The following is a 115,343-nucleotide window of genomic DNA, read 5'->3' on the forward strand; positions in this document are numbered from 1 at the left end:
AGCTACTTTCCGCTGCCGCTCGACTTGCATGTGTTAGGCCTGCCGCCAGCGTTCAATCTGAGCCATGATCAAACTCTTCAATTAAAAGTTCGATTTGCTTCAACAAGTGAAGCGGTGCTCAGAGATTACTTCGTAATAATTCAACTAAATGAATTACTGCTTGGTCACTCTAAGACTTGATATTTTTTGCCACCGAGGTGGCTGATATCGTCTTGTGAGTGCCCACACAGATTGTCTGATAAATTGTTAAAGAGCATGCCGCGGTTCGCAAGGAATCTTATGCGGCGCGGGAGGCGTATATTACGTTTTCCCGCTGAAGAGTCAAGAGATTATTCATTCGAACATTCTTCTTTTTCTCTTCCCGTCCGGGCGACTTGTCAGTCGTTGTTCCCAGTCAGTGGAGGCGCATTATAGGGAGTTCTCAGAAGGCCGCAACCCCTAATTTCACTTTTTTTACCAACCGTTCATTAATCCGTCAATTTCGTCCAAAATGGACAAATACCGGTCGTTTTTCGCTAAAAACACACCAGTTTCAAGCCAGAGGCTGGAGTAGACTCTCCTTCATAATTAAGAGAAAGACATTCAGGAATACCTTACATGCTACTTAATGCACATCAACAGGCAGCTCAACGTAACCTTTCTTACCTGCTGGCGGAGAAAATTGCACAACGCGTTTTGTCTGGGGAGTATCCGGAAGGGGCTATTCTTCCTGGCGAGAATGAGTTAGGAGAGATTTTTGGTGTCAGCCGGACGGCCGTGCGTGAAGCAGTAAAAACGCTGGCGGCTAAGGGAATGCTTTTACCCCGTCCGCGTATTGGTACCCGGGTAATGCCACAATCGAGCTGGAACTTTCTCGATCAGGAATTGCTGACCTGGTGGATGACCCGTGAAAACTTCGATCAGGTGATGGCGCATTTTATTGTTTTACGCAAAGCACTCGAACCTCAGGCTTGTGCGTTAGCCGCACTCGCTGCCAGTAAAGAGCAAAAGCATCAGCTCTCTCTATATATGTATGAAATGCGCCAGTTGCATAACAGCTTTGATCGGGAACACTGGATAACGGTAGATACGCAGTTTCACCAGCTAATCTATGAAGCGGGGAAAAATCCTTTTCTGACCTCTTTTGCAAATTTATTCAGTTCAGTGTATCAGAGCTATTTTCGGGCAATTACAGGCAATGAAGTGATTAAACTGGAACATCACCAGCGGCTGACGGATGCCATTCTGGCCGGTGATGCCAATGCCGCACTTCTGGAATGCCAGAGCCTGTTACTTGCTGATGAATGATCCCACAGACTGACGGACTACCAGCTCTGGGGTGAGCACTAAAATCTGAGGCTCTGAAGCCGGGTCTTGCAACCGATGCAGTAATGCATCAACCGCCAGTTCTCCCAGTGAGTCTTTAGGCTGATGGATTGTTGTCAGCGGCGGCATCATATATTGCGCCAGCTGGATATCATCGTACCCCATCACGGCTACATCATCGGGAACACGCAATCCACGCTGATAAAGTGCCTGATATACGCCAACAGCCATCGCATCGTTACTGGCGAAAACCGCATGCGGCGGTTCGGGCAGCGCCAGCAACTGCTGCATTGCGGCTAATCCGCCTTCAAATTCAAAATCACTACACACCTCATAACCAGGTAAAATCTTCAAACCGGCTTTTTCCATGGCCTGACGATATCCACTCAGCCGTTCCTGTGCGGTGGTTTTATCCAACGGGCCGGTAATGCAGGCGATGCGATGATATCCCTGACGGATTAAAAACTCCGTCGCCATTTCGCCGCCCAGCAGTGCGTTATCCTGAATAATATCTATAGCGCCATCAAACGGTGACCAGTCCATCATCACAATCGGCAGTGACGGATAACGGCTGATAACGTCTTTCGAGGGTCGGTGGTTTTCGGTGCACATGATCAGCAGTCCGTCGACCCGCTTTTGCAACAGCGTTTCCAGGCTGCGGTTCATACGTTCGGCGTCATTATCGGTATTACATAAAATGAGGCTGTAGCCGCGTTCATAACAACTACGCTCCACCCCACGCACCACTTCCGAATAGAAAGGGTTACTGCTGGCGGTCAGTAACATGCCGAGGGTGCGTGTCTGATTCAGCTTAAGGCTGCGGGCCAAGGCGGAAGGCGCGTAATTGAGTTGTTCAACGGCAGCATTCACTTTCTCAGCGATGGATTCACTGACAAAACGATTCTTGTTGATCACATGGGAAACTGTAGAGGTTGAAACGCCCGCGAGGCGGGCGACATCTTTCATGGTGGCCAATCAGGCCTCCTGTTGTGCGAGGAAATCGTCTATTTCTTTGCGCCACGGGACGGAAGGTTGTGCGCCAGGACGCGTCACGGCAATCGCTGCTGCGGCGTGTGCGAATCGTACTGCGCTGTCCATCGGTTTGCCTTCCAGCAGGGCTGTGACTAACGCGCCGTTAAAGGTATCACCTGCTGCTATCGTATCGACGGCTTTTACACGGAACCCCGCCACTAACTTTCCGTCTCCGTTCTGGCTAAGCCAGACGCCTTTACTGCCCAGCGTAATGATGACAGTCGTGATGCCTTTGTCATGCAAAGCGTTTGCGGCGCGAGCGGCATCTTCATTACTGTCGACTTTAATTCCCGTCAGCTTTTCAGCTTCAGTTTCGTTCGGGGTGATTATATCCACCCGTGCCAGCAATTCATCGGGCAATTCACAGGCCGGAGCCGGATTAAGGATCACCTGCGTACCGTTGTCTTTAGCGATCTTCGATGCCGCGATCACCGTTTCAAGCGGAGATTCAAGTTGCATTAATAAAGCAGAAGCACCAATGACCTGCTGTTTATAGCGATCAAGATATTCAGGCGTGACGGCTTTATTTGCCCCCGCATCTATGCCAATAACATTCTCACCTTCCGCATTCACGAAAATCAGCGCTACGCCAGTGGTGGTGTCTTTAATAGCTTCGATGGGGTGCGTATCAATATGGTCACTGGCCAGCTGTTTGCGAACTCGTTCGCCAATATCGTCATCTCCCACACAGGCAATAAAAGAAATATCAGCGCCACTGCGACCGGCTGCAACAGCCTGATTCGCCCCTTTACCGCCAAAGGCTACGGTGTATTGCTTACCGATAACCGTTTCGCCCGGTTGCGGGAAGTGGTTGATATTCAGAATGTGGTCAGCGTTGATACTGCCGAGTACCACCAGTTTGCCGGTTTTCATGTGGAGATCCCTGAGTCAAATAGCGCCTCCATCAGGAGGCGCAGTTACAGCATCGATAAAAAGAGTATTACGGCTGAGCAACCAGTTTCAAATCAACAGGGATAACAGCCGGCACTTTCTCGCCTTTGAGTACTTTATCTGCAGTCTGAACGCCGATCACACCGATTTGTTCAGGACGCTGTGCCACAGTCGCGCCCATTTTGCCGCTGTTAACGGCTTTGATACCGTCGTCGGTGCCATCAAAGCCAACGACCAGCACATCCGTTTTACCGGCAGTCTGCAGGGCGCGCAATGCACCGAGCGCCATTTCGTCATTCTGAGCGAACACGGCCTGCACGTCCTGATGCGCAGTCAGCAGATTCTGCATGACGTTCAGGCCCTTGGTGCGGTCGAAGTCAGCAGGCTGGCTGGCGAGGATCTGGAAATGGTGTTTTTCAGCGGCCTGAGCGAAACCTTTACCGCGTTCACGGGCAACAGACGTCCCGGCGATACCTTCGAGTTCAATGACTTTAGCGTTTTCGCCCAGTTTTTTGGCGATGTAATCACCGGCCATTTTCCCCCCGAAGGCGTTATCAGACGCGACGTGGCTGGCGACAACACCCTTAGTAGCCTGACGGTCAAGAGTGATCACCGGGATTTTCGCCTGGTTTGCCATCGCAACGGCATTGCCTACCGCATCAGAATCCGTCGGGTTGATCAGCATCAGTTTGGTGCCACGAACCGTCAGGTCCTGTACGTTTGCCAGCTCTTTCGCCGGGTTGTTTTGAGAATCAAGAACCACCAGGTTATAACCCAGTTTGTCCGCTTCTTTTTGCGCGCCGTCTTTCATGGAGACGAAGAACGGATTGTTCAGCGTGGAAACGACCAGCGCAATGGTGTCTTTCGCCAGAACGTTAGCACTGAAAGAAGCGGTGATCGCTGCGGCGGAAACCCAGACAGCCAGTTTTTTCATATTCATGGTCATAAGTCCTGTAGGAGAGTTTATTTGTTGCTTTTGTTATCCACCAGAACCGCCAGCAGGATGACAACTGCTTTTACGATCATCTGGTAGTAGGAAGAAACACCTAATAAGTTCAAACCGTTATTCAGGAAGCCAAGGATCAATGCACCGATCAGCGTTCCAACAATGCGTCCTTTACCCCCGGACAGGCTGGTTCCCCCTAATACCACTGCGGCAATCGCATCCAGCTCATAACCCGTACCTGCGTTGGGCTGCGCAGAAGATAAGCGCGCCACTTCGATGATACTGGCCAGAGCGGCTAACAAACCACACAGGGAGTAGACGATAATTTTGACTTTATCGACGCTGATACCTGACAGACGCGTAGCGGATTCGTTACCGCCCAGCGCGTAGATATAACGCCCCAGCCGGGTGTGATGCAGCATGTACCATGCCGCAATAAACACCACAGCCATCAGCCAGACGGGTGTCGGGATACCCAGCGGGCGACCGATACCAAACCAGCCAAAAACATCAGCGACATCATTAAAGCCGGTACTGATCGGGCTGCCGTTGGTGTACACCATCGTAATACCGCGCAGCAGCAACATCATGACCAGCGTAGCGATAAACGCCTGGACTTTCCCTTTGGCCACAATCATTCCGGTGACGCCACCCACAGCCGCACCTAACGCCAGCGCGGCGCCAACGGCAACAAACGCATTCACTTCCAGCCCGACAATCGAGGCGGCAACGGCGCCGGTCAGCGCCAGCAAAGAGCCGACGGATAAATCGATCCCGGACGTCAGGATCACCAGTGTCATGCCGACGGCCATAATGGCGTTAACGGACGTTTGCTGAAGGATGTTAAACAGGTTATTGACCGTAAAGAAATTCGGGCTCATGGAAGAGACCACGGCAATCAACACCAGCAGCGCAATCAGAGACTTTTGCTCCAACAACCACTCTTTACTGATCCAGCGCTTTTTGGCTGGCAATGTCTGAGAACTCATATCTGATTACTCCTGCGTCACGCCGTATTGCTTGCCGACAGCGGCAGCCATCAACACTTCCTGCGTAGCCTGTTCTATCGGGAATTCACCGCTTAAATGGCCTTCATGCATCACCAAAACCCGGTCACTCATACCGATCACTTCCGGCATTTCTGAGGAAACCAAAATGATACTCAGCCCTTCGCGCTTGAACTGGTTTATAAGCTGGTAAATCTCTTTCTTGGCACCAACGTCAACGCCGCGCGTCGGTTCATCGAGGATCAGGACTTTCGGCCGCGTCATTAATCCACGGGCAATTGCCACTTTTTGCTGATTACCGCCGGAAAGCAGGCCGATGGTCTGCATCATCGACGGCGTTTTGATATTGAAGAGACGGATGAAATCGCCGACAGCCTGCTGTTCTTCCGCATGTTTAAGACGTCCGCCAGCGTGGCTGAAATAACGCAGCGCCGTCAGCGACATGTTTTCTTTCACTGACATGCCCAGAACTAAGCCATCGCGCTTGCGGTCTTCAGAGATATAAACAATGCCGTTTGCCAGCCCGTCCTGCGGTGAGTGTGTCACCACTTCGCGACCATCAAGCGCCACATAACCACTTTTACGCGGTAAGGCTCCGTAGAGAATTTTCATCAGTTCGGTACGGCCTGCGCCCATCAGACCGGAAATCCCCAGAATTTCGCCGCTGTACAGATCAAAGCTGACGTTATCCACGCCCGGCCCGCTGACATCGCGTACCTGCAAACGCAGCGCACCGCGTTCATGATTAATGCGCGGGTATTGCTCTTCGAGGCGACGGCCCACCATCATTTCAATCAGCGTGTCTTCTTCAAGCGAACTGACCGGCCGCTCGGCGATGAACTGCCCGTCACGGAACACCGTCACGTCGTCGCAGATTTCGAAAATTTCTTTCATGCGGTGGGAGATATACACCACACCGCAACCGGCGGCTTTCAGTTCCCGGATCACGTTAAATAAAGAAGCGGTTTCGGTATCGGTCAGGGCATCCGTCGGTTCATCCATAATGATGACTTTGGATTCAAAGCTCAGCACTTTGGCAATTTCGACCATCTGCTGGTCGCCGATGGATAAATCGCCTACCAGCCGGTCGCTTTTGTAACGCAGATTCAGGCGCGCCAGCAGTTTATCGGCCTCGGCATACATCTTTTTCCAGTTGATGCGGCCAAAACCGTTCACAAACTCACGACCCAGGAAGATATTTTCAGCAATCGTCAGTTGGGGGATCAGGTTCAATTCCTGATGAATGATACCAATCCCGGCTTCCTGAGAGGCTTTAGGGCCACTGAAAACCGCTTCCTTGCCAAGAAAATGCACTGAGCCGGCATCTTTCTGATAGATGCCGGTCAGCACTTTCATCATGGTGGACTTGCCCGCGCCGTTTTCTCCCACCAGCGCCATTACACGTCCCGGATAGACGCTGAGCGCCGCGCCGGAAAGTGCTTTTACGCCGGGAAAGGCTTTATCAATGCCTGTCAGTTGCAGCAAAGGTTGCATAAAGGCCTCAGAAGGTTACGCCGGCACACAGAATAACGTTCGCATAAGGCGAACATTCCCCGCTGCGGATCACAGCCCGACTTTTTTCGCTTTGTGCTTTGAATGACTCATGACTGACGTAATCCAAAGCAATGGTGTTTCCCTGGTGTTGTTCGAGTTGTGTCAATTGGGCGAGCAACGCTTCATGGAGTTGAGGATTTTTAGTGAGGATTTCCTCGGCGAGGATAGCCCGCTCAACCTGCATCTCATGTGTCACTACCTCTAAGACTTGTAAAAAGGTGGGAACTCCCTGGGTCAGGGCCAGATCGATGCGTTGGCAAGCTGCTGGCACCGGAAGTCCGGCATCGCCAATAACCAGCTGATCGGTGTGACCTAACCGGGCAATAACATGTGAGATTTCGGCATTTAACAGCGGTGACTTCTTCATTGTGAACTCCTACAGCGAAACGTTTCGCTCACCAATGAGTTTATAAAGATCCCCGGCCATCGCAACGGAGTTATGATGGAATTGTGATCAGCGTCGAAACGTTTCGCTGAATAATTAAGAAACCGCAGGAAAATTTGAGTTAGTCGTTTCAGAAAGGAGAAAGCGAAAATAAAACAGGGCACCCGAAGGTGCCCTGCGAGCAGTAGAAAGGAGGATCAGATTTCTACCTGCGTACCAAGTTCGATTACGCGGTTCGGCGGAATTTCAAACTGATCCGGCGCGCGTAAGGCGTTGCGGCTGAGCGCCATAAAGAGTTTGCCACGGAAGTAGAGATACCAGGGGCGCTTGGTCAGGATCAGTGATTCGTGCGACATAAAGAATGACGTTTCCATCATCCGGCACGGCAATCCTTCCAGACCGCAACGGTGGAACACTTCCTCCACGTTCGGCGTTTCTTTAAATCCGTAGCTGGCGACCACACGCCAGAACGTCGGCGAAAGCTGTTCGATGGTGACGCGCCGGACGTTATGTACATAAGGCGCATCTTCGGTGCGTAACGTCAGCAGTACCACACGCTCATGCAACACTTTGTTGTGTTTGAGATTGTGCAGCAACGCAAACGGAATGACGTTGATGGCGCGCGACATATACACAGCCGTACCCGGAACACGCACCGGCGGGGATTTCTCCAGAGAGGCGATCATCGCTTCCAGGGAATTCCCATGCTCGTTCATGCGGCGCATAAGGCGGAAGCGCTCGCTTTTCCAGGTCGTCATAACGATAAACATGCCCAAACCCAGCGTCAGCGGCAACCAACCGCCGGAGAACAGTTTAGTAGCGTTCGCCGCGAACAGCGGGATATCCATAAACAGCAGACCGATCAGCAAAAGCCCGACCAGGAAAGGTTTCCAGTGCCAGTTTTTGAGTGCCACCGTACAGGAAAGAATACTGGTCAGCACCATCGTACCGGTCACTGCGATACCGTATGCCGCTGCCAGATTGCTCGAATGCTCGAAGCTGGCGATAACGATAACCACCGCAAAGTAAAGCAACCAGTTAATGGCCGGGATGTAAATCTGGCCCGCTTCCATTTCTGAAGTGTGGATGATGCGCATTGGCGGTAGATAGCCTAAACGCACAGCCTGACGCGTCAGGGAAAACACGCCGGAAATCACCGCCTGAGAGGCAATAATGGTCGCGAGTGTTGCCAGCACCAGTAACGGGATCAAAGCCCAGTCAGGCGCCAGCAGAAAGAACGGGTTCTTAATCGACTCCGGATCTTTGAGCAGCAATGCGCCCTGACCGAAGTAGTTCAGCACCAGAGAAGGCAGCACCACGGTGAACCAGGCCAGACGGATCGGGAATTTCCCGAAGTGGCCCATATCCGCATACAGCGCTTCCACGCCGGTAATCGACAGAACGACCGCGCCAAGTGCCAGGAAGGAAAACGACTTATGCTCGATAAAGAAGTTAACCGCCCACATCGGGTTCATGGCGCGAAGTACTTCAGGGTTCTGCATGATGCTGTTCACGCCGAGAACAGCCAGCGTCAGGAACCACAACAACATCACCGGCGCAAACAGTTTGCCAACAATGCCGGTGCCGTGTTTCTGAATAATGAAAAGCAGCGTCAGGACAGTAATAGATAAGGGGACGATATAAGGATCGAGTGAAGGTGCTGCGATTTCCAAACCTTCCATCGCGGAAAGAACAGAAATAGCCGGAGTGATCACCACTTCACCATAGAAGAAACTTCCGCCGATCAGGCCGAGAATGACCAAAACGGCAGTGGTGCGTGCCGAGGTGTTTCTGCCCGCCAGAGACATCAGCGTCAGAATACCGCCTTCGCCTGCGTTGTCCGCCCGCATCACGTAAGTGAGGTACTTGAGCGAAACAATGAGGATTAACATCCAGAAAATCAGAGAGAGAAAACCAAAAACGACGCTGGGTTCAACGTTGAAACCATAGTGACCAGAAAAACACTCTCTTAAGGTGTAGAGAGGACTGGTACCAATGTCGCCATAGACCACACCAATGGCGGCCAGGGTTACTGCTGGGAGTGACCGTTTATGTTCAGTGCTCATATTTCGTTTCTTTTTTGCTCGAACATCCGTAAGCGATGAGTGCGCTCGATCTTATGATGCCCACTAAAAGGCGCACAGTATGCACGAATAAATTGGATTGCCTACCCTTAAATGTGCAGCTAAACCGGCGTTCATATGAACGGGGTCACATTTCTGATAATAGAAAATTTTTAGTAATCAACAAGCTATAACGACAAAAATAAACGTGGCATATCGCTATTAGCCAGTACACTATTCAACAACTCAATGGAAACCGGAAGAGACAGTATGGCGCAATCTCCCCTTCTGGCAGAACGGATCGCCCGTCTTGCTAACGCATTAGAACATGGCCTGTACGAGCGGCAGGATGCCATAAGACTTTGCCTGCTGGCAGCCCTGTGCGGCGAAAGCGTTTTTCTGCTCGGCCCGCCAGGTATTGCAAAAAGCCTGATTGCCCGGCGCCTGAAATTTGCGTTCCGCCATGCGCGCGCTTTTGAATATCTTATGACGCGCTTTTCCACGCCGGAAGAAGTCTTTGGTCCGCTCTCGATTCAGGCCCTGAAAGATGAAGGCCGCTATCTGCGTCTTACCGAAGGTTACTTGCCGGAAGCTGAAATTGTCTTCCTTGATGAAATCTGGAAAGCAGGCCCGGCCATCCTCAATACATTGCTCACCGCCATCAACGAACGCCGCTTCCGTAATGGCGAACGAGAAGAACCTATTCCGATGCGTCTGCTGGTCAGTGCGTCCAACGAATTACCCGAAGCCGATGGTGGCCTCGAAGCGCTGTACGACCGCATGCTGATCCGTCTGTGGTTGGATAAAGTGCAGGATAAGCAAAATTTTCGCTCACTGCTGACCAGCCGGAACAATGAAAACGCCAATCCGGTGGCAGAGTCCCTGAGTATCAGCGATGAAGAATACCAACAATGGCAGCCGGAGATCGACAAAGTCAATCTTTCAGACAGCTGCTTTGAACTGATCTTCCAGCTGCGCCAGCGCCTTGATGCCCTGGATACGGCACCTTATGTCTCTGACCGTCGCTGGAAAAAAGCCCTGCGCCTGTTGCAGGCCTGCGCATTTTTCAGTGGCAGAAAAGCGATCACGCAGGTGGATCTGATCCTGCTGAAAGACTGTTTATGGCATGACCTTAATACTTATAACCTGCTGCAAACCCAGATTGAGCAACTGATCACCGAACAGGCTTATCAGCAGCAGACACTGCTGATGAAAATTCAGCAGCTGAATCAGCAATGGATGCAACATCAGCAGCAACAGAGTTCGCGTCAGTCAATCAAACTGAGTAAGAAGGCCGGCATTTTCAGCCGCAAGCCACAGTACAGCCTGCCTGAATCACTTAACACCACCAACCTGACCCTGTTATTGCAAACGCCTTTACACCTGCATGAAATAAAAGTCACACACCTGTTATTCGAACGCATCATCCTGGAAGAGTGGCTAAATAAAGGAGGCGTACTGAAAGCCAAACTCAACGGGATTGGTTTTGTACAAACCGTGGTTCTGGAAATCGATGACAAACAACAACTTCTGGTGCTGGATGTCAGCCGTCAGAGCACGCCGCTGACGCTGCCGGGCCATGAGCATATTGCCGTTCCCGACGAAATGAAAAATACGCTGAGTGACCTGACCGCAAAACTGGCGCAGCAGAGACATGAATTCAGCCAGCAGCAAAACTGTCTGTTTGTTCCGGCAGAATGGATGGCAAAAATAGAAGCCAGCCTGCTTCAGGTGGCTGAACAGTTGCGTCATCAGCAACAGACATTCAGTGGTCACTGATCATGTTCAGTCTCGAGTCACTGGATCTTCTGCTGGCCATCAGCGAAGCCGAACTGATTGAAGAACTGCTCGTCGGCTTGCTGGCTGCGCCTGCGCTGACGGTGTTCTTCGAGAAATTTCCCCGTCTCAAGCGTGCCCTGACCAAAGATCTCCCAGAATGGAAATTGCGCCTTCGCCAGAGGATCCACGAAACGCCGGTTCCCCAAGAGCTGGCGAAAGAATTCTATCTTTATCAGCATTGCCAGCAGATCGACGCCACGGCTTTTCAGTCCGGACTGCCTTCCCTCATCGATGAACTGGAGCAACTCAGCTCTCCCTTTGCCACGGAAGCCCGCACCTTAAAGGAGAATAATGAAACCTCACGGACGGCGAAAACCGGCAACAGCTTTCATACCTTGTTCCTCCAGCGCTGGCGCCTGAACCTGACCTTCCAAACGGTGAACGTTCATCATCAGTTACTCGAACAAGAACAGGAGCAGTTGCAGGAAGAATTGCTGCAAAGACTGCAGCTCAGCAGCGAGCTCTCTCCTTTATTAGCGGAGAACGATACGGCAGCAGGCCGGTTGTGGGATATGAGTAAAGGGAAGCGTCTGCGGGGTGATATTCAGTCGCTGGCGCGGTTCGGCGCTTTTCTTCAGCAGCAGCCTGAGCTGATGCATCTGGCAGAACAACTGGGCCGCAGCCAGACGGTCAAAACCAGTCCGCATGAAGATGCAAAAATGGAAACTCACCGGCTGATGGTGCGCGAACCTGCAACGGTGCCGGAAGAAGTGAATGGCATTCATCAGAGCGATGATATTTTGCGCCTGATGCCGACGGAGCTGGTGACGCTGGGGCTGCCTGAGCTGGAATACGAATTTTACCGCCGTTTGCTGGAAAAGCGTCTGATGACATATCGCCTGCAAGGGGACGTCTGGCGCGAGAAAGTGGTCAAACGGCCTGTGGTCTATCAGCAACAGGAACCGCAACCGCGTGGGCCTTTTGTCGTCTGCGTCGATACATCCGGTTCGATGGGGGGATTTAACGAACAGTGCGCCAAAGCGTTCTGTCTGGCGTTACTGAAAATCGCACTGGCTGATAACCGCCGATGTTACATCATGTTGTTTGCCAGTGAAGTGATCCATTATGAACTGACCTCCAACGGCGGCCTGGATCAGGCGCTGCGCTTTCTGGGGCAGCATTTTCGTGGTGGTACCGATCTGGCCGCCTGTCTGAATGCCACACTGGATAAACTCGCTTCTCCGCAGTGGGAGGATGCTGATGCCGTGGTGATCTCGGACTTTATCGCCCAGCGGTTGCCAGATGAAGTACAAAAGAAGGTCAGGGCGTTGCAACGGGAAAAACACCACCGCTTTCATGCCCTGGCAATGTCGCACTATGGCAAGCCCGGCATCCTGCGCATTTTCGATCATATCTGGCGCTTCGATACCGGCATGAAAAGCCGCGTACAGCGACGCTGGCAGAGAAATTAAGCCTAAAGAGAAAGATAATCATGACTGAAATTTATCAGCTCGACGAGCTGGATCGCGGGATCCTGAACGCCCTGATGGATAATGCCCGCACACCATATGCTGAACTGGCAAAAGTGTTCACCGTCAGCCCGGGGACGATCCACGTCCGCGTAGAAAAAATGAAACAAGCGGGCATCATTACCGGCGCGCATATTACCGTCAATCCTAAACAGCTGGGTTACGACGTATGCTGTTTTATTGGCATCATTTTGAAAAGTGCCAAGGATTATCCGTCGGCACTGAAAAAGCTCGAAAGTATAGAAGAAGTGGTCGAAGCCTATTACACCACCGGGCATTACAGCATTTTCATTAAGATCATGTGCCGCTCGATTGATTCCCTTCAGCACGTACTTATCAACAAGATCCAGACAATTGACGAGATCCAGTCGACCGAGACGCTGATCTCCCTGCAGAACCCCATCACACGTACCATCCAGCCCTGAGCACTGATTTCTATACCCCTATTATCCACAGGTAGATCCCAGCTCATTCACAGCGTACAATAGCCTCCTTTTCCCGGGTGAGAGCATCATGTCTGACATTACCCTGATCAGTGGCAGTACGCTTGGCAGTGCCGAATATGTAGCAGAACACGTGGCTGAGAAACTGGAAGAAGCCGGTTTTTCCACTCAGATGTTCCATGGTCCGGAACTGTACGAAGTTCCGCAGGAAGGTATCTGGCTGATCGTGTGCTCGACACACGGTGCTGGTGAGCTGCCTGATAACCTGCAACCTTTTATGGAGCAGCTGGAAGATCAGCAACCCGATCTGTCAAAAGTACGCTTTGGCGCATTAGGTTTAGGCAGCAGTGAATATGACACCTTCTGTGGCGCGATCAGTTCTCTGGATCAAAAACTGACGTCATTAGGGGCAAAACGGATCGGTGATCGTCTTGAGATCGACGTCACTCAACACGAAATTCCTGAGGATCCGGCCGAGGTTTGGGTGATCAACTGGATTAATTTGATCAAATAAGTGTAAATTTCAGGCGATCAGATGTGGATAACTATGCTTAAAAGCAGGGTAAAACCCGTAGTTATCCCTCTAACAACTCCTGTACGTTTTTCATGCTGTGCATAACTCTCACTTCTGATCCCAGCTTATACTGTCCAGGATCACCGATCATTCACAGCATTCGATCCTTCTTAGCATACTGATCTTCATAAACAAAAAAGACTTATGCACAGAGGATCGCGATCCTAATAGAAGTATTAATAAGAGATCTTTAAATAAAAAAGATCTTCTTTTAATTAGTGAAGATCCCCGGGGACTTGTGGAAGCTCAAAACTTGAGTAGAATCCCTCCTCCCAACGCCATACAAAGAAAGTTCGCTTGAACGCCGAGGTGCAGTCGCATGTTTTATCCGGATCAATTTGACGTCATCATCATAGGTGGTGGTCATGCAGGTACTGAAGCCGCAATGGCTTCTGCACGCATGGGACGTCAGACCTTATTATTAACCCACAATATCGACACGCTGGGACAGATGTCGTGTAACCCGGCAATTGGCGGGATCGGGAAAGGACATCTGGTAAAAGAAGTGGACGCATTGGGCGGACTGATGGCTACGGCTATCGATCATGCGGGTATTCAGTTTAGGATACTAAACGCAAGCAAAGGCCCGGCAGTCAGGGCAACACGTGCTCAAGCTGACCGCGTTCTGTACCGTCAGGCCGTCCGTACCGCCCTGGAAAACCAGCCAAACCTGATGATCTTCCAGCAACCTGTTGAAGACCTGATCGTCGAAAACGATCGTGTGGTCGGTGCTGTGACCAAAATGGGGCTGAAATTCCGCGCTAAAGCGGTAGTACTGACTGTCGGCACCTTCCTGGACGGAAAGATCCACATCGGTCTGGAAAACTACAGCGGTGGCCGTGCAGGGGATCCTCCGGCGATCTCTTTGTCTCAGCGTTTGCGTGAATTGCCTTTACGCGTTAACCGTCTTAAAACCGGTACACCTCCGCGTATTGATGCCCGGACCATTGATTTCAGTGTTCTGGCACAACAGCATGGTGATAATCCGGCACCGGTATTCTCGTTCATGGGCAACGTGTCGCAACATCCGCGCCAGATCCCGTGTTACATGACCTATACCAACGAAAAAACCCATGACGTGATCCGCAATAATCTGGATCGCAGCCCGATGTATGCCGGGATCATCGAAGGGATCGGCCCGCGTTACTGCCCGTCGATCGAAGATAAAGTCATGCGTTTTGCCGATCGCAATTCTCATCAGATCTTCCTTGAACCGGAAGGCCTGACCAGCAATGAAGTTTATCCAAACGGAATTTCCACCAGCCTGCCATTCGATGTGCAGATGCAGATCGTCCGGTCTATGCAGGGGATGGAAAATGCCGTTATCGTTCGTCCGGGTTATGCAATTGAATACGATTTCTTCGATCCGCGTGATTTGAAACCGACGCTGGAAAGTAAATTTATCGCCGGTCTGTTCTTTGCCGGACAAATCAACGGTACGACGGGTTACGAAGAAGCCGCTGCACAGGGCTTACTCGCCGGCATGAATGCTGCCCGTAGTGCCAGCGAAGAAGAGGGCTGGGCGCCACGTCGCGATCAAGCTTATCTCGGTGTGCTGGTTGATGACCTGTGTACGCTGGGCACCAAAGAACCGTACCGGATGTTTACATCACGCGCTGAATATCGACTGATGCTGCGCGAAGACAATGCCGATTTACGCCTGACAGAAAAAGGCCGTGAATTAGGTCTGGTTGACGATGCCCGCTGGGCGCGGTTCAACGAAAAACTGGAAATGATCGAACAGGAACGTCAGCGTCTGCGTGGTATCTGGGTGAACCCTCATCACGCGCAGGTTGAAGAGATTAATGCACATCTTTCTGCTCCACTTTCTAAAGAAGCCAGCGCAGAAGAACTGCTTCGTCGTCCTGAAATGACCTATGAGCTGATTACCCGTCTTTCTCCGTTCGCACCTTCTGTCCCGGATGTGCAGGCAGCAGAACAGGTTGAAATTCAGATCAAATATGAAGGCTATATCGCCCGTCAGCAGGAAGAGATCGAAAAACAGCAGCGTAATGAAAACACTGTGTTGCCGGTTGATCTTGATTACCGCCAGGTTAATGGTCTTTCCAATGAAGTGATCGCCAAGCTTAACGATCACAAGCCGACCTCCATTGGTCAGGCATCGCGGATCTCAGGTATTACGCCGGCAGCTATCTCGATCTTGCTGATCTGGCTTAAAAAACAAGGCTTACTGCGCCGTAGCGCATAACTCACCTCTCTTATGACCGCCCTTTGAAAACAAAGCGGCGGTCAGTTCTTACTTTTCCCATCTTTCTGAGTGTTTTATCATTTCTCAACCGGGCTGTTCCCGGAATATCGACTCTTTCTGAGGATTCACTGTGCAAAAGAAACTGGACTCGCTGCTTGCTGCGGCAGGAATAGCGTTACCCGATCAGCAAAAACAGCAACTGATTGGCTATGTGGAACTGCTGCATAAGTGGAACAAAGCCTATAACCTGACGTCTGTCCGTGACCCGATGCAGATGCTGGTACGCCATATCATGGACAGCATCGTAGTAAATGAGCATCTGCAGGGCAGCCGTTTCATCGACGTAGGCACAGGCCCTGGTTTACCGGGAATTCCTCTCGCCATCGTTCGCCCTGATTCACACTTTACGCTGCTGGACAGCCTGGGTAAGCGCGTACGCTTCCTGCGTCAGGTTCAGCATGAACTGGGGCTGAAAAATATCGAACCGGTACAAAGTCGTGTGGAAGAGTTTGAGCCAGACCCGTTGTTTGATGGGGTGATCAGCCGTGCTTTTGCGTCCCTGCAGGATATGCTTTCCTGGTGCCATCACCTGCCACAAAAAGGGCAGGGGCGTTTTTACGCCTTAAAAGGGGTGAGCCCTGATGATGAAATGGCGGTATTGCCGGAAGGTATCACTCTGGAATCGGTCATAAAACTGCAGGTACCAGAACTTGACGGGGAACGGCATCTCGTCATTCTTCGCTCAAACTAAAGTTGCGTTTTATCAAAAAATATTTAAAAAGCGCATGAGTTATTGCAGTTAAAATGAGCAGGCTAATTATATAGCGGTGACAAACACTCAATCACCGCTTTTTTACAGACTGATAGCATTTCAGAGATGTTTTTATTTTAATCCGGACTGTAATAGTCACTTTTGAAATTGAACGGTCATCAACCGGCTGATATTGAACTTGTAATGAAAATGTTGTTATTTGTTGGGTTGTTGTGTCAATAAATCGTGGTTATTTTTAAAGAAGATTGTTTAACGAACAGTGTTTTATTAACAAATTGATTTATAAAGATTTTAAAAGGCCTGATTAGCTAAAGACATTCAAACAGTGCAGGGTATATAAAGTGTCCTGAGTTAATTATGTGATCCAGTGCACGCTTCTTTGTCGGGTGATGAAATAACCGTATCAAACCAAAAAGGGCAAATTCAGCTATAGTTTGGTTGTCAAAATAGTCGTGAAGGGGAAAATTTAAATAATTGTTCACCTTTTCGCTACTTATCCATTGAATTCGTCCCTGTGCCCCGTATAATTTGCTCGGTTTTTGCTGCTTGACTCAAAACAGTAAAGGCAGTGATATACGGCATTCAGTCTACCTCCAGCTAGGTACTTGATACGGAGAGAACAAACGTCATGTCTGTATCCGGTATTTTACACAGTACAAATAGTGTGAAGGTTGCCAGAAAGCTGTTGATACTGCAGTTATTGACCTTTGTTCTGCTCAGTGCAGTATTTGGTTTTAAAAGCCTGGAATGGACCACATCGGCTCTTATGGGTGGGTTGGCCGCCTGGGTGCCAAATGTACTGTTCATGCTGTTTGCATGGCGCCATCAGGCGCAAACAACGGTCTCTGGACGGGTTGCCTGGTCCTTTGCAATCGGAGAAGCGCTGAAGGTGCTGGTTACGGTGATCTTAATGGTTATCGCACTTGGCCTGTTTAAGGCGGCTTTTGCTCCGTTGGGGTTGGCCTATTTATCGGTGTTGATGACTCAGATTTTGGCACCGGCCGTCATTAACAGTTACCGTACTTAACTACTAAAGGGTAAGAGGCATCATGTCTGCATCAGGAGAAATCTCTACTCCACAAGAGTATATCGGTCACCATCTGACTCAGCTTCAGATTGGGACGGGATTCTGGTCGATTAACATCGATTCGATGTTTTTCTCCGTGTTCCTCGGAGTACTCTTTCTGGTTATTTTCCATCGCGTAGCCAAAAACGCCACCAGCGGTGTGCCGGGTAAACTGCAAACCGCAGTTGAACTGGTCGTTGGTTTCGTCGACAGCAGCGTGCGTGACATGTATCACGGCAAAAGCAAAGTGATTGCACCTCTCGCGCTGACCGTCTTCGTCTGGGTATTTATGATGAACCTGATGGATTTGCTGCCAATCGATTTGCTGCCATTCATCGGCGAGCACATCTTTGGTCTGCCAGCGTTGCGTGTGGTTCCTACGGCTGACGTGAACATCACGTTGTCAATGGCACTTGGCGTATTCATTCTGATTCTTTTCTATAGCATTAAGATGAAAGGCTTTGGCGGTTTCATTAAAGAACTGACAATGCAGCCATTCAATCATCCGGTTTTCATTCCGATTAACCTGATTCTTGAAGGTGTCAGCCTGCTGTCTAAACCAGTTTCACTGGGTCTGCGACTGTTTGGCAATATGTATGCGGGTGAGTTGATCTTCATCCTTATTGCTGGCCTGTTGCCGTGGTGGTCACAGTGGATTCTAAATGTGCCTTGGGCCATTTTCCACATCCTGATCATTACGCTGCAAGCCTTTATTTTCATGGTTCTGACGATTGTCTATCTCTCGATGGCATCTGAAAAACACTGATTTTCTTTCAACACTACTGCGTTTTAACTGAAACAAACTGGAGACTGTCATGGAAAACCTGAGTATGGATCTGCTGTACATGGCTGCCGCTGTGATGATGGGCCTGGCGGCAATCGGTGCTGCAATCGGTATCGGCATCTTGGGTGGTAAATTCTTGGAAGGTGCTGCACGTCAGCCTGACCTGATCCCTCTGTTGCGTACACAGTTCTTTATCGTTATGGGTCTGGTCGATGCAATCCCAATGATTGCGGTTGGTCTGGGTCTGTACGTGATGTTTGCTGTCGCCTAACACTGAGCTTGCTCACTGTTAATCGAACTACATCAAATAATTCACTTTGAAAGAGGCATTGTGCTGTGAATCTTAACGCAACAATCCTCGGCCAGGCTATCGCGTTCGTCCTGTTTGTCTGGTTCTGCATGAAGTACGTATGGCCGCCAATTATGGCTGCCATCGAAAAACGCCAGAAAGAAATTTCTGAAGGTTTATCTTCCGCAGAACGTGCCAAAAAAGAGCTGGACTTAGCGCAAGCCGATGCGACCGACCAACTGAAGAAAGCCAAAGCTGAAGCTCAGGTAATCATCGATCAGGCGAACAAGCGTAAAGCTCAAATCGTCGACGAAGCAAAAGCTGAAGCCGAGCAGGAACGTAACAAGATCGTGTCGCAAGCCAAGGCAGAGATCGACGCCGAACGCCAACGCGCCCGTGAAGAGTTGCGTAAGCAAGTCGGAATTTTGGCCATTGCTGGCGCCGAGAAGATTATCGAACGTTCCGTGGATGAAGCTGCTAACAGCGACATCGTTGATAAACTGGTCGCTGAACTGTAAGGAGGGAGGGGCTGATGTCTGAATTTGTAACTGTAGCTCGCCCCTACGCCAAAGCAGCTTTTGACTTTGCCGTTGAGCACCAAAGCTTAGACCGCTGGCAGTCCATGTTAGCGTTCACGGCTGAAGTCACGCGCAATGAACAAATTGAAGAACTGCTTTCCGGTGCTAGCGCGCCTGAAACTTTGTCTAAAACGTTTATTGCCGTATGTGGTGACGAACTCGACGACGCAGGCCAAAACCTGATTAAGGTAATGGCTGAAAATGGACGTTTACGCGTTCTTCCGCAAGTGCTGGAGCAGTTTATTGAACTGCGCGCCTCTCTCGAGGCTGTTGCTGAAGTTGAAGTGACCTCAGCAAATCCGCTTTCGGAAGAACAGCAGGCAAAAATTGCTGCTGCGATGGAAAAACGTCTGTCTCGCAAAGTTAAGCTGAATTGCAAAATTGACAAGTCTGTTCTTGCCGGTGTCGTAATCCGTGCAGGTGATATGGTGATTGATGGCAGCGTTCGCAGTCGTCTAGAACGCCTGGCAGACGTCTTGCAGTCTTAAGGGGACTGGAGCATGCAACTGAATTCCACCGAAATCAGCGAACTGATCAAGCAGCGCATTGCTCAGTTCAATGTGGTGAGCGAAGCTCACAATGAAGGTACTATCGTTTCCGTCAGTGACGGGATCATCCGTGTGCACGGCTTAGCCGATGTCATGCAAGGCGAAATGATTGCGCTGCCGGGTAACCGCTACGCTATCGCCCTGAACCTGGAGCGTGACTCTGTAGGTGCCGTTGTAATGGGCCCTTACGCTGACCTCGCCGAAGGTATGAAAGTAAAATGTACTGGCCGTATCCTGGAAGTTCCAGTTGGCCGTGGCCTGCTGGGCCGCGTGGTTAACACCCTGGGTGCGCCAATTGATGGTAAAGGTCCGGTAGAGCACGACGGCTTCTCAGCTGTTGAAGCAATCGCACCTGGCGTTATCGAACGTCAGTCGGTAGATGAACCTGTGCAGACAGGTTATAAGTCCGTTGATGCCATGATCCCAATTGGTCGTGGTCAACGTGAACTGGTCATCGGCGACCGTCAAACCGGTAAAACAGCTCTGGCGATCGATGCGATCATCAACCAGCGCGATTCCGGCATCAAATGTATCTATGTGGCTATCGGCCAGAAAGCGTCCACCATTTCTAACGTGGTTCGTAAACTGGAAGAGCACGGCGCACTGGCAAACACCATCGTTGTTGTTGCAACTGCATCAGAATCTGCTGCACTGCAATACCTGGCACCGTATTCCGGTTGCGCAATGGGTGAATACTTCCGTGACCGCGGTGAAGACGCACTGATCGTTTATGATGACCTGTCTAAACAGGCTGTTGCTTACCGTCAGATTTCCCTGCTGCTTCGTCGTCCACCAGGTCGTGAAGCTTACCCAGGCGACGTTTTCTATCTCCACTCCCGTCTGCTGGAACGTGCTGCGCGTGTTAACGCCGAGTATGTTGAAGCATTCACCAAGGGTGAAGTGAAAGGCAAAACCGGTTCCCTGACTGCGCTTCCGATCATCGAAACGCAAGCGGGTGACGTTTCCGCGTTCGTTCCGACCAACGTAATCTCGATTACCGATGGTCAGATCTTCCTGGAATCCAACCTGTTCAACGCCGGTATTCGTCCTGCGGTTAACCCGGGTATTTCGGTATCCCGTGTTGGTGGTGCTGCTCAGACTAAGATCATGAAGAAACTGTCCGGTGGTATTCGTACCGCTCTGGCACAGTATCGTGAGCTGGCTGCGTTCTCGCAGTTCGCTTCTGATCTGGATGAGGCAACCCGTAAACAGCTGAACCACGGTCAGAAAGTGACTGAGCTGCTGAAACAGAAACAATACGCTCCGATGTCAATCGTTGCGCAGTCTCTGATCATCTTCGCAGCAGAACGTGGTTATCTGGAAGACGTTGAGTTGTCTAAAGTCGGTAGCTTCGAAGCGGCACTGTTGGCTTACGCCGACCGTGAGCACGGCGAGCTTCTGCAGCAAATCAACCAAACTGGTGCGTATAACGATGAGATCGAGGGTAAATTCAAAAATATCCTCGATACCTTCAAAGCAACCCAGTCCTGGTAACACCTCGCGGCCTTGCTGCCCTGCCTCTGGCAGATAAGCAGCAGGCCGTTTGGTAATGAGGAGAAGCAGAGATGGCCGGCGGAAAAGAGATACGTAGTAAGATCAGCAGCGTGCAAAACACGCAAAAGATCACTAAAGCGATGGAAATGGTCGCCGCCTCCAAAATGCGTAAAACGCAGGATCGCATGGCGGCCAGCCGTCCTTATGCAGAAACCATTCGTGAAGTGATTGGTCACCTTGCGCTTGGTAATCTGGAATACAAGCACCCGTACCTGGATGAGCGTGAAATTAAGCGTGTTGGGTATCTGGTGGTGTCTACCGACCGTGGTCTTTGTGGTGGTCTGAACATTAACCTGTTCAAAAAACTGCTGTCAGAGATGAAAGGCTGGTCCGAAAAAGGTGTTGAAGTTGATCTCGCACTGATCGGTTCCAAAGCAGCCTCTTTCTTCGGCTCCGTTGGGGGCAACGTTGTTGCTCAGGTGACTGGCATGGGGGATAACCCTTCCCTGTCAGAACTGATCGGGCCGGTGAAAGTGATGTTGCAGGCTTTCGACGAAGGTCGCTTAGACAAGTTATGCGTTGTTAGCAATAAATTCGTCAATACCATGTCTCAGGAACCACGTATCGTTCAGTTGTTGCCTCTGCCACCAGCAGAAGACGGCGAACTGGCGAAAAAATCCTGGGATTACCTGTATGAGCCGGACCCTAAAGCACTGTTGGATACTCTCCTGCGTCGCTATGTGGAGTCCCAGGTTTATCAGGGCGTCGTAGAAAACCTGGCCAGCGAACAGGCCGCGCGAATGGTAGCGATGAAAGCCGCAACCGATAACGGCGGCAGCCTGATCAAAGAGCTGCAGTTGGTATACAACAAAGCTCGTCAGGCCAGCATCACTCAGGAACTCACCGAGATCGTCGGGGGAGCCTCCGCGGTTTAAGCTAGGTTTACGAATTACGTAGAGGATTCAAGATGGCTACTGGAAAGATTATCCAGGTAATCGGCGCCGTGGTGGACGTCGAGTTCCCTCAGGATGCAGTACCGAACGTGTACAATGCTCTTGAGGTAGAAAACGGTACCTCCAAACTGGTGCTGGAAGTACAGCAACAGTTAGGCGGCGGCGTTGTTCGTTGTATCGCAATGGGTACCTCAGACGGCCTGCGTCGCGGTCTGAAAGTGAACAACCTGGAACACCCAATTGAAGTACCGGTGGGTAAAGCGACTCTGGGTCGTATCATGAACGTATTGGGTGAACCAATCGACATGAAAGGTGCGATCGGCGAAGAAGAACGTCGTGCGATCCACCGCGCTGCGCCTTCTTATGAAGAGCTGGCAAACTCCCAGGAACTGCTGGAAACCGGTATCAAAGTTATGGACCTGATGTGTCCGTTCGCTAAGGGCGGTAAAGTCGGTCTGTTCGGTGGTGCGGGTGTTGGTAAGACTGTAAACATGATGGAACTGATCCGTAACATCGCGATCGAGCACTCCGGTTATTCTGTGTTTGCAGGTGTGGGTGAACGTACTCGTGAGGGTAACGACTTCTATCACGAAATGACCGACTCCAACGTTATCGACAAAGTTTCCCTGGTGTATGGTCAGATGAATGAGCCACCAGGTAACCGTCTGCGCGTTGCACTGACCGGTCTGACCATGGCGGAGAAATTCCGTGACGAAGGTCGTGACGTACTGCTGTTCGTTGACAACATTTACCGTTACACCCTGGCCGGTACCGAAGTGTCCGCACTTCTGGGCCGTATGCCATCAGCGGTAGGTTATCAGCCAACGCTGGCGGAAGAGATGGGCGCTCTGCAAGAACGTATCACCTCGACCAAAAGTGGTTCAATCACCTCCGTACAGGCCGTTTACGTTCCTGCGGATGACTTGACTGACCCATCTCCAGCTACCACCTTCGCTCACTTAGATGCGACCGTGGTTCTGAGCCGTCAGATCGCGTCACTGGGTATTTACCCGGCGGTTGACCCACTGGATTCCACCAGCCGTCAGCTGGATCCACTGGTTGTTGGTCAGGAGCACTACGATGTGGCTCGTGGCGTGCAGTCTATTCTGCAACGTTACCAGGAACTGAAAGACATCATCGCGATCCTGGGTATGGACGAGTTGTCAGAAGATGACAAACTGGTTGTATCCCGTGCGCGTAAAATTCAGCGCTTCCTGTCCCAGCCATTCTTCGTGGCCGAAGTCTTCACCGGTTCTCCGGGCAAGTTCGTATCGCTGAAAGATACCATTCGTGGTTTCAAAGGCATTATGGACGGCGACTACGATCACCTGCCGGAACAAGCGTTCTACATGGTTGGCACCATTGATGAAGCAGTGGAAAAAGCCAAGAAACTGTAACGCTAGCTTGTTGTGAGAGAGGATGACATGGCTGAAAAAGCTTACCATCTGGATGTTGTTAGTGCGGAAAAACGTATGTTTACCGGCATGGTACAAAAAATCCAGGTGACGGGTAGCGAAGGCGAACTGGGTATTTTCCCGGGGCATGCTCCGCTGCTCACCGCCATCAAGCCTGGCATGGTGCGCATTGTTAAAGAACACGGTGAAGAAGAGTATATCTATCTTTCCGGCGGCATCCTTGAGGTGCAACCGAATGCAACGACCGTGTTGGCTGATACTGCAATCCGTGGGCAAGACCTCGACGAAGCGCGCGCGCTTGAAGCTAAGCGCAAAGCGGAAGAACACATTAGTGGTTCTCACGGCGACGTTGATTACGCTCAGGCGTCAGCGGAACTGGCTAAGGCGATCGCGAAACTTCGCGTTATCGAACTGACCAGAAAAGCGATGTAACAACATCAGTTAGAAAAGCGACCTTCGGGTCGCTTTTTTTTTGCTTTTAATAAAGTGCATTTTCAGTGTTTTTCCCAAGGCTAATTTTCGCTTTTAATGGAATACTTGGGTGATTAACCGACACTTTACCCTCAGTTTTTTTGGTGTAGTCTATACAGCATACAACCCTTGCAGGCTGCGGCCTGCGGGCGGTTTTTGAAGCGAAATATGTAGTAATCCGCGCACTGAACGGGTTACTTTTGTCACTCAAATTGGATTTGTCAGGTTACCTATGTCGAACAGCGCACTGAGTGTGGTGATCCTTGCCGCGGGCAAGGGGACACGCATGTACTCCAACCTTCCGAAAGTTCTTCACCCATTGGCTGGCAAGCCAATGGTTCAGCACGTCATTGATGCGGCCACGCAAGTGGGTGCCCGGAACGTGCATCTGGTCTATGGCCATGGTGGCGATTTACTGAAGAAAAATCTGGCAGGCAGTGATCTGAACTGGGTATTGCAGGCAGAGCAACTGGGGACCGGTCATGCGATGCAGCAGGCGGCGCCGTTCTTTGCCGATGATGAAGATGTGCTGATGCTGTACGGCGATGTTCCGCTGATTTCCGTCGACACCCTGAACGAATTACTCAAAGCCAAGCCCGATGGCGGCATTGGTTTACTGACCGTCGTGCTGGATGACCCGACCGGTTATGGCCGTATCGTTCGTGAGAATGGCATTGTTACCGGCATTATTGAGCAGAAAGATGCCAGCGAAGAACAGCTGAAAATTCAGGAAATTAACACCGGTATCCTGGTCGCTAACGGCGCGTCATTCAAACGCTGGCTCGGTCAGCTGAATAACAACAACGCGCAGGGTGAATACTACATCACCGATATTATTGCGATGGCGCATGCGGAAGGACATCTGATCGCCACCGTTCATCCGGCGCGAAACAGCGAAGTGGATGGTGTGAATAACCGCCTGCAACTTTCCCGTCTTGAGCGCGTATATCAGAGTGAACAGGCAGAGCGTCTGTTGCTCGAAGGCGTGATGCTGATGGATCCAGCGCGGTTTGATCTGCGCGGTGAACTGTCTCACGGCATCGATGTACTGATTGACACCAATGTCATTATCGAAGGTCACGTGAAACTGGGTGACCGCGTCAAAATCGGTGCGGGCTGCGTGCTGAAAAATTGCGTGATTGGCGATGACTGTGAAGTCAGTCCTTACAGCGTGTTCGAAGATGCGGTGCTGCAAAGCGGTTGTACGGTCGGGCCTTTCGCCCGTCTGCGCCCCGGCGCTGAACTGGCTGAAGGCGCGCATGTCGGCAATTTCGTCGAAATCAAAAAAGCGCGTCTCGGCAAAGGCTCTAAAGCTGGCCATCTCTCCTACCTTGGTGATGCTGATATTGGGGATAACGTTAACATCGGCGCGGGTACCATCACCTGCAACTACGACGGCGTAAACAAGCATAAGACCATCATCGGTAACGATGTCTTTGTGGGGTCAGATTCTCAGCTGGTAGCGCCAGTCACTGTGGGTAATAACGTGACGATCGCCGCCGGTACAACGGTCACGCGCGACGTGCCGGACAATGGTTTACTGTTAAGCCGGGTGCCGCAGGTGCATAAACCTGACTGGCAGAAACCGGTGAAGAAAAAATAAGCTGTTCATAATAATCCCCAACTCTCTACAAGGCTCGGGGAACCGCAAGTACACCGGAAAACGGGGCTTGCGGATAAATCAGGTCAGGCATCAAAAAAGGTCCCGAAAAGACCTTCAATAGGAATAAAACTGATGTGTGGAATTGTAGGCGCAGTAGCGCAACGCGATATTGCTGAAATTCTGTTGGAAGGTTTACGCCGTCTCGAATACCGCGGTTATGACTCAGCCGGTCTGGCTGTCATTGATGCTGACGGGAAAATGGGGCGCTTGCGTCGTCTGGGTAAAGTCCAGATGCTGGCTGATGCACTCGATGAACATCCTTTGCATGGTGGCACCGGTATTGCTCACACGCGATGGGCAACCCATGGCGAACCTTCTGAAGCGAATGCTCACCCGCATGTGTCTGATTACATTGCTGTGGTGCATAACGGCATTATCGAAAACCACGAACCTCTGCGTGAATTGTTGATTGAACGCGGCTACCGTTTTGATTCTGAAACAGATACCGAAGTGATCGCGCATCTGGTGCATTGGGAACAACTCCAGGGCGGTACGCTGCTCGAAGTGGTCCAGCGCGTTATCCCGCAACTGCGTGGTGCCTACGGCACGGTGGTGATGGATCGCCGCGATCCGTCTGTTCTGGTCGCGGCCCGTTCCGGCAGCCCGCTGGTGATTGGTCGTGGTGTGGGTGAAAACTTCATTGCCTCCGATCAGCTGGCGCTGTTACCTGTGACCCGCCGCTTCCTGTTCCTGGAAGAAGGTGATGTTGCTGAAGTTAAGCGCCGTTCCGTCAGCGTATATGACAAAAATGGTCATGCCGTTGAGCGTGAAGAAATCGAATCCAAAGTGCAGTACGACGCCGGTGATAAAGGCGTTTACCGCCACTACATGCAAAAAGAAATCTACGAACAGCCGCTGGCCATTAAAAACACCCTGGAAGGCCGTTTCAGCCACGGCGAAGTGAATCTGAGCGAGCTGGGCGAAAAAGCGGACGAAATTCTGTCCCGTGTTCAGCACGTGCAGATTATCGCCTGCGGTACGTCATATAACTCCGGGATGGTGGCGCGTTACTGGTTTGAGTCACTGGCTGGCATGCCTTGTGATGTCGAGATCGCTTCGGAATTCCGCTATCGCAAATCTGCTGTTCGTCCGGGCAGCCTGATCATCACGCTGTCTCAGTCGGGTGAAACGGCTGATACGCTGGCAGCGCTGCGTCTGTCGAAAGAGCTGGGTTATCTTGGTTCGCTGGCAGTATGCAACGTGGCTGGTTCTTCTCTGGTGCGTGAATCCGATCTGGCGCTGATGACCAAAGCGGGCACCGAAATCGGTGTGGCCTCAACCAAAGCTTTCACCACGCAGCTGACCGTTCTGCTGATGCTGGTGGCGCGTATGGGCCGCCTGAAAGGGATGAGTCCGCAAGTTGAGCACGACATTGTTCACGCGCTTCAGGCGTTGCCTGCGCGCATCGAACAAATGCTGTCGCTGGATAAGACTATCGAAACACTGGCTGAAGGTTTCTCTGATAAACATCACGCCCTGTTCCTTGGCCGTGGCGATCAATATCCGATTGCGATGGAAGGTGCGCTGAAGCTGAAAGAGATTTCGTATATCCACGCTGAAGCCTATGCGGCAGGCGAGCTGAAACATGGCCCGCTGGCGCTGATTGATGCGGATATGCCGGTGATCGTGGTTGCGCCCAATAACGAATTGCTGGAAAAACTGAAGTCGAATATCGAAGAAGTGCGTGCACGTGGCGGTTTACTGTATGTCTTCGCCGATCAGGACGCGGGTTTTGTCGACAGTGACGGTATGAAGATTATTCAGCTGCCTCACGTTGAAGAAATCGTCGCTCCGATTTTCTACACCGTACCGCTCCAGTTGCTGTCCTACTACGTTGCGCTGATTAAAGGCACCGATGTTGACCAGCCACGTAATCTGGCGAAGTCTGTGACTGTCGAATAAGACTGTCCGGTTTCAGCCATGTTATCTCTAAGCGCCTCCCGGGGCGCTTTTCTCTTTCCAGAATGTTGTTCTCCGGCTCTCTCTTTGTCAGCAGCCGGTCACGATTCTCTTCTCTCAGGCTTCGTAACCCGCCCCGGATAAGGTATAGTTCGCGTTTTTCTGAAGGTACCCCGCTGAATGCTGACCAACTCCTCCATTCGTCTCAACAAATACATTAGCGAGAGCGGCATCTGCTCGCGCCGCGATGCTGATCGTTACATCGAACAGGGAAATGTTTTTATCAACGGCAGGCGTGCTGCGGTGGGTGCTCAGGTGTTTGCCGGCGATGTGGTGAAAGTGAATGGTCAGATTATTGAGCCGCGTGATGAAGAAGATCTGGTGCTTATTGCGCTGAACAAGCCCGTAGGCATTATCACCACGATGGAAGAGGGGGAGCGGGACAACATCCGCGATTTCGTTAACCACAGCAAACGCGTCTTCCCGATTGGCCGTCTGGACAAAGATTCGCAGGGCCTGATTTTACTGACCAATCACGGCGATCTGGTCAATAAAATCCTGCGTGCCGGTAACGACCACGAAAAAGAATATATCGTGACCGTCAATAAACCGATCACGGACGAGTTTATTGCCGGTATGGGCGCGGGTGTGCCGATGCTCGGTACCGTGACCAAGAAATGCAAAGTGAAGAAAGAAGCACCGATGGTGTTTCGCATTACGCTGGTGCAGGGACTTAACCGACAGATCCGCCGCATGACTAAGCATTTTGGTTTCGACGTCACTAAGCTTGAACGTGTGCGGATTATGAACATCAATCTGAAAGGATTACCGCTGGGCGAATGGCGTGATCTGACCGATGATGAACTGATCGAATTGTTTAAGCTGATTGAAAACTCTTCGTCTGAAGACAAACCGGCGAAAAAAGTGCCATCAAAACCTGCTCAGGCTAAAAAACCGGCTGTCACTAAAACGAAAAACAGTGAAAAACCTGAAGTGAATTCCGCATCCCGCAAGCGTTTTGCCCAGCCTGGCCGTAAGAAGAAGGGGCGTTAATTTACCCGCTTTTCATTATCCGCCGGTGTAATAACCGGCTTTTTCTGCCTAAAACTCCCGCATTTTGCCCGTATGGTTCGAATTGTGACCGGTGTCATAAAACTGTCATATAACGTACATTTTACTGTCACTAAACTGTCCTATTTTCCTCCTGTGCCAAACACTTTAATTAACGTCGACATCAGTCGGGAAGTTTAAAACCACCAGGAGTGGAACATGAAATTGATGCGTAACACCGTCGCCGGTCTTGTAGCAGCGACTTTCTCCCTCACAGCAATGTCTGCTTTCGCTGCCGCTAACCTGACTGGCGCTGGCGGTACCTTCCCAGCACCTGTCTATGCTAAGTGGGCTGATGCATACCAGAAAGCAACCGGTACTCAGGTTAACTATCAGGGCATCGGTTCTTCCGGTGGCGTGAAACAAATCATCGCTAAAACCGTTGATTTCGGGGCATCTGATGCACCGATGAAAGAAGAAGATCTGAATAAAAACGGTCTGTTCCAGTTTCCTACTGTAATCGGCGGCGTGGTACTGGCTGTTAACATCCCGGGCATCAAATCCGGTCAGTTGACTCTGGATGGCGCAACGCTGGGTGATATTTACCTCGGTAAAATCAAAAAGTGGAACGATACGGCGATCACCAAGCTGAACCCGGGCGTGAAACTGCCAGACACTAACATCGCGGTGGTTCGCCGTGCTGACGGTTCCGGTACTTCCTTCGTATTCACCAGCTACCTGGCGAAAGTGAACAGCGAGTGGAAAGACAAAATCGGTTCTGGTTCTACTGTTAACTGGCCAACGGGTCTCGGCGGCAAGGGCAACGACGGCGTCGCAGCCTTCGTTCAGCGTCTGCCTGGTTCAATCGGTTACGTAGAATATGCTTATGCCAAGCAAAACAACCTGGCTTACACCAAACTGGTAGATGCAGATGGCAAAGCCATCAGCCCGACAGAAGAATCCTTCAGTGCAGCCGCTAAAGGCGCAGACTGGAGCAAAACCTTCGCTCAGGACCTGACCAATCAGAAAGGTGATAATGCGTGGCCAATCAGCTCCACCACCTTCATCCTGATTTACAAAGACCAGCAAGATGCAGCGAAGGGCACCGAAGTGCTGAAGTTCTTCGACTGGGCTTACAAAAACGGTAACAAACTGACGACTGATTTGGATTACGCCGCACTGCCAGCTTCTGTTGTAGAACAGATCCGCGCAGCCTGGAAAACCAACATCAAAGACAGCAGCGGTAAAGCACTTTACTAGGATCTGACATCGGGTCTGATATAGAGTACAAGTCTTCTGCTTCATTCCCTCTCCGGCCGGGGAGGGAATTAAATCTGAATTAAAAGAGAGTGGTATGGCTGAATACAAGCCGGCTATCAAGGCACCCAGCAAAAACGGTGACATCATCTTCGGCGCGCTGGTTAAACTGGCAGCGCTGATTGTGCTATTTATGTTGGGCGGCATTATCGTCTCGCTGTTTATTGCTTCCCTGCCGAGCATTGAAAAGTTCGGATTGTCCTTCCTGTGGACGAAAACCTGGGATGCACCGAACCAGCAATTTGGCGCACTGGTGCCGATTTACGGCACGGTCGTGACCTCCATTATTGCCCTGCTGATTGCTGTTCCCGTCAGCTTTGGTATCGCATTATTCCTTACCGAGCTGGCGCCGAACTGGATGAAACGCCCGCTGGGGATTGCTATTGAACTGCTGGCGGCGATCCCCAGTATTGTTTATGGCATGTGGGGTTTGTTCGTTTTCGCCCCGCTGTTTGCGCAGTATTTTCAGACGCCGTTGGGCGATGTACTTTCCGGTATCCCGATTGTTGGTGCCCTGTTCGCCGGTCCGGGTTTTGGTATCGGTATTCTGGCAGCAGGCGTCATCCTCGCCATTATGATCATCCCGTACATAGCTTCCGTCATGCGTGACGTGTTCGAGCAAACGCCGGTGATGATGAAAGAATCTGCTTACGGCATTGGTTGCACTACGTGGGAAGTGATCTGGCGTATCGTGCTGCCGTTCACCAAAAATGGTGTGATCGGCGGCGTGATGTTAGGTCTGGGGCGCGCACTTGGCGAAACCATGGCGGTGACCTTCATTATCGGTAACACCTACCAGCTCGATAGCGCATCGCTGTACGCGCCGGGCAACAGCATTACCTCTGCACTGGCGAACGAATTCGCCGAAGCGGAAGCCGGGCTGCATACGTCTGCACTGATGGAACTGGGTCTGATCCTGTTTGTCATCACCTTTATTGTTTTGGCGCTGTCGAAAATGATGATCCTGCGTCTGGCTAAGAAAGAGGGCCGTTAAGATGACGACACTTGAAATGCAAAGTAATACTGCATTACTGGAATCGCGTCGCAAACGTCAGGCGTGGCGCCGTCAGAAGAACCGTCTGGCGCTGATGGTCTCCATGCTGACCATGGCGTTTGGTCTGTTCTGGCTGGTGTGGATCTTGTTCACCACGATCGTTAAAGGTGTTGACGGGATGTCGCTGGCGCTGTTCACAGAAAATACCCCGCCTCCGAATACGGCAGGCGGCGGTCTGGCTAACGCCATTGCAGGCAGCGGATTATTGATTTTGTGGGCAACGGTCATCGGTACGCCCCTGGGCGTGATGGCGGGGATTTATCTGGCCGAATATGGACGTAAATCCTGGCTGGCTGAATTCATTCGTTTCATTAACGACATTCTGCTTTCCGCACCATCCATCGTTGTGGGCTTGTTTGTGTACACCATTATGGTGGCAAAAATGGGGCACTTCTCCGGCTGGGCGGGCGTGCTTGCACTGGCATTGTTACAGATCCCGATTGTTATCCGTACCACGGAAAACATGCTGAAACTGGTGCCGGACAGCCTGCGTGAAGCGGCTTATGCACTGGGTACGCCGAAGTGGAAAATGATTTCGGCCATCACACTGAAAGCCTCAGTTTCCGGCATTATCACCGGGATCCTGCTGGCGATTGCCCGTATTGCCGGTGAAACCGCGCCGCTGTTGTTTACGTCGCTCTCCAACCAGTTCTGGAGCACCGACATGATGCAGCCGATTGCTAACCTGCCGGTCACCATCTTTAAGTTTGCGATGAGCCCGTTTGGCGAGTGGCAACAACTGGCGTGGGCGGGTGTACTGCTGATTACCGTGTGTGTGCTGCTGCTGAACATTCTGGCGCGTGTGATTTTCGCCCCGAAAAAGCAATAAGCGAATTTATTATCGATGGCAGGTGATAGCGGCTGCCATCACTGTTTACCCGGCGTCGCCATGCGGCGCGCGAATAAGAGAGATGTCTGAGAATGACTGACGCATCCAACAGCAAAATTCAGGTTCGCGATCTGAACTTTTATTACGGCAAATTCCACGCGCTGAAAAATATTTCCCTGGATATTGCTAAGAACGAAGTCACGGCATTCATCGGCCCGTCAGGCTGTGGTAAATCCACGCTGCTGCGTACGTTTAACAAAATGTACCAGCTGTATCCGGAACAGCACGCTGAGGGTGAAATCCTGCTTGATGGCGAAAACATTCTGGTTGATAAGCAGGACATCGCGCTGCTGCGCGCCAAAGTCGGCATGGTCTTCCAGAAACCGACGCCATTCCCGATGTCGATTTACGACAACATCGCGTTTGGTGTCCGTCTGTTTGAAAAGCTGTCCCGCACGGATATGGACGAGCGTGTGCAATGGGCGCTGACCAAAGCTGCATTGTGGAATGAATCTAAAGACAAGTTGCACCAGAGTGGTTACAGCCTGTCCGGCGGCCAGCAACAGCGTTTGTGTATTGCACGTGGTATTGCGATCCGTCCTGACGTTCTGCTGCTCGATGAACCTTGCTCGGCGCTCGATCCGATTTCTACCGGCCGTATCGAAGAGCTGATCACCGAGTTAAAATCTGATTACACCGTGGTGATCGTGACCCACAACATGCAGCAGGCTGCGCGTTGTTCAGATCGCACTGCGTTTATGTATCTGGGCGAACTGATCGAATACAGCGACACTGACTCGCTGTTCACTTCACCAGCGCGCAAACAGACTGAAGATTACATTACTGGCCGCTACGGTTGAGGTACAAAGAATGGACAACCTGAACTTAAACAAACACATTTCTGGCCAGTTCAATGCTGAGCTTGAACATATCCGTACGCAGGTTCTGGCGATGGGCGGCCTGGTTGAGCAACAACTGACTGACGCCATCACGGCGATGCACAATCAGGATGCCGAACTGGCGCAACGCGTCATCAAAGGTGATGACAAAGTTAACCTGATGGAAGTGGCGATCGACGAAGCTTGTGTGCGCATCATTGCCAAGCGCCAGCCAACCGCCAGCGATTTACGTTTGGTGATGGCGATTATCAAAACCATTTCTGAACTCGAGCGCATCGGTGACGTGGCAGATAAAATCTGCCGCACGGCGCTGGAAAAATTCTCACATTTGCATCAGCCGTTGCTGGTCAGCCTGGAATCGCTGGGCCGCCATACCGTAGAGATGCTGCATGATGTGCTGGATGCATTTGCGCGTATGGATCTTGACGAAGCGGTGCGTATTTACCGTGAAGATAAAAAAGTGGATCAGGAATATGAAGGCATTGTGCGCCAGCTGATGACCTACATGATGGAAGATCCACGCACGATTCCAAGCGTGCTGACCGCACTGTTCTGCGCCCGTTCTATCGAACGTATCGGTGACCGTTGCCAGAACATTTGCGAATTCATTTTCTACTTTGTGAAAGGTCAGGATTTCCGTCATGTGGGCGGCGATGCGCTGGATAAATTGCTGACAGACGGTAAAGATGTGCCGAAAGAATAAGGGTTTACTGACATCGCTCCACAGAAAAGGCCTCTGACGAGGCCTTTTTGCTTTCCGATCTATACCCGCGTCCGGTCAGCGCAATTATTTCATCACATAGCGCAGCGCGACCTGTACGGCCAACTGCCGGTAATGGGCGGTCTGTAAATCCACCTCATCCGGATTTTCAAACAAAGCGCCGAACGTATATTGGTTGGCGACCTGGTGCACACACAGGCTGCTGATGAGGCGGTGAACGTCGCGCGCCTGCGCATCTTCCTTAAACAGATGGCTTTGTTTGCCGCGTTCAAGGATATCTTCCAGCAGCGTTAATGCCGTTTTGTTGATCTCACGGATGCTGGTGGACTGGCGGATAAAGCGGCCGCGCAGCATGTTTTCTGTCGATACAATACGGATAAATTCCGGGTGTGAGACATGGAAATCGAAGCTGGCTTCTACCAGTTTGACGATCGCTTCTGCAGGTGGCAACGAAGATAAGTCCAGCTCCAGCTCGTGCTGGCGAATACCGCGATAAACGTGTTCCAGAACCAACATGTACAGGGCTTCTTTGGTCTTATAGTGGTAGACCACCATACGTTTCGTGGTGCTGGCATTGGAGGCGATATTTTCCATGCGCGCGCCCATCAGACCGGATTCAGCGAATTCAGCCAGAGCGCTGTCGAAAATGCGCTGCCTGAGTCCTATCGGATCATTTTTACGTCCCGGCGCCGGGGAACTTTGGCTGCTCAGCGTCTTATCCTCTTCATTAACCACATTCTCGCCACAGAGATTAACCATTGCTTAGCCCAGTTACAATCTGTGCGTTCATACAACTTCGCCGCACTTGACGAATGTGGCGTGAGGGTCCACTACTGTAAGTATCGAAGCCTGACTAAAAGGACACTATTTTGCCTGCAACCACCCGGTTACATTCTATTGCGACAGTTTCAGTACCAGGAACCTTGCCTGAAAAACTTACCGCCATTGCGGCTGCGGGATTTGATGGTGTGGAAATATTCGAAGACGATTTGCTTAAAAGTCCGGTCAAACCGGCGGCTATCCGTAACCTCGCCGATTCTCTCGGCCTGCGCATTTTCCTGCTGCAACCTTTCCGTGATTTCGAAGGGGTTCCGGCAGAGAAGCGGGTTGAAAAACTCGCCAGTGCACGCCGCCAGTTCGACCTGATGAGCGAGCTGGGCTGCGATCATTTACTGGTGTGCAGCAACACCGATCCGGAAAGCTCACCGGAGCGGGAGGTACAGATTGCCGATCTCGCCGCGCTGGCGGAAATGGCGGAGCTGTATGACATTCGTATCGGCTATGAAGCGCTGGCATGGGGTAAACACGTCAACCGTTACCGCCAGGCGTGGGATCGCGTACGCGAGGTGAACAGTCCGGCGCTGGGCATTGTGCTCGACAGCTTTCATATTCTCGCCGTGGGCGACAATCTTGACCGTCTGGATGAAGTGCCGCTGGAAAAAATCAGTTTCCTGCAACTGGCCGATGTACCGTTCAAAGACATGAACGTGCAGCAGTGGAGCCGTAGTTACCGCTGTTATCCGGGGCAGGGGGATTTACCGCTGGTGGATTTTGTCAGCACGCTGAACCGTAAAGGTTTCACCGGCCCCTGGTCACTGGAAATCTTCAATGATAAAACCCTGCCACTGGCGGATGGCCTGCGATCTCTGACGGAGCTGGAAAAGCGGATGCAGGCGTACGAAAAATCACTCAGCGAGTGACCTGATACCCCATCTGACGCCAGATCCCCGGCAGTTCACGCATGTCGTGGAAAGTGGTCACCAGCGGGTGATTGAGCGCAGGGTTATGCGGGTCGGCGCAGTAGTAAAACACCGGGATGCCTGCGGTGATCCCGGCCTGTGCGCCTGCCACGGAATCTTCTACCAGAATGCAGTTTTCCACCGGCACGTTCATGACGTCGGCTGCTTTGTACAAGACGGCAGGATCGGGTTTCCAGCGCTGTAAATCATAGCCGCTGAATAACTTATCCCCCATAAAAGGCAGCAATCCGGTCAGGCCGAGAGAGTGCTGCATTTTGGTGACCGGTCCGTTTGAGACGACACACATCGGCACGGTGATTTGTTCCAGTAACTCGCGTGCGCCGTCAATAGGTTCAAGTTTGCTGTCGAAAAGACGGGCAACATGCTGGCGAAACACGACTTCCATTTCTTCTTTCGGTACGTCGATACCGTGCTCTTTATTGATGATCGCGACGATTTCGTAAAGTTTGACGCCTTTGTATTTCTTATACATTTCGTCGAAAGAAACCGTCACGCCAAAATGCGCGAACATCTCGACATAGGCCTCGCAGCACAACAATTCACTGTCCACCAGCGTACCGTCGCAATCAAAAAAGACACATTCAACCTGTGACATACTTTCTCCCTGTGAGCATTTCATCTATTGGCGTGCATTATGGCACTCTACCCGAACGATAGATTTAATCCCATACATCCAGTGCTGGCGCTTTAGGGCTAAAATCCTTAGGATACCCCCCGATTGTTTTTCCCCCATTTTGGAACTCACCAATGAGCACACCACAGAGCAATGCGACTGCGGGTAAAGGTCTGGCTGAACGTCTGTTTAAACTGACGCAGCACGGCACCACCGTACGCACCGAAACTATCGCCGGTTTAACCACCTTCCTGACCATGGTCTATATCGTTTTCGTGAACCCGCAGATCCTGGGTGTTGCGGGGATGGATAAACAGGCCGTGTTCGTGACCACCTGTCTGATTGCCGCGTTCGGCAGCATCCTGATGGGCGTGATCGCCAACCTGCCGGTCGCACTGGCACCGGCGATGGGCCTGAATGCGTTCTTCGCGTTTGTGGTCGTCGGCGCAATGGGCGTTTCCTGGCAGGTCGGTATGGGCGCGATTTTCTGGGGCGCGGTCGGTTTGCTGCTGCTGACTATTTTCCGCATCCGCTACTGGATGATTGCCAATATTCCGGTCAGTTTACGTGTGGGCATTACCGCCGGTATCGGGCTGTTTATTGGTATGATGGGGCTGAAAAACGCCGGTATTATTGTGCCGAACCCTGACACCATCGTGACCATCGGTAATCTGACCTCGCACAACGTGCTGCTCGGTGTGCTGGGGTTCTTCATTATTGCCGTGCTGGCGTCGCGCAATTTCCACGCCTCGGTGCTGGTGTCGATTATTGTCACCACTGTGATTGGCCTGATGATTGGTGATGTGCATTACACCGGTTTCTGGTCGATGCCGCCGAGCATCACCACGGTTGTCGGTCAGGTGGATCTGAAAGGCGCGCTGAATATCGGGCTGGCGGGCGTCATCTTCTCCTTCATGCTGGTGAATCTGTTTGACTCCTCCGGCACGCTCATTGGTGTGACCGACAAAGCCGGTCTGGCGGATGCGCAGGGTAAATTTCCGCAGATGAAACAGGCGCTGTACGTAGACAGCATCTCGTCTGTCGCAGGCGCTTTTATCGGCACCTCTTCCGTTGGCGCTTACATTGAAAGCACCTCCGGCGTATCTGTCGGCGGCCGTACCGGTCTGACGGCGGTGGTGACCGGTTTACTGTTCCTGCTGGTGATCTTCATTTCTCCGCTGGCGGGCATGGTGCCGGAATACGCGGCAGCCGGTGCGCTGATTTATGTCGGTGTGCTGATGACGTCCAGCCTCGCGCGCGTTTCATGGGATGACCTGACCGAAGCCGTTCCGGCGTTCGTGACGGCGGTGATGATGCCGTTCAGCTTCTCGATCACTGAAGGTATCGCGCTGGGCTTCATCTCTTACGTGGTGATGAAACTGGGCACCGGCCGCTGGAAAGAAATCAGCCCGTGTGTGGTGGTCGTAGCCCTGCTGTTCGTGCTGAAAATCGCGTTCGTAGACGGGCATTAATCCGCTGACGTCTGCTTAACGCCTGTAAAAAAACAGCCCGCATTGCGGGCTGTTTGCATTTCTGAGCAGCAGGATTATTGGCTGACGCGGCGCGTATAGTCGGCAAATGCCGTCAGCTGGCCGCGCAGGAAATCGAGCGTCCCCTGGTCGATGACTTCGCCGATTTGCTCATCCACTTTATTCTGGATCACACCCCCCATAAATTCGGGTTTATTCATCACCATCGCATCCAGGAACACCAGAATCTGACGCAGATGATACTGACAACGTGCGCCACCGACCGGCCCCATTGAACTGGTTTGGATCAGCACGGGCTTACCGGCCAGTGGCTGGTTTGGCAGGCGGGAAATCCAGTCGATCGCATTTTTCAGGCCACCCGGTACGGAATAGTTATATTCCGGCGTGACGATAATGACGCCATCCGCCTGACGGATTTGTTCCGCAATCGCTTCAACATCCGCCGGAAAGCCTTCTTCCTGCTGAATATCTGCATCATAGAGCGGCAGTGTACCGATGGAAGGCAACGCCTCAATGCTGATGCCCTCTGGTGCCACTTTTGGCAATGTGCGGGCGACCATTCCGTTGTAAGACGCTTTACGAAGACTGCCTAACAGTGTGACAAACTTCAGTGGTTGAGCTGACATGGGTAACTCCTGTTATGGATGACTTTGCGAAAGGAACTGCCTGTAACCATAAACGAAAAACGGCACGACGGGCGTAAACAAAAGTGAAGTTTTATTTAGCGGGTGGCAGGCTGATGAATTTCATGAAGTGTGGTGATTCAGATTGCTGGTCTGTGGCCAGGGTTTGTGTGCGGGTGAAGCCGTTTTCAGGTTCGTAACGCCAGCACTGCAAACGGATAATCGAGGGTGACTGCGCACATGACCAGATAATGGAACCTTCAATGTCGCTCATCACCTGCGCCTCGGGCGTTACGGTAGACCGTAAACGACCAGAAGCGGGATTCAGGCTGAGCGTAAGCGGACTCTGATCGTTCAGGCCGGACATTTTCAGCATGCTCTGGCGGATACACCACAGTTGCAGAGAGGATTCCACCGGATCGGATTGCATAGCAATCCAGGTTTTCTCTACCGCAGAAAGCTGTAATTGCTGTTGCTGATTCACCAGCGCACTGCGGGCATGAATGATTTCGAGATCGAGGCCGACTTTCCCTTCGCTGCTGATTAAAACACCGACGGTACTTCCTGCATACGCCAGACTGAAATCAGGCAAATCAGGGGATTCAAAACTCGGACGACCGCTGGGTAACGTGATGACGCTGGGAAGTTCAGCGATTCCATAGAGATAGAAAATCATTTCTGCCAGCAGAACGCGGCCGTTTAAGAAACGCTTGCGCTGTTTTTCGGAAAGGTGTTTTGCAAATAATACGATCTCTTGCGGCAACCGGTGTGTATCCGGTTCTGCATCCGTCATTGCCCATCTTGCAAAATGGCACGCCATTGTTCACTCCATGATTAATGGTTCGACCGCAGTTTCTCAATTGTTCTAAATAATAACATTAAGAGAAATCATTAAAAACCGCTTAAACCCCGCAGTGCCACACACATTCTTCCCTTTTCATACAGTTTTTCATAAACATAAAGTGAAAGTAATCACAGCCTTAATCTCTTATTGGGAAAGAATCTCACTGGAATGATGTTCTGGATTTTTACTCATAAGATTCTTACACCAGATATATCTACTACAGCAACATAAAGAAACGCCAGAAAATGCCGTTACTAATTAAGCAGCGATCTCGCTGCTTTGCCTGCGAGTACCCAAAAATGTTAAAAACGACGCAATCCCGCTTTATCGCATTGATCAGCTTGTTTTTTATTGTGCTGATCATCGTTACGCTTATCGTGATCCAGGTGTATATCGCTCCCCAGCTGAAACAGACAGAAAGTAATCTGGTTGCTAATCAGGTGGATGATGTCGCGGTGGCAATTAATGACCGCCTGAATAAGGTTGAGTCACAGGTTCGCACCATTACCCAGACTGTTGCACAAATGGACAGCGACAGTATCGATCGTTTACTTCCGGCACTGGTTGATCAGTACGGTGACTCTGCCGTGTTTGGTGGCGGGATCTGGCCGCTGCCGAACCAACGCGATCCGGCCAAAATCAAATTCAGCACCTTCTTTGCCCGTAATAATAATAATCAACTGACGGTCAATACTTTCTGGAACAGCGCCGAATCCCCAAACTATTTCGATCAGTCGTGGTATCTGGCGGCATCAAAAGGTGAAAAGGGTCAGTGTGTCTGGGCGCCTGCTTATTTCGATGACGCCAGCACCCAGCCGCGGACTAACTGTGCGATGCCGATTTACAAAGATGATAAGCAATGGGGCGTCGCCACCATTGACGTCACACTGGGGTTCTTTAACCAGCTGGTGACAGAGATGGAGAAAAAGGTTCACGCCAGGATTTATATCGTGGAAAAAGACGGCACCATCGTCGGTACCAGTCATTCCACGGATGAAAAACTGCCGAAACTGGCCTCACTGGGCGAAACTTCTCCGCTGGCGATGCAGATCCGCAAAAGTCTGGATCAGATCAACGGGCAGGCGAATCTGGTGGCTGACTACGATAATGACGGCACATCGCACACCATGTTTATGAGCAACATTCAGGGGCCGTGGTTTATCGCCACCGACATGCCGACCAGCCAGTTACTGGCGCGCAGCCACAGCATTCTGACGAGCCTCGGACTGGTGCAAATCCCGATGGTCTTGCTGTTGCTGATCGTTCTGATCGCCGCGATTAAAATTTTCATGCGCCAGCTGGCGGCACTGAATAAAAATATCGCCCAGCTTTCTGCGGGCGGTGCCGACTTAACCCGGCGCTTACCGGAAAGCCGCAGCCCTGAGTTCAATCAGATCAACCAGAACTTCAACGGTTTCCTGTCTTTCCTGCAATCCATTCTGCGTCAGGTTGGCGACAGCAGTCTGGCTATCACTTCGGCTTCGCGCCAGATTGCCAGCGGTAACCTGGACTTGTCAGCACGAACCGAAGAACAGGCCAGCTCGATTGTCGAAACGGCAGCCTCAATGGAACAGCTGACCAGTACCGTGAAACAGAACGCTGCCAATGCGGAAGGGGCTAACCAGTTGGCCCGTGATGCCTCGGCTGTTGCCGGGAGGGGCTCGGACGTGGTGAAACAGGTGGTTGAGACCATGGGCTCGATCACCCGCTCTTCACATAAAATCGTCGATATCATCAGCGTGATCGACGGCATCGCTTTCCAGACCAACATTCTGGCGCTGAATGCGGCGGTTGAAGCGGCGCGTGCCGGTGAACAGGGACGCGGTTTCGCCGTTGTGGCATCCGAAGTGCGCAGTCTGGCACAGCGCTCAGCCACTTCCGCGCGTGAAATCAAAAAGCTGATCGAGGATTCTGTGGCGGATATCGCCACCGGCAGCGAACTGGTGGCGACCGCCGGAACGACGATGGACGAAGTCATGGGTGGCGTGAACAACGTGGCGACGCTGATGAACGAAATCATGTCTTCCAGTCAGGAGCAAAGTCTGGGCATCGAGCAGGTAAATGTGGCTATCACGCAGCTGGATAACGCCACGCAGCAGAACGCCGCGCTGGTGGAACAGGTTTCTGCCGCTGCGCAGGCGATGCAGGATCAGACCGTTCAACTGGAAACCGTGGTAGCAAGCTTTAAGCTCTGAACCCGTTTGATTTATAGCGTTGAAACTTGGCGGTAAGTGAGCGATCACTTACCGTTTTTTATTTTGCGTAATGCTCAGTAAAAGGCGTGTTCAGTCATGAAGTTAATCAGGCTGGTCAGTTTGGCGCGCGGCCTGAAATCGGGCAGATAAACCAGATGCACTGCCCGGGGTTTCGGGATAAAAGACTCAAGTACCGGGATCAGTTTTCCGCTGGCGATATCTTCGGCCAGTAACACTTTGGGTTGCAGCAACAAACCGGCACCTTCCAGTGCGGCGGCGCGCAGCGCATGACCGTCGTTGGACACATAGCGGCTGTTAACCGGCCACGCTGACGTGGTGCGCTCTGCATTCGCCAGATGCCAGCCTTCGCTCTGATTCCAGACGGTATGCACCAAGCACGGGTGCGTTTTCAGATCTTCCGGCGTCGCGGGCGTGCCGAAACGCTGTAAATAATCTGCAGAAGCGCAGATCACCATTTCATAAGGGTTCAGCGGTTTGGCGACCAGCCGGTCATCGCCAATTTCACCGATGCGGATCGCGGCGTCAAAACCCTCCGCGATCAAATCCACCCTGGCGTTGCTCAGTATCAGTTCCACGTTTACTTTCGGGTGTTTTTGCAGATAGCGGGCCAGCATCGGCGCCACCACGCTGGAGCCGAGGGATACGGGTGCGCTGACCCGCAGCAGTCCGGTCGGCACGCTTTGCAGGCTTTCCATCGCGCTTTCGGTGAATTTCATCTGCTCCAGCACCCGTTTTCCGTTCTCGTAAAACACTTCACCGGCATCCGTCAGGCTTTGCTTGCGTGTGGTGCGTTGCAACAGGCGGGCATTCAGATGCTTTTCCAGTTGCTGAATGTGTTTACCGACCATCACCGCCGAGATCCCCAGTTTTTCTGCCGCAGCACTGAAATTTCCGGTTTCGACTACGCTGACAAAGACTTCGATATTCCGCAACTTATCCACATTACAAACCCTGAGTTAGAACAGAACGAAGAATATGAGTCTATATCTAACCCTGAGTTTGGTGAAAGATGATCTGACAAACCAACGTTGAGGGATCTGTGATGAAAATTTTAGTGATTGGCGGTACAGGCACATTAGGTCAGGCGGTGATTCGGGAGTTTGGCGCAGACCATGAAATCATCACCGCAGGCAAAACCCGCGGCGATTTTCAGGTCGATATTACCGATGAAAACAGCGTAAAAGCGCTTTTCCAGAGTACGGGAAAAGTTGATGCGATTATTGCTACTACCGGCAGCCTGCACTTTGGCCCGCTGGTGGAGATGACCGCAGCACAGTTCAATATTGGTTTGCAGAATAAACTGCTTGGCCAGGTGCGCATTGCGCTGATCGGTCAGTCATTCCTTAACGATGGCGGTTCCATCACGCTGACCAGCGGGATCATTGCTGATGAACCGATCCGTCAGGGGGCAAACGCCACCACGGTAAATGCCGCCGTCGAAGGCTTTGTCCGGGGCGCGGCGATTGAACTGTCACGGGGTATTCGCATCAATGTGGTCAGCCCGACCGTAGTAGAAGAGTCGCTGAAAGCTTACGGCCCGTTCTTCCCGGGCTTTGAGGCTGCACCGGCCGCGCGCGTGGCGAAAGCGTATCGTCGCAGCGTGGAAGGGGCGCAGACCGGACGCGTTTATAAAGTCTGGTAAGGCGTAATTCTTTGAATAAAATAAAAAACCCACATTTTCCAATGTGGGTTTTGTTTGCTGCGAAGAGCGGCTTATTTACCGATACAGAAACTCGAGAAGATACGCCCCAGTAAATCATCCGATGTAAATTCACCGGTGATTTCGCTCAGCGATTGCTGGGCCAGACGCAGTTCTTCCGCCAGCAGTTCACCCGCCCATGCGCCAAGCAGTTGATCTTTACCCTGAACCAGATGCTGTGCGGCCTGTTCCAGCGCCTGCAGGTGACGGCGACGGGCAAGGAATCCGCCTTCCATATTGTGATTGAAGCCCATCACCTGTTTCAGATGATCGCGCAGCAGATCAACGCCATCGCCGGTGCGGGCAGAAAGGCGAATAAGTGAGTGACCATTCACTTCCGTTTGTCCCAGCGCTTCGCCGGTGATATCCGCTTTATTGCGTACAACGACAATAGGTAAACTCGCGGGCAGGCGGGCCATAAATTCGGGCCAGATGTCCGCAGGCTCGGTTGCTTCCGTTGTTGTACCGTCGACCATAAACAGCACTAAGTCCGCCTGTTCAATCTCATTCCAGGCACGTTCGATACCAATGCGCTCAACTTCGTCGCTGGCTTCACGTAACCCGGCGGTGTCAATGATGTGCAACGGCATGCCGTCGAGGTGGATGTGTTCACGTAAAACGTCACGCGTAGTGCCCGCGATATCGGTCACGATCGCCGCTTCACGACCGGCCAGCGCGTTCAGCAGGCTGGATTTACCGGCGTTCGGACGCCCGGCAATCACCACTTTCATCCCTTCACGCAGCAGGCTGCCCTGACGTGCTTCGGCCCGCACGGCATCGAGATCACCCATCACCGTATTGAGTTTGGCTTCGATTTTACCGTCGGACAGGAAGTCGATTTCCTCATCGGGGAAGTCGATAGCCGCTTCGACAAAGATCCGCAGGTGAGTGAGTGCTTCCACCAGATGATGAATACGGTTCGAGAAAGCGCCCTGTAAGGAGTTAACTGCTGAACGTGCGGCCTGCTCGGAGCTGGCGTCGATAAGATCAGCAATCGCTTCAGCCTGCGCCAGGTCGAGTTTATCGTTGAGGAAAGCCCGTTCAGAGAATTCGCCCGGACGCGCAATTCGCACGTTTTCCAGCGCAATAATGCGTTTAAGCAGCAAATCCAGGATCACCGGCCCGCCGTGGCCTTGCAGCTCAAGCACGTCTTCGCCGGTAAAGGAGTTCGGACCGGGGAACCACAACGCGATGCCCTGATCCAGCGTGCTGCCATCAGCATCCTGAAACGGCAGATAATCGGCATAACGCGGCTTGGGCAGTTTACCTAAGACAGCCTGTGCCACATCACGCGCCGCACGGCCGGAAATGCGCAAAATGCCCACACCACCGCGGCCGGGTGGGGTTGCCTGGGCAATAATGGTATCTGAGGTGCTCATAGCAATGATCTCTGTTGGTCTTTTTACGGATATGCAAAAGGCGATCAAATGATCGCCTTTCTTTTTTATCATCAAGTTTAGCGGTCAGGACGAAAGTCGTCCTGACATTCACTTATGACTTTTTCTTGTCGCGGCTGTGCAGGCCACGTTTTTCCAGCCCGCGATAAATCAGCTGCTGCTGGAGAATGGTGACCAGGTTACTGACGATGTAGTACACCACCAGGCCAGACGGGAACCACAGGAAGAACACGGTGAAGATGACCGGCATGAAGGTCATGATCTTCTGCTGCATCGGGTCAGTGACGGTGGTCGGCGACATCTTCTGGATGAAGAACATCGTGATACCCATCAGAACCGGCAGAATGTAGTACGGGTCTTGTGCTGACAAGTCATGGATCCACAGGATGAATGGCGCGTGGCGCAGTTCAATGGAACCAGACAGCATGTAATACAGTGCCAGGAAGATTGGCATCTGAATAACCAGCGGCAGACAGCCACCCAGCGGGTTCACTTTCTCAGACTTATACAGCGCCATCATTTCCTGACTCATGCGCTGTTTGTCATCACCGATACGTTCACGCATGGCGGCCAGTTTCGGCTGCAACATACGCATTTTCGCCATCGACGTGTACTGTGCGCGGGTCAGTGGATACATGATACCGCGAACAATAAAGGTGATAACGATGATCGAGAAGCCCCAGTTACCGACAAACCCTTGAATGAATTTCAATAGTTTGAACAGTGGCTGAGAGATGAACCATAACCAACCGTAGTCAACCGTCAGGTCAAGGTGTGGCGCGATAGCTGCCATCTTGTCCTGAATTTCCGGACCAACCCACAGGATAGAAGCAACTTGTTGCTGTGCACCCGGTGCAACGGTAAACGGTGTGCCTTTAAAGCCAATCGTTGAAATACCGTTATTGGTGGTGGTGAAGAAGGTGTTGGTGTCTTTCGCTGATGGGATCCACGCCGTTGCAAAGTACTGCTGCAACATCGCAACCCAACCACCCTGAGTCGTGACATTCAGTGCTTCGCTCTTATCGAACGCATACTTCTGATATTTGTCATCACTTGAGGAATATGCCGCGCCGCGGAACGTGTGCAGAGCAAAGTTATTGCTGCCGGTATCACGGTGCTTAGGTAATTCGGTGGTTTGTTTCAGCTGACCGAACATAGTCAGTTCAAGCGGGGCAGGCGTGGTGTTGTTGATGTTGTATTCAACGTTTACCGCGTAAGAACCACGTTTGATCACGAAGGTTTTGGTGTAAATCGCACCGTTCGCCGCCGTGTAAGTCATTGGAATGCGCAGTTCAGACTGGCCTTCAGCCATTGTGAAGGTATCGGAGCTCGCCTTGAACAGAGGGCGTTCACCGTTAGCCGGATTGTCTGGACCGTTTTTACCTGTCAGACCACTTTGTGCCTGATAGAGGAAATTAGGAGTAGTTTCCAGTAACTGGAAAGGCTGGTCAGAGCCCAAAGTCGTTGGGTAAGCCTTCAGCAGAGCCTGCTCAATGTCGCCACCACGGGTGTTGATCGTTAATGACAGCACATCACTGTTAACTGTAATTAATTTGCCCTGTCCGCTATCAGGAACAGCCTGATTAGTAGCATCACCGTTTGCAGTGTTCGCAGTCTGTTGCGTGGTCTGGTTGGCCGGTTGCGGAGCGTGGTCCGTTTGCCATGCCTGCCAGATCATGAAAGACACGAACAGCAGAGCGATGAGGAAAAGATTGCGTTGCGAATCCATCGTTAGTGTTCTCTGTTATTGTCGGTTTTCGGCGGTACGGGGTCATCACCACCTGGGTTCAAAGGATGGCATTTTAATACGCGTTTCAAAGTCAACCAACTGCCTTTTAACATGCCAAAACGACCAATTGCTTCAATACTGTATTGAGAGCAGGTTGGTCGAAAGCGGCAATGCGGCCCGAGCAACGGACTGATGAATAGCTGATAACCACGTATCAGCTTTATCAGGATGCGGGAGCCTGTCGGCAATGTCGACGCCATAATTTCTCCAACGCTTCCGTCAGCGCGCGATTATCTAAATCGGCGACACCCTTTTTGGCTACTACCACAAAATCCATCGACGGCAGCGTATGCTGATTCAACCGGAAACTTTCGCGGGTAAGGCGTTTGATCCGATTGCGTTCATGTGCGCGTTTGACGTGTTTTTTTGCGACGGTGAGACCGATGCGGGGATGCCCCAGCTCGTTCAGGCGGCCGAGTATAGTGATTTGCGGCGTGCCAGCCCGTTGTGGCTGCTGGAAGACGAAAGTGAAATGACGGGGAGTTAACAAACGTAACTCCCTGGGAAAAGCGAGCTTAACCACTAAATAGGTTAGCTTTTATTACTTAGAAGCTGACAGACGGGTACGGCCTTTCGCACGACGGCGAGCCAGAACCTGACGACCATTTTTGGTGGCCATACGAGCACGGAAGCCGTGGCTACGGTTGCGCTTCAATACGGACGGTTGGAAAGTGCGTTTCATGGCGATTTCTACCTAAACTTAAATTATTACTGATCAGTAAACGCGAAGACATTTCGGCGAAAAAACGACCGGTGCCTTTGTCGCAACATATAAAGAAGCGGGATTGTAATAACTGTACAGTCCTGAGTCAATTTACATTGCCAGAAATGGTTCAAGTGTTTACCAGAATTGCCCGTGGTCACACCGCAATATCCATCTGGTTATGACCATCAGGAACACAGGCTTCACACGTAGGGCTGAAGATTATACGGACTCTGCCGCAAATCGCAAGGATCCTCGCCTGATCCTTATCCACAGGCGTGCGATCTTTCTCGCAGTATGATGAAATTTAACTCAGCGGACTCCTATTTTTTCACCAGAGTGATGATTACATCGCCTAATTTTAAAAGGATCGGCTAAGCTTACCCACTTGCCGATTGCTGCCTGTGGATAAAAAGGATCTAATCTGTCAGGAAGGGGAGGATCTCTGGGCCGGATTGCGTTATGATCCGCCATTCCGATCGCGATCCCGGCTGGGATGCTGTCGACAAAAACCGCAAAAAGCGGTTCGCACGTGACTTTACGCCACTGACAGGGTGGTGAGAGAAATTTTCCCCCATTAGCGGGCGGAACGTGTGCCAAAAATCATGATTTAAAAAATATCCTGATCCTTTTCTTTTTTGATACTTGTTCGAGTGGAGTCCGCCGTGTCACTTTCGCTTTGGCAGCAATGTCTTGCCCGTTTGCAGGATGAACTACCTGCCACAGAATTCAGTATGTGGATACGCCCCCTGCAGGCGGAACTCAACGACAATACGCTGGCGCTGTATGCCCCGAATCGTTTTGTTCTGGATTGGGTTCGTGACAAATACCTAAATAATATTAACGGCTTGCTTAACGATTTCTGTGGCACGGATGCACCGTTGCTGCGTTTTGAAGTCGGCAGCAAGCCGGTGATCCAACGCGTCAGCCAGCCTGTTGCGGCCAGCGTCAGTTCACAGGCTGCGCCTGCCATTCCGCGTCTGGCGCCTTCCCGTCCAAGCTGGGACAGCTCACCGGCTCAGCCTGAGCTGTCTTATCGCTCTAACGTCAACCCGAAACATACCTTTGATAACTTCGTAGAAGGTAAATCTAACCAACTGGCTCGCGCGGCGGCGCGTCAGGTGGCGGATAATCCGGGTGGCGCGTACAACCCGCTTTTCCTTTATGGTGGCACCGGTCTGGGTAAAACCCACTTATTGCACGCCGTCGGTAACGGTATCATGGCGCGTAAAGCCAATGCCAAAGTGGTGTACATGCACTCCGAGCGTTTTGTACAGGACATGGTCAAAGCCCTGCAAAACAACGCCATCGAAGAGTTCAAACGTTACTACCGTTCTGTTGATGCGTTGCTCATCGATGACATTCAATTCTTTGCTAATAAAGAACGTTCGCAGGAAGAGTTCTTCCACACCTTTAATGCCCTGCTGGAAGGTAATCAGCAGATCATCCTGACCTCGGATCGTTATCCAAAAGAGATCAACGGTGTTGAAGATCGTCTGAAATCGCGTTTCGGCTGGGGTCTGACGGTGGCTATCGAGCCGCCTGAATTAGAAACCCGCGTGGCGATCCTGATGAAAAAGGCGGACGAAAACGATATTCGTCTGCCGGGCGAAGTTGCCTTCTTTATTGCTAAACGTCTGCGATCGAATGTGCGTGAGCTTGAAGGCGCACTGAACCGTGTGATTGCCAACGCCAACTTTACCGGCCGTGCGATCACTATCGACTTCGTTCGTGAAGCGTTGCGCGATTTATTAGCGCTTCAGGAGAAGCTGGTCACTATCGATAATATTCAGAAAACAGTGGCCGAATATTATAAAATCAAGGTCGCTGACCTGCTTTCCAAACGGCGCTCCCGTTCGGTAGCCCGCCCACGCCAGATGGCGATGGCGCTGGCGAAAGAGCTGACCAACCACAGCCTGCCAGAAATCGGCGATGCGTTCGGTGGTCGGGACCATACCACGGTGTTGCACGCCTGCCGTAAAATCGAGCAGTTGCGTGAAGAAAGTCACGACATCAAAGAAGATTTCTCCAACTTAATCAGAACATTATCTTCCTAGCGCTATGAAATTTATTGTTGAACGTGAGCATTTGCTGAAACCACTGCAACAGGTCAGTAGTCCGCTGGGTGGACGACCAACGTTGCCTATTCTGGGTAACCTGTTATTACAGGTGACGGATGGCGCGCTGTCGCTGACCGGGACGGATTTGGAAATGGAGATGGTGGCGAAAGTTGCGCTGTCTCAGCCACATGAAGCGGGTGCCACCACGGTGCCGGCGCGTAAATTCTTTGATATCTGCCGTGGATTGCCGGAAGGCGCGGAAATTTCCGTCGCGCTCGACGGCGACCGCATGCTGGTAAAATCAGGCCGCAGCCGTTTCTCGCTGTCGACCTTACCGGCGACAGATTTCCCTAATCTCGACGACTGGCAAAGCGAAGTAGAATTCACCCTGCCGCAGGCCACGTTGAAACGTCTGATCGAAGCCACGCAGTTTTCTATGGCCCATCAGGACGTTCGTTATTATTTAAACGGCATGCTGTTCGAAACCGAAGGTGAAGAACTGCGTACTGTCGCGACCGACGGTCACCGCCTGGCGGTATGTTCTATGCCAATCGGCCAGTCTCTGCCGTCGCATTCGGTGATCGTGCCGCGTAAAGGCGTGATGGAACTGGTGCGTCTGCTTGATGGCGGTGACACCACATTGCAGCTGCAAATCGGCAGCAACAATATCCGTGCTCACGTCGGCGACTTCATCTTTACCTCTAAACTGGTTGACGGTCGTTTCCCTGACTATCGCCGCGTATTGCCGAAAAATCCGGACAAAACGCTGCAGGCAGGCTGCGATTTGCTCAAGCAGGCGTTTGCCCGTGCCGCGATCCTGTCCAATGAAAAATTCCGCGGCGTGCGTTTGTATGTCAGCCATAACCAGCTGAAAATCACCGCGAATAACCCGGAACAGGAAGAAGCAGAAGAAATTCTGGATGTCGGTTACGAAGGCACCGAAATGGAAATCGGTTTCAACGTCAGTTACGTACTGGATGTGCTCAATGCACTCAAGTGCGAAGACGTTAATCTGTTGCTGACGGACTCTGTTTCCAGCGTGCAGATCGAAGACGCAGCCAGTCAGTCGGCGGCGTATGTCGTTATGCCAATGCGGCTGTAATCGGGCTATCTGACTTGTCATTTTGCGATGGGGCAGTGTTCGCAATGCCCACGCACCTGAGTATGCTCCGCTTACTGTAGCTGCACGCAAACTGACTGCGACGATGATGCCCTGGAATGGATAGTAGATGGCCTTAACGCGCTTACTGATAAAAGATTTCCGCAACATCGAGGCGGCAGATTTAGATCCGTCGCCCGGTTTTAACTTTCTGGTCGGTCCCAATGGTAGCGGTAAAACCAGTGTGCTCGAAGCGGTCTATACGCTGGGGCATGGCCGCGCTTTTCGCAGTTTGCAGGCCGGGCGCGTGATTCGTCACGATCAGCCGGAGTTTGTTCTCCATGCGCGTGTGGATGACGGCGGTGATCGTGAATTGTCGATTGGTCTGAGCAAAAGCCGTCAGGGCGACAGTAAAGTACGCATTGATGGCAGTGATGGTCACAAAGTGTCTGAACTGGCACAGATGCTGCCGATGCAACTGATCACACCCGAAGGCTTCACCCTGCTCAACGGCGGGCCGAAGTACCGGCGGGCATTTATTGACTGGGGTTGTTTTCATCACGACCCCGGTTTTTTTATCGCCTGGAGCAACCTGCGACGGTTACTCAAGCAGCGCAACGCCGCGCTGCGACAGGTGAGTCGTTATGCGCAAATTCGTGCCTGGGATCAGGAACTGATCCCGTTAGCCGGGCGCATTAGCGAATGGCGGGCAGCTTACAGCGACGCGATCGCGGCTGATATCAGCGCGACCTGCGCGCAATTCCTGCCCGAATTCGCCCTCAGTTTTTCTTTCCAGCGTGGATGGGATAAGGAGACGGAGTACGGCGAGTTGCTGGAGCGTAATTTTGAACGCGACAGAGCCTTAACCTATACCGCATCAGGCCCGCATAAAGCGGATTTCCGCATTCGTGCCGACGGCACGCCGGTGGAAGATTTACTGTCCCGTGGGCAGTTGAAGTTACTGATGTGTGCGCTGAGACTGGCGCAGGGTGAGTTTCTCACCCGACAGAGCGGGCGGCGTTGCCTGTATCTTCTTGACGATTTTGCCTCTGAGCTGGACACCGACCGACGTCGGTTGCTGGCTGATCGCCTGAAAGCCACCCAGGCACAGGTTTTTGTCAGTGCGATAAGCGCTGAGCAAGTGACCGATATGATGGGTGAAAAGGGCAAGATGTTCCGCGTGGAACAAGGTAAAATAGCCGTTCTATCACAGGACTAAAAATGAGCGAGAAACGTTGATGTCGAATTCTTATGACTCCTCAAGTATCAAGGTATTAAAAGGGCTGGACGCGGTGCGTAAGCGCCCCGGCATGTATATCGGCGATACCGATGACGGCACTGGTCTGCACCACATGGTATTCGAGGTTGTGGACAACGCTATCGACGAAGCCCTCGCGGGCCACTGTAAAGAGATTCAGGTCACGATCCATGCGGATAACTCTGTTTCCGTACAGGATGATGGCCGTGGTATTCCGACCGGCATTCATGAAGAAGAGGGCGTTTCTGCTGCTCAGGTCATTATGACCGTTCTTCATGCTGGTGGTAAATTCGACGATAACTCGTATAAAGTCTCCGGCGGTCTGCATGGCGTAGGTGTTTCCGTCGTTAATGCCTTGTCGGAAAAACTGGAACTGGTTATCCGCCGTGAAGGCAAAGTGCACACTCAGACTTACGTGCACGGCGAGCCGCAGGATCCGCTGAAAGTGATCGGCGATACTGACGTAACCGGTACCACGGTACGTTTCTGGCCGAGCTTCAACACCTTCACCAATCACACAGAATTCGAGTATGAGATTCTGGCGAAACGCCTGCGTGAACTGTCATTCCTGAACTCCGGCGTGGCAATTCGTCTGCTGGATAAACGTGATGGTAAGAATGATCACTTCCATTATGAAGGCGGTATCAAAGCCTTCGTGGAATACCTGAACAAAAACAAAACCCCAATCCATCCGACCGTATTCTATTTCTCTACGATGAAGGACGATATTGGCGTTGAGGTTGCGTTGCAGTGGAATGATGGTTTCCAGGAAAACATTTACTGCTTCACCAACAATATTCCACAGCGCGATGGCGGGACTCACTTAGCCGGTTTCCGTTCGGCAATGACCCGTACCCTGAACGCTTACATGGATAAAGAAGGTTACAGCAAGAAATCCAAAATCAGCGCCACCGGTGACGATGCCCGTGAAGGTTTGATTGCTGTGGTGTCTGTGAAGGTACCGGATCCTAAGTTCTCTTCACAAACCAAAGACAAACTGGTTTCTTCTGAAGTGAAAACGGCCGTTGAAACGCTGATGAACGAGAAGCTGGTGGATTACCTGATGGAAAATCCGTCAGACGCCAAAATCGTTGTGGGGAAAATCATCGACGCTGCGCGCGCCCGTGAAGCAGCCCGTAAAGCCCGTGAAATGACCCGCCGTAAAGGTGCGCTGGACCTGGCTGGCTTGCCAGGCAAACTGGCGGACTGTCAGGAACGTGACCCGGCTCATTCCGAACTGTACTTAGTGGAAGGGGACTCAGCGGGCGGCTCAGCAAAACAAGGCCGTAACCGTAAGAACCAGGCGATTCTGCCGTTGAAAGGTAAAATCCTCAACGTAGAAAAAGCGCGCTTCGACAAAATGCTCTCTTCTCAGGAAGTGGCAACACTGATTACTGCGCTCGGTTGCGGCATTGGCCGTGACGAGTACAACCCGGACAAACTGCGCTATCACAGCATCATCATCATGACCGATGCCGACGTCGATGGTTCACACATCCGTACCCTGTTGCTGACGTTCTTCTACCGTCAGATGCCTGAAATTGTCGAGCGTGGCCACGTGTTTATCGCACAGCCTCCATTGTACAAAGTCAAAAAAGGTAAGCAGGAACAGTACATTAAAGATGATGAAGCGATGGATCAGTATCAGATTTCCATTGCGATGGACGGGGCAACGTTACACGCCAACGCCCATGCACCAGCCCTGGCGGGTGAACCGCTGGAGAAACTGGTGGCTGAACATCACAGCGTGCAGAAAATGATTGGCCGCATGGAACGTCGTTATCCGCGTGCGCTGCTGAATAACCTGATCTATCAGCCGACCCTGCCGGGGTCAGATCTGACCGATCAGGCGAAAGTTCAGACCTGGATAGAATCGCTGGTCGCGCGTCTCAATGAGAAAGAGCAGCACGGCAGTTCTTACAGCGCGATCGTGCGTGAAAACCGTGAACATCAGCTTTTCGAACCGGTTCTGCGTATCCGTACACACGGTGTTGATACGGATTACGATCTCGATGCAGACTTCATTCAGGGTGGCGAATACCGCAAAATCTGTGCGCTGGGCGAACAGCTGCGCGGCCTGATCGAAGAAGATGCCTTCATCGAACGTGGCGAACGCCGTCAGCCAGTGACCAGCTTCGAGCAGGCGCTGGAATGGCTGGTGAAAGAGTCCCGTCGTGGTCTGTCGATTCAGCGATACAAAGGTCTGGGCGAAATGAACCCTGATCAGCTGTGGGAAACCACCATGGATCCTGAACAACGTCGCATGTTACGTGTGACCGTGAAAGATGCCATCGCTGCTGACCAGTTGTTCACTACGCTGATGGGCGATGCGGTTGAACCGCGTCGCGCCTTCATCGAAGAGAATGCCCTGAAAGCGGCCAATATCGATATCTGATAATGGCGAGAGCTGATAAAGAGTCCGAACCGGGAAACCGCTTCGGACTTTTTTTTCGTCTGACGCAACCCGCATTCCGGCTGGCTTTACAGCGGGTAATCGCGTTAGCATTGCGCAAGATTTCTTAAACTCTGAGGATGCTATGGCTATTGAATTAATTGCAATTGATATGGACGGGACATTGCTCAATCCGCAGCATGAAGTGACCCCTGCCGTTAAAAAAGCGTTGTCAGAAGCACGGGCGAAAGGTGTGCAAATCGTTCTGGCGACCGGCCGTCCGTTCGTCGGTGTGCAGCGTTATCTGATGGAACTGGATTTGCAGCAGGACGGTTGTTACTGCATCACCAACAATGGCGCGCTTGTGCACAATGCGAAAGATGGTAGCGTAATTGCCGAAGTAGCCCTCAAAATTGAAGATTATCACTACTTTGAACAGCTGGCGCGTGACCTTGGTGTGCATTTCCATGCACTGACCAAAACCGACCTGTTTACCGCCAACCGCCATATCAGCAAATACAGCGTACATGAATCCTTCACCACCGGCATTCCGTTGCAATTCTGCCCGGCAGAGGAAATGGATCCGGCACTGACCTTCCCGAAAGTCATGATGATTGACGATCCGGACTTGCTGGATCGCGCCATCAGTCAGCTTCCTGCTGAAGCAAAAGAACGCTACACCATCATGAAAAGCTCACCGTATTTCCTCGAAATCCTCGATAAGCGGGTGAATAAAGGTGAAGGCGTGAAAGTACTGGCGGAAAAACTGGGTATCGCGCGGGAGAGCGTGATGACGCTCGGTGATCAGGAGAACGACATTGCGATGCTGGAATACGCCGGAATTGGTGTCGCGATGGGGAATGCGCTGGACAGCGTAAAAGCCGTCAGCCAGTTCGTTACCAAAACAAACACGGAAGACGGCGTGGCGTTTGCGGTCGAGAAATTCGTTCTGAACGTCTGAGCTTGCACCGAAGGAACCTTGCAGCCATGGAAAAACAATTAACTTCTGATGCCCGCGGGCATCAGCTCACCAACATTAATGTCTGGACGCCGGACAGCCAGTGGCTGGTGTATGACGTCCGTCCGCATGGCGGTTCTTTTAGCGGTTCAACCATTGAGCGCGTGAATGTCGAAACCGGTGAGACGGAAGTCCTTTATCAGGCAAAAGACGGCGCGCATGTGGGAGTGGTGACCGTCAGCCCGGATTTTCCTGTCCGTTATGCGTTTATTCATGGCCCTGAAAATCCTGATGCCAGCTGGCAGTATGATTTTCATCACCGTCGCGGAGTTATTGTCACTGAGCCCGCGCGCGAAAAGGCCGTCACGCTGGATGCGATGGACATCACCGCCCCCTTTACCGCCGGAGCCCTGCGCGGTGGCACACATGTTCACGTCTTCAGCCCGGACGGTTCGCGTCTGAGCTTTACCTATAACGACCATGTGTTGCATGAACGCGATCCGGCGCTCGATTTGCGCAACGTTGGCGTGGCGATTTCAGGATATCCCGTTATTCCGCCAAAGCATCATCCCCGTGAATACGATGGAAGCCATTTCAGCATGCTGGTCAGCGAAACCACGCCCTGTCCTCACCCCGGCAGCGATGAAATCAACCGGGCTTACGAAGAAGGCTGGATTGGCCGTGAAGGCTATCTGAAACCGGATGGCAGCCGTCAGCGGTGGGCGCTGGCTTTTATCGGCGACACGCTTTCCGCTCGTGGCGAAAAGCACCCGGAAATCTTCGTGGTGGATTTGCCGCGCAATGATGAGGATTACCGTCAGGCGGGTGATAAACCTTTGCAGGGCACGCCGGAAATGCTGCCTGCGCCACCCGCGGGCGTGAAACAGAGACGGATTACTTTTACTGAAAATGGTATTGCCCTGCAACCGCGTCACTGGTTGCGCGTATCGCCGGATGGCGCAAAGATTGCGTTTCTGATGCAAGATGAAACCGGCGTGGTTCAGGTCTGGACGGTGTCACCTAACGGCGGCGCGCCGGCGCAAATCAGCCATTCTGAAAGCGGAATTCAATCAGCCTTCAGCTGGAGCCAGGACGGAAAATCTCTGGCGCTGGTATGCGATAACAGCGTGATGCGGCTGGACATGGAAAGCGGAAAGATGCAGCGGTTAACGCAACGATCAGAAATCGCACCCTGTGCCGATGCCGTAGTGTATTCTCCGGATGGCAGCAAAGTGGCGTTTATGCGCCAGTGTAACGGCTATGCGCAGATTTGCGTGGTCGATAGCGATTAGCGAACGATGTAAACCGGTCAGAACAGGCCGGTTTTATTGTGACTACTTCTTATGTGTCGACGATTTTTGCTGACGCGGCGTGGTCGTCATGGGCGGGATGTGATCGATATCCACACCGTTACTCAGCGCAATATTGTGTTCTTCACTGGCTTTGACGCGATCGCGCGTCGTCACTTTTCCGCTGCGAAAATAATCATAAGGCAGCAATACCGTATCCAGCACGGCGCTGAACGGCAAATCAATCAACAGCAGCGGCGTCATCGCCCAACTGGTGTCATCGCTTTTTATCATATTCACATCAGCACGTGCGCCTGAATAATATCCGGTGTCACCACCTGTATGGCTCATTACGCTGGAGCAACCGCTCGTCGCTAAAAAAACACATCCTGTCATCAGCGGCGTTAATGCAAATTTCGTCATGTTAGAACTCATCTTATGCTGTCAGGCTGAGCTTATACGTCAATGTGACTTATACCACTCAGCCCAAAAAATTAACAAAGCAAGCTGTAGCTCTGTGGCTGCGATCCCATTAAGTGTAATTACTATTTGAAATCTTGCAGGAATTCGCCTGCTCTCCCTGGATTGTAGCCCTGTCCCGTCATGTATTTTGGCTGTCATCATATAAACAACAGCCAAATTTTTTGTTTTTTCAGGCTTGAAATATGCCCTTTTGTCTCCATTTTAACTGTACGACGCAGGAGGAGAAACGCCGGAAGGGTTCTTCTGTCATCACTGTGACGCTGGTCTGTCCGCCTGGAAGGCTATTTAAAAAAACTCGCTGAATATCAGGAGAAGTAGCAATGCGTAATTTTGATTTATCCCCGCTATACCGTTCTGCCATTGGTTTTGACCGCTTATTTAATCTTATCGAATCGGGTCAGAATCAGGGCGGCGGCTACCCCCCTTATAATGTCGAGTTGGTTGACGAAAATCATTACCGGATTGCTATCGCGGTCGCAGGTTTTGCCGAATCTGAGCTGGACATCACTGCGCATGACAACATGCTGCTGGTCAAAGGCGCGCATGCACCTGGCGACACTGAGCGAACCTATTTATATCAGGGCATCGCAGAACGTAATTTCGAGCGCAAATTCCAGCTGGCTGAACATATTCAGATAAAAGCGGCCAATTTGTCGAACGGTTTGCTGTATATCGATCTGGAACGCGTCGTTCCTGAGTCGTCCAAACCACGGCGTATCGAGATCCGTTAATTCAGCGACCATCATCGTTGTTGACCACCACAAAATGAAAAATTTTAGGCTCGCCGTCAGGGAGCTGTACTGTCACATCCAAAAAGGATGACGACATTAATCATCTCGCTTCAAAGAAGGAGTTACATTATGCGTAATTATGATATTTCCCCATTACTGCGTCAGTGGATTGGTTTCGATAAATTAGCCAGTTCAATGCAAGGCGCCGATCAGGCTTTTCCTCCTTACAATATTGAAAAGTCTGATGACAACCATTACCGCATTTCACTGGCGCTGGCCGGTTTCCAGCAAAGCGAACTGAATATTGAAGTCGAAGGGCCGCGATTAACGGTCAGCGGTACACCGGCTCAGCTGGAAACTAAAGTGGAATATTTGCATCAGGGGCTGGTGATTAAGCCTTTCACCCTGAGCTTCACGCTGGCAGAGCATATGCACGTCTCGGCGGCTGAATTTACGAATGGCCTGCTGCATATCAATCTGGTTCGTGATGTACCGGAAGCATTGCAACCGCAAAAAATTGCGATTGGTACTGAAAAACCGGCGCTGGAAAATCAGTCTGAATAAACGTGATCTGTTTATGTTCCCCCGATGAGGGGGAACATAAAACGGGATGTGATGAGGAATATATTATCTTAATCAGTAAGTAAAACGAGGTGTATTTATTTTGTTCAAGTCTTTCAAAGTGTTTTCCGTAATTGAAGCTCTTAGTGATGAGGTAAGCATGTATTTAGAGTGATGTAACTTAACGATAATATTCGTCTACTGTGATTCGGTTGTAGTTCTTGTAACACCCATCAAATACTATACAAAGTGCTTCCACAAAATGCATGATCTGTTTTGTGTTGTAGTTGTAAGATATTTCACCTATATTTGCATCAAAGAGTTTAATCATGTTCCCATCTGTTCTGATAGCGATGGAATGGCCTCCCTTGCAACCCTTATAAATACCTATTTCATATAAGCTGTCTTGCCTTAACGATTTTACCAGCCCTTCGATTCTTGCAGCGGTAGTACTGGCCTGCGGCAGAGTTGACGTTTTTAAGCAGATCAACCTCCCCTCATTCTTCATTATCAGATGGTATGCGTCTTCAGTACGCATGTAGTTTACGTTGGGGGAATGCCCTTTGCGGTGAAAATTATCAAATAAACTTTTTTGTGCTTTTAATTTAGCTTGTTTATATGCCAACGCAGAGTTCTGTTCCTGAATATTCATTATTCCTAATATCAATCGATGCGATGCAGAGGTATTGATGAAACATTTGAAACTACTCCAATCTCTACCAGTAATTAAATATGCCGCAGAGAGGCCATAACAGGCTCCACGTAATCCGTACTGAATTTGTTTACTTTCTGAGTCTCTATGACTTCCTAACCATGCTCCACCAAGATTTCGGGGGTTGTTAGCTACCCATTTGTTTTGCTGTATGTACGTCACCTGATTAAAAAAACTGTATGTACCGTTTGTTTTATTAATATATTGACGTAATCTGTTAATCATTTTCTCACCTATTTTTTAAATCAAAAAATACATATTGCATAAAAATACGCCAGTGATAATAAAATTCCCATTTAATTGATTATGTAAAATACTCAAACTCTTGACTGGGTTTTTATTTCTTTGATAAATAATGTTATTTTTTTTGTTTAACTGTAAAAAATATAAAGTGATGTCTATCTATATATAAAATGAATTGATTTTTTTGAATGAATGTGTATCTGGATGCGTTGAGGGAGATATAAATAACTTTATGATGTCATTGAGAATAAGATTGTTTTCTACTCATGAGTAAGAGTCCTTAGATTGATAAAGTGACCCGAAAGAATATCATTCCTCCTGGTCACTTTATGGTGAAAAATCAGCCTTCAGCGTGGGCTTTTTCTACTTCTTCTGCCAGAATTTTCACGCCGCGCTCGATCTGTTCCGCATCAGGCACGTAATTCATCCGCATACACTGATGGGTGTGTGGCCACGGATGCTCGAGACCCGGGAAGAAGTAATCGCCCGGTACCATAAGTACCCCACGTTGTTTCAGGCGCTGATACAGCACTTCGGTGGTGATCGGTAAATCCTTGAACCACAGCCACAGGAAAATCGCCCCTTCCGGTTTGTGGATCAGGCAACGTTCTTCCGGCAGATAACGGCGCAGCGTGGCGATAGTTTCCTGCACGCGCTGGAAATAGAACGGTTTGATCACTTCTTCGGAAAGGCGCAGCAAATCGCCACGGACAATCATTTCATGGGCAATCGCTGGGCCGACACTGCCCGGCGACAGACTGATAATCCCGTTCATATTACTGATCGCTTTGATGATTTTTTCATCAGCAATCACGATGCCACAGCGTGAACCCGGCAGGCCGAGTTTCGACAGGCTCATGCACAGGATAATATTCGGATTCCACAGCGGCGTGGCGTCAGTGAATACGATGCCCGGGAACGGCACGCCATAGGCGTTATCGATTAATAACGGAATATCTTTCTGCTGTGCCAGCGCATCGAGGCGGATCAGTTCTTCGTCAGTAATGACGTTACCGGTCGGGTTGGTCGGGCGTGACACGCAGATCAGGCCGATATCATCGGTGATATTCAGATGATCGAAATCGACGTGATATTTGAACTGGCCTTCCGGCAGCAATTCGATGTTCGGCTTGGCCGACACAAACAGATTTTCATCCAGACCGGCATCGGCATAACCGAGATATTCCGGTGCCAGCGGGAACAACACTTTTGACATACTACCGTCGGCACGGCGTCCGGCGAACAGGTTGAACAAATAGAAGAAGGCGCTCTGGCTGCCGTTGGTCAGTGCGATGTTTTGCGCGTCAAGCTGCCAGCCGAGTTCTTTCTGTAACATGTCTGCCAGCGCATGGCGTAACACATCTTTGCCCTGCGGCCCGTCGTAATTGCACAGCGCTTCGGTCAGCTTGCCTGCGGCAAGCATTTCCGACAGCAGCGTCTGGAAATAATCCTGCATCTCAGGAATTTGCGCCGGATTACCGCCGCCCAGCATCACCGCGCCGGGCGTGCGTAAACCGTCATTCATGTCGCCCATCAGGCGTGTGATGCCTGAAAAACGGGTAAATTTGTCACCGAAAGCAGAAAACGTCATAGAAAGCTTTGTATGTTATCGAAATGTGATACCCACCATAACGCCTGCAGCAAGGCAGTGCAATCGGACCAGCGGGTTTTGGCGTGGAGAAGTATTAAAAAAGATGAATACGGAAAATCATTCAATGTATTTTTCGAATATCCCTGAACGGAACCCTTTATGCTTAATGACAGAGTAATAAAAGACGGCTTATGATATTTTTTCTTTCTTGGCATAATTATGTTTAAGAATATATATATCAGGTTGATAAAATGAAAAGAAGTATACTTATACTGAATATTTTCACGGCAGGTGGAGGGGATCACGCGCTGGGAAAGAAAATAAAAGACATCGCGCGGAGCACTCAGGCTGAGGGGGCATTAATTACGGTGAATGCCAAAACAAGACATATTAATATGCAGGGAAAGGAAGTGTTCAATCCGGGTAAAAAATTGAATTATGATGATCCGGTAATTATTGTGACGCCCTACAGTCTCCTGTCTCCCGATGTATTATCGACAGTGCTGGCTGATTTTCTCTACCAGCTGGACATAATAACGTGCAATACCGTTATTCTGATCGATGAAATGGATGTCACCCGAGGTGCGGCTTCATCTGATCATGATTATAAAGCTGCCCTGTTGGGTCTGTGCTTCGAAAATATCATTGTCCAGAGCCTTGGATTCGCTAAGAAATCGATGGGTTATTTACCCATACCTGAGCAGGAAATTATCAATATACAAAAATCAGCAAAACAGGAAATCATTAAATTACTGGACGGTTATAACTTATCGATGCCGGCAAATTGTAGCTTATATCTTGCCTATTTAAGTTCTGATACCGTGACAACCTGTGCTCAGATTTTTATTATTAATTCATTGATAGAAGACAGTGGCTTGCTGAATAATTCAGCTTATGTCCTGGTGTGCAGGGAAAAAGGGAGTATTGAACGATTACTGAAAAACCTCAAAGAGTCCTTATCAGGGTCAATTTATAATGATTTGTTTTCTGAATGTCACTATTCAACCATGCAAGACGAAAATATATTCCAGTGCCACGGCTTCTCCCGCGGTACGGGAAAGAAAAAAGTACATATCTTTATTACCCAAACCATTCCCGGCACGACGTTTAAAAATCTGACCAGTATCAGCAAGACTGGCATGATGTCGGGCGATCAAAGCCTTTCCGATTATTTGTCACTGAAAAAGCGGTTACCTTATTACGACAAGCAAACCTGGAAAGACCCTCTTATTAAAGGATTGAAGACCCGTGCCCGTGAACTGGGGGGCGAAGAATTGCTCAACAAATTTAAGTCGATGGTCGCCGGAAGAAAAGCCTTTACTGGCAGCCTTTCCTTTAAGCTTCTGGCACCCGACGATGCCCCGACGCTGGCGCTGAAAAGCAGTCTTCATGCGTTTAACAAGGAAATATATGCAAGAAAAGCTGACGGAAAAATCAGAGAGATATTAATGAAATACCTCTGACCCTTCGAAAATAATCGGGAGACCGGCCGCAGGATTGCGCCCGGACCGGTCTCGCCCATTCTTTATCTTACTTCTTCAGAACTTCCGGGTTCACGCAGAACTGTTTCACGTCACCCTTGAGTGCGGCGATCAGGTTATCCACTGCGCAGGCCGCCATATCGTAGCGGGTTTCATGCGTTGCGGAACCGATATGCGGCAGTGCCACCACGTTTGGCAGGCTCAGCAGCGGAGAATCTTTTGGCAGCGGCTCAGTCTCGAACACGTCCATACCGGCACCATAAATCGTACCGGCTTTCAGGGCTTCGATCAGGGCTGGTTCATCGATAACCGGCCCGCGACCTGCGCTGACCAGAATCGCGCTGGATTTCATTTTCGCCAGCTCATCCTTACCGATCAGATGGAAGGTTTGTTCGGTCATTGGCAGCAAGATACAGACGAAATCAGACTCTTTCAGCAGCTCATCCAGCTCGCATTTACGCGCGCCAAACTTCTCTTCCGCTTCTTTATGCTGGCTGCGTGCATTGTACAAAATCGGCATGTCGAAACCGAAATGCGCACGTTGCGCCAGCGCCAGACCGATACGGCCCATGCCGACAATACCCATGGTTTTATGGTGAACATCAATGCCGAACCAGTCTTCGCCAATGTTTTCATTCCATTCACCGGCTTTTACGCGCTCGGCGACATTTACCACGCGGCGGGCGGTAGAGAGCACCAGTGCCATCACCGTGTCAGCGACGGTATCGGTCAGCGCCGTCGGAGTATGCATCATCGGGATTTCGCGGCGGGTCAGTTCTGCCACATCGAAATTATCATAACCGACGGAAATGGTAGAAACCGCACGCAGGCGCGGTGCATGGTCGAAAAGTTCTTTATCAATTTTCCCGCCGGAACCCAGTAACCCTTCGGCGTTTTGCAGCGCATCAAACACCTGAGCACGGTTCTTATCCGTAATGCCATCAAATTCAGTGATGGTGAAATGCTCTTCAAGACGCTGATGCAGGTCGGCGGGTAATTTTTTATATAAAACGATAGACGGCTTCATGACTTACTCCCTTGGGTTAAGGAAACTTCTTTCGGCTGAATGTTGGCCTTTCGCGGTCTCACCAGCAGGGTTAAACCTGCGGAAACCAGTAACGACACGGCCATGAAAATAAATGAGGCTGCCGGACTGCCCGTATTGCCGTTGAGATAGCCGACAAACCAGGAGCCAAAGAATGAGCCCAGTGCGCCGAGGCTGTTAATCAAAGCCATCGCGCCACCGGACACATTTTTGGGCAGCATTTCAGGAATAATGGCGAAGAACGGCCCGTACGGGGCATACATTGCCGCAGCGGCAACCACCAGTAAACTGTACGAAAGCCAGAAATTGTTTGTGCCAGCGGCCCATGAACCAAAGAACGCCAGTGCGGCCACCAGTAATAACGGCCAGACAAACAACTTACGGTTTTGCATTTTGTCCGATGCCCAGGACACCAGGATCATGGCGATAGTGGCGGCCAGATAAGGGGCGGAAGATAACCAGCCCGCTTCGACCATGCCCATTGATTTGCCGTCGCGCAAAATCGACGGCAGCCAGAGCACAAAGCCATACACGCCAATGCTCCAGAAGAAATATTGCAGGCAAAGCAGCACCACATTGCGTGAGCGGAAGGCTTCGCGGTAACCGCCGACCGCCTGAATGGTTTCCTGCTCTTTTTCCAGCTGTGCGGCCAGCGCCTGTTTTTCCTGGTCGCTCAGCCAACTGACTTGTTCAGGTTTATCCTTGACGGTAAACCACCAGATAACCGCCCAGATAACCGCCGGAATGCCTTCGAAGATAAACATCTCGCGCCAGCCAAAGGATTTGATCAGATAGCCGGAAAGCACCGACATCCACAACACCGTCACCGGATTGCCGAGGATCAGAAAGGTGTTAGCACGGGAACGCTCGGATTTGGTGAACCAGTTGCTGATATACACCAGCATGGCGGGCATCACGGCAGCTTCCACCACGCCGAGGGCGAAGCGGATCACTGCCAGCATCGGAATGTTGGTTACCACGCCGGTTAAAGAGGCGAATCCCCCCCAAAGCAATAAACACCAGAAAATCAGTTTCTTAACACTGCGGCGTTCGGCGTAAATCGTGCCGGGGATCTGGAAGAAGAAATAGCCCAAAAAAAACAGTGCACCCAACAGGGACGACATCCCTTTGGTAATGCCCAAATCGTCGTTGATACCGGCCGCTGAGGCAAAACTGAAGTTCGAGCGGTCGACATACGCCAGACTGTAAGTGATGAACACGATCGGCATGATGTACCACCAGCGGCGGGCGGCGATCCTGGACTGGCTCATAACTGTTTCTCCTGATAGTGCATCAGCACGGTCCCGACGGCGCTTACTGACGTAACAGTTCTACGTAATGGCGCGTCACCGCGGTCAGATCATCACCCTCAAGCGGGAATTCGATACCGCGTGGCACATCCTGAGGCAGGCTTTTCAATAAAGGTTCCCAACTGCCATCGCTGTCGTCGAGCGCGACGGCATGCCATTTTCCGCTACGTTTTTGTGCAGCTTTGACATGCACATAACCCACATGACGCGCCAGACGCTCAGCGGCCACGGCCGGATCCTGCCCGACCCACAGCCAGTTGGCCATGTCGAACGTCATGCTTAACGGCAGATGCAGCGACTCAGCAGCAAACATAAAAGCATTAATGCGTGAAAGAATGCCGCAATCCGGCGACTGGTCATTCTCAACCACCAGCTTCACCGGGCTTGACGCCAGTACAACCTTCAGCGGGGTCAGATCCTGGCCCGGCATAAATTCGCCGAGAGAAAACTTTATGGTGCGGGCATTGAGAATGCGCGCCTCTTCAAAATATTGTGATGCATCAGAATTAAGCTTGCCACCGGCTGAAAACAGCGGAAACGGCACGGAATACACCGCAAACAATCCATGACTTTTAATTTTTTCTGCCAGCGCTGGCAACGAATCCAGTTCTCCGGCAGTGAACAATTCTCGACGAATTTCCACACCGTCGGCCTTAGCATCAGCAATCACTGAAAGCAGCTCCGCCTGGCCGCCGCGGGCTTTTACCACGCTGTTGCCGTAGGCTGCGGTAACAATGACGATTTCTCTTTTCATGAATACTTATCCTGTGAAAGCGCCCTGTAATCTGGCGCAGGCAATCATTTCCGAAACCTTATTTTAGTGGAACAAATGACAGGTCGAGCCGTTGTTAACGTTTTGTTTCGTTTTATACAACCTAATTGGAACCGGTTCCAATCGACAGGACAAAAGCGCAAAAATATGATCCCGCTCACGAAGAACGGGCAGGTTCAGGGGGAAGAAGAGGGATCAGCGCGCTGCTGTAGAACCGCGCGCAATGAGTTCGCCGGAAAACTCCAGGTCTTTAACCGGCTCAGTATTGCCCTGAATGCGGGTCACCAGTTGTCTGAGCGCCGCCACGCCCATGTCGTAAGTCGGCTGCTTCAGCGTCGTAATGCCGACGCCCGCCAGTTCTGCCCACACCAGTTCGTCAAAGCCGGATAAACCGATGTCCGGCCCCCAGCGCAGATTCAGCCGCTGCATAGCGCGTGCAACCTGTAGCGTCAGTGCGCCGTTCACACACATCACCGCTTTGTGTTTATCCGCGTGCCGTGCCACAAAGTCCTTCAGCAGATTATCCAGCCCTTCGGTATTACTCAGCTCAATTTCACCCTGTTCGGCAATATACTGCGGAGATTGCTGCATGCATTTCAGAAAGGCGTGTAAGCGGTCGAAGCGGGTGTTTATATTGGCGGGTTCGCTGATGAAAAGCAGGGCTTCAAAACCCTGCCCCAGAAGATGACCGGTCATCTTCTGAGTGGCTTCCACATTGTTAAGTCCGATCACGTCGCAGGCGAAATTCGCCACTTTACGGTCAATCAGCACCATGGGTAAATTGGCCTGTTGCAGCGTAGAAATCGCCGCCTCACGCATCCCGACGGCATTCACCACAATGCCATCGACGCGATAACTGCTGAGTAATTGCAGGTAATGCTTTTCCTGATCCAGCTCGTTATTGGTGTTACACACCAGCAGCGTCAACCCTTCCTGACGGCAGGCGGCTTCAACGCCACGCATCACATCGACAGAATACGGGTTGGTGATATCAGCGAGGATCAGCCCGATTAGCCGCGTTTGCCCGCTTTTCAGGCTACGTGCCATCTGGCTGGGCTGATAATCGAGCAGGGAGATCGCCCGTCCGATGCGCTCTTTCAGCGAATCGGACAGCAGGTGTTGTTCACCGTTGAGATAACGTGAAACGCTGGTTTTACCGGTTTTGGCAGCACTGGCGACGTCACGTATCGTGGCGCGAACCGCAGCGCCCGGTTCCTGTTTTTTGCTCACAGCCTTTCTCCCTTCTTGCTCATCCCACGGAGACTAGCACAGAGTGCTGAAAGACTGCATCCGCAAGTCAGCGCAAACCTTCTGCCGTTTGCACCCCGGAAACCGCTTCGGGCTTCGGCCTGCTGCTCAGGGTAAACGCGGAAATGATCGTCACGCCAAAGGCAATACCGCCGAGGATCAGATAAGTATCACTGAATCCGATACGGTCATACAAACTGCCCGCGAAGGCCGAAAGGAAAATGGCCGCCAGTTGTTTGGCAAAGTTAAACCCGATCAGATAAATGGTCGCCGAGAACCGGACATCAAAAATCTGCGTGATGTATTTGAACACGCCAACCAGCAGGAACGGTACTTCCAGCGCGTGCAGCATCTTCAGCAAAATCACTTCAACCGCCGTGGTGGCAAATGACGAACCGACAATGCGGATCGACATAATCGTGCCTGCCAGCAGCAAGGTGTTTTTCGCGCCGATGCGGTTAATGATCCACGGAGAACAGAACATAATCAGTGCGTTACACAACTCACCGGCGGTGGTGACGTAGCCGAACATTTCCGTGCCCTGCTGTGGCGACGCGAAGAAAGTTTTGAAGAACGTCGCGAACTGCTGATCGAACACGTCATACACACAGGCCACGCCGATGACATACAAAATCAGCATCCACAGTTTGCGCTCTTTCAGCAACATTGCCGCCGTTTTCAGCGAGAATTGCGGCTGATTGGCACCGAGTTTATCCAGCACCTGTGCGTTTTTGTTTTCCTGTGGACGGGCAATCAGCAGCAAAATCATCAAAATGATTGCGGCCCCGGAACCCATCCAGAACACGATATCCGGGTTGATATTAAACAGCACACCCGCCGTCGAGGCGCAAATCCCCCAGCCGAAACAGCCGAACATCCGCGCCTTACCGTATTCAAACGAACTGTTGCGGCTCACTCTTTCGATATACGCCTCAGTTGCACCGGAGCCGCCCGCGAAGACGAAACCGATATACGCACCGCCAAGTATCGCGCCGAGTACGATATTCAGTTTTAACAATGGCGCGAAAATGTAAATGAAGAACGGCGCAAACAGGAACAGCAGCACGGCGATGACCCACAGAAGATGCTTCTTCAGGCCGAGCTTGTCTGAAATGATGCCGAAAATCGGCTGAAACAGAATGGCAAACAACGACATGCTGGAGAACACGATACCGGTTTCCGTCTTACTCAGGCCGATCACGTCAGAAAGCCAGATCGGTAAAAACGGATAACAGGTCGCCATGATGAAGAAATACAGGAAGAAATAGCTGCCAAATATCCAGAAATTAGTATTGTTTTTGTAGAAGCAACGATCGGAGGTTTGTGTAGAGTTCATAGTGATTTCCTTGCCGAAACCATGAAAACCGGCACTGTCGTACCGGCGTTTTTTTGTTGTTATCTGATTTCTTCGAAGCCCAGCAGCAGGGCACTTTCCGGATCCAACACCGGCAGTGCCAGCCCGGCATTTGCCAGCCATTCGCCGCTCAATACCGGAGATTCATGCAGCCACGCCGGTTGTACGCGCATGGTGTGACCGCTGCCGCCGCCCGCCAGCAATGGCGGTTCATCCAGCACCGTCACGCGATAACGCGCATCAGGTCTTAGCCCCGGCACCCGCAACACACCGGGTAACGACCAGGTGGGCATCGCCAGTTGGCTGACCAGGAATACCGCGCGATCGGCGCTTTCACTGACCACGCCATTGATCAGCACCGTCTCGTCGTGTGTATCCACGCGGTAAACGTCGCCGCTGTGTAATAACGGGCGAAGTTGTTGATGAAGGCGGGTGTATTTCGCAAAACCGGCGCGTTCGGTATCACCTTCTTTCACCGGATCCAGCTCAATCCCCATGTGACCGAACAGCGCCGTCAGGCCGCGAAATTCAATGCTGTGCTGGCGTGAGGTGGCATGGCACAGCTTGTTGCCGATGTGCGACCCCATCACTTCCGGCGGGAAGAAATAGCTCATGCCGCGCTGAATTTTCTGCCGCTCCAGCGCGTCGTTATTGTCGGATGTCCAGAAACGGTGGCTGCGTTTGAGCACCTCGAAGTCAATGCGACCCCCGCCGGACGCGCAGGATTCAAACTCAATCTGCGGGAAACGTTCGCCCAGCGCGTCGAGCAGGCGGTAAAACTGCTGCGTTTGTGACGTCAGTGCCGCGCGGCCTTCATGGCCGGGCTGGACAATTTCACGGTTCATGTCCCATTTCACATAATCGACGTCGTGCTCGCCAAGCAGCCAGCTCATGCGTTCCAGCAGATAATCAAAGACCTGCGGATTGTTCAGATCGAGCACGAACTGGTGACGTCCGCTCGGTTGCTGATAGCCCGGCAACGCCAGCAGCCAGTCAGGGTGGGCGCGGTATAAATCGGAATCCGGGTTAATCATTTCCGGCTCGACCCAGATGCCAAATTCCATCCCGAGTTTTTTCACATGGTCGATCACCGGTTTCAGGCCGTTCGGGTATTTCTTCTCGTCGAGATACCAGTCACCGAGCGCGGCGCGGTCATGGTCGCGGCCACGGAACCAGCCGTCGTCGATAATGAAGCGTTCCACGCCTAACGCGGCGGATTCGGTCGCCATCTGCATGATGTAGTCAGGATCGTGATCGAAATAAATCCCTTCCCAGGTATTGAGATGCACCGGCCGCGGTTTCTCAGCCGGGAAGCGCAAAATCTGTTCACGCACAAACTGGTGGAATTGCTGACTCATGCGGTTCAGGCCGCTGGCGGAATAACTGGCATACAGCCAGGGCGTTTCCAGAGTTTCGCCTTGCCCGAGTCGTTGCTCACCGGGGAGATACAACGCTTCGGCTTGCACCAGACGGCGGCCGTCGATTTTGATGTCGGCGCGCAGCCTGTGGTTGCCGCTCCAGCCCAGATGCATTCCCCAGACTTCGCCCTGTTCTTCGCTGAAACCCGGATGACCGATCATCATCGCCGGAAAATATTCGGAAGAGGTTTTGCCGCGACGATTTTCCTGAATGATGCCGCCGTGATCCAGCCGTGTGCGGTGCGGCTGGAATTCTTTGATCCAGCGGCCATGAAAGGCCATCACTTCGGCGGCGCGTTCCGGCAGCGGCAGCGTCACGGCCAGTCGCGTCACCTGATACGTGCCGGGTTTGAGGTTGGTCAGGCTGTTACGTGCCTGCAAAACGCCGCTGTTATCGAGGCGTAACTCGCTGCGAAATTGCAGTCCGGCGATCGGGTCTTCGGTGGTAATGGTGAGCTGGTTTTCATCGTGCTTTACCTGCGTGGTATTGAATACCGGCGACCAGTCCAGCCCGTCGCGATGGCCTTCCATGCCCGGTGTGCCGAATGAACCGCGCCCTGAGTCGGCACTGACATTCACCGGCGCTTCGACATCAATCCGGCCATTGGGCACCGCGCGGCTCAGCGAAATAATGTCATTCGCTGAAAACTGGCTGAGGCGGTTTCCCCAGTAAAGAATTTCGGCGTAAGGCATGCAACGCACGATCAGGCTGGTATTCCCGCCGGTTAAATGAACAATCTGGTTTTCCATATAGTCGCTGCTCCAAACAAAGATTTGCGCTGATAAGACGCGATCAGGTGGAGTAACTATTGATCCGAAACGTTTCGGATGGGAAATGTAAATCGTCAGATTTGTGATATAGGGTGGAAAAATAACCGAAAGGGGAAGTATCAGCGTGGTGGATGTGCGGTAACGCCCGCCTGCAGTTCAGGCTGCCAGAGAACCTGTAAATCTTTCAGTGGCTCGTTGCGGATCAGCGACATTGTCATGGTGGCGATTTGCAAACCGACCGCTTCGCGGGTGCCCTGGCGGACGGCGGTCACCGCCACATCCGGCACGCTGTCACGGGGTAATCCGTCAAAAATGATGAGTGATATACCGCCACTGAGCAGTAAACCGGCTTCATGTAACGCCAGTGCAGCGCCTTCGCCGTGCATATTGCAGTCGCAGACAATCGCCGTTGGCGGCACCGGTAGCGCCAGCAATGCCTGCGTGGTCTGATAACCGGCGCGACGGCTTGGGCTGATTTTATGCATGTAGTCCGGGTTTTCCGGCAGGGCGTTGACCTGCAACCCGTCGAGATACCCCTGATAACGCTGTCCGATAAACGATTGCTGATTATTTTCGCCAAGAAATGCGATGCGCTGATGGCCGAGTGCGGCGAGATGATCGACCGCCATCTGCATACCGGCGCGGTTATCGAAATCAAACCAGGCGTAGTCCTGCGTCAGGCAACCGCTGCGGCCCAGTGCCAGGAACGGGAAATTGCGTTGCTGCAAATCCAGCAGACGAGGGTCGTTATCGAGCGTATGCGCCACCAGCATGGCATCGACGCGCTTGCTTTCAATCAGACGCCGCCACGAAAAGGTGCCCAGTTCATCCGGCACCAGTAACAGGTCGATTTCATGTTTGGCCAGTTCACGGGTGATACAACCGACCATTTCGATAAAAGCAGAATTACTTAAAGGGTGGGAAGTGAAGGGAAAAATGAGGCCAACGGCGTCGATCTTGCCCATTTTCAACCGGCGGGCGAGGGTGTTGGGGCGGTAACCGCGCACATTTGCCGCCGCCTGAACACGGGCTTTGGTCTCTGCTGAAACGTCATCGTAACCGTTCAGCGCGCGGCTGACGGTGGTCACGGAAATACCGAGATCTTTCGCGATAGCTTTCAGAGACATACTGACACCCGTAACGCCGTTGAGGAGACACATTGCGGGAGAATATCACATGCCAGACAAAACGGGGCCATAAGGCCCCGTGATGAATAAGGATATTCAGAGTTTACTGCAACGGACTTAGCGTGATTTCTACACGACGGTTTTGCGCTTTCCCGGCTTCGGTGCTGTTGCTGGCAATCGGATTATCCGGGCCGGCGCCGGTGGTGTGTACGCGGCTGCCTTCAACACCTTGTGTAATCAGCGCACTGCCCACGCCGTCAGCACGTTGCTGCGACAGTTTCATGTTGAGCGCGCGGGTGCCGGTGCTGTCGGTGTAACCGATCACGTTGACGGCGGTTTTCGGATACTCTTTCAGTACCATCGCCACGCCGGTCAGCGTGTTAGCGCCTGCCGGTTTCAGCGTGCTGCTGTTGGTATCGAAGGTGACGTTATTTGGCATGTTCAGCACGATGTTATCGCCCTGACGGGTCACGCTGACGCCGGTACCTTTCATTTTGTCGCGCAGTTTAGCTTCCTGCACATCCATGTAATAACCTGCACCGCCGCCCAGTGCGGCACCGGCTGCGGCACCGATCAGCGCACCTTTGCCGCGGTCGTGTTTAGAAGAAGACAGCATACCGACGCCTGCGCCGAGCGCGGCCCCAAGACCTGCGCCAATGCCGGATTTCCCTGCTTCTGATTCGCCGGTGTAAGGGTTAGTGGTACAGGCCGACAGGCCCAGGGTGGCGCAAAGTACGCCCGCAACCACAACTAATCTTTTGCTCATCTTATTTCCTTCAGGATGTTTATTATTCAGAACTTCATCGCTGCATTATGACTTCGCGCTTTCTGACAAGTTGCACAGAAAAAGGTGTCAAAACATAAACAAATGCAACGGGAGGACATCAGTCCTGCGGCGTTCTGGCGCTCTTTATGCGCAATTTCGGCACGTTAAGCAGTAGGAGAATTCCGGATATCCGTTTTTGTATTTTTACGGATTTTTGGAACTTATTCAGAAAGGGGATGATGCCAGCGCAGAATGTACGTTGGCATATCCGTGCCGGGATGGCGGGTGTTCGCGGTTATCTCAAAATTTTCCTTGCGATAGAACGAGACGGCGCGATCATTTTGTTGGTAAACCTCCAGCAGCAGCACCGGATATTCCTCCTTTGCCGCCGCCATCAGACGCTGCGCGGTGCCATCGCCGTAGTGTGAGGCTTCTACAAACAGCGCACCGATAAACTGCTGATTCATCACGCTGATAAATCCGCAAACCTGATCATCTTCGTCGCAATCGACCCAGGTTCTGGCTTTGGGCAGAAAATCTTCTCTGACCATTTGCAGGCTTTCAATCCAGTAGGATTCGGCGATGAACGCGTGTGAAAGCAAAGAACTGCGCAGCCAGAGCATCAGAATGGCTTCGGTGTCGGCGGGCCGCGCTGCACGGATCATGACGGCTGATTCGCCGGATGGCAGAAGCAATATGACTGATGATCGTTCACCAGCCCGGCTGCCTGCATAAAGGCATAACAAATTGTCGAACCGGTAAACTTAAAGCCTTTCTTTTTCAGCGCCTTGGACATGGCATCGGACACGGCGGTGGTCGCCGGAACCCCTTCCGGACCAAGCGGATTATTGATGACCGGTTGGCCGCCAACAAAATTCCAGATGAATTCAGAGAAGTCTTCGCCACCGGCCTGCATCGCCAGATACGCCTGTGCGTTGCCGATAATGGCTTTGATTTTGCCACGATGGCGGATGATCCCGGCGTCGAGCACCAGCCGCTCCACGTCGTCATCGGTCATTTTCGCAATGCGCACCGGGTCGAAGTGATGAAAATTCTGGCGATAGTTTTCGCGTTTTCTCAGCACGGTGATCCACGACAGACCGGCCTGCTGGCCTTCCAGACACAACATTTCAAACAATTCGCGGCCATCTTTAACCGGCACGCCCCATTCTTTATCGTGATACTCGAGGTAAATCGGTTCTTTCGAAACCCAGTTGCATCGGGTAGTCGCCATTCTGTCGTCCTTATAAGAGGCTTAAATGCGTGGTGTCAGTGTGTGGCTTCTCGGATAACTCTGCAACGTCGCAATTTCTAAATCCCCACCTTGACGCTGGTCGGATCTGAACAATATTTAAAGCCAATCATTACGTAATCCTTACGTTTAATCCTTGCGTTGAGCGTCATTATTGAGGGAAATCACCGTTATGGCAGGCAAGAATTCGTCGATTTTACGACTCTCTCAGGGAGCATTTGCCGTGGCACTGTGCCTCGGTTTACAGGCTCCCGCGAAGGCTTTTGACCAGCTTTATGTGTTCGGCGACAGCCTGAGCGACACCGGTAACATTGGTCGCTGGACCTTCGACAGCAGCACGCATCCGCTTTATGACGAGATCCTGGCGAACAACATCGGCACAACCTTAGCTCCTTCTTCAAAAGGCGGCCTGAACTATGCCGAAGGTGGCGGTGTGGCGGTGCCGGGGCTGGATTCTGATTACACCACCCAGGATCAGGTTAAAAGCTATCTGACGTCGACTGGCGGCAAAGCCGATCCGAACGGACTGTATATTCACTGGATTGGCGGTAACGATCTGGCCGCTGCGGCGCTGAGCCTGAATCCGGTCACGGCGGTGGAAATTGCCACCAACAGCGCGACGCAGGCGGCCTCACAGGTAAACGATTTACTGAAAGCCGGTGCTGGCACGGTTGTGGTGCCGACGGTGCCGAATATCGGTCTGACACCGGTGCTGATGGAAGGCGTGATCCAGGTCGGATTGTTGCCGGTGCAGCAACAGGCGCTGGCAGCGGCGTATCAGTATTTGAATGCACAAACTACGCCGGATGCCGATGCCCGCACCGAGGCCATTCACAATGCGCTGGCGGCCGCTGCGGCGGAAGGCTCAGGCATTCCGCTGGTGCAGGACGTGATCGCCAAAGGGCTGGCGGCCGCGTATGACGCGCTGAAAGACGTGGCGGGCGGCCTGACCGACACATACAACACCACCGAAGATATCGCGCTGGCGAAAACCGGCGGCAATATTGCGCGCGTGGATATCAACGGGCTGTTCAACGAAGTGGTTGCCGATCCGGCGCGGTACGGTTTTGCCAATACTGCCGGTACGGCCTGTCCGGTCGGGACATCCGCCTCGGAATGTACTTCGAATCTGCCGGGTTTCGACAGCAGCAAAGCTTTCCTGTTTTCTGACCATTTCCACCCGACGCCTCAGGCGCACGCGCTGATTGCGCAATATATGCAGTCGGTGCTCGACGGCCCGCTGGAAGCCTCTGCGCTGAGTCAGGGTTCACTGGCGCTGGCGCGAAATACACAAGGCTTGCTCGACAGCCGTTATCAGCAGTTGCGTACGCAGAATAACGATGCGGGAACCTTCGGCATGTTTGGCGGTTATGCCGGGCAAAGTGCGGACAGCAAATTCAGCCCGTCGATGGGGCTGGATGATGGCGACCTGACGGCTAACTCGCTGAATATCGGTATGGATTATCAGATGACCGATCGCTGGATGATGGGGCTTATGCTTTCCGGCTCCGATGATAAGGATGATCCGACTGACCATTACAGCTACCGTACGCGCGGCTGGATGGCGACCGCCTTCACCGGCATTAAAATCGCCGAAAATGGCTGGATCAACGGCGATGTGCACTACGGCTCGCTCAATTATGACGATATCAAACGCCGCATTACGCTCGGCCCCACCACCCGGACGGAGCGCGGTGAAACGGACGGCAAACAGATCGGCGGACGCGTCACCGCAGGCTGGGACTTTCCGGTTCTGCCGGTGCTGAAGACCGGGCCGGTGGCGCAATACAGCTGGGATTACAGCAGTGTTGAAGGTTACAGCGAGAAGGGGAACAACAGTACCTCGATGCGTTTTGGCGATCAGACTTCTCATTCACAAATCGGTGCGCTCGGCTGGCGGGTGAATGCCGAACTCGGCATCGTCAATCCGTATGCGCAGGTCACCTATGACCGCCAGTTTGGCGATAAAACCTACAGCACCACCGGCGCGATCAAATCCACCCGCACGCGGTTCAGCCGCACCACCGGCGAACAGGACGACGACTGGGTGGATATGACCGCAGGCTTAAACGTGCAAATCACCCACAGCATTTCAGCATTTGCGGCTATCTCGCAAACCACCGGGCTGGATTCCGGCGAACAAACTTCCTACAACGCCGGGCTGAGTGCGCGGTTTTAAAAGATATTATTAAGAGTGCTTTAAATGATGTCTTTAAAAGCTATACTGACGGCATAGTATGAAAAAAGGAGAAAAACTATGCCGTTTGAAATACTCACTTCCTCAGCCGCCAGTATTACTGAACTAAAACGCGACCCGATGGGAACATTTAGTGCAGGCGAAGGCGAAGCGGTGGCGATACTCAATCGTAACGAGCCCGCTTTTTATTGCGTTCCGCCCGATGTTTACGCCTATTTTCTGAGTCTTGCAGAAGACGTTGAATTGAACCGCATAATGGATGCGCGGCAGGGTGAAGAAAGGATAAGGCTGACACTGGATGACTTATAAACTCAATTTTTTCAAATCAGCTTTAAAAGAATGGAAAGCACTTGCCCCAACGATCAAGGAGCAATTTAAAAAGAAACTGGCCGAGCGGCTGGAGAATCCTCACGTGGTTTCTGCCCGCTTATGTGGCCCCAAAAATAACCGCTATAAAATCAAATTAAAGAGTCTTGGTTATCGCCTGGTGTATCAGGTAGAAGATCAGGAAATCATCGTGACCGTTGTCGCGGTGGGTAAACGCGAAGGCAACGAAGCGTATAAACTGGCTGAGAAGCGCTGAATACTGGCGTCCCGAAAGCAAATCCGGCTGAACTGATGTGTCATTCTGGCTGATTATCTTCCGTGCAGCGGGTATACTGTCGCACTCTCTTTACACCCACTTTCTCGCGTGCGAATCCAACATGCAAAAGTTTGATACCAAGACATTTCAGGGCCTGATCCTGACACTGCAAGATTATTGGGCGCAGCAGGGCTGCACCATTGTTCAACCGCTGGATATGGAAGTCGGCGCGGGGACCTCGCACCCGATGACCAGTCTGCGCGCACTCGGCCCTGAGCCTTTTGCGGCAGCCTATGTTCAGCCATCACGCCGTCCGACCGATGGCCGCTACGGCGAGAACCCGAACCGCCTGCAGCACTATTATCAGTTTCAGGTGATGATCAAACCTTCACCGGAAAACATTCAGGAACTGTACCTCGGCTCACTGAAAGAGCTGGGTCTTGATCCGCTGATCCACGATATCCGCTTCGTTGAAGACAACTGGGAAAACCCGACGCTTGGCGCCTGGGGTCTTGGCTGGGAAGTGTGGCTGAACGGCATGGAAGTGACGCAGTTCACTTACTTCCAGCAGGTCGGCGGCCTGGAATGTAAACCGGTAACCGGCGAAATCACTTACGGTCTGGAACGTCTGGCGATGTACATCCAGGGCGTGGACAGCGTTTACGATCTGGTGTGGAGCAACGGTCCGCTGGGTAAAACCACCTACGGCGACGTGTTCCATCAGAACGAAGTGGAACAATCGACGTATAACTTTGAATACGCCGATGTCGATTTCCTGTTCACCTGTTTTGAACAGCACGAGAAAGAAGCGCAAACCCTGCTGGCGCTCGAAAAGCCACTGGCACTGCCTGCTTACGAGCGCATCCTGAAAGCGGCCCATTGCTTCAACCTGCTCGACGCGCGTAAAGCGATTTCTGTGACTGAACGTCAGCGCTACATTCTGCGCATCCGTACCCTGACTAAAGCGGTAGCTGAGGCGTATTACGCTTCCCGCGAAGTGCTGGGCTTCCCGATGTGCAAAAAGAACGATGATCATCCGAAACTAGAGAATGAGTGAGCCATCCATGACTGATAAAACTTTTTTGGTGGAAATCGGCACGGAAGAACTGCCACCGAAGGCTCTGCGCAGCCTTGCTGAATCTTTTGCCGCTAACCTGACTGCGGAGCTGGATGCGGCGAATCTGCCACACGGCGACGTAAAATGGTTTGCCGCACCGCGCCGTCTGGCGCTGAAAGTCTCTGGTCTGCATGAATCCCAGGCTGACCGCGAAGTCGAAAAACGCGGCCCGGCTGTGGCGCAGGCATTCGATGCCGAAGGCAAACCCAGCAAAGCCGCTGAAGGCTGGGCTCGCGGTTGCGGTATCACCGTTGATCAGGCCGATCGTCTGGTCACCGACAAAGGCGAATGGCTGGTTTACCGTGCGCACGTCAAAGGTGAAAGCGCGCAACAACTGCTGCCTGCGATGATCGCCACGTCACTGTCTAAACTGCCAATTCCTAAACTGATGCGCTGGGGCGATTCCGACGTGCAGTTCGTGCGTCCGGTGCATACTGTCACGCTGCTGTTAGGCGATGAGCTGATCCCGGCGAAAATTCTCGGTATCGATTCTGCCCGCACTCTTCGCGGTCACCGCTTCATGGGCGAGCCTGAATTCACCATCGACAACGCCGATCAGTATCCGCAAATTCTGCTGGAACGCGGCAAAGTCATTGCCGATTACGAGCAGCGTAAAGCGCTGATCAAACGTGACGCGGAAAAAGCGGCAAAAGAAATTGGCGGTATCGCTGATCTGAGTGAAAGTCTGCTGGAAGAAGTCGCGTCTCTGGTTGAATGGCCGGTGGTGCTGACCGCGAAATTCGAAGAGAAATTCCTGGCTGTTCCGGCTGAAGCGCTGGTTTACACCATGAAAGGCGACCAGAAGTATTTCCCGGTGTACGACGCCGCAGGCAAACTTCTGCCGAACTTCATCTTTGTCGCCAACATCGAATCGAAAGATCCGCAGCAAATCATTTCCGGTAACGAGAAAGTGGTGCGTCCGCGTCTGGCCGATGCCGAATTCTTCTTCAATACCGACCGCAAGAAACGTCTCGAAGATAACCTGCCGCGTCTGGAAACCGTATTGTTCCAGAAGCAACTGGGTACGCTGCGCGACAAAACCGACCGTATTCAGGCGCTGTCTGGCTGGATCGCTGAGAAAATCGGTGCCAACGTTGAGAACGCAAAACGTGCCGGTCTGCTGTCTAAATGTGACCTGATGACCAACATGGTCTTCGAGTTCACCGACACGCAGGGCGTGATGGGCATGCACTATGCACGTCACGACGGCGAGCAGGAAGAAGTCGCGGTTGCGCTGAACGAGCAATATCAGCCACGCTTTGCGGGCGACGAGTTACCGGCTTCGCTGGTAGCGTGCGCGCTGGCAATCGCTGACAAGATGGACACCCTGGCCGGTATTTTTGGCATCGGTCAACATCCGAAAGGTGACAAAGACCCGTTCGCACTGCGCCGTGCCGCGCTGGGTGTTCTGCGTATTATCGTTGAGAAAAACCTGCCACTTGATCTGCAAACCCTGACCGAAGAAGCGGTGCGTCTGTACGGCGACAAGCTGACTAACGCCAAGGTTGTCGATGAAGTGGTTGATTTCATGCTCGGTCGTTTCCGCGCGTGGTATCAGGAAGAAGGTCACGCAGTTGATACCATTCAGGCTGTGCTGGCACGTCGTCCGACCAAACCGGCTGATTTCGATGCGCGCGTGAAAGCGGTGAGCTACTTCCGTACGCTGGATGAAGCGGCCACGCTGGCGGCGGCCAACAAGCGTGTGTCCAACATTCTGGCGAAATCCACGGATGTTCTGCTGGATCACGTCCACGCGTCCGTACTGAAAGAACCTGCTGAGCTGAAACTGGCGACGCATCTGGTGGTTCTGCGCGACAAGCTGGAACCGCTGTTTGCCGCCGGTCAGTACAAAGAAGCGCTGGTGGAACTGGCTGCATTGCGTGAAACCGTCGATACGTTCTTTGATACCGTGATGGTGATGGATGAGAACGAAGCGGTGCGTATCAACCGCCTGACGCTGCTCTCCAAACTGCGGGAGTTGTTCCTGCAGGTGGCGGATATTTCGCTGCTTCAGTAAATTTAGCTTTTGCGCCCTCCCCTGCGAAGGGGAGGGTTGGGGTGGGGTATTACAGCAACATCAAAAAGTTGAAGTATGCGTTGACCCTTGTTTTGTCTTTAATACCCCCTCCCAGCCTCCCCCTTCGCAGGGGAAGGAGCAAGGCACCTTATCGGATGCCAATTTCTACGCTTTTTTAAAAAGCGTTCTCCCCCCAATTGTTCTATCCTATAACCCGCATGGAATGCACAGCATCGGCAGGGAACTGGCCGGAAGAAGAACATTGAAATCAGGAGTCAGGACTCATGGCTGTAGGGATCAGAAGCGGTGCATTTTCTCGCTGGCTGGCGCCGTTTATCGCACTGCTGGTGGTGTTTCAGCTCACTGCATGCGGCGATAAAGAACCGGAGCAACGCAAAGCCTTTATCGATTATTTGCAAAATACCGTGATGCGTAGCGGGCAAAATCTGCCGTCGCTGAGTGAAGATCAGAAACAACGTTTTGGTAATTACGCGAATGACTACGGCATCATTCTGTCATTCTCCCGCCAGATGAAAGGTGCCGTTGAAGGTAGCCTGGTGCCGGTGGTGAGCGCGATTGGTCAGGTGCGTACGCCGCAGGATTACATGACTCAGCGCAGCGCGTTGCAACAGGCGGCCAGCACGCTGAGCTTGCTGAATGCGCAGTTGCGTGACTCAAAAGTGAAAGCCGACACCGCGATGGCGGCATTGAAACAACCGGACGATCTGAAAGCCGTTTACGGTCAGGTGTATAACAACGTGGTGACCCAGCCTGCAAACGTGCTGACCCCGCTGGTGCCTGCACTGCAAAGCTTCACGCAGGATATCGCGTCTGTGGGTGATTTCCTGCAACAGCAGGGCACTCAGGTTGCTTTCGCCAACGGCGGCGTGCAGTTCCCGACGCAGCAACAGGCCACGCAGTACAACACCATGATGTCGAATCTGGTGGGTAAACAGCAGACATTGCTTCAGGCGCAAAAAGTCGCACAGGGCGATTTTAGCAACTAAGCCTGACTGATATCAGCAACGAAGCCACGTCATCTTGTACGTGGCTTTTTTATTGACTGAGATCCTGTCCGCCTGTTTATAAAAAATGACAATTTTTTGCCTGCAAATCCGGCTGAGTTCCTCTACTTTTGAAGGTAACTGTCCGTTTTTTCCCGTCTTTCACTTTAAGGATTTTTGATGAAACGTCAGATGATGACTCTGTTGGCTTCCCTTGTGCTGGCACCGACGCTGGCGGTTGCTGCCGACAGCGCAACCGCAGATTTCACCCCGGCGCAACAGGAAGCCATTGGTAAAATTGCGGCGGATTACATGTTGCAGCACCCGGAAATTCTGGTGCAGGTCAGCCAGAAATTGCAGGCACAGCAGGCTGATCAGCAACAACAGCAAACCCTGAGCGCGGTGTTGGCAAATTCTAAAGCTCTGCTGAACGACCCTGCGACCCCAAGCTACGGCCCGAAAGATGCAAAAGTCGCGTTCGTGGAATTCTTCGATTACCAGTGCCTGTATTGCAGCCACATGGCGCCGGTTGTTGAGCAGACCGTGAAAGCCAATCCGAACGTACGTTTCGTCTTCAAAGAATGGCCAATCTTTGGTGACCGCTGGAAAGCGTCCATCACTGCGGCTGAAACCGGTATGGCTATCTGGAAAGAAAAAGGCGCTCAGGCGTACTTTGATTACCACAACAGCATTTACCGCACCGGTCATGACGAAGGTAAGCTTACGGATGCCGATATCGCCGGTGCAGTGAAAGCCGCGAAAGCGACAGCGCCAACCGATGCACAGCGTAAAGCGACGCACGAAGCCATCGCCGCTAACGATGAGCTGGCCCGTACGCTGGGCTTCAGCGGTACGCCAGGGTTCGTGGTGATGCCAACCAGCGGCGCGACCGCTGAAAACACCAGCGTGCTGCCTGGTGCTGTGTCTGCTGAAGAACTGCAGGCCGCTATCGTGAAGGCGCAGGGCGGGAAATAATTTTTGTTTCAATCCGGCAGCCTGTGCTGTCGGATTTTCTTCTCAGGGATAGTTTGGAAAGCACTTCTCAGTATCGAATGTAACGGCTGAAACTGAGTAAATTTTTACTCACTTCGTGGGTTTTGACGTGGTAACCTTCTTTTCTTCATGGATATTCATCCAATGAAACAATCTCTGATTCTGGGATCTGCCAGCAGAGTTTACTCAATTTTTTACTGATTACATGGATAGCTTATGATTGTTCAATTCGCTGATTATGCTGCGTTGAAAAAAAACGAGCGCCGTGAAAACCGAAGCGTAAAAGAAGCGACGGGTTTACATAAAGTGATTGATCTTTCAGCCTGGCAAGAGTTTGCCGAGTATGAGAAAGCCAAAGCGCGAGTACAGGAAGCTGCCGCTAAACTCGACTGGTAACCCGGCCTTGTCTGTCCAGTCATTGGAGTTTTTATGACTGTTCCTGCACAAAAAATTATTCCGATTGAAAAATTAAACCGCTCTACTGAACATGACAGCATTGATGCTTTGCAACGACACCGTTCCCAGGAATTAATTATTGGATTATGTGGTGCCAGTGGCTCCGGTGTTAACACATTAAAAGAAAAGCTGATCGAACAACTTACTGCTGGGTCATACCATGTTGAGCATATCAGGCTCAGTACATTAATGGCGAACACGAAACCCCATGATATCGCGAGTGAATTAATTTCACTGAAAGGCTATGAACATTACGTGCAGCTTCAAGATCTGGGAGATGCCCTGAGAAAAGAGCATGGGGCGATGATTGCCGCTCAAATGGCTATTCGTAATATCAGTTCCCTGCGCAATAAGTTACTAGAACTACGTCAGGCAGAAGGGGCTCATGGAAAAACGACCAGCAAAGTTGCTTATATTATCGATCAATTCAAACACCCTTCAGAAATTGAATTACTGAGAGAGGTATATCGTAATAATTTCTACCTGCTTGGCGTACTTCGAACATTAAAAGAAAGAAGAAGTAACCTTAGACGAGACGGGATCAGCCGGGACGATATAGACAAGCTTGTGGAAAGGGATCGACGCTCACCTCTTAAGTATGGGCAGCAAGTAGAAGAAACATTGCAGTGCTCGGATTATTTTATAAAAAATATCAGTGACATCCGTATAGAAAATGCCGTCCAAAGGTTTGTTAATCTGATACATGGCGCAAAAAACCTTACACCAACACGAGATGAAACGGGTCTGTTTAACGCCAGCACTGCAGCATTACGTTCTGCATGCCTGTCACGACAAGTTGGGGCTGCTATCATGGATGACAACAACAATATTCTGGCAACCGGTTGTAATGACGTTCCAACCGCAGGAGGAGGATTGTACTCCTGTGAAAACGTAGATAATGATAAGCGCTGCTTTGCTGATGGAGGCTGTCAAAATGATCAGCACAAAAATCTTGTCAGAAAAGAAATTGATGTTGTACTTCAGAAATTCAATTGTACCCGAACTCAATTTACAACTATTTCTGAAGAGATAATGAAAACGACTAAATTGAAATCGTTAATTGAATACTCAAGAGCAATTCATGCCGAAATGGATGCCATAACCACTATGGCAAGAATCGCTCAAGGGAGCACGGTAGGTAAGACGCTTTATTGTACTACCTATCCTTGCCATAATTGTGCGCGGCATATTATAGCCGCCGGTATTAAGCGTGTAGTGTATATCGAGCCTTATGAAAAAAGTCTGGCTGAAGATCTCCATGGAGATTCTATAAGCCACGGCGAGCCGGCGGGTGATGATATTTCTAAAGTGGTTTTCGATAATTTCGAGGGTACTGCACCAAGAAGATACGCTAAGTTCTTTGGGTACAATCGACCAAGGAAAAATCAGCAAGGCAAGTCGATCACTTATGACATCAGAACGTCACATCATGTCGATTCTCAACAGCTTTACAGCTATACCGATTTTGAACTGAAAATAGTCAAAGATGTAACGACCAAAATTGGTAAAGAAATCTCATTACCTCCAGCATGATTTTGCCAATGCATTTGGGCTACAGTTTTTTGTAGCCCCGCTCCCCCTGTAATTTTCTTTCAACATCTCTCCCGTAAACTCAGTTTTCCTTTCCTCAGACACGTCTGAATGCTTTTTAAGCGAAATACACAAGTCCGGTGAAAAATACTTTGTGATCAATATCACGTTTTAATGATAAAGACTCGTTAACAAAAAGTGACTTAAGTCACATATTTGGCAGGGTCGCGCTCAAATAATCGTCAGTGTAGCTCGGTTACAGGCTGCTTTTGTGATGATGATCACCAAAATGCAGGGGGTGATGGCTGTATACGTGTGATCTGTGTCACGGGCTGTCGGGTGGCTACGCGAGGCCTATAATCACGTGGTAGAGTCCGCCTCGCAGACAGCAATTCGACGGACGGATTTTTAAAGCAGTGGCACAAAAACCGAAACAACCGTCACCGATAATTAACTGATATCACGCGCTCTATTGTCAGCGCGTATCAATAGGGGTGCGTTTTATGTTTTCACCAGACGTTAAGATCAAAGTTCAAAACTTTGGTCGCTTCCTGAGTAACATGGTAATGCCCAACATCGGCGCGTTTATCGCCTGGGGTATCATTACTGCTCTGTTCATTCCTACCGGCTGGATCCCTAATGAAACATTAGCGAAACTGGTTGGCCCGATGATCACTTATCTTCTGCCATTGCTCATCGGTTATACCGGTGGTCGTCTGGTCGGTGGTGATCGCGGTGGTGTGGTCGGCGCAATCACCGTAATGGGTGTTATCGTTGGTGCGGATATGCCAATGTTCCTCGGCGCAATGATTGTAGGTCCGCTGGGCGGCTGGTGCATCAAGCGTTTCGACCGCTGGGTTGACGGTAAAATCAAAAGTGGCTTCGAGATGCTGGTCAACAACTTCTCGGCCGGTATTATCGGTATGCTGCTGGCCATTTTGGCCTTCCTGGCAATCGGTCCGCTGGTAGAAGCGCTGTCTAAAGTGCTGGCTGCAGGCGTGCACATCATGGTTATTCATAACCTGTTGCCGCTGGCGTCTATCTTTGTTGAACCGGCGAAAATCCTGTTCCTCAACAACGCTATCAACCACGGTATCTTCTCTCCGCTGGGTATCCAGCAGGCGACTGAAACCGGTAAATCTATCTTCTTCCTGATCGAAGCGAACCCGGGTCCGGGTATGGGCGTCCTGATGGCGTACATGTTCTTCGGTCGTGGCAGTGCTAAACAATCAGCTGGCGGTGCGGCAATCATCCACTTCCTGGGTGGTATCCACGAAATTTATTTCCCATATGTTCTGATGAACCCACGTCTGCTGCTGGCAGTCATTCTGGGCGGTATGACTGGCGTGTTCACCCTGACTGTGCTGAACGGCGGTCTGGTGTCTCCGGCTTCTCCGGGTTCCATCCTGGCGGTTCTGGCGATGACACCAAAAGGTGCGTACTTCGCTAACATCGCGGCTATCGTGGCAGCCTTTGCGGTGTCCTTCGTTATCTCTTCTTTCCTGCTGAAAACCACCAAAGCGAAAGACGGCGACGATCTGGACGAAGCAACACGCCGTATGCAAGATATGAAAGCCCAGTCTAAAGGCGGCAAACCTGCTGTTGCAGGCGTGGCTGGCGACCTGTCTACCGTACGTAAAATCATCGTTGCCTGTGACGCCGGTATGGGTTCCAGCGCAATGGGTGCCGGTGTGCTGCGCAAAAAAGTGCAGGATGCCGGGCTGACCAACATCAGCGTCACCAACAGCGCGATCAACAACCTGCCTGATGATGTGGATCTGGTGATTACTCACCGTGACCTGACTGAACGCGCGATGCGCCAGGTGCCACACGCACAGCACATTTCGCTGACCAACTTCCTCGACAGCGGCCTGTACACGGACCTGACTTCACGTCTGGTTGAAGTGAACAAAGCCAGCCAGTACAAAGAGAAAGTGACCACTACGCTGGGCGACAGCATCGTGACTGACAATGAAAACGAAAACCTGTTCCGCATCAGCGAAAGTAACATCTTCCTCGGCCTGAACGCAGCGACCAAAGAAGACGCGATTCGTTTTGCCGGTGAACAACTGGTGAAAGGCGGTTATGTTCAGGCAGAATATGTCGACGCGATGCTGGCTCGTGAGCAGCTGACCTCGACGTATCTGGGCGAATCCATCGCTGTGCCGCACGGTACCATCGAAGCGAAAGATCGCGTGCTGAAAACCGGTATCGTGTTCTGCCAGTATCCGGCGGGTATCCGCTGGGGCGATGATGAAGACGACCGTGCACGCCTGGTCGTCGGTATCGCAGCGCGCAATAATGAGCACATCAACGTGATCACCAAACTGACCACGGCGCTGGACGAAGAAGGTGTTATCGAACGTCTGGCGAACACCACCAGCGTTGAAGAAGTTCTGACTATTCTTCGCGGCTAAGGTTGAGTAATCAGTAGAGCGTTACTAAGCGGGTCTTGATAAAAGACCCGCTTGTTGATTCGGAGCCGGGCGGCTCCCAGCTTTACCCAAAGCTTTTTACCATAAAGTATGGCCCCCGATTTGAAGGAAATATTATGAAAGCATTACATTTTGGTGCAGGTAACATTGGTCGCGGTTTTATCGGTAAATTACTTGCTGATGCCGGGATTGAACTGACGTTTGCGGATGTCAGCCCTGCCTTACTGGATGCGCTGAACAGCCGTAAAGGTTACGACGTGCACGTGGTCGGTGAACAGGCCACCGTTGAGCCTGTCAGTAATGTGAATGCCGTGAACAGCGCCGGTCAGGAGGCAATCAACCTGATCGCTGAAGTCGATCTGGTGACCACCGCCGTCGGTCCGACCGTGCTGGAAAAAATCGCGCCGAACGTCGCTAAAGGTCTGGTGCTGCGTCATCAGCAAGGCAACGAAAAGCCGCTGAACATTATCGCCTGCGAAAACATGGTGCGCGGTACCAGCCAGTTTAAACAGCACGTATTCAACGCCCTGCCGGAAGATGAAAAAGCCTGGGTTGAAGCGCACGTCGGTTTTGTCGATTCCGCCGTAGACCGCATCGTTCCCCCTGCGGCAGCGGGCACCACCGATCCGCTGGAAGTCACCGTTGAAACCTTCAGCGAATGGATTGTGGATAAAACCCAGTTCAAAGGAGAATTGCCGGAAATCGCAGGCATGGAACTGACGGATAACCTGATGGCGTTTGTTGAACGTAAACTGTTCACCCTCAACACCGGTCATGCCATCACCGCCTATCTCGGCCAGCAGGCAGGCCACGCGACAATTCGTGATGCGATCCTCGACGAGAAAGTGCGTCTGGTGGTTCGCGGTGCCATGGAAGAAAGCGGGGAAGTGCTGATCCGCCGTTACGGTTTTGACCCGGAAAAACATTTCGCTTACATCGAAAAAATCCTGACCCGTTTCGAAAACCCGTACCTGCATGACGATGTTGAGCGCGTTGGCCGTCAGCCACTGCGTAAACTGAGTGCGGGTGATCGTCTGATCAAACCCTTGCTGGGCACGCAGGAATATCGCCTGCCGAACGACAATCTGGTGAGAGGGATTGCGGCCGCGATGCATTATCGCAGCGAGCAAGATCCGCAAGCTAAAGAACTGGTAGAATTGCTGGAGAAAGTCGGGCCAAAAGCCGCCCTTGCCCAGATTTCAGGTCTGCCAGAAGATGGCGAAGTTGTGGCGAAAGCCGTCGCTCTCTACGAATCGATGCACTGATACTGCGTTTATTTTGATTTCGCCAACACCAGGCAAAGAAAGCCCTGTCGGGCGGGATGTTTCTGCCCGACATGCGCGCATCATGGATGACGCCAGGGGCGCTGTCAGCATCGGCTCTTTAATGCAAGTAAGCCCTATGGAAAAAGCTCAGGCGTTTGAAAACCGTGTACTTGAAAAGCTTAATGCGGGTAAAACCGTGCGCAGCTTTTTAATGACCGCTGTGGAGTTACTGGCCGAAGCGCTGGATATTCTGGTGGTGCAGGTTTTCCGTAAAGATGATTATGCGGTGAAATATGCAGTCGAACCGTTACTGACCGGCACCGGACCGCTCGGTGATTTGTCTGTACGTCTCAAACTGATTTATGCGCTGGGCGTGATCAGCCGTCATGAATACGAAGATGCAGAATTACTGATGGCGCTGCGTGAAGAGCTGAATTACGACGGCGAAGAGTATCGTTTTACCGATGATGAAATTCTCGGCCCGTTCGGTGAATTGCATTGCGTGACAGAACTGCCGCCAGCGCCCACTTTCCTGAAACCGGGCGAAGCCGACGAGTCGCTGATCGCCATGCAACGTCAGCGCTATCAACAAATCGTCCGCTCCACCATGGTCCTTTCCGTGACAGGGCTGATCGCCCATATCAGTAATCAGCAGCCTTCCAGGCTTTCTCCGGTGCAAAAATAAATCCCTTAAATCATTGCATGGCGCACTTCGCCGACCAGCAACCACAGCGCGGTTAATGCCATCATGCCGCCCATGATTGTGTTAAACATTTTCAGCTTCCATTCCACACGTAATGCCTGACGTAACCTGTCACCCATCACGACCCAGACCAGAATGCAGGGCAGATTGATCAGCGCGAAGCCGATACAAATCAGCAGCGTGTGATGCAGCATGTTGCCATCCGGCGGGGTAAACAGAATCGCCACGTTGGTCGCCATCAGCCACGCTTTCGGGTTCACTGCCTGAAATAACGCGCCATTAATCATGTTCATCGGTTGCTGTTTTGCGCCTTCTTTCGGCGAGCCGGAACGGTAAATTTTCCACGACAGCCAGAACAGATACGCACAGCCCACTGCCGCCATTGGCAGACGCACAACGGTCATCCAGCTCAGCAGAATCGCCAGCATGGAGGTCATCAGCGCACACTGCACCACGCAGCCCAGCGTAATTCCCAGCATCATCGGCACGCTGCGGCGCAGCCCGAAATTCACCCCGGAAGCCGCCAGCAACAGATTGTTCGGGCCGGGTGTAATTGACATCACGGTGACGTAACTGACAAAAGCGGTATCGATCATTTTGTTTTCCTGCATCCCCTGTTTTCCAGATAACCAGAGTAAACACTGCACAGGAAAGGTAACAGAACCAGAAATACGCTATTGTTATGGTTACAGATTGCATTACTAAAAACTGTACCCATGACTTTTCACGGAACTGACACCATGACTGATACAGCGGATTTCAGCGACACGCGATATAACCAACTGGCGGAACAACTGGCGGACGCTATCCGCCGTGGCACACTCGCACCGGGCAGTCGTTTGCCGTCCGTGCGACGCAGCGCACAAACCTGGTCAGTCAGTATCAACACCGTGGTAGCCGCTTACCGGCGGCTGGAAGATCGCGGCTTTATCGAGGCACGTCCGCAGTCCGGTTTTTATGTGCGGGCCGCGTTGCCCGCGCTGGATCACCAGCCGCAGGAACAGCCGCAGACGCCAGCGGCAGAACCGGCAGATGAAGTGCTGGATCTGATCGACAAAGTGTTCGCCTCGCAAATTGACCCCACCTACACCAACTTATCGCTGGCCTGTCCGCAGTCGAACGATTTTTACCCGACCGGAAAACTGGGGCGGATTATGTCGTCACTGCTGCGTCGTCAGCCCAATCTGATCGGGCAATACGCGCTGCCGCCGGGCAGCCCGGCGTTACGCCAGCAAATTGCGCGCCGTGCACTGACGCTCGGCATGATTTTAGAGCCTGCGGATATCACAATTACGCACGGTTGTATGGAGGCGTTACAGCTGGCATTGCGCGTTACCACCAAACCCGGCGACAGTATCGGGCTGGAAACGCCGACCTATTTTTATCTGCTGCCGATGCTGGCGAGTCTCGGACTGAAAGCAGTGGAAATCCCCACCGATCCGCAAACCGGCCTGTCGCTGGATGTGCTGGAAATGCTGCTGACCGAGAAACGGCTGAATGCAGTGATCGCCATGCCGACGGCGCAAAATCCGCTGGGCTTTACCATGCCGCTGGCGGCGAAAAAACGGCTGGCGCGGCTGATGAACGATCACCAGGTCCCCCTGATTGAAGACGGCCTTTACGCAGAAATTCAGTTTGGCGCGACGCTGTCTCCGGCAGTAAAAGCCTTTGACCGGGACGGCTGGATCCTGTTTTGCACCAGCTTTACCAAAACGTTGGCACCGGATTTTCGCATCGGCTGGGTGGACGGCGGGCGCTTTGCCGATAAGCTGCATAAACTGAAAGCGGTATCGTCAATGGCAGAGTCCGCCTTGCTTTCCCAAACGCTGACATTGTTTCTGGAATCGGGCGGTTACGATCATCATCTGCGGGTTTTACGCAAACGCTACGCGTCGCAGGTGGAACAGGCGCGCGCGTTGATCGCCCGTCACTTCCCGCAGGGCACCCGCGCCACGCAACCGGCAGGCGGCTTTGTTATCTGGGTGGATTTCCCGCCGGGCGTCGATTGCGTCACGCTGTTCCGCCAGTTACTGAAAGATAAAATCTGCATGACGCCGGGACAACTGTATTCACCGAGCGGTCGCTACGCCAATGGCCTGCGTTTATCGTGCTGTTATGTTTTCGATACCCGCTATATTTCGGCGATGATCCGCATCGGCGAGCGGGCGTGTGAGATGTGTGGTTTGCCGCCGGGGCTGGAGGCTACAGGAACGGATTCCTTCCCTGATAAATAATATTAATTTTTGAGAAAGAGAGGTTGCCCGGATGGATCAGTTCTTCGACCGTACTGCCTGCTGAAATCAAATTGCCGGTTAAATAGGGTTCGCTGTTGAAGGTAAAGACGAAGCAATATTTCGCGCTATCACGGTATTTGGGTTCGCCGAGAAACAGTTGTTGAAAGGCTTGCCTGGCATTGAAGGCATTCCTGCCTCGCACCATATAGATACCTGATTTTGCTGCGGATCCGCGTCTGTCATAATTTGGGCGAGCCATAAAACATCGGCTGGCGATAATTTTGGGAAATGTTTCAGCTGATGTGTAGTGAATATACAGTGGTTTTCCGTTGAACATGCCGTTGTTCAAATGCATTTCAATACGGTGATCGTGGCTGAATGTCGGCTTCATGATGTCTCTCTCCATGAGGGAAAATGATGGGGGTGATCCTAGTCCCATGTGCAAATGCAAACATCCTGAAAATCTCAGAACAAAATGTATGCCGCACAAATCGAGCATCTCGCGCATCGGGCTGTTACACTTAGCCCAATTGTTCACTACACGAATTGGTCACTATGAAAGAAGTCGAAAAAGCCGAGATTAAACGCCTCAGCGACATGCTGGATGCACTTAATCACAAAGATGCAACCGTGATTCAGGCAGGTAATGCTGAGTTAATCGCTAAGCACGAAGAAGAGAAAGAAAAACTGGCTGCCGAGATCGCGCGTTTGAAAGAAGTGCGTGAGAAAAAACTCAGCACCGAAGCGCAGAAGCTGGAAAAGCTGTTCAGCCGTGAAATCACCAAGAAAGAACAGGCTGATATGGGCACGCTGAAGAAAACCGTTCGCGGTATCGTGGTGGTTCACCCGATGACTGCGCTGGGCCGCGAAATGGGCCTGAAAGCGGTGACCGGTTTCGCTAAGAAAGAATTCTGAACTAACACGCCCTCCCCTGCGAAGGGGAGGGTTGGGGTGGGGTATTAAAGCAGAATCAAAGAGTTGACGTGTGCTTTGACTCGGGTTTTGTCTTTATAACCCCCTCCCAGCCTCCCCTTTCGCAGGGGGAGGAGCAAAGAAAAAACCCTCCAGCCATACCCGTTCTGTTTCTTATTTCCCAAACAATCTCCGCCCAAAATCCTCGATCTTGCGATTTACCAGCCGCATCTGCATGGTTTTACTCCAGCTGGCAGAAATCCCTGCCGCAGACATCAGACGGCGATACTGTTCCTCATCAAACGGCATGTTGAAGGCGATAGAAATCGCTTCTGCGACGGACACCTCACTGTTGCGCGTCAGCAGTTCCAGCGGCCGGTCGCCACTGACATTCCCCGTACTGACCACCCGATATAACCAGCCGCAGCGGCCGCTTTGTTGTAACAGCGGCGACAGGTTTTTGCAGTCGAGAAAATGGTTCAGTTTGTAGCAGGGCGCACGGGGTTGCGTGACCTGAATCAGCGCGTCGCCCCAGCGGAAAATATCGCCGATATACACGTTATCTTCGGTCATGCCGAGTGTCGAAAGGTTTTCCCCAAACGCAGGCGGATGAAAACGGTCCTCTTCTTCGGGAAACTGCTGGCGCAACCAGGCGTAATGCTCGCGGGGAAAATGACACAGCGCGCGGTCAGCGCCACCGTGATAAGAATTTTCGGCCTGCTGATCGTTCTCCAGCCCGAGAGGCGTCAGAGCGACCGCGCCATCAACCTGACGTTTGGCAATCGCACTGGGTGAAAAGTCGGGATAATGCTCGATGGTACCGATGTACACGTCGGGATAATGCATAAGCTCTCCGCTGCTGAAATGTCACTCGCTCAAGCATAACCTGCATTCGGCAGCGGGAGTAGAAGGAATACCTGCGCACATGCGGGGTGCGCAGGTTAATCAGTCAGAACGTTTCCCAGTTATCCTGACTGGTTTTGCCTTGAACTGGCAGCGGCAGGGCCGGACGGCGCAGCGCGGCGGATGCCGGTGCGGCCAGCATATCGCCGTTATCGGCCAGGCGGAATACCGAGACTGCCTGCGTCAGCGTCGCGGCCTGATCTTCGAGTGAATCGGCGGCAGCGGATGACTGCTCAACCAGCGCGGCGTTCTGCTGTGTCGTGCTGTCCATTTCGACAATCGCCTGCGAAATCTGGCTGATTCCACGGCTTTGCTCGTCAGAAGCAGAGGCGATTTCACCCATGATATCGCGCACATGCGAGACGGATTTCACGATGTCCTGCATGGTGCGTCCGGTATTTTCCACCAGCTTCGCACCGGTGTTAACACGTTCAACCGACTCCGCAATCAGCCCTTCGATCTCTTTCGCCGCCTGGGCACTGCGCTGTGCCAGTATGCGGACTTCCGAGGCGACGACTGAGAATCCGCGGCCCTGTTCACCGGCTCGCGCGGCTTCAACCGCAGCGTTCAGTGCCAGGATATTGGTCTGGAACGCGATGCTGTTGATGACGGACGTAATTTCGGCGATACGTTTTGAGCTGCCGGAAATCTGCTGCATGGTGTCGACCACTTCGCCGACTTGTTTGCCGCCGAGCGTTGCGGTGCCCGAAGCCTCGCTGGCCAGTTTGCTGGCGTGATGGGCGTTATCGGCGTTCTGTTTCACCGTCGCGCTCAGTTCTTCCATGCTGGCGGCGGTTTCTTCAACCGCGGCGGCCTGCTGTTCGGTGCGTGAGGAAAGATCGGTATTCCCGGCGGCGATTTCAGCCGCCGCGTGAGAAACCTGTGAAACGCCGGAGCGGATTTCATAAATCATCGTACTGAGATTCTGGCTCATCGCGGACACCGCGTTCATCAGCATACCCAGCTCATCGCGACGTGTGGTTGGATGCGCGACAGTCAGATCGCCCCGCGCAATCGCCTCCGCCGTTTTCAGCGTATCGCGCAGCGGCTGGGCAATCTGGCGGGTGATTCGCCATGCAATGATAATCCCCACCAGCATTACGATCAGCGTAATCACCATCATGATCATCTGTGCATTAGTGATGTCTTTATGCGTGTTATCCAGTTCATTTTTGAATATTTTTGCGACCAGTGTGTTCATCTCAGCGGCTTTTACTGTCAGCAGCTGCGAGTTCTTTTGTTCATCTTCGTAAGCCGGCATGTAGGCCATAACGTGATCTTTATAGGTCGCCAGCGCACTCATCAGCGGGGCGAGTGTGGCCTGCTGATCCGGCAACAGTAATGCGTTCAGCTTTTTAGCATTGGCCTGCGTATCATCAATTGACTTTAACAGCCTGGCTTCCGATTCCTTGTTGATGTTGAGCAACAGGCCGCGCACGTCATAACGCACGTTGATCAGTTTTTGAATGACTTCGGCCAGTGAAAGACGAATGGAAGGATCGGCATCTTCCACACGCAGCTGATCTTGTAAACGTTTCACAACGGCTTCGGTTTCGGAAAGATTCCAACTGGCGCGTACCGCATCTTTGCGGTCGACGGCTTCTTTAAACGCGGCTTGTGCCTGCTGATATTCATGAATTTTTACCGGCACCTGCTCCAGTTCTGCCTGGCCAGCGGCATCCCATTTCAGCTTGTCTTTCGACTGCTCAATCAGTTGCGACAGCGCGTCAATGTTGTCCTGATTTTTTTTGAGATACGCCGGATTGTAATTGAGCTGATAAAGCGTACGGCTGAGGCGGGCATCATTGAGTAATGCGTTCATCTGATTACTGAAATCGACTTTTTCCGCACGCTGACTGATGTCGTTAAATTTAATCATTCCCGCAGTGGTAATGACGGCCGCGATCAAAAGCACCAGGCCGAAACCCAGACCCAGTTTGGTGCCGACCTTGAGATTGTTCATCCACTGCGAAAGACCCGATCCGTTACTCATAATCATTCTCCGTCAAACATCCCTTTTAAATAGACATGCGTTTTTGTGACGCCTTTGTGAACAATCTATCGGTAGGTTGTTTAATAAACTTTATAGGATCTGTGGCGTATTTTTGATTAATGCGAGCGGGGTCTAATAATGGCGGGAAACGGAAGAATAATTCGCTGTAAAACAGTGATCATGCATACAAATTCAGGACATAAAAAAGGCGGGTCACTGACCCGCCATTGGCGAAAACATCATCATGCCCGCGAAGGGCGGCGGTGCGAAATTACTTCGCTTCAGCCAGACGTTTTGCTGCTTCGTCCCAGTTTACAACAGCCCAGAAGGCTTTGATGTAGTCAGGGCGTTTGTTCTGATATTTCAGGTAGTAAGCGTGTTCCCACACGTCCAGGCCCAGCAGCGGGTAACCGGAAGCGCCGGAAATGGCTTCGCCCATCAGCGGGCTGTCCTGGTTAGCAGTAGAAACAACCGCCAGTTTGCCGTCTTTCAGTACCAGCCATGCCCAGCCTGAACCGAAACGAGTGGTCGCTGCTTTCTCAAAAGTTTCTTTGAAAGCGTCAACGCTGCCGAAATCGCGTTCGATCGCAGATTTCAGTTCGCCCTGCAGGGTGGTGCCAGTTTTCAGGCCTTTCCAGAACAGGCTGTGGTTAGCGTGGCCGCCTGCGTTGTTACGCAGTGCAACTTTCTTGTCTGCAGGAACCTGATCCAGTTTGGTGATCAGTTCTTCAACCGGCAGTGCAGCCAGTTCCGGCAAGCTTTCCAGCGCAGCGTTAGCGTTGTTCACGTAAGCCTGGTGATGTTTAGTGTGATGGATTTCCATCGTTTCTTTGTCGAAATGCGGTTCGAGTGCGTCGTATGCGTAAGGCAGTGATGGCAGTGAATAACTCATGTTCATCGTCTCCATAGTGTAGGGCGGCACCGTCATTGTGAGCACCGCGTAATCAGTCGGATCATTATAGTTAATTAAATGATATTGAAAATGATTATCTATGCTCCATGCTTTGTGCGGGTACTCGTAAGCGCCTGTTATACGGGGCTTAGAACCAGATAACCGCAAACAATCCTAAATTGTCTAAAGGCACGCGGTGCTTAGAGAGAGTTAACGTAACCGTTGCGGATGTGTATACACCGTTGCCCGTCCCGGTTTACTGAAACCGACCAGCGTCAGATTGCATTTTTCGGCAACGTCGACTGCGAGCGTGGTGGCGGCGGAGACGGCAAACAGGATTTCGATGCCGCACATCGCGGCTTTCTGCACCATTTCATAGCTGGCGCGGCTTGATACCAGCGCGGCGCCGGATATCCAGTCGCTTTGTCTGGCTCGCATACCGAGCATTTTATCGAGCGCTACATGACGGCCCACATCTTCGCAGCCACCCAGTAATTCACCCTGCGATGTGATCCACGCGGCGGCGTGGGTACAGCCGGTGAGCTGGCCGATTTCCTGCACGGATTTCAGCTGGTGCAGCGCGTTGTCCAGATTCGCCAGATCAAAGGTTTGACTGAACGGCAGCGGCGCGAGCGGGCGGAATAAATCGCCTAACTGTTCGATGCCGCAGACGCCGCAACCGGTGCGGCCTGCCATGGCACGGCGGCGTTCTTTCAGCCCGGCGAAACGGCGGCTCGATAATTCGATGTTAACCTCAATCCCGTTACAGTTTGGTGTCACCTCCATCCCGTAAATATCACTGACCGATTCAATAATCCCTTCTGACAGCGAAAAGCCCAGCGCAAAGGCCTGCAGATCTTTCGGTGAAGCCATCATGACCACATGCGAAATGCCGTTATAAACCAGCGCAACGGGCACTTCCTGAGCAATCCAGTCATCTTCCGGCTCATTGAGATGTGCGCGCTGCATCACCGTTTTTTGGCTGGCTCCGATGATCTGAGTCACTTTTTTGTCATCTTTTTCGCCCAGTTCGTTTACTTGATGGACATCCATTAGCAATAACCTTATAAACATTCCGGCTACATAAGCCGCACAAAAACTATGGGTACTTAGCTTTAATTTTAACGCTTCCGCATCAGCCGCGGAAAGCGCCAATTTGAAAAGCAATGTGTTAACAGATGATGGGAAGGAGTCTTTCATGCAAGTCAGCAGAAGACAATTATTCAAAATATGTGCGGGTGGTATGGCCGGCACCACGGCGGCATTATTAGGATTTACTCCTACCATGGCGCTGGCGGAAACCCGCCAATACAAACTGCTTCGCTCCCGTGAAACCCGCAACAACTGCACTTACTGTTCCGTAGGTTGCGGAATACTGATTTACAGCCAGGGCGATGGCGCGAAAAACGTCACTGAAAATATCTTCCACGTAGAGGGTGACGCCGATCATCCGGTCAGTCGTGGCTCGTTGTGCCCGAAAGGCGCAGGCGTGCTGGATTACATCCACAGCGAAGGCCGTCTGAGATATCCGGAATACCGCGCTCCCGGTGCCGATAAATGGCAGCGCATCACGTGGGACGAGGCGATTTCCCGTATCGCCCGCCTGATGAAAGATGACCGCGACGCCAACTTCGTCGAGAAAAATGAAAACAGCGTGACGGTCAACCGCTGGCTGACCACCGGCATGCTGTGTTCTTCTGCGGCCAGTAATGAAACCGGTCTGCTGGATCAGAAATTCACCCGCGCACTGGGTATGGTGGCGATCGACTGTCAGGCCCGTCTTTGTCATGGCCCGACCGTGGCGGCATTAGCGCCAACCTTTGGTCGCGGTGCGATGACGAACAACTGGGTCGACATCAAAAACGCCAATGTGATTTTAATTATGGGCGGAAATGCGGCAGAAGCGCACCCGGTCGGATTCAAATGGGTGATTGAGGCCAAAACCAAAAATAACGCTAAAGTCATCGTCGTCGATCCGCGTTTTAACCGCAGTGCTGCGGTGGCCGATATCTACGCGCCGATTCGCGCTGGTTCTGACACGGCCTTCCTGCTCGGCATGATCAACTATCTGATCACCCACAATAAAATTCAGACCGAATACGTCCTGGAATACACCAATGCCAGCCTGCTGGTACGTGAAGATTATGAATTCAACGACGGTCTTTTCAGCGGTTTTAACGCGGCGAAAAAATCCTATAACAAAGAAAGCTGGCACTATCAGCTGGATGAAAAAGGCTTCGCGAAACAGGATAAAACGTTGCAGGACCCGCGCTGTGTCTGGAACTTGCTGAAAGAGCATGTTTCCCGTTACACGCCGGAACTGGTGGAACGTCTGTGCGGTACCTCAAAAGAAGATTTCCTGCTGATCAGTTCCATTCTGGCGGAAACCTGCGCACGCGATAAAACCTCGACTATTTTGTATGCGCTGGGCTGGACGCACCATACCGGCGGCGCACAAACCATCCGCTGTGCGGCGATGATCCAGTTGCTGCTTGGCAACATTGGTATGCCGGGCGGCGGCGTGAATGCCCTGCGTGGTCACTCCAATATTCAGGGCTATACCGACCTCGGTTTGCTGTCGCTGAACCTGCCGGGTTACATGCCTTTGCCGTCGGAAAAACAGACTAATTTCACTGATTATCTGCATCAGATTACGCCCGCACCGCTGGTGGACGGACAGGTCAATTTCTGGAAAAACACACCGAACTTTTTCGTTAGTATGATGAAAAGCTTCTGGGGCGATCACGCCACGGCGGAAAATGACTGGGGCTTTGACTGGCTGCCGAAATGGGACAAAAGCTACGACGTGCTGCAACAGGCCGAGCTGATGACCGAAGGCAAGCTGAACGGATATATCGTGCAGGGCTTCAACCCGCTGGCGGCCTTCCCGGACAAAAACAAATCCTCGCGTGCACTCTCGAAACTCAAATACATGGTGGTGATCGACCCGCTGGTGACTGAGTCCTCAAACTTCTGGCAAAACCACGGTGCAATGAACGACGTGCAGACCGCCGATATTCAGACCGAGGTGTTCCGTCTGCCGTCTTCCTGTTTTGCAGAAGAAAACGGTTCGATTGTGAACTCCGGTCGCTGGCTGCAATGGCACTTCCAGGCCTCTGAGCCACCGGGTGAAGCGCTGCACGACGGCAAAATTATCGCCCGTCTGTTCATGAAACTGCGTGAGCTGTACCAGAAAGAGGGCGGTGCCAATCCGCTGCCGGTAATGAATATGGCGTGGGATTATCAGGATCCGCTCGACCCGCTGCCGGAAGAAATCGCCCGCGAAGCCAACGGCAAAGCGCTGGCTGATATTCATGATGACCAGGGCAATCTGCTGGCGAAAAAAGGCCAGCAACTTTCGACGTTTGCCCATCTGAAAAATGACGGCAGCACCGCCAGTTTCTGCTGGATTTACACGGGAAGCTGGACGGAAGCCGGTAACCAGATGGCGCGCCGCGATAACGCCGATCCTTCCGGTCTGGGCTGTACGTCCGGCTGGGCGTGGTGCTGGCCGCTCAACCGCCGCATTCTGTATAACCGTGCGTCCGCTGATCCGCAGGGCCAGCCGTGGGATCCGAAACGCGAAATCATCCGCTGGGATGGCGCGAAGTGGATTGGTTTTGATGTCCCGGATTACAGCGCCGCCGCGCCGGGGTCCGGTGTCGGGCCGTTCATCATGCAACAGGAAGGCGTCGGCCGTTTATTCGCCACTGACAAAATGGCCGACGGCCCGTTCCCTGAGCATTACGAACCGATCGAATCACCGATTGGCACCAACCCGTTGCATCCGGCGGTGATTTCCAATCCGGTCGCGCGCATTTTTGCCAGCGATTTGCCGAATATGGGCACCGCCAAAGACTTCCCGTATGTGGCGACCACCTATTCAATTACCGAATTGTTCCGCCACTGGACCAAACACGCGTTGCTGAACGCCATTGCGCAGCCAGAACAGTTTATCGAGATCGGCGAAGGTCTGGCCGCCTCGAAGGGCATTGCGCAGGGCGATGAAGTGAAAGTGTCTTCGAAGCGCGGATTCATCGTGGCGAAAGCCGTGGTGACCAAACGCATCCGGCCACTGACCATCGACGGTAAGCACGTTGATACCATTGGCATCCCTTGCCACTGGGGCTTTGAAGGCGCGACGCGTAAAGGTTATTTAGCCAACACGCTGACGCCGTCAGTCGGTGACGCTAACTCACAAACGCCGGAGTTTAAGGCGTTCCTGGTTAACGTGGAAAAGGTCTAACGGAGGCGAATTATGGCAATGCAATCACAGGACATACTTCGTAAGTCCGCAACCAACGGGTTCACGCCAGCGCCGCGTGCCCGTGATCATCAGCAGGAAGTGGCGAAACTCATCGATGTCACCACCTGCATCGGCTGTAAAGGCTGTCAGGTCGCCTGTTCCGAATGGAACGACCTGCGCGATGACGTCGGGTTTAATACCGGCGTTTACGATAACCCGATGGATCTCAGTGCGAAATCCTGGACGGTGATGCGTTTCTCAGAAGTAGAACAAAACGGCAAGCTGGAATGGCTGATCCGCAAAGATGGCTGCATGCACTGCGCCGATCCGGGCTGCCTGAAAGCCTGTCCGGCGGAAGGCGCGATTTTGCAGTACGCCAACGGCATCGTCGATTTTCAGTCAGAACATTGCATTGGCTGCGGTTACTGCATCGCCGGTTGCCCGTTCAACATTCCGCGCATCAACCAACAGGATAACCGTGCCTACAAATGCACGCTGTGCGTTGACCGTGTGAGCGTCGGCCAGGAACCGGCCTGTGTGAAAACCTGCCCGACAGGTGCGATTCATTTTGGCACTAAAACCGCAATGCAGGATTTGGCTGCAGAACGCGTCAGCGAGCTGAAAGGCCGCGGGTTTGAACATGCCGGTTTATACGATCCGCAGGGCGTTGGCGGCACGCACGTGATGTACGTGCTGCATCACGCCGACAATCCTGAGCTGTATCACGGCCTGCCAAAAGATCCGGCCATCAGCGCGGCGGTTACCTTGTGGAAAGGTGTCTGGAAACCGCTGGCCGCCGTCGGCTTCGCAGTGACCTTCGCCGCGGCGGCATTCCACTTCCTCGGCGTGGGGCCGAATTACGTGAAAGAGGAAGAGCATACGGAAGGGGAAGATAAACATGACGATGAGGAGAAACGACCATGAAAAAAGAGAAGTTAATCCAGCGCTATAACCTGGTGGAACGTCTCAATCACTGGATCGTGGCGTTTTGTTTTGTGACGCTCGCGCTCAGCGGCATCGGCTTCTTTTTCCCGTCGTTTAACTGGCTGATGAACGTTTACGGCACCCCGCAACTGGCGCGTATCCTGCACCCGTTTTTCGGCGTGGTGATGTTCGTCTCTTTCCTCGGCATGTTCTTCCGCTACTGGAAGCACAACCTGCCGGAAAAAGATGACATTGTGTGGGCGAAAAATATCGGCAAAGTGCTGACCAATCATGAAGTCGGCGACACAGGCCGCTATAACTTCGGCCAGAAATGCGTGTTCTGGGCGGCGATCAGTTGCCTTGTGCTGCTGATGGCGAGCGGCGTCATGATCTGGCGTCCGTGGTTTGCTGGTTACTTCCCGATCCCGCTGATCCGTCTGGCGCTGCTGGTGCATTCACTGGCCGGTATTGGCCTGATTCTGGTGATCATCATGCACGTCTACGCGGCGACCTGGGCGAAAGGGTCGATTTCGGCCATGACCGGCGGCAAAGTGCCCGCGTCATGGGCGAAGTATCACCATCCGCGCTGGTATCGTCAGGTGCGTGCTGAAGAGCTGAAAAAAGAACAAGATAAGAGGAAAGCCGGATGAGCATCCAGATTGTTCAACAGGACGAACTGACAGACGGTAAAACCACGGCGGGGAACATCCCGCCGGTACTGTTCGCCAACCTGAAAACACTGTATCAGCGCCGCGCCGATCGTCTGCGCACGCTGGCTGAAAACAGCCCGCTCGACGGATATCTGAACTTTGCTGCGGCGATTTGCGACGCCCAGCAACGCGTGCTGAAAGAGTTTCCGCTCAGTATCGACCTGAGTGGCGAATTAGAAAAAGCTGCCGGTAAACCGCCACTCGACTGCCGTTTGTTTCCGCGCACGCCGCACTGGCTGACCTTGCTGGATGCGCTGATCCTGGTGCTCAAACATGGCGCATCAGAGCCGGTGTCCGGCGTACTTGAGCGCCTCGAACATTCCCCGAGCCTGCAGCGGGAAATGATGGCGACGCAGTTGCTGAATCAGGATTTCAAACACGTTCCGGCCGATGAAGCCCCGTTTATCTGGGCCGCGTTGTCGCTGTACTGGGCGCAGATGGCGGCGCAGTTGCGGGGTGTCGGGCGGGCGGATTATGGCGAAAATCGTCAGTTCTGCCCGGTCTGCGGCAGTATTCCTGTGTCTGCGGTGATCAATGCCGGTGGCCTGCGCTATCTGCACTGCAATCTGTGTGAAAGCCAGTGGCATGTGGTACGGGCGAAATGCAGCAACTGCGACGAGATGGAGCATCTGAATCTGTGGTCGATTGATGATGAGCAGGCGACGGTGAAAGCCGAAGCTTGCGATGATTGCGGTGCGTATCTGAAACTGATTTATCAGGATAAAGACCCGCAGGCTGACGCTGTGGCGGACGACCTCGCCACGCTGCTGCTCGATGACCGGATGGAAGATAAAGGATTTTCCGGCAGCGGCATCAACCCGTTCCTGTTTCCCGCCGGGTAACCTGTAAATCTGGCAGCCGTGACTGGTAAACCCCGGCATGGCTGCTAGCTTTAAAAGAGGTTCCGGCGAAAACGAGGAGGGTCTGATGAAATTGATCGGCAGTTATACCAGCCCGTATGTACGCAAAATTTCGGTGATGTTGCTGGAAAAAGGCATCCCGTTTGATTTCATTAATGACACCCCCCACGAACCTGGCTGCAAAATCACACAGTACAATCCTCTCGGAAAAGTCCCCGCGCTGGTCGCCGATGATGGCGAAATTTTCTATGATTCCCCGATCATTGTGCAGTTCATCGAACTGATGAATGTCGCGCCCACGCTGTTGCCGTGGCAGCCGCTGGAAGCGTTACGCGTGAAGCAAATTGAAGCGCTGGCCGACGGCGTCACTGATGCTGCCGTGGCGCTGGTGCTGGAAGGCCGCCGCGATGCCGATAAACGTAACGAAGCCTGGGTTTTGCGCCAGCGGGAAAAACTGCTGCGCGGGCTGGATGCGCTGGAAAAGCATGCGGCAAACCGTACATTGCTCAATTCTGAAAGCCTCAACGTGGCCGATATTGCCGTCGCCTGTTGTCTGGGCTATCTCAACTTCCGGCGTATTGCGCCGGGCTGGTGTGTCGAGCATCCCGAACTGGTAAAACTGGTTGAACGCCTGTTCCAGCGCGAGAGTTTTGCGCGCACCACACCCCCCGGAAGTGGTAACGCCAGCTTTGCAGCGAAAAAGGTGTGAGGCCGCTCGAAGACTTCTCTTTACAATCTGCCGGTGAGATTTTTAAAGCCTAAGCTTTGTGCAGCGCTCTGCTAATCCCTGTTGCATAAAGGAGTTCCATCATGGCCTATGATAAAAATCCTCATGCCGTCAAACCGGAAGAATACGGTTTCCCGCTGAAACTCAAAAAACAATACGACAACTTTATTGGCGGTGAATGGGTCGCGCCGGTAAAAAAAGAGTATTACGACAACCTGACGCCGGTTACCGGCGAAGTGCTGTGTAAAGTGGCCAGTTCCAGCACCGATGACGTCGATCTGGCGCTGGATGCCGCCCATCAAGCCAAAGACGCATGGGGAAAAATGCCGGTGCAGCAGCGTGCAAACTTACTGCTGAAAGTCGCCGATCGCATGGAACAAAATCTTGAACTGCTGGCAAATGCCGAAACCTGGGATAACGGCAAACCGATCCGCGAAACCAGTGGTGCAGACGTGCCGTTAGCCATCGACCATTTCCGTTATTTCGCCTCCTGCGTACGCGCACAGGAAGGCGGGATCAGCGAAATCGACAGCGAAACCGTGGCCTATCATTTCCACGAACCGCTGGGCGTGGTGGCACAAATTATCCCGTGGAATTTCCCGCTGCTGATGGCGTGCTGGAAAATGGCACCGGCGCTGGCGGCAGGTAACTGCATCGTACTCAAACCGGCCAAACTGACGCCGCTGTCGGTTCTGTTGCTGATGGAACTGGTGCAGGACATTCTGCCTGCTGGCGTCATTAACGTGGTCAACGGCGCGGGCGGGGAAATCGGCGAATATCTGGCGACCTCCAAACGTATCGCCAAAGTCGCTTTCACCGGTTCGACGGAAGTCGGCCAGCGGATCGCCGGCTATGCTGCACAAAACCTGATCCCGGCTACGCTGGAACTGGGCGGTAAATCGCCGAATATTTTCTTCGCCGACGTGATGGATAAAGAGGACGAATTCTTCGACAAAGCGCTGGAAGGGTTCGCGCTGTTTGCCTTCAATCAGGGCGAAGTCTGTACCTGTCCGAGCCGTGCGCTGGTGCAGGAGTCCATCTACGAACGCTTTATGGAACGGGCAATCAAACGCGTGGAAGCGATCAAAACCGGTAACCCGCTGGATATGGAAACCCAGATGGGCGCGCAGGTGTCTGCCGGACAGATGAAAACCATTCTGGATTACATCGAAATCGGTAAAAATGAGGGCGCGGAAGTGCTGACCGGCGGTGCGAAGAAGAAACTTGAAGGTTCGCTGAACGAGGGTTATTACCTGCAACCGACCATCTTGCTGGGTAAAAACAACATGCGCGTCTTCCAGGAAGAAATTTTCGGACCGGTGCTGGCGGTAACGACATTCAAAGATATGGATGAGGCGCTGCAAATCGCCAACGATACGGCGTACGGGCTGGGGGCGGGTGTCTGGAGCCGTGACGGCAACGTGGCGTATCATATGGGGCGCAACATTCAGGCTGGCCGTGTCTGGACCAACTGCTATCACGCCTATCCGGCACATGCGGCGTTCGGCGGCTACAAACAATCCGGTATCGGGCGCGAAACCCATAAGATGATGCTGGATCACTATCAGCAAACGAAATGTTTACTGGTGAGTTATTCGAGTAAACCGATGGGGCTTTTCTGATTCTGAGTTGCCATTAATACCCCACCCCAGCCCTCCCCTTCGCAGGGGAGGGAGCAGGTCGGCGTTTTTACGCCTCCCCCTGCGAAGGGGGAGGCGGGGAGGGGGTTTTGCAGGCGACTCAGATCGAAATCACACCACGCTGTTCGGCGGCAGCACCACCTGACGGCTGCGCAGGAAAACCACCACCAGCGCCAGCCAGGCGAGACCGCTTATCAGGTTGAACATGTTAAACATCCCCGCACCACCTTCGACGTAAGCCACTTTTGCCAGCTCAATCCCAACCGTGAAAATCATCATGCTGATAACGCCCATGGCGGCGGAGACAGTCCCTTTGCTCATGTCGCTGGAGAACAGCGTCAGGCGGTACAAACCGGCATTCGCCACACCAATTCCGAACGCATACAGGCTCAGACCGGCGGTCATCCACAGATAGGCGTGCGCAGAAAACATCGTAGCCACCGCGGCGATCAGCAAACCGACCACCATCGGGCCTGCGCCCAGTTTAATCAGATATTCGACGGTACGTTTGCCCGTCAGGCGCGCCAGCGTAACGTTACCGATAATCAGTGCGCCGAAAATCGGCACCTGTAACAGGCCATAATCGTAAGTGGCTAAGCCTTCGCCGCTGATTAAAATCACCGGCGACTGTGCAATCCACGTCAGCAGCGGCAGGCTGGCAAAACCAATCGCCAGCGCGCCGCATACGAACTGACGGTTCTTCAGCACGTGCTTGTAATCGCGCAGCAGGCTTGGCATCGAGAACGGTTCGCCAAGGCGGGAAGCTGTTTCCGGCATCGATTTCCACAATCCCCACAGCGCGATAGCGGCGAGCACGGCGAAAATTACAAACATCGACTGCCACGGGGCAATGTGGATCAGCGCCGCACCGGCCAGCGGCCCGAGCAGCGGGGCAATCAGCGCGACATTCGCCATCATGGCCGTGATTTTAATACACACCGATTCTTCGAAAGATTCCTGTATCGCCGCGTAGCCGACCGCGCCGATAAAGCACAGGCTGATGCCTTGCAGGAAACGCATCACCATAAACTGTTCAATGTTTTGTACGAACAAAATGGCCAGACAGGTGATGATGAAAAAGCTCACGCCCGCCAGCATAACCGGACGACGCCCGCGCCTGTCTGACAGTGGCCCGAGCAGCCATTGCAGGAACATGCCGCCAGCCAGATAAGCGGTCATGGATGTTGGCACCCATTCTTCCCCGGCATGAAAATTAGCCACGACGGCCAGCATGCCCGGTTGGATCATATCGTTACCGATATAAGTCGCGAATTCGAACAGCACCAGGCACAGAGGGAACAAAAGCGCCTGCCGACCCAGAAGGGACGCAGTATTTGGAGAATTATGCATTTTAGTTATTCACAGACGTAAGGCTAATCGGTTGAAAATTAGCAGAAAATAAGAGACTGTCCGGGCGGGTTTCGCAAGCGAGGCAGTAATGCTGGCTATTTTGCCGATTATTTGAGCGCAACGCAATCTTCAGATTCACGTTCAGCACAATCTGAGAACGGCACTTTTGCCTTGTTAGCCCTCCAAAAGCTGGCTACGCTGCCAACAACCATCGGTAAGAAGGAAATTGCAGGGAATGAGCCAAAAAATCAGCTGGATAGATAATCTGCGTGCGCTCGCCTGCATGATGGTGGTGATGATCCACGCCAGCACCTCGCTGGTGGTCAATTTCGCTGCGGTCCATACCGCTGAATGGACAGTGGCAAACTTGCTCAATTCCGCCTCGCGCGTCTGTGTGCCGCTGTTCTTTATGATTTCCGGTGCGCTATTTTTGGGTGAAAAAAGTGCGCAAAAACGGCATTTTTGGCGCGTCACATTATGCTTGCTGTTCTACAGCGCCGTCTCGCTGATGTATATCCTCACGATGACAGAAATAGGATTTTGGCCGTCTTTGCGTCTGATTGTGGAAAAACCGGTGTTTTACCATCTTTGGTTTTTCTACGCCATTATCGTGATTTACCTGATTTCCCCGCTGATTAATGTTAAAGCCGTATCCGGCAGATACCTGCTGATCGCCGGAACATTGCTTGGCGTCCTGGCGAATCCGCAGCTGCCTGCCGTGACATGGCAGAAAATCCATCTTTTGCCGCTGGATTTATACATCAGTGGCGATACCTTCTATTACGTGCTTTACGCCCTGATGGGCCGCGCCATCAGCCAGCTCAATACTGAAAAAATGGTAATCACGCTTACCGCCAGCGCCCTGTTTATCCTCAGCACGCTGGCGATTGCCACGGGTACGTACCGGCAGATGCAGATTAACCAGAATTTCGCCGACACCTTTTACGTCTACAGCGGCCCGCTGGTGTTTATCTCCGCCATCGCGCTGTTCGTGGTGTTCAAAAACGCGCTGACACACCGCATGCTGCCGGGATTTGCCCTGATCTCCCGTCATTCCCTGGCCATCTACGGCTTTCATGCACTGATCATCATTGGCCTGCGCAGCCAGCATCTCGACTTTCCGCAATATCCGCTGCTGAACATCGCCTTTTTGTTTATCTGCGGGCTGGGTGGCGGATTATTACTGGCGATGGGGTTGGGGAAAATAGACCGGCGGAATTGGGTGAGCTGAAAACAATATTGATTATTTATACACATCATGAATGGTTGTGCATGATATTATCAATTTATTTCCCCTCATTTTATTAAATCGGCACGTCACGATTAATCTCTTTCATTATCTTTGTCATTTTGTTCCGGATATTATTTCGCTTCACTTATCCAGGCAAATTATCATGACATTCTGGCCGCCCTTTCAAATAAATGGTGTGATTTATACGCTTGATCATCTTCGGGCATCGACAATTGTTGCTGTCAGGCCAGCCAGTGACGATTTTCCAACCCGTAAGTTACGGATTTTTGTGGTCTACACTGATCATTGTTTCACGGCGCATCAGGCAGAATCTGAGTTGTGGGTTTATCCTCATGCTCCCGGAAAGCATCAGCGATATTTTTGTCCGCAACGTCATTCATATTCATTCCGCTTACCCGAGCTTATAAATAAACTCATTAATGAAAATGCGTTATTAGGCCGGACGTTGCATCAGCATCAGGAAACATTTTATTATCTGGAAGCACATTATATGGGTGTGGATTATTGTTTGTTTTTTGAAATAACAAAAAATAAACATCCGGTGGGTGACATACGATTAAAAGTGATGACAAGTTACCCGAGAGAAAAATGGGCTGGCCCGGTGGGCGTAAATGGATGGTTCAGTTTTTGGCATATTTTTGATGCGAGGATGAAAGGTCTTAAATTACCAACAAGGCGCAGATAACAAAAAAGCGACACGGGGTCGCTTTTTTGTTTTTACAGCTTCAGGCGGAGGTCTTTGGATTTTCATCTTATCGCGGCACGGCCAGCGGCCTTTACAGGCAGACACCGACGTACTGTTTAGCGTAGCCATTCAGTCCCACAAATCGTCAGCGGATAAAATTTTACTCAATTAATGCTCAACTTGCAATCAGCCTTGCGTTTAACGCCACCGCTCCTGCGCACGGCGCAATTGTCTTGCGGATGAAAATCCGGCGGCGAGGGCGGCTTTTTCGATGCCTGATCCCTGCTGAAGGCGCTGTTGCGCCACGGCGATACGCAGTTGCTCGTGGTAGTCACGCACGCTGATACCCAGATGCTGGCGGAACAAACGGGTGAGGTGGCGTGCGCTGATGTGCGCTCTGGCAGCGACCTCTTCCACCTGCCAGGCGGATTCCGGTTCGGCGGCCATCAGATTTTGTGCGCGGTGAACGGCGGGGTGCAGATGATTACGGTAACGCAGCCACGGAGAGAGTTGCGGATCATCACCGCCACGACGAAAATAGACCACCATTTCGCGGGCGACATCCAGCGCCGCCTGCGGTCCCAGATGCGTGGCGATCAGGTGCAGTGCCAGATCGATACCGGCGCTGATGCCCGCGCTGGTCAGCACGGAACGGTCTTCAACAAATATCCGGTTATCTTTGACCTGTGCGGCGGGGACCTGCTGGCGCAACTGCCCGATCACGTCGTGATGTGTCGTGCACTGATAGCCGTCGAGCAGCCCGGCTTTTCCGGCCAGCAGGCTGCCGGAGCAGATACATACCAGCGTTAAATTCCCCGCTTCAATGGCGCTTTTCTGCTGATGCAGCCAGTCGCAGGTCGTCTGCGCCACCATTGAGCTGAAGTTTTCAGCGGATTCCGCCACGCCCGGCATGATCAGAATGCTGCCCTCTGGCAGGCTTTGCGGCAGTGGCTGTAAATGGCTGACCATCAGGCCGGTAGACATCATGACTTCCGGCTGCGGCCCGATGTAGTGCAGCCGGAATTGCCCGCTCAGGCGCAGCGCTTCCGCCGGGCCGGTGAGATCTAACGACATCACGCCGGGGAGCGTCACAAAGTAGACATTTCGCTGCATAGTGCTTCATCCGTCCGCAGGGGAAAACGCTATCTTCACACAACGCGGTCAAGTTCCGCCAGCGCACCGGTCACGTCGGTGAGGGTGGCAAAGCGGTCGTCGAGCACCAGCTCGGTACGCAATTTGATCTCCTGCGCGCTCAGCGTGAGTCCGCTGGCGTGGGTCATCGGGAACGTAAGTGTCGCTTCGGTGACAAAAGTCACCGAATAGCCGAGGTCGGACGCCACGCGAGCCGTGGTTTCGCAGCACTGCTCGGTACGCATACCGGCGATAATCAGATGCGTGATGCCTTTATCACGCAGCCAGCCGTCGAGGCCGGATTCCGTCAGGGCATTGTGGACGTGTTTATGGACGACATGTTGCGGCTGGTGTGTGAGGAACGTCATCGGCGTGACCAGACCGGAAGCCAGCGAAAAGTCGCCATCAGGATTGACGTGAAACACGTCGATAACCGGCACGTTGCGGGCCTGACAGCCATCAATCAGGCGGGTTAATGCTGCGCTGAAAGCCGGTAAATCATCCTGCTGCCAGAAGTCTTTATGTTCGAAGGAACGTTGAACGTCGATGTTTAACAGGGCGCTTTGGGTCATTTTCGGACTCCATCTGGTGAGTGTTAAGCCAGTGTGCGCCTGAATTGAAATGAGAAGAATGCCAAAAACGGACATGATGCTGACCAGGGCGGACGACCTGCGCCATCCGCCGTCGGTTCAGAATTTTTTGATCAAAGCTGCTGATCGGCGCGCCAGTGGTGATAGTCGATATGGTCGGCCTGGAAATTAGTCGTTTCAGCGTCGCCGGTCAGGCGGTACGCAAGCTGAAACGCAAAATCAAACGCCAGCCCTAATCCTTTGCCGCTGAGTAAATTGCCGTCTTCTACAAACGACTGATTGACGTAAACGCCGTCTTTCACGTCTTTGTATAAATCGCCGGAACAGACATAGCGACGACCTTTCAGCAGCCCGTTTCCGCCGAGTACGCGCGCGGCAGCGGAGCACAGCGGGCAAATCAGTTTACCGGCGTCGTCATGACGGCGGACAAATTCCACCACCTCTTTACTGGCCGCCAGCGCCACTGAACCTTCCGGCCCGCCGGGCATGACGACGGCATCGAATAAACGGTCACCCTGCGCAGACAGCAATTCATTGGCCTGCATCTGAATGCCGTGATAGGTGCGCAACGTCAGGCTTTTCTGGCAGGCTAATGTGGTGACCTGAATCTCCAGCCGCTCGAGAATATCGAGCACAATTACCGCTTCACCTTCTTCAAATCCGTCGGCCAGCAGCAGAGCGACCTGCTTTTTCGCGTTGTCCTTTACCATAATGCAAATGTCCTCTGAGGATAAAAATCAGAGGACATAATAAAATGAAACGGTGTTTTGATATTGTGACTGGTATTGCAGACCCGGTTAGAAAACCAGTTGCACTTTCGAGGCTTTGGATTTATCCAGGGCGTATTCCAGCGCTTCCACCAGGCTTTCCTGCGGGAATTCCGCCGACAGCAGCGGCATCGGATCGACAGTTTTATTCGCCAGCCATTCGACCGCCGTGTTGAATTCTTCGGTGAAGCGGAAGCTGCCGACCCAGTTAATTTCTTTGGCAATGAGCATCACCAGCGGGAATTCATTCACCACCGGTCCCATGCCGACCTGAACCAGCGTGCCGCGCGCGCGGGTCACTTCCAGACAACGGCGGATGGAAGACGGGTGGCCGGAGGCATCGAAGGAGACATCGAAAAAGCCTTTCTCCGCCTGATATTCACTGAAATCACCCTGTGCGGCGTCCAGCGCTTTACCTGCACCCACCGCCAGTGCCAGCGTGCGGCAACGTTCGCTCGGGTCCGTCACCACGATTTGCGCGGCGCCTTTGGCTTTCGCCGCCAGCACGATCAGGCAACCGATCGGACCGACGCCGGAAACAAACACCGTTTTGCCATGAATATCGCCTGCCTGATTGACGGCATGAATGGCGACGGCCAGCGGCTCGGCGAACACCATCAGACGGTCACTGACCTGATTGTCGTAAGGAATGCACTGGTCGCTGTCGACGATCTTATACTGCGTAAACGCGCCATTGATGTGCGGGAAATACATCGCGCTGCCGAAGAATTTCATGGTGGTGCACTGGTTTTCGTCGCCGGACAGACAGTATTTGCAGGCTTTGCACGGCTTACTCGGGTTCAGCGCCACTTTCTGACCAGGCTGCAAACGCGGGTTATCCGATTTCTCCACCACACCCACCACTTCGTGGCCGAGTACCATCGCCTCGCGCACTTTGAAATCACCCACCGCGCCGTGTTCGTAATAATGCAGATCCGAGCCGCAGATGCCGCCGCGGGTGATTTTCACCAGCGTACCTGCTCCGGTGTAGTCGAGGGTCTGGTTGATCACCGAAACGTCTTTTTTCCCGGTCACGACGCAGGATTGTGTGGCAATAGTCATGGAATTCTCGCTCTTTAAAGGGCCTGATTGCGCCCAGTAAAGAGGGTTTGCCGGTCATAAAATGTGATCGTCGTCACTTTGCGCCGTGTTACGAAAACCTGTTACCCATAACTTGAACGGACTCAACTTTTCCCGGCAGATTTATCACGATTGCGCGCCGGAATGCTGAGGATCAGATGGGTTATCACACCACCGGCCAGCCCCCAGAATGCCGAACCGACTCCCAGCAGCGTGACGCCGGAAGCAGTGATCAGAAACGTAATGATTGCCGCGTCGCGCTGACGCTCATTTTCCAGCGCGCGGTACAGGCTGCCAGCAATGGTGCCGAGCAGCGCCAGCCCGGCGATGGTGTGGATCAGCGCCTCCGGCAACGCAGTAAAGACCATGCCGATGGAACCGCCAAACACGCCCGCAATCAGATAGAAAACGCCTGCCGAGACGGCTGCCATATAGCGTTTTTTGGGATCAGGATGAATATCCTCACCCATACAAATTGCGGCGGTAATGGCGGCGATACAGATGGTAAAACCGCCGAACGGCGCTAAAACTAACGCAGTCAGCGCCGTCCAGGAAATCAGTGGCGAAACAGGCAGATGGTAGCCGTGCGCTTTCAGTGTGGCGATGCCCGGCGCATTCTGTGAGGCCATGGTCACCACAAAAAACGGAATGCCAATGCCGATAATGGTGGAAAGTGTGAAATGCGGCATCACAAACGCCGGTGCGGCGAAGGTCAGCGTCTGCCCGTGCAGCGCAATATCCCCCTGTAATGCGGCGACGATCAGCCCGGCAACCAGCGCCATTACCACCGCATAGCGCGGCAGGGCGCGTTTTGCCAGCAGATACACCAGACACATGGTCCCTGCGAGGGCAAAATTGCTTTGCAGTGAGGTAAAGGCGTTCAGCCCGAAACGCAACAGAATACCGCCGAGCATCGCCGCTGACAGCGCCTGAGGAATGTAATGCATCAGTCTGGCGAATAAGCCGGTCACGCCACACAGCAGGATCAGCCCGGTGGCAAACACAAATACGCCAATGGCTTCGTTAAGCGAAGTGCCGGGCAGGCTGGTCACCAGCAGCGCCGCGCCGGGCGTTGACCACGCCGTCACCACCGGCGTGCGGTAATACAACGATAGCCCGATGCTGGTAACGCCCATGCCCAGCCCGAGCATACTCAGCCAGCCGCCAATCTGCGCTACGCTGGCGCCCGCCGCTTCCGCCGCCTGAAAGATAATCGCGGCGGAGCTGGTATACCCGACTAAAACCGCGACAAATCCGGCGATTACCGCCGAAAACGTTAAATTCTGCAAACTGAGACGCGAGGCCATGGGCGAAATTCCTTCTGGTTAGCGGACGCTGGCGGTATGCTGTTGTGCGTTATAGCGCACATCTGCTGCGCTCAAGATATCACTGTGCGTTATAACGCACAATCGCGATCGGTAAAAACGATTGCCAGAGGAGTCAGGATGCAGGAACTCACCCACCATATTGGCAGCCAGCTGAAAGCCGTGCGCAGCGAACGCGGCTGGAGTCTCAGCCAGACGGCAGAACATACCGGCGTCAGCAAGGCGATGCTCGGGCAAATCGAGCGCGGCGAATCCAGCCCGACCGTCGCGACGCTGTGGAAAATCGCCAGCGGCCTGAATGTTTCGTTCTCGGAATTTCTCGAAACGCCGCCCGCGCAGTCAGCGGCGTTGCATCGCCATGGCTTACTGACTACGTTCAACAGTGACACTTCGGGCATGCGCGTGGTGCCGCTGTTTCCGTTCGATACCACGCTGCGTATGGACATGTTTGTTATCGATCTCGAGCCGGGCGGATGCAGCGAATCCACACCACACGAAGCCGGAGTGATTGAGCATGTGATTGTTATCGAAGGTGAACTGACGCTGACGGTTGACGGCGTGACGCGTGTGCTCAGCGCCGGTGAAGCTTTGCGTTTTGTCGCCGATTGTCCGCACGCTTACCGCAATGAAAGCGGTCATTCCGTGCGTTTCCATGACCTGATACATTATCCGCAGTCACGCCCGTAACGTTTTCATTTCCTGAGGAGAATGCCCGATGAGCCAGCAGCAAGATGTGATGATCCGTCTGTTAACCCCCGCAGACCGCGAAGGTTGGGAAGTGTTATGGCGAGATTATCTGGATTTTTACCAGTCGGAACTCAATCCGGCGCAATTTGATTACACTTTCCAGCGTTTATCACAGCCTGATTACGCCAGCATGTTTGGCTATGTGGCGGAGTACGAGGGAAAACTGGTCGGGCTGGTGAACTGTATCAATCACGATCATGGCTGGCACATGCAGCAGGTGGTGTATTTGCAGGATTTGTACGTTGACGACCGCGCCCGCAAACTGGGGATCGGGCAAAAACTGATTGAAGCGGTTTATGCTTACGCCGACGAAAACAATAAAGCCAACGTCTACTGGACCACCCAGACCTCAAATCATACTGCCCGCAAACTGTATGATCGTATTGGTACGCTGACCGAATTTATTAAATATTCCCGTTAAGTGGTTTACGCATATTCATTTTCGTTGTGACGTAACCGAGGCTGGCGTACAGCGCCTGCGCACCGGGATTGCTGGCAAAGACATTCAGTTCAATTGCCACACAACCCTGTTCCTGCAGGCGTTCTTCCATCAATCTGAACGCTGCCGCTGCATGACCCTGACGGCGAAATTGCGGATACACCGTCAGTTCGTACACGAACGCGCTGCGCACGCCATAACGTTCCACATTGGCAAACCATAAATAACCCGCTGTTTCGCCGTTCTCTTTGGTTTTAATCTCAAAAAGATACTGATCCGGCGTATCAATACCTTGCGGCAGTGCACTTTGCGTAGAACTGCGAGCCCGTTCCAGCGCGGTATCCGCCTGCCAAAGACCGGCTGTTACGTTCTCTTCTGCATAATCTTTTGCCAGCTGTTCTGCGAAACCCTGGTAAAACGCAGCACTCATCGGCGCTAAAATAGTCATCCTTTCCCTCTGATTTATTTGTTGTTTTCCGGCTTCTTATAAGGCGTGACGTAGCATTCGCTGATGGTGGTGGAATGACTTTCCATCTGCGTGATGATGTAGCCTTTATCGGTCAGCGCCACTGAACTGTAGGGCGTTTCATTATTTTTATCTGAAATCACGTCTTCAAAAGACTGAATGATTTTGGCTTTTTCACTGGCGCGCGTCGGATCATCCATCCCGTCGACCCGGATCATCGCCTGTTTAAACTGATTACGGAATCCTGTTTCCCCCGCCTTGCTTTCAATCACGGCCTTGATGTTCACCGTGATGTCATTACCGAGCAGAAATAAGGTGTTGCTCTGATAAACCAGCACATTCTTGCGTTTCGAAACCACGAAGCCGTTCTCGATAACTTTCATTTTGCTGTTGTTGGCGTAAGTCACATCATCCAGGCAAATGGTTTTATCGCCGACCTTAAACTGGCTGAACCGCGCTTTGATTTCTTTCGGCGTAGATGCCGCCTGCGAGCAGAGCGGTGCAAGCAGCAAAAGAGGTAAGAGCCATGACTTCATAGGAGTTTCCTGAACAGGTGCTGAATCAGCCGACATAACAGCAGTATAGGGAGACGTGCGCAGGATGCGAACGTTTATCTTTGGCGGACCTCATACTTATTCATTGCTACAATGAATAAGTATGAGGTGGGTTGGAGGCGTAAAAATGCCGACTTTATATGTCGTTTTTGGATTTCCGAAGCAGAGATGGAGGCTGTAGTGGGTTGTCGCCGATCTATTAGGCGGTTATGCGTTCATTCCAGGTATCTTTATAAATGATATTCCCGTTTACATACTTCCATGTAATGCTTTCATAGCGTAGCTGGATAGTTTCAAAATGTGTCCCAGTCTGGTTGCCTGGGTATAAATTTGGTGCAATGGATGTAACTTTTACATTTTCCAAAATGATATTGAAGTATTCGGCTTCTATTCCCGCCTCAAGAATATGATACATTTTGATTGTAGCAGACTTCAGCGTTTGTCCTTCACTCAGTGCGCGATACAAAAGCGGCGTTGTCCTATCGAATTCTTTTTGCAAGGTGATCGGAGAATGTATTCGTGTCCCTGTTAGTTTACCCGTGTTTCTGTCGGCTGGGATATGCATATTATGAGTCACTGATTTTAACTCTATCGTCCCTTCTCTGCCTGAAACCAACGAACCACCAACAATGGGTGAACCATCTACTCCGGTTAGAAATAAATATGCCGGATTTGACATGAAATATCCTTATTTTTAATGTTTAGTTATCTTGCGGGTAATATTTATCGACTAGTTTACCAATAATCCATATGACAAATACCATAGCTGAAATGGCGAGCAATCTCTCCAGCCAGGTATCAAAATAAAATACAAAGAATAACGAAAACCAGACTGATGCACCGCCAAGGATAGCGCCTATTTGACCTACTGCAGCATTTGCAGCTTTCTTCATAAAACTGGGTTTCTTATCCACTTATCCACGGCCTCCAACTTTTGAATCTACAATTTTTAGGATCTTATCAAACGCGGGAGAGCCTTGTTGGTGTCGAACATACAGGGCGTCAACAAAAGGTGACAGGGCAGGCTCGAACAGGAAATAAAGCAGATCATAATCTTTTAACCGCAAAATAGCGTAGAGTTCAGGCACTTCCACGCTCAGCTTTTCTGATGCCCGAATGCAGCGTTCTTTCATTCCTCCGACTAATAATATGTTTCCAATGACCCCGCCTCTTACTTTCACAAAAAAGCTTGTTCCTTGAGCTATCGCGATAGCAACTTTCCCGGCAATAACTGTATTAGTTGCAGTTCTGCCGACAACTGAGAAAACAGATCGGCTGTATGTTTTGTTTTGTTCGCTTTCTGAAACGTATTTATTGAAATCGTTAAGTATAGTTTGTATCGCGTCCGTAATCCGATCATGTTCCAGTATTCCACGTTTAATCGCTTCTATTATTCTTATTGTTTCTGTTTCATGCGCGTGGTATGAATCTGTATCGAAAAAACCATATGCAAGATATCCAAGATCAACTGGCACGGAAAGTATTCCATGTACCAAACCAATAGCTGAATCAGGGGAAATAATTATGTCGGCAATGCGCTGTGCTATCTCTTCTGAATTATCCATAAGACGCCCTTTGAAGTCCGTTTGTTTGGCGGTTTTTTAGAGGATATATTGACTTAAGCCAAATGACAATGGTTAAAAAACGTGCGAAAGTTTGGTGCGGAAAATATCTTGTTTAATCAGTTTCTCAAAATTAGCTTAATGTATAAGATGATGTACGCATTCTTTAGAATGAGAAAATTTGCCCGTATCCCAACAACTCCACTCGGGTTTATCATCTGAATGAGTTTTTAACGACACCTCCCTCTTTCTGCGCTATGTTTTTCTTCCTTTGTTTTATTTCTTTCAGGAGTTTGCCATGAGCCAGCCTTCGCTGATTTTGTATTCCGATGCCAATTTTTTCAGCCCATACGTGATGTCCGCTTTTGTCGCGCTGACCGAAAAAGGCATTCCCTTTGAACTGGAAAAGGTAGATCTGGCTAACGCGGAAAACCTGAAGGAAAATTATTCGGCGATTTCCGTCACCCGCCGCGTACCGAC

Annotated in this window: 107 protein-coding genes, 1 rRNA gene and 2 pseudogenes (1 of these 110 running past the window's edge); 62 read left to right on the top strand and 48 right to left on the bottom strand. The window is 52.1% G+C overall.

Annotated features, from left to right (window positions below; genetic code table 11):
• Window positions 1-84: ribosomal RNA gene (locus tag AACU55_RS00005) — 16S ribosomal RNA — on the bottom strand; the annotation flags it as partial.
• Between the two features lie 513 nt (window positions 85-597).
• Here AACU55_RS00005 and AACU55_RS00010 point away from each other — a divergent pair.
• Complete coding sequence (locus AACU55_RS00010; RefSeq protein WP_013577664.1) at window positions 598-1,287, top strand: FadR/GntR family transcriptional regulator; 690 nt, start codon at window positions 598-600, stop codon at window positions 1,285-1,287.
• Here AACU55_RS00010 and rbsR read toward each other — a convergent pair.
• From rbsR to kup, 7 genes are all read right to left on the bottom strand, one after another.
• The gene (rbsR, locus tag AACU55_RS00015) at window positions 1,270-2,280 is read right to left on the bottom strand and encodes a ribose operon transcriptional repressor RbsR (protein ID WP_013577665.1); all 1,011 of its coding nucleotides are present in this window, start codon (window positions 2,278-2,280) and stop codon (window positions 1,270-1,272) included. The two genes, AACU55_RS00010 and rbsR, sit on opposite strands and share 18 nt — an antisense overlap.
• Window positions 2,281-3,210 (bottom strand): ribokinase, encoded by a 930-nt coding sequence (gene rbsK, locus AACU55_RS00020; protein ID WP_037033894.1) that lies wholly within the window; start codon window positions 3,208-3,210, stop codon window positions 2,281-2,283. It lies immediately after the preceding gene.
• 67 nt (window positions 3,211-3,277) lie between these two features.
• A complete protein-coding gene (gene rbsB, locus AACU55_RS00025; RefSeq protein WP_013577667.1) occupies window positions 3,278-4,168 on the bottom strand; it encodes a ribose ABC transporter substrate-binding protein RbsB in 891 nt (296 codons plus the stop codon).
• A 23-nt stretch (window positions 4,169-4,191) separates the two neighbouring features.
• Window positions 4,192-5,163, bottom strand: coding sequence for a ribose ABC transporter permease (rbsC, locus tag AACU55_RS00030; RefSeq protein WP_013577668.1), 972 nt, complete (start codon window positions 5,161-5,163; stop codon window positions 4,192-4,194).
• A gap of 6 nt (window positions 5,164-5,169) precedes the next feature.
• The gene (rbsA, locus tag AACU55_RS00035) at window positions 5,170-6,675 is read right to left on the bottom strand and encodes a ribose ABC transporter ATP-binding protein RbsA (RefSeq protein ID WP_013577669.1); all 1,506 of its coding nucleotides are present in this window, start codon (window positions 6,673-6,675) and stop codon (window positions 5,170-5,172) included.
• Between the two features lie 7 nt (window positions 6,676-6,682).
• Window positions 6,683-7,102, bottom strand: a complete 420-nt coding sequence (gene rbsD / locus AACU55_RS00040) for a D-ribose pyranase (protein WP_013577670.1) — start codon at window positions 7,100-7,102, stop codon at window positions 6,683-6,685.
• A 215-nt stretch (window positions 7,103-7,317) separates the two neighbouring features.
• On the bottom strand, window positions 7,318-9,186 hold the full coding sequence (gene kup, locus AACU55_RS00045) for a low affinity potassium transporter Kup (RefSeq protein WP_013577671.1): 1,869 nt from the start codon (window positions 9,184-9,186) through the stop codon (window positions 7,318-7,320).
• 267 nt (window positions 9,187-9,453) lie between these two features.
• Here kup and ravA point away from each other — a divergent pair, with 267 nt between their 5' ends.
• The 23 genes from ravA to phoU all read left to right on the top strand — a co-directional run bounded on the left by ravA (window position 9,454) and on the right by phoU (window position 33,501).
• The gene (ravA, locus tag AACU55_RS00050; RefSeq protein WP_134706426.1) at window positions 9,454-10,962 is read left to right on the top strand and encodes an ATPase RavA; all 1,509 of its coding nucleotides are present in this window, start codon (window positions 9,454-9,456) and stop codon (window positions 10,960-10,962) included.
• 2 nt (window positions 10,963-10,964) lie between these two features.
• Window positions 10,965-12,434, top strand: a complete 1,470-nt coding sequence (viaA, locus tag AACU55_RS00055; protein WP_134706428.1) for an ATPase RavA stimulator ViaA — start codon at window positions 10,965-10,967, stop codon at window positions 12,432-12,434.
• 20 nt (window positions 12,435-12,454) lie between these two features.
• Window positions 12,455-12,916 (top strand): transcriptional regulator AsnC, encoded by a 462-nt coding sequence (gene asnC / locus AACU55_RS00060; RefSeq protein ID WP_013577674.1) that lies wholly within the window; start codon window positions 12,455-12,457, stop codon window positions 12,914-12,916.
• Between the two features lie 88 nt (window positions 12,917-13,004).
• Window positions 13,005-13,448, top strand: a complete 444-nt coding sequence (gene mioC / locus AACU55_RS00065; protein ID WP_013577675.1) for an FMN-binding protein MioC — start codon at window positions 13,005-13,007, stop codon at window positions 13,446-13,448.
• 379 nt (window positions 13,449-13,827) lie between these two features.
• Window positions 13,828-15,717 (top strand): tRNA uridine-5-carboxymethylaminomethyl(34) synthesis enzyme MnmG, encoded by a 1,890-nt coding sequence (gene mnmG / locus AACU55_RS00070; protein ID WP_112152011.1) that lies wholly within the window; start codon window positions 13,828-13,830, stop codon window positions 15,715-15,717.
• A 130-nt stretch (window positions 15,718-15,847) separates the two neighbouring features.
• Window positions 15,848-16,468, top strand: a complete 621-nt coding sequence (gene rsmG / locus AACU55_RS00075; RefSeq protein ID WP_037033887.1) for a 16S rRNA (guanine(527)-N(7))-methyltransferase RsmG — start codon at window positions 15,848-15,850, stop codon at window positions 16,466-16,468.
• Window positions 16,469-17,117: 649 nt separating this feature from the next.
• On the top strand, window positions 17,118-17,516 hold the full coding sequence (atpI, locus tag AACU55_RS00080; RefSeq protein WP_013577678.1) for a F0F1 ATP synthase subunit I: 399 nt from the start codon (window positions 17,118-17,120) through the stop codon (window positions 17,514-17,516).
• A gap of 22 nt (window positions 17,517-17,538) precedes the next feature.
• Window positions 17,539-18,321, top strand: coding sequence for a F0F1 ATP synthase subunit A (gene atpB, locus AACU55_RS00085; RefSeq protein ID WP_037033886.1), 783 nt, complete (start codon window positions 17,539-17,541; stop codon window positions 18,319-18,321).
• A gap of 49 nt (window positions 18,322-18,370) precedes the next feature.
• Complete coding sequence (gene atpE, locus AACU55_RS00090) at window positions 18,371-18,610, top strand: F0F1 ATP synthase subunit C (protein ID WP_004093904.1); 240 nt, start codon at window positions 18,371-18,373, stop codon at window positions 18,608-18,610.
• Window positions 18,611-18,675: 65 nt separating this feature from the next.
• A complete protein-coding gene (atpF, locus tag AACU55_RS00095) occupies window positions 18,676-19,146 on the top strand; it encodes a F0F1 ATP synthase subunit B (RefSeq protein WP_013577680.1) in 471 nt (156 codons plus the stop codon).
• A gap of 14 nt (window positions 19,147-19,160) precedes the next feature.
• Window positions 19,161-19,694 carry a F0F1 ATP synthase subunit delta gene (gene atpH / locus AACU55_RS00100; RefSeq protein WP_013577681.1) on the top strand — a complete coding sequence of 178 codons (534 nt, stop codon included), beginning with the start codon at window positions 19,161-19,163 and terminating at the stop codon, window positions 19,692-19,694.
• A 12-nt stretch (window positions 19,695-19,706) separates the two neighbouring features.
• Window positions 19,707-21,248 (top strand): F0F1 ATP synthase subunit alpha, encoded by a 1,542-nt coding sequence (gene atpA / locus AACU55_RS00105; protein WP_013577682.1) that lies wholly within the window; start codon window positions 19,707-19,709, stop codon window positions 21,246-21,248.
• A 71-nt stretch (window positions 21,249-21,319) separates the two neighbouring features.
• Window positions 21,320-22,183: a F0F1 ATP synthase subunit gamma gene (gene atpG, locus AACU55_RS00110; RefSeq protein WP_013577683.1), complete on the top strand. Its 864-nt coding sequence runs from the start codon at window positions 21,320-21,322 to the stop codon at window positions 22,181-22,183.
• 32 nt (window positions 22,184-22,215) lie between these two features.
• Window positions 22,216-23,598, top strand: coding sequence for a F0F1 ATP synthase subunit beta (gene atpD, locus AACU55_RS00115; RefSeq protein ID WP_013577684.1), 1,383 nt, complete (start codon window positions 22,216-22,218; stop codon window positions 23,596-23,598).
• 27 nt (window positions 23,599-23,625) lie between these two features.
• The gene (locus tag AACU55_RS00120) at window positions 23,626-24,048 is read left to right on the top strand and encodes a F0F1 ATP synthase subunit epsilon (protein WP_013577685.1); all 423 of its coding nucleotides are present in this window, start codon (window positions 23,626-23,628) and stop codon (window positions 24,046-24,048) included.
• A 271-nt stretch (window positions 24,049-24,319) separates the two neighbouring features.
• Window positions 24,320-25,690 (top strand): bifunctional UDP-N-acetylglucosamine diphosphorylase/glucosamine-1-phosphate N-acetyltransferase GlmU, encoded by a 1,371-nt coding sequence (gene glmU, locus AACU55_RS00125; protein WP_134706430.1) that lies wholly within the window; start codon window positions 24,320-24,322, stop codon window positions 25,688-25,690.
• 132 nt (window positions 25,691-25,822) lie between these two features.
• Complete coding sequence (gene glmS, locus AACU55_RS00130; protein ID WP_112197580.1) at window positions 25,823-27,652, top strand: glutamine--fructose-6-phosphate transaminase (isomerizing); 1,830 nt, start codon at window positions 25,823-25,825, stop codon at window positions 27,650-27,652.
• A gap of 177 nt (window positions 27,653-27,829) precedes the next feature.
• Window positions 27,830-28,702 carry a 23S rRNA pseudouridine(2604) synthase RluF gene (gene rluF, locus AACU55_RS00135; protein WP_112197579.1) on the top strand — a complete coding sequence of 291 codons (873 nt, stop codon included), beginning with the start codon at window positions 27,830-27,832 and terminating at the stop codon, window positions 28,700-28,702.
• Window positions 28,703-28,918: 216 nt separating this feature from the next.
• Window positions 28,919-29,959, top strand: a complete 1,041-nt coding sequence (pstS, locus tag AACU55_RS00140) for a phosphate ABC transporter substrate-binding protein PstS (protein ID WP_134706432.1) — start codon at window positions 28,919-28,921, stop codon at window positions 29,957-29,959.
• Between the two features lie 94 nt (window positions 29,960-30,053).
• On the top strand, window positions 30,054-31,010 hold the full coding sequence (pstC, locus tag AACU55_RS00145; RefSeq protein WP_013577690.1) for a phosphate ABC transporter permease PstC: 957 nt from the start codon (window positions 30,054-30,056) through the stop codon (window positions 31,008-31,010).
• A gap of 1 nt (window position 31,011) precedes the next feature.
• On the top strand, window positions 31,012-31,899 hold the full coding sequence (gene pstA / locus AACU55_RS00150) for a phosphate ABC transporter permease PstA (RefSeq protein ID WP_013577691.1): 888 nt from the start codon (window positions 31,012-31,014) through the stop codon (window positions 31,897-31,899).
• A gap of 92 nt (window positions 31,900-31,991) precedes the next feature.
• Entirely contained in the window at window positions 31,992-32,759 is a 768-nt protein-coding gene (pstB, locus tag AACU55_RS00155; RefSeq protein ID WP_013577692.1) for a phosphate ABC transporter ATP-binding protein PstB, read from the top strand.
• 10 nt (window positions 32,760-32,769) lie between these two features.
• Window positions 32,770-33,501, top strand: a complete 732-nt coding sequence (gene phoU, locus AACU55_RS00160; protein WP_013577693.1) for a phosphate signaling complex protein PhoU — start codon at window positions 32,770-32,772, stop codon at window positions 33,499-33,501.
• 84 nt (window positions 33,502-33,585) lie between these two features.
• On the opposite strand, the gene AACU55_RS00165 is transcribed toward phoU, so the two are convergent.
• Window positions 33,586-34,278 carry a TetR family transcriptional regulator gene (locus AACU55_RS00165; RefSeq protein ID WP_013577694.1) on the bottom strand — a complete coding sequence of 231 codons (693 nt, stop codon included), beginning with the start codon at window positions 34,276-34,278 and terminating at the stop codon, window positions 33,586-33,588.
• A 110-nt stretch (window positions 34,279-34,388) separates the two neighbouring features.
• On the opposite strand from AACU55_RS00165, the pseudogene AACU55_RS00170 reads away from it, so the two are divergent.
• A pseudogene (locus AACU55_RS00170) lies at window positions 34,389-35,192 on the top strand (sugar phosphate isomerase/epimerase family protein); the annotation flags it as partial.
• A gap of 16 nt (window positions 35,193-35,208) precedes the next feature.
• Here AACU55_RS00170 and yieH read toward each other — a convergent pair.
• Window positions 35,209-35,874, bottom strand: coding sequence for a 6-phosphogluconate phosphatase (gene yieH, locus AACU55_RS00175; protein WP_134706434.1), 666 nt, complete (start codon window positions 35,872-35,874; stop codon window positions 35,209-35,211).
• A gap of 152 nt (window positions 35,875-36,026) precedes the next feature.
• Between yieH and AACU55_RS00180 the strand changes: the two genes are divergently transcribed.
• Complete coding sequence (locus AACU55_RS00180; RefSeq protein WP_037033881.1) at window positions 36,027-37,364, top strand: NCS2 family permease; 1,338 nt, start codon at window positions 36,027-36,029, stop codon at window positions 37,362-37,364.
• 74 nt (window positions 37,365-37,438) lie between these two features.
• On the opposite strand, the gene AACU55_RS00185 is transcribed toward AACU55_RS00180, so the two are convergent.
• Complete coding sequence (locus AACU55_RS00185; RefSeq protein WP_013577698.1) at window positions 37,439-38,008, bottom strand: NADPH-dependent FMN reductase; 570 nt, start codon at window positions 38,006-38,008, stop codon at window positions 37,439-37,441.
• A 91-nt stretch (window positions 38,009-38,099) separates the two neighbouring features.
• Entirely contained in the window at window positions 38,100-38,825 is a 726-nt protein-coding gene (locus AACU55_RS00190) for a 4'-phosphopantetheinyl transferase family protein (protein ID WP_013577699.1), read from the bottom strand.
• A 323-nt stretch (window positions 38,826-39,148) separates the two neighbouring features.
• On the opposite strand from AACU55_RS00190, the gene AACU55_RS00195 reads away from it, so the two are divergent.
• Window positions 39,149-41,044: a methyl-accepting chemotaxis protein gene (locus tag AACU55_RS00195; protein WP_134706436.1), complete on the top strand. Its 1,896-nt coding sequence runs from the start codon at window positions 39,149-39,151 to the stop codon at window positions 41,042-41,044.
• 74 nt (window positions 41,045-41,118) lie between these two features.
• Here AACU55_RS00195 and AACU55_RS00200 read toward each other — a convergent pair whose 3' ends face one another.
• The gene (locus tag AACU55_RS00200; RefSeq protein ID WP_037033879.1) at window positions 41,119-42,006 is read right to left on the bottom strand and encodes a LysR family transcriptional regulator; all 888 of its coding nucleotides are present in this window, start codon (window positions 42,004-42,006) and stop codon (window positions 41,119-41,121) included.
• A gap of 101 nt (window positions 42,007-42,107) precedes the next feature.
• On the opposite strand from AACU55_RS00200, the gene AACU55_RS00205 reads away from it, so the two are divergent.
• The gene (locus AACU55_RS00205; RefSeq protein WP_134706438.1) at window positions 42,108-42,707 is read left to right on the top strand and encodes a short chain dehydrogenase; all 600 of its coding nucleotides are present in this window, start codon (window positions 42,108-42,110) and stop codon (window positions 42,705-42,707) included.
• Window positions 42,708-42,778: 71 nt separating this feature from the next.
• On the opposite strand, the gene mnmE is transcribed toward AACU55_RS00205, so the two are convergent.
• The 5 genes from mnmE to rpmH all read right to left on the bottom strand — a co-directional run bounded on the left by mnmE (window position 42,779) and on the right by rpmH (window position 46,632).
• On the bottom strand, window positions 42,779-44,143 hold the full coding sequence (gene mnmE, locus AACU55_RS00210; RefSeq protein ID WP_013577703.1) for a tRNA uridine-5-carboxymethylaminomethyl(34) synthesis GTPase MnmE: 1,365 nt from the start codon (window positions 44,141-44,143) through the stop codon (window positions 42,779-42,781).
• Between the two features lie 112 nt (window positions 44,144-44,255).
• Window positions 44,256-45,890: a membrane protein insertase YidC gene (yidC, locus tag AACU55_RS00215; RefSeq protein WP_037033877.1), complete on the bottom strand. Its 1,635-nt coding sequence runs from the start codon at window positions 45,888-45,890 to the stop codon at window positions 44,256-44,258.
• A gap of 2 nt (window positions 45,891-45,892) precedes the next feature.
• Window positions 45,893-46,150: a membrane protein insertion efficiency factor YidD gene (gene yidD / locus AACU55_RS00220; protein WP_013577705.1), complete on the bottom strand. Its 258-nt coding sequence runs from the start codon at window positions 46,148-46,150 to the stop codon at window positions 45,893-45,895.
• Window positions 46,114-46,473, bottom strand: coding sequence for a ribonuclease P protein component (gene rnpA, locus AACU55_RS00225; RefSeq protein WP_071823635.1), 360 nt, complete (start codon window positions 46,471-46,473; stop codon window positions 46,114-46,116). Before rnpA ends, yidD begins: the two co-directional genes overlap by 37 nt.
• Before the next feature lie 18 nt (window positions 46,474-46,491).
• Window positions 46,492-46,632, bottom strand: coding sequence for a 50S ribosomal protein L34 (gene rpmH / locus AACU55_RS00230; protein WP_009637487.1), 141 nt, complete (start codon window positions 46,630-46,632; stop codon window positions 46,492-46,494).
• A 686-nt stretch (window positions 46,633-47,318) separates the two neighbouring features.
• On the opposite strand from rpmH, the gene dnaA reads away from it, so the two are divergent.
• The 6 genes from dnaA (at window position 47,319) to AACU55_RS00260 (ending at window position 55,712) form a co-directional block, all read left to right on the top strand.
• On the top strand, window positions 47,319-48,710 hold the full coding sequence (dnaA, locus tag AACU55_RS00235) for a chromosomal replication initiator protein DnaA (RefSeq protein ID WP_014333276.1): 1,392 nt from the start codon (window positions 47,319-47,321) through the stop codon (window positions 48,708-48,710).
• Window positions 48,711-48,714: 4 nt separating this feature from the next.
• Entirely contained in the window at window positions 48,715-49,815 is a 1,101-nt protein-coding gene (gene dnaN / locus AACU55_RS00240) for a DNA polymerase III subunit beta (protein WP_013573353.1), read from the top strand.
• Between the two features lie 127 nt (window positions 49,816-49,942).
• Window positions 49,943-51,031, top strand: coding sequence for a DNA replication/repair protein RecF (gene recF, locus AACU55_RS00245; RefSeq protein WP_037033875.1), 1,089 nt, complete (start codon window positions 49,943-49,945; stop codon window positions 51,029-51,031).
• 19 nt (window positions 51,032-51,050) lie between these two features.
• The gene (gene gyrB, locus AACU55_RS00250) at window positions 51,051-53,465 is read left to right on the top strand and encodes a DNA topoisomerase (ATP-hydrolyzing) subunit B (RefSeq protein WP_013573355.1); all 2,415 of its coding nucleotides are present in this window, start codon (window positions 51,051-51,053) and stop codon (window positions 53,463-53,465) included.
• Between the two features lie 142 nt (window positions 53,466-53,607).
• A complete protein-coding gene (yidA, locus tag AACU55_RS00255) occupies window positions 53,608-54,423 on the top strand; it encodes a sugar-phosphatase (RefSeq protein WP_013573356.1) in 816 nt (271 codons plus the stop codon).
• A gap of 26 nt (window positions 54,424-54,449) precedes the next feature.
• Window positions 54,450-55,712 (top strand): DUF3748 domain-containing protein, encoded by a 1,263-nt coding sequence (locus tag AACU55_RS00260; RefSeq protein WP_134706440.1) that lies wholly within the window; start codon window positions 54,450-54,452, stop codon window positions 55,710-55,712.
• Between the two features lie 42 nt (window positions 55,713-55,754).
• Here AACU55_RS00260 and AACU55_RS00265 read toward each other — a convergent pair whose 3' ends face one another.
• Complete coding sequence (locus AACU55_RS00265; protein ID WP_013573358.1) at window positions 55,755-56,132, bottom strand: YceK/YidQ family lipoprotein; 378 nt, start codon at window positions 56,130-56,132, stop codon at window positions 55,755-55,757.
• A gap of 380 nt (window positions 56,133-56,512) precedes the next feature.
• On the opposite strand from AACU55_RS00265, the gene ibpA reads away from it, so the two are divergent.
• Together ibpA and ibpB are read left to right on the top strand one after the other, a co-directional pair.
• Window positions 56,513-56,923, top strand: coding sequence for a small heat shock chaperone IbpA (gene ibpA, locus AACU55_RS00270; protein WP_013573359.1), 411 nt, complete (start codon window positions 56,513-56,515; stop codon window positions 56,921-56,923).
• Between the two features lie 129 nt (window positions 56,924-57,052).
• Window positions 57,053-57,487, top strand: coding sequence for a small heat shock chaperone IbpB (gene ibpB, locus AACU55_RS00275; RefSeq protein ID WP_013573361.1), 435 nt, complete (start codon window positions 57,053-57,055; stop codon window positions 57,485-57,487).
• A gap of 178 nt (window positions 57,488-57,665) precedes the next feature.
• Here ibpB and AACU55_RS00280 read toward each other — a convergent pair whose 3' ends face one another.
• Both AACU55_RS00280 and AACU55_RS00285 read right to left on the bottom strand, forming a co-directional pair.
• Window positions 57,666-58,421: a YopT-type cysteine protease domain-containing protein gene (locus AACU55_RS00280; RefSeq protein ID WP_072012263.1), complete on the bottom strand. Its 756-nt coding sequence runs from the start codon at window positions 58,419-58,421 to the stop codon at window positions 57,666-57,668.
• A gap of 358 nt (window positions 58,422-58,779) precedes the next feature.
• The gene (locus AACU55_RS00285) at window positions 58,780-60,030 is read right to left on the bottom strand and encodes a valine--pyruvate transaminase (protein ID WP_013573363.1); all 1,251 of its coding nucleotides are present in this window, start codon (window positions 60,028-60,030) and stop codon (window positions 58,780-58,782) included.
• A 251-nt stretch (window positions 60,031-60,281) separates the two neighbouring features.
• Between AACU55_RS00285 and AACU55_RS00290 the strand changes: the two genes are divergently transcribed.
• Window positions 60,282-61,493, top strand: a complete 1,212-nt coding sequence (locus AACU55_RS00290) for a hypothetical protein (RefSeq protein WP_134706442.1) — start codon at window positions 60,282-60,284, stop codon at window positions 61,491-61,493.
• A 67-nt stretch (window positions 61,494-61,560) separates the two neighbouring features.
• Here AACU55_RS00290 and ghrB read toward each other — a convergent pair whose 3' ends face one another.
• From ghrB to AACU55_RS00340, 10 genes are all read right to left on the bottom strand, one after another.
• Complete coding sequence (gene ghrB, locus AACU55_RS00295) at window positions 61,561-62,538, bottom strand: glyoxylate/hydroxypyruvate reductase GhrB (RefSeq protein ID WP_134706444.1); 978 nt, start codon at window positions 62,536-62,538, stop codon at window positions 61,561-61,563.
• Window positions 62,535-63,827 carry an MFS transporter gene (locus tag AACU55_RS00300; protein WP_134706446.1) on the bottom strand — a complete coding sequence of 431 codons (1,293 nt, stop codon included), beginning with the start codon at window positions 63,825-63,827 and terminating at the stop codon, window positions 62,535-62,537. Before AACU55_RS00300 ends, ghrB begins: the two co-directional genes overlap by 4 nt.
• Window positions 63,828-63,870: 43 nt before the next feature.
• Window positions 63,871-64,620, bottom strand: a complete 750-nt coding sequence (locus AACU55_RS00305) for a sugar phosphate isomerase/epimerase family protein (RefSeq protein WP_037033869.1) — start codon at window positions 64,618-64,620, stop codon at window positions 63,871-63,873.
• A 213-nt stretch (window positions 64,621-64,833) separates the two neighbouring features.
• On the bottom strand, window positions 64,834-65,868 hold the full coding sequence (locus tag AACU55_RS00310) for a LacI family DNA-binding transcriptional regulator (RefSeq protein ID WP_134706448.1): 1,035 nt from the start codon (window positions 65,866-65,868) through the stop codon (window positions 64,834-64,836).
• Window positions 65,869-65,935: 67 nt separating this feature from the next.
• Window positions 65,936-67,222, bottom strand: a complete 1,287-nt coding sequence (locus AACU55_RS00315) for an MFS transporter (protein WP_037033867.1) — start codon at window positions 67,220-67,222, stop codon at window positions 65,936-65,938.
• Between the two features lie 59 nt (window positions 67,223-67,281).
• Window positions 67,282-69,408 (bottom strand): alpha-galactosidase, encoded by a 2,127-nt coding sequence (locus tag AACU55_RS00320; protein WP_134706450.1) that lies wholly within the window; start codon window positions 69,406-69,408, stop codon window positions 67,282-67,284.
• 140 nt (window positions 69,409-69,548) lie between these two features.
• Window positions 69,549-70,556 carry a LacI family DNA-binding transcriptional regulator gene (locus AACU55_RS00325; protein ID WP_014411432.1) on the bottom strand — a complete coding sequence of 336 codons (1,008 nt, stop codon included), beginning with the start codon at window positions 70,554-70,556 and terminating at the stop codon, window positions 69,549-69,551.
• Between the two features lie 103 nt (window positions 70,557-70,659).
• On the bottom strand, window positions 70,660-71,322 hold the full coding sequence (locus AACU55_RS00330; protein ID WP_037033864.1) for an OmpA family lipoprotein: 663 nt from the start codon (window positions 71,320-71,322) through the stop codon (window positions 70,660-70,662).
• A gap of 221 nt (window positions 71,323-71,543) precedes the next feature.
• Window positions 71,544-71,987, bottom strand: coding sequence for an N-acetyltransferase (locus tag AACU55_RS00335; protein ID WP_013573373.1), 444 nt, complete (start codon window positions 71,985-71,987; stop codon window positions 71,544-71,546).
• Complete coding sequence (locus tag AACU55_RS00340) at window positions 71,984-72,556, bottom strand: DNA-3-methyladenine glycosylase I (protein WP_037033862.1); 573 nt, start codon at window positions 72,554-72,556, stop codon at window positions 71,984-71,986. Before AACU55_RS00340 ends, AACU55_RS00335 begins: the two co-directional genes overlap by 4 nt.
• A gap of 190 nt (window positions 72,557-72,746) precedes the next feature.
• Between AACU55_RS00340 and AACU55_RS00345 the strand changes: the two genes are divergently transcribed.
• From AACU55_RS00345 to AACU55_RS00400, 12 genes are all read left to right on the top strand, one after another.
• Window positions 72,747-74,753 (top strand): autotransporter outer membrane beta-barrel domain-containing protein, encoded by a 2,007-nt coding sequence (locus AACU55_RS00345; protein WP_134706452.1) that lies wholly within the window; start codon window positions 72,747-72,749, stop codon window positions 74,751-74,753.
• 78 nt (window positions 74,754-74,831) lie between these two features.
• Entirely contained in the window at window positions 74,832-75,080 is a 249-nt protein-coding gene (locus tag AACU55_RS00350; RefSeq protein WP_013573376.1) for a type II toxin-antitoxin system Phd/YefM family antitoxin, read from the top strand.
• Entirely contained in the window at window positions 75,070-75,354 is a 285-nt protein-coding gene (locus AACU55_RS00355) for a type II toxin-antitoxin system RelE family toxin (protein WP_013573377.1), read from the top strand. Before AACU55_RS00350 ends, AACU55_RS00355 begins: the two co-directional genes overlap by 11 nt.
• 121 nt (window positions 75,355-75,475) lie before the next feature.
• A complete protein-coding gene (gene glyQ / locus AACU55_RS00360) occupies window positions 75,476-76,411 on the top strand; it encodes a glycine--tRNA ligase subunit alpha (protein WP_037033860.1) in 936 nt (311 codons plus the stop codon).
• Window positions 76,412-76,418: 7 nt separating this feature from the next.
• Window positions 76,419-78,488 carry a glycine--tRNA ligase subunit beta gene (glyS, locus tag AACU55_RS00365; RefSeq protein ID WP_037033908.1) on the top strand — a complete coding sequence of 690 codons (2,070 nt, stop codon included), beginning with the start codon at window positions 76,419-76,421 and terminating at the stop codon, window positions 78,486-78,488.
• Between the two features lie 284 nt (window positions 78,489-78,772).
• Window positions 78,773-79,495, top strand: a complete 723-nt coding sequence (locus AACU55_RS00370) for a DUF3053 domain-containing protein (protein WP_134706454.1) — start codon at window positions 78,773-78,775, stop codon at window positions 79,493-79,495.
• Between the two features lie 177 nt (window positions 79,496-79,672).
• Window positions 79,673-80,467 (top strand): DsbA family protein, encoded by a 795-nt coding sequence (locus AACU55_RS00375; RefSeq protein WP_126124557.1) that lies wholly within the window; start codon window positions 79,673-79,675, stop codon window positions 80,465-80,467.
• 234 nt (window positions 80,468-80,701) lie between these two features.
• Window positions 80,702-80,881 carry a hypothetical protein gene (locus tag AACU55_RS00380; RefSeq protein ID WP_014333307.1) on the top strand — a complete coding sequence of 60 codons (180 nt, stop codon included), beginning with the start codon at window positions 80,702-80,704 and terminating at the stop codon, window positions 80,879-80,881.
• Between the two features lie 33 nt (window positions 80,882-80,914).
• Window positions 80,915-82,474, top strand: a complete 1,560-nt coding sequence (locus AACU55_RS00385; RefSeq protein ID WP_134706456.1) for an anti-phage dCTP deaminase — start codon at window positions 80,915-80,917, stop codon at window positions 82,472-82,474.
• 500 nt (window positions 82,475-82,974) lie between these two features.
• Window positions 82,975-84,888 carry a PTS mannitol transporter subunit IICBA gene (locus AACU55_RS00390; RefSeq protein ID WP_013573384.1) on the top strand — a complete coding sequence of 638 codons (1,914 nt, stop codon included), beginning with the start codon at window positions 82,975-82,977 and terminating at the stop codon, window positions 84,886-84,888.
• Between the two features lie 134 nt (window positions 84,889-85,022).
• Window positions 85,023-86,171, top strand: coding sequence for a mannitol-1-phosphate 5-dehydrogenase (locus tag AACU55_RS00395; protein WP_013573385.1), 1,149 nt, complete (start codon window positions 85,023-85,025; stop codon window positions 86,169-86,171).
• A 136-nt stretch (window positions 86,172-86,307) separates the two neighbouring features.
• Window positions 86,308-86,856: an MltR family transcriptional regulator gene (locus AACU55_RS00400; protein WP_014411435.1), complete on the top strand. Its 549-nt coding sequence runs from the start codon at window positions 86,308-86,310 to the stop codon at window positions 86,854-86,856.
• Window positions 86,857-86,861: 5 nt separating this feature from the next.
• On the opposite strand, the gene AACU55_RS00405 is transcribed toward AACU55_RS00400, so the two are convergent.
• On the bottom strand, window positions 86,862-87,470 hold the full coding sequence (locus tag AACU55_RS00405; protein WP_037033907.1) for a LysE family translocator: 609 nt from the start codon (window positions 87,468-87,470) through the stop codon (window positions 86,862-86,864).
• Between the two features lie 144 nt (window positions 87,471-87,614).
• On the opposite strand from AACU55_RS00405, the gene AACU55_RS00410 reads away from it, so the two are divergent.
• Window positions 87,615-89,108 (top strand): aminotransferase-like domain-containing protein, encoded by a 1,494-nt coding sequence (locus AACU55_RS00410; RefSeq protein ID WP_037033857.1) that lies wholly within the window; start codon window positions 87,615-87,617, stop codon window positions 89,106-89,108.
• Here AACU55_RS00410 and AACU55_RS00415 read toward each other — a convergent pair.
• Window positions 89,077-89,499, bottom strand: coding sequence for a hypothetical protein (locus tag AACU55_RS00415; protein WP_134706458.1), 423 nt, complete (start codon window positions 89,497-89,499; stop codon window positions 89,077-89,079). The genes AACU55_RS00410 and AACU55_RS00415 overlap by 32 nt on opposite strands.
• A gap of 164 nt (window positions 89,500-89,663) precedes the next feature.
• Between AACU55_RS00415 and AACU55_RS00420 the strand changes: the two genes are divergently transcribed.
• Entirely contained in the window at window positions 89,664-90,023 is a 360-nt protein-coding gene (locus AACU55_RS00420; protein ID WP_013573390.1) for a YibL family ribosome-associated protein, read from the top strand.
• Between the two features lie 171 nt (window positions 90,024-90,194).
• Here AACU55_RS00420 and yiiM read toward each other — a convergent pair whose 3' ends face one another.
• From yiiM to fdhD, 4 genes are all read right to left on the bottom strand, one after another.
• Complete coding sequence (yiiM, locus tag AACU55_RS00425; protein WP_134706460.1) at window positions 90,195-90,866, bottom strand: 6-hydroxyaminopurine reductase; 672 nt, start codon at window positions 90,864-90,866, stop codon at window positions 90,195-90,197.
• A 103-nt stretch (window positions 90,867-90,969) separates the two neighbouring features.
• Complete coding sequence (locus AACU55_RS00430) at window positions 90,970-92,916, bottom strand: methyl-accepting chemotaxis protein (RefSeq protein ID WP_134706462.1); 1,947 nt, start codon at window positions 92,914-92,916, stop codon at window positions 90,970-90,972.
• A gap of 271 nt (window positions 92,917-93,187) precedes the next feature.
• The gene (gene sodA, locus AACU55_RS00435) at window positions 93,188-93,808 is read right to left on the bottom strand and encodes a superoxide dismutase [Mn] (protein WP_013573393.1); all 621 of its coding nucleotides are present in this window, start codon (window positions 93,806-93,808) and stop codon (window positions 93,188-93,190) included.
• Window positions 93,809-94,018: 210 nt separating this feature from the next.
• Window positions 94,019-94,861 carry a formate dehydrogenase accessory sulfurtransferase FdhD gene (gene fdhD, locus AACU55_RS00440; RefSeq protein ID WP_037033853.1) on the bottom strand — a complete coding sequence of 281 codons (843 nt, stop codon included), beginning with the start codon at window positions 94,859-94,861 and terminating at the stop codon, window positions 94,019-94,021.
• 145 nt (window positions 94,862-95,006) lie between these two features.
• On the opposite strand from fdhD, the gene fdnG reads away from it, so the two are divergent.
• From fdnG to exaC, 6 genes are all read left to right on the top strand, one after another.
• Entirely contained in the window at window positions 95,007-98,054 is a 3,048-nt protein-coding gene (gene fdnG / locus AACU55_RS00445) for a formate dehydrogenase-N subunit alpha (protein WP_134706464.1), read from the top strand.
• Window positions 98,055-98,066: 12 nt separating this feature from the next.
• Window positions 98,067-98,978 (top strand): formate dehydrogenase subunit beta, encoded by a 912-nt coding sequence (gene fdxH / locus AACU55_RS00450; protein WP_112151990.1) that lies wholly within the window; start codon window positions 98,067-98,069, stop codon window positions 98,976-98,978.
• Window positions 98,975-99,628 (top strand): formate dehydrogenase cytochrome b556 subunit, encoded by a 654-nt coding sequence (fdoI, locus tag AACU55_RS00455; RefSeq protein WP_013573397.1) that lies wholly within the window; start codon window positions 98,975-98,977, stop codon window positions 99,626-99,628. The genes fdxH and fdoI overlap by 4 nt, the downstream gene beginning before the upstream one ends.
• Entirely contained in the window at window positions 99,625-100,530 is a 906-nt protein-coding gene (fdhE, locus tag AACU55_RS00460) for a formate dehydrogenase accessory protein FdhE (RefSeq protein WP_134706466.1), read from the top strand. Before fdoI ends, fdhE begins: the two co-directional genes overlap by 4 nt.
• Window positions 100,531-100,615: 85 nt before the next feature.
• Window positions 100,616-101,257, top strand: a complete 642-nt coding sequence (locus AACU55_RS00465) for a glutathione S-transferase (RefSeq protein ID WP_013573399.1) — start codon at window positions 100,616-100,618, stop codon at window positions 101,255-101,257.
• A gap of 101 nt (window positions 101,258-101,358) precedes the next feature.
• A complete protein-coding gene (exaC, locus tag AACU55_RS00470; RefSeq protein ID WP_013573400.1) occupies window positions 101,359-102,897 on the top strand; it encodes an acetaldehyde dehydrogenase ExaC in 1,539 nt (512 codons plus the stop codon).
• Between the two features lie 129 nt (window positions 102,898-103,026).
• On the opposite strand, the gene AACU55_RS00475 is transcribed toward exaC, so the two are convergent.
• The gene (locus tag AACU55_RS00475; RefSeq protein WP_134706468.1) at window positions 103,027-104,265 is read right to left on the bottom strand and encodes an MFS transporter; all 1,239 of its coding nucleotides are present in this window, start codon (window positions 104,263-104,265) and stop codon (window positions 103,027-103,029) included.
• Window positions 104,266-104,500: 235 nt separating this feature from the next.
• On the opposite strand from AACU55_RS00475, the gene AACU55_RS00480 reads away from it, so the two are divergent.
• Both AACU55_RS00480 and AACU55_RS00485 read left to right on the top strand, forming a co-directional pair.
• Entirely contained in the window at window positions 104,501-105,496 is a 996-nt protein-coding gene (locus tag AACU55_RS00480) for an acyltransferase (RefSeq protein ID WP_134706470.1), read from the top strand.
• Window positions 105,497-105,659: 163 nt separating this feature from the next.
• Complete coding sequence (locus AACU55_RS00485; RefSeq protein ID WP_134706471.1) at window positions 105,660-106,202, top strand: hypothetical protein; 543 nt, start codon at window positions 105,660-105,662, stop codon at window positions 106,200-106,202.
• A gap of 198 nt (window positions 106,203-106,400) precedes the next feature.
• Here AACU55_RS00485 and AACU55_RS00490 read toward each other — a convergent pair whose 3' ends face one another.
• The 5 genes and pseudogenes from AACU55_RS00490 to AACU55_RS00510 all read right to left on the bottom strand — a co-directional run bounded on the left by AACU55_RS00490 (window position 106,401) and on the right by AACU55_RS00510 (window position 111,077).
• The gene (locus tag AACU55_RS00490) at window positions 106,401-107,315 is read right to left on the bottom strand and encodes a GlxA family transcriptional regulator (protein WP_013573404.1); all 915 of its coding nucleotides are present in this window, start codon (window positions 107,313-107,315) and stop codon (window positions 106,401-106,403) included.
• Window positions 107,316-107,362: 47 nt separating this feature from the next.
• Window positions 107,363-107,905: pseudogene (locus tag AACU55_RS00495) on the bottom strand (isochorismatase family protein); the annotation flags it as partial.
• 131 nt (window positions 107,906-108,036) lie between these two features.
• Window positions 108,037-108,633 carry a DJ-1/PfpI family protein gene (locus AACU55_RS00500; protein ID WP_134706472.1) on the bottom strand — a complete coding sequence of 199 codons (597 nt, stop codon included), beginning with the start codon at window positions 108,631-108,633 and terminating at the stop codon, window positions 108,037-108,039.
• An 87-nt stretch (window positions 108,634-108,720) separates the two neighbouring features.
• A complete protein-coding gene (gene idnD / locus AACU55_RS00505; RefSeq protein ID WP_134706473.1) occupies window positions 108,721-109,752 on the bottom strand; it encodes an L-idonate 5-dehydrogenase in 1,032 nt (343 codons plus the stop codon).
• 122 nt (window positions 109,753-109,874) lie between these two features.
• Window positions 109,875-111,077 (bottom strand): benzoate/H(+) symporter BenE family transporter, encoded by a 1,203-nt coding sequence (locus AACU55_RS00510; RefSeq protein WP_013573408.1) that lies wholly within the window; start codon window positions 111,075-111,077, stop codon window positions 109,875-109,877.
• 138 nt (window positions 111,078-111,215) lie between these two features.
• On the opposite strand from AACU55_RS00510, the gene AACU55_RS00515 reads away from it, so the two are divergent.
• Window positions 111,216-111,782, top strand: a complete 567-nt coding sequence (locus AACU55_RS00515; RefSeq protein ID WP_013573409.1) for a helix-turn-helix domain-containing protein — start codon at window positions 111,216-111,218, stop codon at window positions 111,780-111,782.
• 28 nt (window positions 111,783-111,810) lie between these two features.
• Window positions 111,811-112,263 carry a GNAT family N-acetyltransferase gene (locus AACU55_RS00520; RefSeq protein WP_134706474.1) on the top strand — a complete coding sequence of 151 codons (453 nt, stop codon included), beginning with the start codon at window positions 111,811-111,813 and terminating at the stop codon, window positions 112,261-112,263.
• On the opposite strand, the gene AACU55_RS00525 is transcribed toward AACU55_RS00520, so the two are convergent.
• The 5 genes from AACU55_RS00525 to AACU55_RS00545 form a co-directional block, all read right to left on the bottom strand.
• Complete coding sequence (locus tag AACU55_RS00525; RefSeq protein WP_037033842.1) at window positions 112,247-112,729, bottom strand: GNAT family N-acetyltransferase; 483 nt, start codon at window positions 112,727-112,729, stop codon at window positions 112,247-112,249. The two genes, AACU55_RS00520 and AACU55_RS00525, sit on opposite strands and share 17 nt — an antisense overlap.
• Window positions 112,730-112,743: 14 nt before the next feature.
• Window positions 112,744-113,283 carry a hypothetical protein gene (locus AACU55_RS00530; protein WP_037033841.1) on the bottom strand — a complete coding sequence of 180 codons (540 nt, stop codon included), beginning with the start codon at window positions 113,281-113,283 and terminating at the stop codon, window positions 112,744-112,746.
• Between the two features lie 217 nt (window positions 113,284-113,500).
• Window positions 113,501-113,980, bottom strand: coding sequence for an Hcp family type VI secretion system effector (locus AACU55_RS00535; protein ID WP_134706475.1), 480 nt, complete (start codon window positions 113,978-113,980; stop codon window positions 113,501-113,503).
• A 22-nt stretch (window positions 113,981-114,002) separates the two neighbouring features.
• Window positions 114,003-114,194: a hypothetical protein gene (locus AACU55_RS00540; RefSeq protein ID WP_037033839.1), complete on the bottom strand. Its 192-nt coding sequence runs from the start codon at window positions 114,192-114,194 to the stop codon at window positions 114,003-114,005.
• A 21-nt stretch (window positions 114,195-114,215) separates the two neighbouring features.
• Window positions 114,216-114,866 carry a hypothetical protein gene (locus tag AACU55_RS00545; RefSeq protein WP_037033838.1) on the bottom strand — a complete coding sequence of 217 codons (651 nt, stop codon included), beginning with the start codon at window positions 114,864-114,866 and terminating at the stop codon, window positions 114,216-114,218.
• 295 nt (window positions 114,867-115,161) lie between these two features.
• On the opposite strand from AACU55_RS00545, the gene yfcF reads away from it, so the two are divergent.
• Window positions 115,162-115,343, top strand: partial view of a glutathione transferase gene (yfcF, locus tag AACU55_RS00550; protein WP_013573413.1) — the start only. It continues 448 nt past the right edge of the window; the window shows 182 of its 630 coding nt (coding positions 1-182); the start codon lies at window positions 115,162-115,164; its stop codon lies off the right edge, out of view.

The organism is Rahnella sp. CJA17(1/100), from assembly GCF_963881615.1.
In the GTDB taxonomy this organism is placed as follows: Bacteria; Pseudomonadota; Gammaproteobacteria; order Enterobacterales; family Enterobacteriaceae; genus Rahnella; species Rahnella aceris.

What these genes read in the sequence shown, in the direction of transcription:
- AACU55_RS00010 (WP_013577664.1), top strand. Translation starts at nt 598, where the DNA reads ATGCTACTTAATGCACATCAACAGGCAGCTCAACGTAACCTTTCTTAC.
- rbsK (WP_037033894.1), bottom strand. Translation starts at nt 3,210, where the DNA reads ATGAAAACCGGCAAACTGGTGGTACTCGGCAGTATCAACGCTGACCAC.
- rbsB (WP_013577667.1), bottom strand. Translation starts at nt 4,168, where the DNA reads ATGAATATGAAAAAACTGGCTGTCTGGGTTTCCGCCGCAGCGATCACC.
- rbsC (WP_013577668.1), bottom strand. Translation starts at nt 5,163, where the DNA reads ATGAGTTCTCAGACATTGCCAGCCAAAAAGCGCTGGATCAGTAAAGAG.
- rbsA (WP_013577669.1), bottom strand. Translation starts at nt 6,675, where the DNA reads ATGCAACCTTTGCTGCAACTGACAGGCATTGATAAAGCCTTTCCCGGC.
- rbsD (WP_013577670.1), bottom strand. Translation starts at nt 7,102, where the DNA reads ATGAAGAAGTCACCGCTGTTAAATGCCGAAATCTCACATGTTATTGCC.
- kup (WP_013577671.1), bottom strand. Translation starts at nt 9,186, where the DNA reads ATGAGCACTGAACATAAACGGTCACTCCCAGCAGTAACCCTGGCCGCC.
- ravA (WP_134706426.1), top strand. Translation starts at nt 9,454, where the DNA reads ATGGCGCAATCTCCCCTTCTGGCAGAACGGATCGCCCGTCTTGCTAAC.
- viaA (WP_134706428.1), top strand. Translation starts at nt 10,965, where the DNA reads ATGTTCAGTCTCGAGTCACTGGATCTTCTGCTGGCCATCAGCGAAGCC.
- asnC (WP_013577674.1), top strand. Translation starts at nt 12,455, where the DNA reads ATGACTGAAATTTATCAGCTCGACGAGCTGGATCGCGGGATCCTGAAC.
- mioC (WP_013577675.1), top strand. Translation starts at nt 13,005, where the DNA reads ATGTCTGACATTACCCTGATCAGTGGCAGTACGCTTGGCAGTGCCGAA.
- mnmG (WP_112152011.1), top strand. Translation starts at nt 13,828, where the DNA reads ATGTTTTATCCGGATCAATTTGACGTCATCATCATAGGTGGTGGTCAT.
- atpI (WP_013577678.1), top strand. Translation starts at nt 17,118, where the DNA reads ATGTCTGTATCCGGTATTTTACACAGTACAAATAGTGTGAAGGTTGCC.
- atpB (WP_037033886.1), top strand. Translation starts at nt 17,539, where the DNA reads ATGTCTGCATCAGGAGAAATCTCTACTCCACAAGAGTATATCGGTCAC.
- atpE (WP_004093904.1), top strand. Translation starts at nt 18,371, where the DNA reads ATGGAAAACCTGAGTATGGATCTGCTGTACATGGCTGCCGCTGTGATG.
- atpH (WP_013577681.1), top strand. Translation starts at nt 19,161, where the DNA reads ATGTCTGAATTTGTAACTGTAGCTCGCCCCTACGCCAAAGCAGCTTTT.
- atpA (WP_013577682.1), top strand. Translation starts at nt 19,707, where the DNA reads ATGCAACTGAATTCCACCGAAATCAGCGAACTGATCAAGCAGCGCATT.
- atpG (WP_013577683.1), top strand. Translation starts at nt 21,320, where the DNA reads ATGGCCGGCGGAAAAGAGATACGTAGTAAGATCAGCAGCGTGCAAAAC.
- atpD (WP_013577684.1), top strand. Translation starts at nt 22,216, where the DNA reads ATGGCTACTGGAAAGATTATCCAGGTAATCGGCGCCGTGGTGGACGTC.
- AACU55_RS00120 (WP_013577685.1), top strand. Translation starts at nt 23,626, where the DNA reads ATGGCTGAAAAAGCTTACCATCTGGATGTTGTTAGTGCGGAAAAACGT.
- glmU (WP_134706430.1), top strand. Translation starts at nt 24,320, where the DNA reads ATGTCGAACAGCGCACTGAGTGTGGTGATCCTTGCCGCGGGCAAGGGG.
- glmS (WP_112197580.1), top strand. Translation starts at nt 25,823, where the DNA reads ATGTGTGGAATTGTAGGCGCAGTAGCGCAACGCGATATTGCTGAAATT.
- rluF (WP_112197579.1), top strand. Translation starts at nt 27,830, where the DNA reads ATGCTGACCAACTCCTCCATTCGTCTCAACAAATACATTAGCGAGAGC.
- pstS (WP_134706432.1), top strand. Translation starts at nt 28,919, where the DNA reads ATGAAATTGATGCGTAACACCGTCGCCGGTCTTGTAGCAGCGACTTTC.
- pstC (WP_013577690.1), top strand. Translation starts at nt 30,054, where the DNA reads ATGGCTGAATACAAGCCGGCTATCAAGGCACCCAGCAAAAACGGTGAC.
- pstA (WP_013577691.1), top strand. Translation starts at nt 31,012, where the DNA reads ATGACGACACTTGAAATGCAAAGTAATACTGCATTACTGGAATCGCGT.
- pstB (WP_013577692.1), top strand. Translation starts at nt 31,992, where the DNA reads ATGACTGACGCATCCAACAGCAAAATTCAGGTTCGCGATCTGAACTTT.
- phoU (WP_013577693.1), top strand. Translation starts at nt 32,770, where the DNA reads ATGGACAACCTGAACTTAAACAAACACATTTCTGGCCAGTTCAATGCT.
- AACU55_RS00165 (WP_013577694.1), bottom strand. Translation starts at nt 34,278, where the DNA reads ATGGTTAATCTCTGTGGCGAGAATGTGGTTAATGAAGAGGATAAGACG.
- yieH (WP_134706434.1), bottom strand. Translation starts at nt 35,874, where the DNA reads ATGTCACAGGTTGAATGTGTCTTTTTTGATTGCGACGGTACGCTGGTG.
- AACU55_RS00180 (WP_037033881.1), top strand. Translation starts at nt 36,027, where the DNA reads ATGAGCACACCACAGAGCAATGCGACTGCGGGTAAAGGTCTGGCTGAA.
- AACU55_RS00185 (WP_013577698.1), bottom strand. Translation starts at nt 38,008, where the DNA reads ATGTCAGCTCAACCACTGAAGTTTGTCACACTGTTAGGCAGTCTTCGT.
- AACU55_RS00190 (WP_013577699.1), bottom strand. Translation starts at nt 38,825, where the DNA reads ATGGCGTGCCATTTTGCAAGATGGGCAATGACGGATGCAGAACCGGAT.
- AACU55_RS00195 (WP_134706436.1), top strand. Translation starts at nt 39,149, where the DNA reads ATGTTAAAAACGACGCAATCCCGCTTTATCGCATTGATCAGCTTGTTT.
- AACU55_RS00205 (WP_134706438.1), top strand. Translation starts at nt 42,108, where the DNA reads ATGAAAATTTTAGTGATTGGCGGTACAGGCACATTAGGTCAGGCGGTG.
- mnmE (WP_013577703.1), bottom strand. Translation starts at nt 44,143, where the DNA reads ATGAGCACCTCAGATACCATTATTGCCCAGGCAACCCCACCCGGCCGC.
- yidC (WP_037033877.1), bottom strand. Translation starts at nt 45,890, where the DNA reads ATGGATTCGCAACGCAATCTTTTCCTCATCGCTCTGCTGTTCGTGTCT.
- yidD (WP_013577705.1), bottom strand. Translation starts at nt 46,150, where the DNA reads ATGGCGTCGACATTGCCGACAGGCTCCCGCATCCTGATAAAGCTGATA.
- rpmH (WP_009637487.1), bottom strand. Translation starts at nt 46,632, where the DNA reads ATGAAACGCACTTTCCAACCGTCCGTATTGAAGCGCAACCGTAGCCAC.
- dnaN (WP_013573353.1), top strand. Translation starts at nt 48,715, where the DNA reads ATGAAATTTATTGTTGAACGTGAGCATTTGCTGAAACCACTGCAACAG.
- recF (WP_037033875.1), top strand. Translation starts at nt 49,943, where the DNA reads ATGGCCTTAACGCGCTTACTGATAAAAGATTTCCGCAACATCGAGGCG.
- gyrB (WP_013573355.1), top strand. Translation starts at nt 51,051, where the DNA reads ATGTCGAATTCTTATGACTCCTCAAGTATCAAGGTATTAAAAGGGCTG.
- yidA (WP_013573356.1), top strand. Translation starts at nt 53,608, where the DNA reads ATGGCTATTGAATTAATTGCAATTGATATGGACGGGACATTGCTCAAT.
- AACU55_RS00260 (WP_134706440.1), top strand. Translation starts at nt 54,450, where the DNA reads ATGGAAAAACAATTAACTTCTGATGCCCGCGGGCATCAGCTCACCAAC.
- AACU55_RS00265 (WP_013573358.1), bottom strand. Translation starts at nt 56,132, where the DNA reads ATGACGAAATTTGCATTAACGCCGCTGATGACAGGATGTGTTTTTTTA.
- ibpA (WP_013573359.1), top strand. Translation starts at nt 56,513, where the DNA reads ATGCGTAATTTTGATTTATCCCCGCTATACCGTTCTGCCATTGGTTTT.
- ibpB (WP_013573361.1), top strand. Translation starts at nt 57,053, where the DNA reads ATGCGTAATTATGATATTTCCCCATTACTGCGTCAGTGGATTGGTTTC.
- AACU55_RS00280 (WP_072012263.1), bottom strand. Translation starts at nt 58,421, where the DNA reads ATGATTAACAGATTACGTCAATATATTAATAAAACAAACGGTACATAC.
- AACU55_RS00285 (WP_013573363.1), bottom strand. Translation starts at nt 60,030, where the DNA reads ATGACGTTTTCTGCTTTCGGTGACAAATTTACCCGTTTTTCAGGCATC.
- AACU55_RS00290 (WP_134706442.1), top strand. Translation starts at nt 60,282, where the DNA reads ATGAAAAGAAGTATACTTATACTGAATATTTTCACGGCAGGTGGAGGG.
- ghrB (WP_134706444.1), bottom strand. Translation starts at nt 62,538, where the DNA reads ATGAAGCCGTCTATCGTTTTATATAAAAAATTACCCGCCGACCTGCAT.
- AACU55_RS00300 (WP_134706446.1), bottom strand. Translation starts at nt 63,827, where the DNA reads ATGAGCCAGTCCAGGATCGCCGCCCGCCGCTGGTGGTACATCATGCCG.
- AACU55_RS00305 (WP_037033869.1), bottom strand. Translation starts at nt 64,620, where the DNA reads ATGAAAAGAGAAATCGTCATTGTTACCGCAGCCTACGGCAACAGCGTG.
- AACU55_RS00315 (WP_037033867.1), bottom strand. Translation starts at nt 67,222, where the DNA reads ATGAACTCTACACAAACCTCCGATCGTTGCTTCTACAAAAACAATACT.
- AACU55_RS00320 (WP_134706450.1), bottom strand. Translation starts at nt 69,408, where the DNA reads ATGGAAAACCAGATTGTTCATTTAACCGGCGGGAATACCAGCCTGATC.
- AACU55_RS00325 (WP_014411432.1), bottom strand. Translation starts at nt 70,556, where the DNA reads ATGTCTCTGAAAGCTATCGCGAAAGATCTCGGTATTTCCGTGACCACC.
- AACU55_RS00330 (WP_037033864.1), bottom strand. Translation starts at nt 71,322, where the DNA reads ATGAGCAAAAGATTAGTTGTGGTTGCGGGCGTACTTTGCGCCACCCTG.
- AACU55_RS00335 (WP_013573373.1), bottom strand. Translation starts at nt 71,987, where the DNA reads ATGATCCGTGCAGCGCGGCCCGCCGACACCGAAGCCATTCTGATGCTC.
- AACU55_RS00340 (WP_037033862.1), bottom strand. Translation starts at nt 72,556, where the DNA reads ATGGCGACTACCCGATGCAACTGGGTTTCGAAAGAACCGATTTACCTC.
- AACU55_RS00345 (WP_134706452.1), top strand. Translation starts at nt 72,747, where the DNA reads ATGGCAGGCAAGAATTCGTCGATTTTACGACTCTCTCAGGGAGCATTT.
- AACU55_RS00350 (WP_013573376.1), top strand. Translation starts at nt 74,832, where the DNA reads ATGCCGTTTGAAATACTCACTTCCTCAGCCGCCAGTATTACTGAACTA.
- AACU55_RS00355 (WP_013573377.1), top strand. Translation starts at nt 75,070, where the DNA reads ATGACTTATAAACTCAATTTTTTCAAATCAGCTTTAAAAGAATGGAAA.
- glyQ (WP_037033860.1), top strand. Translation starts at nt 75,476, where the DNA reads ATGCAAAAGTTTGATACCAAGACATTTCAGGGCCTGATCCTGACACTG.
- glyS (WP_037033908.1), top strand. Translation starts at nt 76,419, where the DNA reads ATGACTGATAAAACTTTTTTGGTGGAAATCGGCACGGAAGAACTGCCA.
- AACU55_RS00370 (WP_134706454.1), top strand. Translation starts at nt 78,773, where the DNA reads ATGGCTGTAGGGATCAGAAGCGGTGCATTTTCTCGCTGGCTGGCGCCG.
- AACU55_RS00375 (WP_126124557.1), top strand. Translation starts at nt 79,673, where the DNA reads ATGAAACGTCAGATGATGACTCTGTTGGCTTCCCTTGTGCTGGCACCG.
- AACU55_RS00380 (WP_014333307.1), top strand. Translation starts at nt 80,702, where the DNA reads ATGATTGTTCAATTCGCTGATTATGCTGCGTTGAAAAAAAACGAGCGC.
- AACU55_RS00385 (WP_134706456.1), top strand. Translation starts at nt 80,915, where the DNA reads ATGACTGTTCCTGCACAAAAAATTATTCCGATTGAAAAATTAAACCGC.
- AACU55_RS00390 (WP_013573384.1), top strand. Translation starts at nt 82,975, where the DNA reads ATGTTTTCACCAGACGTTAAGATCAAAGTTCAAAACTTTGGTCGCTTC.
- AACU55_RS00395 (WP_013573385.1), top strand. Translation starts at nt 85,023, where the DNA reads ATGAAAGCATTACATTTTGGTGCAGGTAACATTGGTCGCGGTTTTATC.
- AACU55_RS00400 (WP_014411435.1), top strand. Translation starts at nt 86,308, where the DNA reads ATGGAAAAAGCTCAGGCGTTTGAAAACCGTGTACTTGAAAAGCTTAAT.
- AACU55_RS00405 (WP_037033907.1), bottom strand. Translation starts at nt 87,470, where the DNA reads ATGATCGATACCGCTTTTGTCAGTTACGTCACCGTGATGTCAATTACA.
- AACU55_RS00410 (WP_037033857.1), top strand. Translation starts at nt 87,615, where the DNA reads ATGACTGATACAGCGGATTTCAGCGACACGCGATATAACCAACTGGCG.
- AACU55_RS00415 (WP_134706458.1), bottom strand. Translation starts at nt 89,499, where the DNA reads ATGAAGCCGACATTCAGCCACGATCACCGTATTGAAATGCATTTGAAC.
- AACU55_RS00420 (WP_013573390.1), top strand. Translation starts at nt 89,664, where the DNA reads ATGAAAGAAGTCGAAAAAGCCGAGATTAAACGCCTCAGCGACATGCTG.
- yiiM (WP_134706460.1), bottom strand. Translation starts at nt 90,866, where the DNA reads ATGCATTATCCCGACGTGTACATCGGTACCATCGAGCATTATCCCGAC.
- AACU55_RS00430 (WP_134706462.1), bottom strand. Translation starts at nt 92,916, where the DNA reads ATGAGTAACGGATCGGGTCTTTCGCAGTGGATGAACAATCTCAAGGTC.
- sodA (WP_013573393.1), bottom strand. Translation starts at nt 93,808, where the DNA reads ATGAGTTATTCACTGCCATCACTGCCTTACGCATACGACGCACTCGAA.
- fdhD (WP_037033853.1), bottom strand. Translation starts at nt 94,861, where the DNA reads ATGGATGTCCATCAAGTAAACGAACTGGGCGAAAAAGATGACAAAAAA.
- fdnG (WP_134706464.1), top strand. Translation starts at nt 95,007, where the DNA reads ATGCAAGTCAGCAGAAGACAATTATTCAAAATATGTGCGGGTGGTATG.
- fdxH (WP_112151990.1), top strand. Translation starts at nt 98,067, where the DNA reads ATGGCAATGCAATCACAGGACATACTTCGTAAGTCCGCAACCAACGGG.
- fdoI (WP_013573397.1), top strand. Translation starts at nt 98,975, where the DNA reads ATGAAAAAAGAGAAGTTAATCCAGCGCTATAACCTGGTGGAACGTCTC.
- fdhE (WP_134706466.1), top strand. Translation starts at nt 99,625, where the DNA reads ATGAGCATCCAGATTGTTCAACAGGACGAACTGACAGACGGTAAAACC.
- AACU55_RS00465 (WP_013573399.1), top strand. Translation starts at nt 100,616, where the DNA reads ATGAAATTGATCGGCAGTTATACCAGCCCGTATGTACGCAAAATTTCG.
- exaC (WP_013573400.1), top strand. Translation starts at nt 101,359, where the DNA reads ATGGCCTATGATAAAAATCCTCATGCCGTCAAACCGGAAGAATACGGT.
- AACU55_RS00475 (WP_134706468.1), bottom strand. Translation starts at nt 104,265, where the DNA reads ATGCATAATTCTCCAAATACTGCGTCCCTTCTGGGTCGGCAGGCGCTT.
- AACU55_RS00480 (WP_134706470.1), top strand. Translation starts at nt 104,501, where the DNA reads ATGAGCCAAAAAATCAGCTGGATAGATAATCTGCGTGCGCTCGCCTGC.
- AACU55_RS00485 (WP_134706471.1), top strand. Translation starts at nt 105,660, where the DNA reads ATGACATTCTGGCCGCCCTTTCAAATAAATGGTGTGATTTATACGCTT.
- AACU55_RS00490 (WP_013573404.1), bottom strand. Translation starts at nt 107,315, where the DNA reads ATGCAGCGAAATGTCTACTTTGTGACGCTCCCCGGCGTGATGTCGTTA.
- AACU55_RS00500 (WP_134706472.1), bottom strand. Translation starts at nt 108,633, where the DNA reads ATGGTAAAGGACAACGCGAAAAAGCAGGTCGCTCTGCTGCTGGCCGAC.
- idnD (WP_134706473.1), bottom strand. Translation starts at nt 109,752, where the DNA reads ATGACTATTGCCACACAATCCTGCGTCGTGACCGGGAAAAAAGACGTT.
- AACU55_RS00510 (WP_013573408.1), bottom strand. Translation starts at nt 111,077, where the DNA reads ATGGCCTCGCGTCTCAGTTTGCAGAATTTAACGTTTTCGGCGGTAATC.
- AACU55_RS00515 (WP_013573409.1), top strand. Translation starts at nt 111,216, where the DNA reads ATGCAGGAACTCACCCACCATATTGGCAGCCAGCTGAAAGCCGTGCGC.
- AACU55_RS00520 (WP_134706474.1), top strand. Translation starts at nt 111,811, where the DNA reads ATGAGCCAGCAGCAAGATGTGATGATCCGTCTGTTAACCCCCGCAGAC.
- AACU55_RS00525 (WP_037033842.1), bottom strand. Translation starts at nt 112,729, where the DNA reads ATGACTATTTTAGCGCCGATGAGTGCTGCGTTTTACCAGGGTTTCGCA.
- AACU55_RS00530 (WP_037033841.1), bottom strand. Translation starts at nt 113,283, where the DNA reads ATGAAGTCATGGCTCTTACCTCTTTTGCTGCTTGCACCGCTCTGCTCG.
- AACU55_RS00535 (WP_134706475.1), bottom strand. Translation starts at nt 113,980, where the DNA reads ATGTCAAATCCGGCATATTTATTTCTAACCGGAGTAGATGGTTCACCC.
- AACU55_RS00540 (WP_037033839.1), bottom strand. Translation starts at nt 114,194, where the DNA reads ATGAAGAAAGCTGCAAATGCTGCAGTAGGTCAAATAGGCGCTATCCTT.
- AACU55_RS00545 (WP_037033838.1), bottom strand. Translation starts at nt 114,866, where the DNA reads ATGGATAATTCAGAAGAGATAGCACAGCGCATTGCCGACATAATTATT.